Genomic DNA, 115,343 nt, shown 5'->3' with positions numbered 1-115,343 from the left:
AGGTATGTTGAATGAAGTTGTTGAGCAACAAGGAGCATTTGTCATTGGGCGTTGGCCAAACCAAGGTTATGACTTTGCTCAATCAAAAGCTCTGATCAATGACAATTCGGAATTTGTCGGTTTAGCCTTAGACGAAGACAACCAATACGAATTAAGTGATGAACGCATAACTACATGGTGCAACAAAATCTTAGATGAATTATCAGAGATTTTAGAAGGTGTGTAACACACCACATAGTGCAAAATAATTTGCTTTAGCCAAACCTGTAGATTCCTTTTATAATTAGACACAATTTCCTATCTATGAACCAATTAATAAATATGTTTGAGCAGCTAGATTTAGATTCCGCCTTACTTGCAGGTGTAAAAGAATGTGGCTTTAAAAAGCCGACATCAATCCAATCACTTGTTATTCCAGAGGCGATGAGTGGCAAAGACGTTTTAGCTTCAGCCCCAACAGGGACAGGTAAAACTGCAGCATTTTTACTACCAGCAGCTCAACATTTATTGGATTATCCAAGAACCAAACCAGGTTTTCCTCGTGTATTGGTGTTAACTCCAACTCGAGAACTAGCCCTTCAAATCAGTGAACAAAACGAGAAACTGACTTCGTTCACACAAATCAAAACGGGTGTGATTACTGGTGGTGTTAACTACGGCAGTCATAAAGAAATTTTAACCTCGACAACCGATATGTTAATCGCAACACCAGGACGACTGCTAGAATACATTGATAACGAACAGTTTGACCCACGTGAAATTGAAATACTGATCCTTGATGAAGCTGATCGAATGCTCGATATGGGCTTTGCTGAAACCATTAACCGCATTGTAGGTGAGGCAAGGTGGCGCAAGCAAACTATGTTGTTTTCTGCCACATTAGAGGGCTCTGGTGTATTGAAGTTTTCCAAAGACTTGTTAAATGAACCAGTTTTTCTTGAATCTAATCCTTCCCGCAAAGAGAAAGGTAAAATCACACAATGGATTCATTTAGCGGATGACAAACAACATAAATTTAATTTATTAGCGCACCTACTAAAACAAGAGGAAGTAAAACGCGCTGTAGTTTTCGCCAATAAACGTGAAACAGTACAATATTTGTCGGGCAAATTATACGCTGAAGAAATTCCAGTCGCTTGGCTTGAAGGAAAAATGCCACAAGACAAACGAAATGCTGCCGTAGAACGAGTTAAAGATGGCAGTGTTAATGTATTAGTTGCTACCGATGTAGCAGCACGCGGTTTAGATATCGACGATATCACACATGTGATTAACTTTGATATGCCACGTAAAGCTGATATTTATTTACACCGTATTGGTCGCACTGGACGAGCAGGTAATAAAGGTATTGCGATTTCTTTAACAGAAGCTCACGATATGGCTGTCATTGGTAAAATTGAACGTTACTTAAATGAAAAGTTACCACGCCGCGTAATTGAATCATTACGCCCAAAAAACAAAGAAGCGCGTGTTGCGGTGAAAAAGCCTAAAGTGAAAAAAACAACAGCACAGAAAAAAGCGATTGCGAAAAAGCAACGCAAGCGTGCTAGCAAAAAGGCAAAATAATTTGAACAATTATACAATTTCTCTTGCGGTATATTTTTTTATCAGTAAAAATACCGCCTGATGAAATTGTATACTACATTTTCTGCTGAATTAACGACTAAAAAAGCATAAGATTACGCGCTAAACATACTGTGATTAAGGACTGATCCACACAATGCCGCATCCCACACTAAACGATCGTATTCGACTTCAAGCCAGTGACTGGATCAGTCGTTTAAACCGTGGGTTAACATCTGAAGAAAAACCTCTACTCATCGCTTGGATTAATCAAGATCCAAAACATCACGAAGCCATTTATAAAGTAGCAACTTTTTTCGATAACATCGCACAATTGGAAGAATTAAATGGTGTTTTTCCGCTACAGAAAAATAGAAGCTTTTGGTCACCAAGAATCATTTTATATACCTGTGCTGTATTATTAGCTCTTATTGCAACCATTTATAGCACTTGGTTATTTAGTATTAGCGCTCAAGAAAAGCCTTCAAGAATATTTGCCACTCAAATCGGTGAAAATCGGGTGTTTGCTCTACCTGATGGTAGCGATGTTATGTTAAATACCAATAGCCAAATTGAAGTATCTTTTACCGACAAGCAACGCCTTATAAAGTTACTTTACGGCGAAGCACAATTTAAAGTAGCCAAAAACCCCAATCGCCCCTTTACTGTGGTAACTGGTAATAAATCATTTACCGCATTAGGCACGACCTTTACCGTAAATAAAAATAACAATAAAGACATGGAGCTTTTTGTGATTGAAGGCCAAGTATTGATCACAAACAGCGAATTAAGCCTTCCTCAGTTAGCTTTAAAGATGGCTTTGGAAAAAGAAAAATTTGATTCAGCCGATATTATTACTGACGGCGAACAAGCGATTATCGAGAACGCCATTAGAACACGCACGACTCGACTGTCGAACGAACAAATGGAACGAGAGTTAGCTTGGCGACAGCAGATGCTAATTTTTAACGGCGAAACGATTGAACAAGTGTTACGTGAAGTTAGCCGTTACACAGATATACAATTTGAAATTATTGACCACGATATCGCAAATATTCGGATATCTGGCGTGTACCAAGCTAATGACATTTCAGGCTTACTTACTTCATTACAAGCAAACTTTAATGTTGACGCAAAAGTTAACAACACCAAGTCGATTCAATTAAGTAAAACACATAAAACCCCTAAAATATAAATTTCACTTAAAGTTGCCATCATGCTGATAACTTGGTAAAAAACAAATGGTTTTATCCATTGGAACTGCTAAAAACTATGGTTTTATCACGCCCGCTTTGGCGTAAATGCAAAAATATTTTTTTTGTTAGCACAGCTTTCTTGTTCTGGTTATGCAGTGATGCGGTAGCAGAAAAGCTGATACAATTTGACATCCCACAGCAGTCTGCTGACACGGCACTTCAGTTGTTTGGACAACAAAGCAAAAAGACAATCATATATTCACATGCATTGGCAAAAGGCAAACAAACTAATAGTCTTCAAGGTTACTACAGTGATGAACAGGCGCTACATATACTGCTAAGAAAAACGGGGTTAGTGGCAACAACACAAGCCAATGGTGCAATAGTCGTTGCACTTACCAGTAGAGATGCCCTGCCATTAAAACATGATCCGAACTCAGATAAAGAGTTAATTTCTGACACGCTTGAAGCAGCCTCCATGTCTATGGAAAAAATTTCAGTTTTTGGCCAACCCTACCGAACACGTAGTGCCGTAGATTTTTCGGTTCCAATAGACATTATCACCAGTGAACAATTACAAGCTACCGGCCAAAAAGACCTTGGCAGAATGCTTCAAATGCTTGCCCCATCGTTCAATTATCCAAGCTCAGCCATTAGTGATGGTACCGATGTATTAAAACCCGCGACATTAAGAGGATTAGGTCCGGATCAAATCTTAGTGCTAATAAATGGTAAAAGGCGACATCAAGCCAGCCTTGTCCATATCAATACATCAGTTGGGCGTGGTACTGCTGGCGTTGATTTTAATGCCATTAGCATCAACGCCATTGATAAAATAGAAATATTAAGAGATGGCGCCGCCGCACGTTTTGGCTCAGATGCCATTGCTGGTGTAATTAATATCGTTTTAAAAGCTGGTGTAACTCCTAACAAGTTAGCTATAGATTACGGTGAATTTAGTCAAAGTGATGGAGAAAAGCGTGGCGTGCATGGCGAATTAAGCTTTCCATTGTTTAATGGAGGTTTTTTTAATCTCGCGCTGTCTTATCAAACACAAGAAAAAACCAATAGAGCAGGACTTCAAGCAAGTTGCCAATTTGAAAACTGTAAAAAGCTGAAAAATGGTCACTGGTTGTCAACTACTACAAAAGAGCATTTAGCTCAAAGAGATGTATTTCAAATAGGGAACCCTGAATTCAACCAATTCATCAGTTCGTATAATGCTGCTATTCCGATGGGTAAAAACAAGCTTTATAGTTTCGCTATGTACTCTAACAGGAAAAACGAGTCGGCAGCATTTTTTAGACATTATAATAATGAAGAATCCAATCCAATGTTGTCTGATGGTCAGCGTCTATCGTTAACCGGTTATTTACCTCTGATTCAATCAGACATCTCGGATGTATCTTACACCCTAGGGCTCAAAAAGCACCTTGCCACTAATACCAATATTGATCTTTCATATAGCTTTGGTAAAAACACTATTGATTACCATGCAAAGAATTCGTTTAACCCTTCTTATGCCGTCTACCAAGACAAAATTCTGGCAAAAACACCAGAGAGTATTCGACTAAACACACCCGCGTCAGTTAAAGCTTATGATCTGTCTTTATCATTGCAAACAATCAATCTAGATTTGATGCATTATGCTAATTGGGCTCATATTAGTGCGGGGGTAGAACTTAGACAAGATACTTATCAAATAAGCCCAGGTGAGAGATATAGTTATTATGACTTTAAAACAAACATTGGCGATTTAAGTGGGAATACGATTGGTGGCGTTCAAGGGTTTCCTGGCATTTCCCCCAATCAACAAGTAAATCAGCGACGCGATGTGTTATCTGTTTATGCCGATTTAAACACAGATGTAACGCAACAGCTTCATTTTAGTTCAGCTATTCGCTTTGACAGTTATAGTGATTTTGGGAATACATCAAATTTAAAACTGGCTGCGCTTTGGCAAGCAACTGACAAAATTAATATTCGAAGTTCCGTGAGCACAGGCTTTAGGGCACCTGCAATGCCGCAACTTTATTTTAATAACATCAGTAGTCAGTTTATTGTCAATAATGATAATGAATTGATTGCAGAACATGTAGGTACGTTTCGAAACGATAGTCAATTGGCAAAAAACATCGGTATCAACCCATTGACTGAAGAAAAGTCATTAAATTTTTCGTTGGGAGCCTCGTTATCTTTAGCTGAAAACTTATCACTAACCATCGACTTATACCGTATCGAAATAGATGACCGCATTGTCATTAGCAATAAACTTTGTGCTGACGATTCCGTGCAGTTATCTTTGGCACTAGCACAGGAAAACATTGAAAAAGCACAGTTTTTCTTAAATGGTGCAGATACCATTACCCAAGGGATTGATTTAATCAGCCAGTGGCAACACCCTCTACGTGGCGGACAATTGTCTGTAACCTTTGCGGCAAATTATACCGACACTGAGGTAAAACGTTTAATAGCTCCGCAATCAGAAGCACTTTCACCACTGACTGTAGAGCAAATTTTCGCTAAACAAGATATATCAATAATAGAAGAATGGCAGCCTGAAAGCAGAATAAGTGTGACCAGCCAATACGATATCGGACCATGGTCTTTTAATTTTGCGCTCAATCATTTTGGTCAATACACCATAACAGATGGCCAGCAACAAACTTTTTCACCTGAAATATTAACGGACTTAAGATTAAACTATACGTTTAACAAACAGCTAACTGCTTATATTGGCAGTAATAACGTCTTTAACGTAAACCCTGATCGTAACCAAGTTGGAAATTCACATGGCGGCACCATAGTTGATCAAGATGGTGAAGTAATAGTATCAAGCCCTGGGGTATTTAAATATTCAAGACGCTCGGCGCCTTTTGGCTTTAACGGAAGGTACGCATATATGGGAATGAGTTATACGTTTTAATCAATTGGCGACCACCTTTTTTTGACCATTTAGTGGTAGCCAATACTTGTTCTTAGCGGCGTTTTTTAATCTTGCTTACGTGTAAAAACCCAGTCATTGCCTTTTGATAACGACTCATTATATTGATAGCCACCGTAATCAAAGTCTTTTAACGCTTCTACAGAACTTGGTTTTTTATCAATGATATAACGTGCCATTAAGCCACGTGCCTTTTTAGCAAAGAAGCTGATCATTTTATATTGGTCATTTTTCCAATCTTTAAACGCAGGAGTGATCACCGTCGCCTTAAGTTGTTTCTTCTTTACAGACTTAAAATATTCATTTGAAGCCAAGTTTATTAATACGTCATCACCTTGTGCCGCAATAGCTTCATTAAGTTTGTCGGTAATTAAATCGCCCCAAAACTGGTATAAATTGCTGCCACGGGTGTTATCTAACTTTGTGCCCATTTCTAAGCGATACGCTTGCATTAAATCTAATGGTTTTAACAGTCCATAAAGACCTGACAATATGCGCATATGGTTTTGAGCATAATCAAAACCAGCATCATCTAAACTGCTTGCATCAAGTCCTGTGTATACGTCACCATTAAAAGCTAACACCGCAGGACGCGCGTTGTCAGGAGAGAAAGGTTGATGCCATTCGCCAAATCTTGCAGCATTTAAACCCGCAATTTTGTCACTAACGCCCATCAAGGATGAAATATCTGCAGGTGACAACTTACGGCAGCGCTCTATTAGCTCTTCTGCATGAGATAACATCTCAGGTTGCGTAAATTTTTCAGTGGCAAGTGGAGATTCATAATCTAAATTTTTAGCGGGTGATACGACAAAAAGCATTTAGCACCTTTGACTTTTTCTACATATTGGTATTTGAATGGCGTTTACTATATCACAGCAACCTATGAATAAAATGTTTTGTGCTAAGAAGACGCTTGATCATTTGTATAAAATTAGTAAATATTAGAGTTCAAACTCGAATCTCCACATCAATTGAGTCATTCTTAGGCAAGTCCCTTGTCATATTTGTTAAACTCAATGCATGTATTGTGTTCCAAGGACATTAAAAAGGCGTTACACATGGCAAATCAATTAGAACAGCTAAAACAAATGACAACCGTTGTTGCCGATACCGGTGATATTGAAGCGATTGCAAAGTTTCAACCTCAAGATGCAACAACTAACCCTTCACTACTTTTAAAAGCTGCCTCATTAAACGCTTATCAGGATTTGTTATCACAAGCTGTTGCATGGGCAAAAGAACAATCAGACGACAAATCACAGCAAATTATTGATGCAAGTGACAAGCTAGCAGTATTGATTGGATTAGAAATTTTAAAAATCATCCCAGGTCGAATTTCTACTGAAGTTGACGCACGCTTATCCTTCGACACGCAAGCTTCAATCGACAAGGCACACAAATTAATCAAAATGTATAACGATGCTGGCATTTCAAATGACCGTATTTTAATTAAGCTAGCTTCTACATGGGAAGGTATCAAAGCCGCAGAGCAACTTGAAAAAGAAGGTATTAACTGCAACTTAACTCTGTTATTTAACTTTGCCCAAGCACAGGCTTGTGCTGAGGCTGGCGTATTCCTAATTTCACCATTTGTTGGACGTATTCTAGATTGGTATAAAAAAGATACCGGTAAGGCGGAATATGCACCAGAGGAAGATCCTGGCGTAATTTCAGTGACTAAAATTTATAATTACTACAAAGCTAATGGTTACAACACTGTAGTGATGGGCGCAAGCTTTAGAAATAATGGTGAAATTTTAGAACTAGCTGGCTGTGATCGCTTAACCATTAGCCCACAGCTATTAGAAGAGTTGGCAAATTCACAAGAAGCTGTTGTACAAAAACTTACATCAGACGTTGAATCTAGCACCCCTGATACTAAGTTAACAGAAGCAGCATTTAGATGGTCACTAAATCAAGATGCCATGGCGACAGAAAAATTAGCAGAAGGTATTAGAAACTTTGCTATTGACCAAGAAAAGCTAGAGCAGCAGTTGTCAGCGTTGTTTTAATTTGTCAGTTAATTTTGTGTAAAGTGTGTTCAAAATAAATTCACTTAGTATTCACTTGTTTGTTAAATAGTGAACAAAAAGTGTTTCATTTATTCGACATTGTGTGATATTAAAAAGGTGCAGTTGTCGAAAAAAGGAGCGCTCCATGAATAACGTAGAACAACTATTGGACTCACTTAACACTCAACCCAAGGCGTCAACTAACAGCAAAAAGCGAAAGTGGCGAGAAATTGAACAACTGAAAGAGAAATTCCAACTCGAAAAAGAGCTCAAAGAATACGATGACTCTTTGGCGTATATGTTGGAAGAGTTTTAAATTTTTTTAAAACAACACCGTTAAAAACCCAGTTTCATACTGGGTTTTTTATTGCTTAAAATACCAATTGGAACAATAAGGAAAATAGTGAAATATCGAGGCTTGGGCGCAGAAAACGCGCAGTTGACCGTGTATATAGAAAACACACCGCCCATAGAACAATATCAGCAACTAAACCATATTCAACCATTAACCTATCAAGATATCGTCAATATTAATCAACTGGCGGGAAATGGTTGGCGTAAAGTATTTAATGTTTATGCAAAGTTTTTATTCGAGTTATGTCCAAATCTATTGGATTCTTTCAAATCTTGGCAAGACTTTCGAGAGGCCGCTTTATTGCATCAACATGCTAATCACAACTTATTGATGTCACTACCACAAGAGCGCTTTACACGGCGACTGAGTCACACTAACAATATTCATATCGTTGCGGGAAAAGGTTATGCAGAGCGCTTAGGAATTGCTGCTAACTGCCATTGGATAAACCCTCATTTTGCAATAGACAAAGAGAAACACCTTATTGTTTGCCCCTACTTTGACTATCGCCAACTAACCAATGAGCGCATTACAACCCTTTGTCAATTAGTGCGCAGTTTCCAGCTTGAATATCAGGCAATAACTAAATAAAAAAGGAGCAATTACAGCTCCTTTTTTATCCATTCTAACTTATAGAGTTAATCTTCAATCACCGAGTCGTTAACAGTTTCCGCATCAACGTCCAACACTTCTGGAGCCTGTGTTGTTTCAATCTCAATGCGATCTACACGTTGCAGACCTCGTGGTAACTTATTACCTCGACGACCACGCTCCCCTCGATAATGCGCAATATCATTCGCTTTTAAGGTTAATTTGCGCTTACCAGCGTGCAGCGTAACTGAGTCATCTTGATTTATGACTTGAATCAAGGTGACATACTCTTCACGAGCTTTAGCTCTTGCCGACGCTATATTAATAATTTTGTTGCCTTTGCCTTTGCTCAATACGGGTAAATCAGCCACAGGAAAGACTAACATTCGCCCTTCTGTTGTTATCGATAACACCATGTCAGATTCAAAGTTTCTCACCGCTTGTGGCGTTAATACTTTAGCGTTAGCCGGCAAGCTCAATAATGCCTTGCCATTTTTATTACGGCTGACCATATCGGCAAACGACCCAATAAAACCATATCCAGCATCACTACTTAACAAGTACTTGGTTTCATCACCTGCCATTACAACATGTTCAAAATTTTCGCCACTAGGCAAACTAAAACGCCCAGTAAGTGGCTCACCTTGACTTCGTGCTGTTGGCAAAGAATGTGCATCGGTTGCATAGGCACGACCAGTTGAATCAATAAATACCACAGGACGATTACTGCGCCCTCTGGCTGAGCACATATACACGTCGCCAGCTTTGTAACTCATTGATTCAGGTTCAATATCATGACCTTTTGCACAACGTGCCCAACCTTTTTCAGAAACAACAACAGTAACCGGCTCACTTGGCACTAAATCTTTTTCTGATAGTGCTTTAGCTTCATTTCGTTCAATGATTGTTGAACGACGTTCATCACCATATTTCTCCGCAGCTTCTAGTATTTCCTTTTTCATTAAGGTATTCATACGCGCTTTAGAGTTTAAAGTTTTTTCTAAGTAATCACGTTCTTTGTTAAGTTCTTCTTGCTCAGCTCTAATTTTAATTTCTTCAAGCTTAGCTAATTGACGTAGTTTAATTTCAAGAATGGCTTCAGCTTGTCGCTCTGACAAACCAAAACGAGATATCAATTCAGCTTTTGGATCATCAAAAGTACGAATAATTTCAATAACTTCATCAATATTTAGATAGGCAATTAACAAACCTTCTAAAATATGTAAACGCGCAAGTACCTTGTCGAGTCGGTATTGCAGTCGCTTACGCACCGTTTCACGGCGAAACTCAATCCATTCAGATAAAATATCTTTTAGGTTTTTAACGGCGGGCTTATTGTCTAGCCCTATCATGTTAAGGTTAACACGATAGTTTTTCTCTAGATCTGTTGTGGCAAATAAATGCTGCATCAGCTGTTCAACGTCAACTCGATTAGAACGTGGAACTACCACCAAACGGATCGGGTTTTCATGATCTGACTCATCACGCAGGTCAACTACCATAGGGAGTTTTTTCGCGGTCATTTGAGCAGCTATTTGTTCTAAAATTTTAGCGCCAGAAGCTTGGTGAGGAAGCGAAGTAATAACAATTTCACCGTGCTCCATTTCATAGACTGCACGCATTTTAATGCTGCCACGCCCAGAGCTATAAATTTTTTCAATTTCAGCTTTAGGTGTAATTATTTCAGCATCGGTAGGGAAATCAGGCCCCTGAACATGTTCAAGTAAATCAACCAGCTCACTTTTGGGTGAATCAATTAACTGGACACATGCATTGGCCACTTCACGCACATTATGCGGAGGAATGTCAGTTGCCATACCAACAGCGATACCCGTAATACCGTTTAATAAAATATGTGGTAAACGTGCCGGTAATGTCTTTGGCTCTTTCATGGTGCCATCAAAATTTGGCACCCAATCAACTGTGCCTTGTCCTAACTCTGATAACAATACTTCACTGAACCTAGATAATCTCGCTTCGGTATAACGCATCGCAGCAAATGATTTAGGATCATCAGGTGCCCCCCAGTTCCCTTGGCCGTCTACCAGAGGGTAACGATAGGAAAAAGGCTGAGCCATTAGCACCATAGCTTCGTAACAGGCAGAATCACCGTGAGGATGAAATTTACCTAATACATCACCAACGGTACGCGCAGACTTTTTGTACTTAGCCAAGGCTGACAAGCCAAGCTCTGACATGGCATAAACAATTCGCCTTTGTACAGGTTTTAGTCCGTCACCAATATGAGGCAATGCACGATCCATGATCACATACATTGAGTAATTTAAGTAGGCTTCTTCAGTAAACTGCCTTAATGGACGTTGTTCTACTCCATCAAGACTATAGTCGAGCGCATCTGACATGAAATATTCCCAAAATCAGCTGAAATGTTTAAACATGTATAAATAAAAAAGAGGCCAAGTTGGCTTTTATTTTTATTATTTTTCTTGGTAAGAGTTTACCCAAGGCGTCGCAGATAAAAGTACTTAAACACTTAAGCTGCTCCTTGAATTTTCATAAACTGCAGGTATAAATACCCACACAATACTCCACTTGCCTAGCTTAGCGGATTTAGCAAATAGAGAAAACTGTTTATAGGTAAAAAGTAGTATCTATGGCACTTTTTTGATTTGTTTCGGCAAAAGCTAAAATTCAATGCTGTTATTTCAGTCATTTCAAAAATTAAAGCTTATGTGTTGTTAACAGCTCAATTGCCAAAACTAGTTGTATAAAACATCACAACATAGTCAGCCGTGTTTAGTTTGTTTGACGGAGCGATTAAATGTGATTGGTGCAACCTGTAATGCTTTATTAACCCAAAAGGGATAACTCAAAAATAACTTGTTTACCTTAAATACAAACTTGGTTACGGCCATTTTCTTTAGCTTGGTACATCGCTTCATCAGCTTGATGTAACAAGTCATCAAAATCATTAATTTTATCCGTTAGCTCTGCCACACCTATACTGATTGTCACATTTCGCTCTGCCATTTGAGGGGCAACTTGTTCTAATTCAAATTGTTGCACTTTTTCACGAAATCGCTCTGCGATGGCTTTAGCTTCCTTTAACTGAGTGTAAGGTAATAAGACAACAAACTCTTCGCCACCTATACGAGCAAAGGTGTCTTTTGCTCTGAGCGTTTCTCGCCCAAGCTCAACAACAGCCATAATGACTTTATCGCCAACATCATGTCCATACTCGTCATTGATCAACTTAAAGTAATCAATATCTAATAGCATCACTGCCAAAGCATGTTGATTATTCTTGGCCTGTGTAAACAACCTTTCACCAACTGAAAACAAAGTTCTTCTATTGGCTAACCCCGTTAAGCTATCTGTTTTAGCTAAATGTTTTAATATGCTGCGGATACGTAGCTGTCTAAAAAGCAATGCCAAAAAGATAATGGCAATAAGTGTTAATACAACTAGATTTCTTTGCTGCATTGCTTGTTTAGAACGAACGTCTTTAAGCTTTAGTTCTTTAACATCTTGCTCTTTTGCTAATAATTCATTTTGCTTAAACTTTAAGTCAGTTTCATATTTTTCATTTAGCTTAGCTAAACGGATAAGATATAAGTGTTCTCGATATTGATAATGCTTATCAATATAAGCTTTTTTAGCGTCGTAAGCCTCTTGGAATCGCTCTTGTCCAGCATAAGCCGCCGATAATAATAAGTGCGCTTGCGAAAAATCAGGTAAATAAACCTGTTTTGACGGCATTTTTTCATCTAAAGCTAATGCTTGTTTTAATAACGATATGGCAGCGTCAACCTCACCATCGGCGGTAGCAATATTTGCCTCAATGATTAACATCAAATAGTTTTCTGCCACATTAAACGTTTGATTTTGTTTAGTTAATCGTTGGTAGATTTGCCTGACATTATCGTCAACCGTCTTACTCTGCGGCAATAGCGCGTTAATTCTATCGTCTATTGGTAAAATTTGATCTTTTGATAATGGATCACCTTTAAGATCTTCAGCCCAAGCTGGCACAATAAAGAGACACAAAATGGTGAACAATAGACCACTTAACCTTAACATATTAGTCACTATGCACCCTATTTTTACCAGACCTTTTTGCTTGATATAACAATTGATCCGCTTGTTTAAACAACTCTTCACAGTTATCAAAATTACCATTTTCATAGGTAACCACACCAAGACTTAACGAAACTGCGCCTAATTCTTCAATACCCCAATATTGTTCATAAACATTAACTCGAATTCGCTCTGCTACGGTAAACGCATCCTCAGCGGAGGTTTGCGGTAAAACCGCAATAAATTCTTCACCACCAAAGCGGCCAAATGTATCACTTGAACGCATTAATTTAGCACCTATCGAAGCTACTTTTATTAATACGTTATCACCAACTTTATGGCCAAATTTATCATTTATCGTTTTAAAGTCATCTACATCAATCATGACTAAACTTAGTGTCGTTTGATTTGTTGTGGCTTCTTCAAACTGCTTTTCGATAACACTCATTAAGTGTCTGCGGTTAGCAATTTGAGTTAAGGCATCAGTGCGACTTGCATCAATTAGTTTTCGTTGTCCTTTAACCACTTTTATTAGTGCCCATGCTAATACGATTGACACAATCGCAAACAACACCAAATACCACTGCCTGTTTTGCAGCTTGCGTTGAGTTTCAGCTAATGAAATTGCTTGAACATACTGCTCTTGATCAAGTAGCTTTTTATCGATATCAGCCTGCTGACTTTCATAACGCATTCGAAGCTCTTCGACTTCTTCAATGTTATTTTTTTCTGGTAGCGTTACAGCGAAATTAAACATCTCTTCTTGAGATTGATACGCTTTTTGATAGTTGCCCAGTTTGTAATGTAGTTCACCACTTAGATATAAGACATTGAGCTTTGAAATTGTTGCTGTAATTTTTTCTTCATTATTTTCGTACAACTTGAACAATTTAGTTGCTTCTTCAAGGCTTGTTAAGGCTTCGTCATAACGCTCTAACTCTAAGAATAAATACCCCTTTTCTAGAGCGTAATTTATTGGTACATCAACCTGCTCTGCATGTTGCATATATTCACCGGCAATTTTCATATACTCGTATGATGCTTCAGGGTTTTTATCCTTTTGCTTAATTTGCGCCCAGGCCATGCCAGTATATACAAACGCCAATAATTCGTTGTTTGTTATTTTTTCTTTGTTATCGATAATCTCTTGAAATAGCTCAATGGCTTTATCGTAATTATTTTTAGCGGCATAGTTACTCGCAAGGTTGCGTAATGTATTAAAAGCATATAACGACTTTCCAGCCTCTAAATAATAATCTTTAGATTTAATGTAATAGAGCATCGACTTGTCATCTTGCCCCAAAAAGCTATACAAAATACCAAATTCGGCATAAACAAAGCCCAGTAATTCGTTGTCTTTTACTTCATTGGCAATCGCTAGTGCGTCATTAAACATGATCAAAGAACGATCGAACTTTTGAAGTAAATAATCTAGCGCGCCTAAATTAATTAGTCCGATAGCGACAATTTTTTTATTGTTGAGTGAGTCTGCAATCTCTAAACCATTAAGGTAATCTTCTCGTGCAGCATCGTAGTCCCCTAGGCTTTCATGTGAAAAACCTCTCGCATATAAAATTTCACTGGCAGTAATACTAGGGTGAGGTAATGAGCGTGATAAATCTAAAGCTTTGGTTGCAAGACTTTTACCAAGCAAATATTTACCTTGCTCAACATATAACTCAGCTTTTAGGCGGTAAAAAATAAGTTGTTTTTCAGTAGGTAGTTCGGAAATGTATGCTTCTTGAGTAATGAGCTCATCAAATGCTTGCTTAACATTCGTGTCTTTTTTTAACTCAACTTGCTCAATGAACTGATCAAATTCTTGAGTGGTTAATATTTTTTGTGCATAAATATCACAAGATATTAACAATGTCACAAAAACGAAAATCGGGGCTAACAAAGAAAGACAATGCCGATAAATGCTTCCCAATTTTCCATCCTTTTTAGTAAATAAAATCTTAACCTTGATGCTGTTCTAGCATCAGTTTCAGTATAAAACGATAAATGCCAGAAAATAAAGTAAAAGTTTAACTATCTTGCCGTAAAAAAACTGATAAAAAACAATCAATTTTTCTCAGGATTCCAATAACTTGCTTCAATTTTATTGCCATCTAAATCTATTACAAAACAACCATAGTAAGGCTCACCATATTCTGGTCGTGGCCCAGGCTTACCATTATCTTTTGCCCCTAAGCTAATAGCTGTAGTAAAAAACTTATCAACCTGAGCAATCGACGTCGCTACAAAGCCAAAATGTACACCGTTGCCAGGAGATGCGGTTTGTTGATCAAATGGTTTTTGCACCCAAAATTCAGGGTAACCTTTACCAAATGCTATCGCATGTTCGTAATCACACACCAATTCAATATCAAGCGTAATTAATACTGGCTGATAAAAGGCTTTTGCTCGATTTAAATTATTTGTACCAATAGAAGCATGACAAATACTTCTTAAATTTCTATGTTCAATCACTTTCTTACCCTAATAAAACAAAAGGCCGCAACCTTTTAAGGATTATTTGCAACTCTTGAAGCGTTTTAAAGCAATAATCACCATAAAACAACTGTTCGTATTTCACTTAATTTTAAGCGTTTATAACCTTGCAACACCTCAATTGATAAAGATATCGTTTATAACAATGTCAAAGACTTAATAAAACCACTTGATCGCTAAGTGATCTTAACCAACATACGTAATGCTTAACATTAATGTTTACTATGCATGCTATATTTTGTTTCTAAAATTTGCCTTGTAACCAAAACCTTTGTTTAGCAGCCAGCAAAATCTGAGCAAGAAGTCCTTAAAGCTGTTATAACTTTATGTATAGCAAGTTAATGTTAAGTAACAGATATGCAAAAACTATTAATAATATCGCTAATATTGCAATTGATTATAGCGTTTAAGGTAAGTGCTAGCACAAATTTAAATACCATCAAAGCACCTAAGAGCTATGACAATATTCACGTGCATGCACTTAGTTCAAATAAACACGCCTCAGAATTTATTATCTTCATCAAAAATGAAGTAAAACCGCATTATCATGAAAATCACACAGAGTTAATTTTTGTATTGGAGGGCGAAGGTATTTTTTTCCTCGATGATACTAAGCAAATGATTAGACCAAGAGATTTTATCCGTATTGAAGAAAAACAAATACATAGTGTACAGGTTACCTCTAATATTCCATTAAAAGTGCTGTCAGTACAAACACCAGAGTTTTTGGGAAAAGATCGAGTTTTTGTACAAACTCAATGATTTGGCTTGCTAACTTTTTAAACTTACCCTAGAGTGGCTTTGATTGCTTAGGTGTTTGAATAAACAAAGTAAACGGGAAACCTGTTAAATTCAGGTACTGCCCCCGCAACGGTAACTGTGAGCAGTAAACAGACCACTGTAACGTAATTTATGGGAAGGTGTTTACAAGCGATGACCAGAAGTCCGGAGACCGGCCTAAGCTACTCGAAGACTGCGGTGGGCGGCTTTACTTTGAGCATCAAGTATTCGTTGGTTAAACTAATTCAAGTGGTCGTGTGTTTTTAAATCATTACACTCACTTCAAAAGTTTTTGCGTTATGCATTTCCCCATAAAGCTTGGCAACTCATCGTTATCACCATCCGTGAAATACTATATATAGCGGATATCAGATGAAAAATGTTCATGGCCTAATTCACCTCAAATTTCAGTTTTTATCTTTATATGGTCTGTTAACCAAAGTGATTGTTACTTAGCTGATCCACATATAAACAATTATTCTTGGAAAGACCATTAATTGCCTTATTAAATTGTGAGTGTAGTCATCGTTCTTAACATTATGAATGTAAACGCCCTTCACAATAGTGAAAGTAATATTGGAGAAATGAATGAAAAATAACGCTGTACTATGTCCGGCTTTATTGATTTCCGCCCCTAATTCTGGTGCAGGAAAAACAACTGTGACTGCGGCGCTAGCCAGTTATCATCGTCGACAAGGGTTAGATGTTAGAGTATTTAAAGTAGGGCCAGATTTTATTGATCCAATGATATTAAAAAAAGCCTCAGGCAATACCGTTTACCAGCTTGATCTTTGGATGGTAGGTAAAGAAAGTTGTCAATCTCTGTTATTTGACGCTGCTAAAAACGCTGACCTTATATTAATCGAAAGTGTTATGGGCTTATTTGATGGCACTCCGAGCAGCGCAGAGCTTGCAGAATACTTTTCTATTCCAATTTTAGCGGTTATTGATGCCAGTGCCATGGCACAAACCTTTGGTGCCCTAATCCATGGCCTTGAACACTATAACGAAAAGCTCAATTTTTATGGTGTAGTGGCAAATAAAGTGGCAAGTCCAAGACATGCTGATATGTTGCTGTCGTGTGTTAGGAACAAAAATCTACTGGTGTCACACGTTAAAAGAAACCCTGATCTAGCTATTCCAGAACGCCATTTAGGCATAATGCAAGCAGGCGAAATAAAACACATCGACCAACAGCTAGAGCTTATGGCAGATGTCATTGCAGAAACAGAACTTAAACAGCTGCCACCGTTAACTCAGTTTTATCCGCCAGCTAAAACACAGGAATCAACCGGCCAACAAGCATTAACAGGTAAAACTATTGCCATTATTAACGATACCGCCTTTAATTTCCTTTATGCAGCCAATCAACAATTGTTAGAAAAAGCAGGTGCTAACGTTATTTTTTGTTCAGCATTACAAAGTGATAGATTGCCAGAATGCGACGCGCTTTACATACCGGGTGGATATCCAGAATTACACGCAGAAAAACTAGTAGAAAACATCTCATTTATTGAAAGTGTCCAAGCATTTGCCAAAAGCGGCAAACCTTTATTAGCTGAATGTGGTGGTATGCTATTTTTACTTGATTCTTTAACGACTAAAGACAGCAATACCTATCAGTTAACCGGCATACTGCCTGGCAGTGCTACCATGCAAGACAGATTAGCAGCTGTAGGCCAACAAAGTGCTGATTTCTCGGGGTTAGTGGCGGGTACGTTTTTAGAAAACTACGAAGTACGAGGCCATAGTTTCCATTATTCAAAAGCCAATATTAACCTTAAGCCTGTTGGTGCGAGTCAATACCATGCAAGACCGGCAAAAGGTGAAGACATTTTTTGGCATAACAATGTATTAGCCTCGTATATGCATTGGTATTTCCCAAGTAACCCTGCGTTTTTCTTTGGCTTTTTCAACCAAGAATTAACAGCTGGTGCAGTAGATGAATAACCTAACAACCAAGTGGCCCGAACGTATCATTTGTTTAACTGAAGAGACCACTGAGGCACTGTATCTAATGGGCGAGGAACATCGCATTGTCGGTATTTCGGCATATACCATGCGCCCAGCACGTGCAAAGCGAGAAAAAACCAAAGTTTCAGCATTTATTAATGCCAGAATAGATAAAATTTTATCGTTAGAGCCTGATTTAGTTTTAGCCTTTTCCGATATGCAAGCAGATATCGTGCGTGACTTGATCAAACAAGGTGTTAACGTTCACTGCTTTAATCACCGCAGTTTAAGCGATACCTTACAAATGATTAAAACACTAGCGGCACTGATTGGTCAACCTGAAAAAGGACAAACCTTGGTTGAACAACTCAACGAAAAGCTTATGCAAATACACCAAAGTGCAAGTCAGTTACCGTATAAGCCTAAAGTCTATTTTGAAGAGTGGTTTGATCCGCTGATCACGGGGATCACTTGGGTAAGTGAATTAATCGAATTGGCTGGTGGAGAGGATTGTTTTAGCGAGCTGTCACATCAATCGTTAGCGAAAAATAGAATTCTATCGTGTGATAGTCAAGTAATCGCTAAACAGCCTGATATTATTATAGCTTCATGGTGCGGCCGTCGTTTTGATAAAAGCAAAATGTTAACTCGGGAAAATTGGCATCAAATACCTGCGGTACAATCTGATGATATTTATTAGATAAACTCTACTGACATTTTACAACCTGGTCCTGCGGCGTTAACTGACGGTGTACAAGCCTTACATAACATTATCAAACAGTGGTGTGTCAAAAAGCGATCGTTCGAACGGTAAATAACGCAAAAAAGCTAAGCGCGTGTCATCGTTAAAATAGCGTTTAGCTTTTCCTCATCAATACGATTGTCTGTTAAAACACCGGAATAGCTGTGTAATAAATAGCGACCTTGGTATTTGCTTAATTTGGGTAAAATGGCGCTGAGATTTTCCTTCGCTAAGCCACCTGAAACGATCAATTGGCAATCGTTTGATAATTGGCGAAGGTATTGTTCTATGGTTGACATGTTGTTTATTAAATCAACCTGCTCCTCCCACAAACTGCCAGCAGTCAAAATATGATCAAACTGCCACGACACTAGCTTTTCTATAGCGTCTGTTGGGTGTTTAACCGCGTCGAATGCACGATGAAATGTGGTCTTGAGATCTAAACTTTTTGCACACTCTAACAAGACCTTTATTTGTTGCTCAGCCAACAGACTGTCTTTAGTTAATGCTCCAAACACTACCCCGTCAGCACCGCACTGCTTGGCCAATCGAATTTGTTTCAACATCAGATTGATATCATCTTGGTTATATACAAAGCTATTGGCATGAGGCCTGATCATACACATCAAGCGAGCATTCGGACAAAAAGACTTGGTATGGGTTATTTGTTCGTATTTTGGGGTTAAACCGCCAACTGACATTGATGCACATAACTCAATATGCTCAATGGGATATTGTGCGAGTATTTTAAGGTTAGCCTCAAAGACCTTGGTATCTGAGGCTAAACATATTTCTAAAGGATTATATTGAAAGTTCAAATGACACCAGTTAAAACTTGTTAAACCACCTGAACTTCATCGCCTTTTTCTTGAAGCCATTCTTTTCTGTCACCACTGCGTTTTTTCGACAGTAACATGTCCATCACTTCCATGGTTTCATCGTACTCATCTACAGTTAGCTGTACTAAACGGCGAGTATTCGGGTCCATGGTCGTTTCACGCAATTGCAGTGGGTTCATTTCGCCCAACCCTTTAAAACGTTGCACATTGACTTTACCACGTTTTTTCTCAGCTTCTATGCGATCTAAAATGCCATTTTTTTCATCTTCATCAAGTGCATAATACACTTCTTTGCCTACATCAATTCTATACAATGGCGGCATCGCCACATAAACATGGCCGGCTTGTACAAGTGGCAAGAAATGTTGGGTAAACAAAGCACATAACAATGTTGCGATATGAAGGCCGTCAGAGTCAGCATCGGCAAGGATACATATCTTACCGTAACGTAACCCTGATAAATCTGCAGAATCAGGGTCTATACCTAAAGCCACTGAAATATCATGCACTTCTTGTGACGCTAAGATCTGACCTGATTCGACTTCCCACGTATTTAATATTTTTCCACGTAGTGGCATGATCGCTTGAAACTCTCGGTCACGTGCTTGTTTAGCACTTCCACCAGCCGAGTCCCCTTCCACTAAAAACAATTCTGTGCGTGCGATATCTTGACTACCACAATCGGTTAACTTACCGGGTAACGCAGGGCCTTGAGTGACTTTTTTACGAACGATTTTTTTCGCCGCTTTTAAACGGCGCTGGGCGTTTGAAATACAAAATTCAGCAAGCGCTTCTGCAATTTCAGTATGTTCATTTAGCCACAAACTAAAAGCATCTTTAACAACACCAGTAACAAACGCAGCACACTGACGTGACGACAAACGCTCTTTAGTTTGACCAGCAAATTGTGGATCTTGCAGCTTCACTGACAAAATAAAGGAACATTTATCCCATACGTCATCAGGCGTGAGTTTTACTCCTCGCGGAACAAGATTCCTGAATTCACAAAATTCGCGCATTGATTCAAGTAAGCCTTGGCGCAAACCATTAACGTGTGTGCCACCTTGTACTGTTGGGATCAAGTTAACATAACTTTCGCCAATTGATTCACCACCTTCGGGTAACCAAGTCACCGCCCAATCAGCAGCTTCATTATTTGAAGAAAATTTACCAACAAAAGGCTCTTCTGGCAGGCTAACATAGTTTTTAATTGACTCTTTTAAGTAGTCACATAGGCCATCTTCATAACACCATTTATATTTTTCATTTTCATTTTTATCATAAAACTTAATGGTTAAGCCTGGACATAATACCGCCTTGGCTTTTAGTAGATGTATCAACCTTTTGGCAGAAAACTTTGGCGAGTCAAAATATTTTGCTTCAGGCCAGAATTTTACACGTGTACCAGTATTTCTTCGACCTACAGTGCCAGTTTCACGCAGTTCTTCTACTTTTTCACCTTGTTCAAACGCCATTTCATAGACTTTACCATCGCGGCGTACCGACACATCAACACGACTTGATAAGGCGTTAACAACCGAAATACCCACCCCATGTAAACCACCGGAGAATTGATAATTTTTATTAGAGAACTTACCGCCCGCATGCAATTTACAAAATATTAATTCAACACCACTCACCCCTTCTTCAGGGTGAATATCGATCGGCATGCCTCGACCATCGTCAATTACTTCAAGCGATTGATCTTTATCAAGTATTACCGTGATATTTTGTGCATAGCCGGCAAGTGCTTCATCCACAGAGTTATCGATAACCTCTTGCCCCAAATGATTCGGGCGATTAGTTTCGGTATACATACCAGGACGGTGTCGAACGGGATCAAGGCCACTTAGGACTTCAATGGAATCTGAATTATATTGTTCACTCATGATATTAATTAGTCATTATTGTGTGGTGAATATGGTTTACTGCAATGCTAAAAAGCGCATCACAGAGGGTAACATGGCTGAGTAGTTTATAAAACTGTGGTCGCCGCCTTCTTGGACTATGAGCTGGGTATTATGATATTTGTCAACCGCTTGCCTATAGTCAAGCACTTCATCTGCTGTTTGTACCATGACCATGTAATTTTGTGTAGCAATATTTTGTTGATACAAGTCGGCCAAATCGTCCATATGACTTGGTTTTACCTGATAAACTTCATCAGTGTAGGGATTAGTTTGCTCACCGATGTAGTCAGTTAGTAACTCAAAGGGGCGAACCGCAGGATTAACTAATACAGCTTTACCGCTATATTTTTCGGCTAAATAACTGGCAAAATAGCCTCCAAGTGACGAACCGACAAAACACCAATTTGCGCTAGGTTCACTATCAACGATTTCCTCTAATTGTTGTATCGCTGCCTTAGGTGAACTCGCTACTTGAGGACAATAAAAATTTACCGATAGTTGCTGCTCTTTAATGTAGGATTTGGTCAACTCAGCCTTCAGCGACTTTGGTGAAGAGTTAAAACCATGAATGTATAAAAGGTTATTCATAAATTAAGCTTCAATGAAAAAGGTTTGTGTTGCATAGTTATCAGCCGACAAGCTTATTTTACGATAGCCAATTCCGATACCCGCATTAGCCACAGTATCAGCTGATTTGTCAAATTGCAGACAAGTTGCAGGACAGCTATATAAAGGGATATTGGCTTTGGGAATAGAAGTTGATATTGCATTATGTACATGGCCACAAAACACCGCTTTTATTTCTGGGCGAGCTACCAAAAAGTCATAAAAGGTTTCTTGGTTTTGTAGACCATGACGATCAATAAAATACCCCACATCAACACAATGATGATGCATCATCAATATTTGCTGTTTACTCTTATCTATTTTACTAACAACACGATTTTGCTCATTCTCGTGCCACAAACCTGCTGGTGTATCACTTTTACTACTCGCTAATTGAATTTGCCAATGAGCTAAATTTATAGTGCGAGTCGCACTAAAAGGCCCCTGCGAGAATGTTTGTTCAAGCAATGCCAAGTCGTCGTGATTTCCAGCAACAAAATAACAAGGTAATTGCCGAGTGACCGCTTGTTGATATGCTTCAACAAATCTTAGATAAGATGTTTTAGTGTGATCTTGAGTTAGGTCACCAGTAAAAACTAAAAATGAAATATCTACATCTTGATTAATTGTAGTTAGCACTTTAACTAAGTTACCAAATACATTGGCACCACAATGCAATTGCTCAATGTCAGCAAACAAATGACAGTCAGAAAATTGTGCAAAATAAACAGTATCAGACATAAACTGCTAACTATGAGACGTTAAGTCAACTTTGGTTTGCCCTAACTGCAAACTCAACTGCAACCACTCTTTTAAAAATTGATTGATTTGCTGTTTTTCGTCAGGTAAATGCATTTTATTGTTTGGATAGTCGTAACGAGGATGAATACGTCCAATATCTTGGTTTTTTATCACTTCTGCCATTCTAGCGTCGTGATACAAACGGATAACCATTTTCGGGCGTAAAAATTTAGATAACTTTGTACCACCTATATCAGCATCTTGGCTCATTGTGATAAGCGACGTATATTTGGTGACCTCATCAACATCAATACGATACGAGAGAAAGTCTGAGATATAAAACTCACGACGCTGCCCTACTTGCTCTTTATCGGCAAGTAAGCGCAATAACATCATGTAATTAACCTCACACAACCCCATCAGATTACTCAAATTGGGACGATAAGGCATATTATTATTCACCAAAGTTGTCATCTCTTTCTTTTAACTAGCTTGCTGGAGTTCCTTATAGTTCAAGGCCAGCCATTGTAACCCAATTACCGTGGCAGCATTAGTAATTTTTCCTTCCTTTAATAAGGATAGCGCATGCTCTCTTGAAACCACATGAGTCAATATATCTTCCGACTCTTCTTCTAAGCCATAAACACCACTAACATTGCTTGAATCAACAGTTGCAACAAATAAATGAATTGCTTCACTCACTCCACCAGGAGTTGATAAGTAAGTCATGACTTTTTGTAGGCTATTTGTACTGATGTCCAAATTAGCTTCCTCTTTTGCCTCACGAATCGCAACTCCCTCAGGGTGTTCCCCTTCTTTAAACATGCCAGCAATAAATTCTAACAACCAAGGATTACCGCCATATCTCACTGCACCAATTCTAAATTGCTCTATAAGTACCACAGTATCTGCAACTGGATCATAAGGGATTAACACTACAGCATCTTCGCGTTCAAATACTTCACGAATTAATACATCAGTTTCACCACCTTGGTATTTTTTATGTGAAACGTGATACTCATCTACAGCAAAAAAACCTTGAAAACAGCGTTTAATGTTGTGAATGGTAAAGTCGTTTCGATTAAATCTTAATAAAGAATTTGAATTAAATTTTTTTTTCATCATGTAAATACGATTAAATATCAGGTACATTAAAGGTAATTCGATCTAGTAGTACACATTTTGTTACACTAGAATGCCTTGGTAAACACTTATTTTATTTAGCTCAAACCTGTGTCAAGGTAGGATAAAAATATAATTACAATAAGCTCTACTAGCATATCAAAGGAATTGCTTAAACATGAAAAAAACAATGACCTCGATCATTATCGGCATTGCCTGTGCTGCTTCGAGCGCAGTAACCTATGCACAAGATTTATTATCGACATATGAACTAGCCAAGGCTAATGACCCTGTCGTTTTAAAAGCTGAAGCTCAATATAACGCTTCAAAAGAAGATATTATTCAAGCACGTTCTGCTCTTTTACCTAGCGTAGATGGCTCTGGTAGCTATACCTTACACAATGAAAGTAAAATTCGTGGTGGTGCGACAACAACAGATAGTGATGGTTTTTCACTGTCACTTAACTTTGGCATGAGCCTATATAAGCACGATAACTGGTTAAAACTTGATAACGCTAAAAAATCTGCACACCAATCTGATTTATCTTATCAAGCGGCTAAGCAAGATTTGATCACTCGAGTAACCAAAGCATACTTCGATGTTTTGCAAGCTAAAGACGATCTTGAATTTGCAGAAGCGGAAAAAGCGGCAATTGAACGTCAACTTGAGCAAACAAGACAACGTCACTCTGTTGGTTTAACGGCGGTAACAGCCGTACTTGAAGCACAAGCTGAGTTTGATAACGCATTAACACAAGTTATTCGTTCAGAAAACGCTGTTTTTAATGCAGAAGAAGCGTTACGTGTCATCACTAACGTTTATCCACGTGACTTAAAAGTATTAGATACTGAAAAATTCAGTGTGTCTCGCCCGTCACCTGATAGTGCAAACGAATGGCAACAAACCGCTGAAGCCAAAAACCTTGATTTGATTATTCAAAAAATAGGTGTTGATATTGCCAAAGAAAATATCAACATTGCACGCTCTGGCCATTATCCGTCACTTTCACTTGGTGGTAAAATCTCTCGTTCAGATAATGAAAACAATTTCACTGATATCACGAGCAAAACACAGTCAGAAAGTTTAGGTATTACATTATCAGTACCTATTTACTCTGGCGGTGCAATCACCAGCTCTGTGCGCAAAGCCCAAAGTAACTTTGTTTCTTCCAGCCAAGACTTACAACGTACTCATCGCGACGTAGTAAGAAATGCACGTAACTCTTACAACACAGTAATTGCGGCAGTATCAGCAATTAAAGCGTTAGAGCAATCGGTTATCTCAGCGGAAAGTGCATTAAAAGCAACAGAAGCAGGTTTTGAAGTTGGTACTCGTACCATTGTTGACGTATTAAACAGTACACGTAACTTGTATAACGCTAAGCGTAACTTATCATCTACACGTTACAACTACATCCAAGCGATTTTAAACTTAAAACGCGCTGGTGGTACAATTAGCGAAAACGATATTCAAGCGATTAACCAAGGCTTAAAAGCAGCTAGTTAATTGCATATCTATTAAAGTAAAAAAGGAGCCGATGGCTCCTTTTTTAATGAAAACGTTTTTAGTTTAACCAATTAAATGAGCGCATTAAAAACTGCTCCGTTTGCTGTTCAATAACCTCACCATGTGCCATCACCAATATGTGTGGCTGCCATGACATAATGGTTGAAAAATGCTTTCTAGCTTTAGATTTTCCGAACATAAAGCTTAGTCGCCAATCAATAGGCATTTTACCGTGTGGCGCAAGTATGCCAGCATACTTAGCAACCCATCTACGCCAACCACTAAAGGTGTGTGGTGAAAAGTTTTCTACTAGATCGGTCACAATTAGAGTTTTCGACAATTGATGAAAAAACACACATTCTTGCATAGCGGGAGAGCCAGTAAACATTTCCTGAACTATGTCATCTTGCCAAGGCCAGGCTCGTTGTTCATTTAAGGAGCCATCAAAGCTGATATCTTTTCGCTTTTTAATTACTTCATCTGTGCCATAAAGCTCGACGTTAAAACTTTCTTGCCAGTCAGATAAAAATAAGTGATGAAGATGATTCGGCGCAATCAAGTATTTTACTTCACCTAACTGTTGAATAAAGGACTTGAGATCATCAGTTAACTTGATGGGACTATGAATCCATAACAAACCATTTGAAAGACGGATAACTGTCATTCTTGTTGAATATGGAAACCCGAGAAACTGAACAGGCGCTCCATCTACAATCCAAATGTTTTCGGCTAACTGACGCATAACAACCAATCCCTTTACGTGTTTTTATTCGAAGTATTGATTAATGACACTATATGATAGGTTTACAAAAGCCTAATAAAGAATGGTTAAAAAATGTTAAAGAACACAAGTATTAGCGTTCAAACAAGCTAACACTTGTGATTTTACGGATTAATCTTCTAGACGAATGGTATTTATGATTTCTGTTGTAGAAATACCTTGTTCAAAGTTAAGCACTTTCACTTGCCCACCAGCAGCAATAACCTCTTTGCCCCCCGCAATATCTTCGACCTTATAGTCACCACCTTTAACTAAGATATCAGGCAGAATATTGGCAATTAATCGCTGAGGTGTGTCTTCTGAAAACGGCACTACCCAATCAACCGCGCCAAGGCCAGAAAGTACCGCCATTCTACGATCTACAGCATTGACAGGACGGCCAGCTCCTTTTAATCGTTTAACAGAAGCATCATCATTAACAGCAACAATCAAGCGTGTTCCTAATTCAGCAGCATTGCCTAAATAGGAAACATGCCCAGCGTGTAAAATATCAAAACAGCCATTGGTCATGACAATTTTTTCACCCCGAGCTTTTGCTAATTCAACAGCAATTTTTAACTGATCTTCAGTCACCACGCCAAAGCCGCTCTCTTGACCAGTCATCAGTGCATTGATCAATTCAGCTTCGCTAACAGTTGATGTACCTAGCTTACCGACAACAATCCCCGCAGCTACATTTGATAGCGCACTGGCTTGTGGTAAATCAGCATCAGCAGCAATGGCCAGAGCAAGGGTTGCAATAACGGTATCACCAGCGCCAGTTACGTCATACACTTCCTTAGCTTGCGTTGGTAAGTGGAACTCTTCTTGGCCTTTACGCAATAATGTCATGCCCTGTTCACTGCGCGTAATCAACATGGCATCAAGATCGAGTGACTCTAACAATCGCTGACCTTTTTCAACAATATCAGCTTCGTTTTGGCAGGCGCCAACGATTGTTTCAAACTCCGACATATTCGGCGTAATAATAGTCGCACCTTTGTATTTACTAAAATCAGTACCCTTAGGGTCAACAATTACAGGAACATTATGTTTTTTAGCTAGTGCGATTAAACTTTCAACGTTAGATAAGGTGCCTTTGTTGTAGTCTGATAGCAACAATACGTCATGTTGAGCGACAAGTTGTTCAACACTTTGCTCAAGTGCACTTTTATCAACCTGGGCTAAAGACTGTTCAAAATCCAGACGAATCAACTGCTGATTTCTGCTCATTACTCTTAGCTTTGTGATAGTAGGTACTTGCTTATCAGAAACAAAACGACAAGCTATATTCATCGCATTTAGATTAGTTGCTAAGGTTTGTGACGCCTCATCTTCGCCGGTAATTCCAGCCAAAGACACTTTTCCGCCAATAGAGGCAATATTTAATGCAACGTTTGCCGCACCACCTGGGCGATCTTCATGTTGATCTATTTTCACAACAGGCACTGGCGCCTCAGGAGAAATACGCTGAGTTGGCCCGTACCAATAGCGATCTAACATAATGTCACCAACGACTAAAACACTGGCATTTTTAAAAGCCGGAATATCTACTTTCATCCTGCAATCCATAAACGATATAATGACGGTAAGTGTAACATATCAAATTCAATGAGTTGACATCTCCCCGTGAGTAAAAATAAAGTTTTACAGCCAAATTTTAAATTATCTTTTCTCTTACCCAAATACTGGCCTACTTGGTTAGGGGTGATTGTCCTTTATACCATTTCGTGGTTGCCCTACAAACTGCAATTGGTTTTGGGCCGTGCCATTGGGCGTTTATTGTATCGTATAGGTAAAAAACGCCGACATGTCGCCAAACGTAACTTAGAGTTATGTTTTCCTGACATGCCAGCGGGTGAAGTTCAACGTATTTTAAAGGTGAACTTCGAAAATACAGGTATTGCTCTTTTAGAGACTGGCATGGGTTGGTGGTGGCCTGAATGGCGAGTAAAACGCAAAGTAAAAGTGAAAGGACTAGAACACTTAGAAGAAGCACATAAAGCGGGCAAAGGTGTACTTTTATTGGCAATGCACTACCTAAGTGTCGAAATAAACTGTCGTGGCATAGGTACAGGTCATCCTATGGTGGTGTTTTATCGTCCACATAACAATCCACTAATGGAGTATTTCCAATTTAGAGGACGCGGGCGATCCAATAAATATATGTTAGGTAAACGAGACGTAAAGGGCTTACTAAAAGCCTTAAATGATGGTGAAACCTGTGTGTACCTACCCGATCAAGATTACGGAAGAAATCGAAGTTTGTTTGTACCGTTTTTTGCCGTACCAGACGCAGCAACAACAACGGGCACACTAATATTTGCGCGCAATAAAAACACGCAATGTCATATGCTTATACCAACACGTAATGACGACGGTTCAGGCTACACCATTGAAATAAAACCTATGCTGGAAAACTTCCCAAGTAAAGATGATGAAGCAGATGTAATTCGTATAAATCAAGAGTTAGAACAAGCTATTTTATATAAACCTGAACAATACATGTGGCTGCATCGTCGATTTAAAACTAGACCTGATCCAGAAGCTCCGTCATTGTATAAATAGCAATTTTTTATTATGGTATATTTATTGTATTAAAAATAAACCCTAGAGCGTTTGAGAGAGCTACTATGTTGTTTTGGATAAAAAACATTGTATTTGCCGCGATATTAATTGCTTTGGCTGTTTATTTAATTGCCAATGAAGAAGAGCTTTTTGGCACATCCAGTACTGACCTACTTACAGGCGCAGAGGAAGAGCCAGCCAAAACTGAGCAGCCCAAGTATAGTAAGCCAAGTTTAAGTGATAAACAAAGCAATGCCGCAGCTGAAGGTTTGTCTCGCTTTTACGCGAATCTCAGAGGTAGCGATGATCCTAGCGACGGACCTAGAGTTAGAAACAACATTGTTTATTTACCTGATCCGTCAGGTGATTTAGAAGAAATTCTTGAAGCCAAACGCAAAATGGTGAGGCCACTACTGAAAAATTGGCGCAGTGAAGTGGAAAATCGTCCTTTTAGGCCGCCCGATACCCTACATCAAAAATTGTTAGCTTATGCAGAGGACGAAGGACTAGACGTCATTTGGTGGTTAAATCGTGACTTTTTGATCAAAGACCCTTTTCGAGTGAACAAAGATATCATAGATACGGCGTATCAACTGGGGCAAGCTATTGAAGGCCACTTTCAAAACGGCCTATCTGTATATTTTTGTTACCAGCATCGCAGCATCGTTTTGATAGACAGGGTAATGTCTTATCTAGATGAAAACTGCACTAAGCTACCACGTAACAATCGCGGCCGAGATTACTAAGCCGCGATATTGTTTATGTGAAGATTTAATCAAACATATACTTTTTAACAACCGAAACCACAGGCTGAGCAAGTTGGTCAAATTGTTCCAAGGGCAAGCTATTGTCTTGGTTTTGCAAGCTCGCTTTATGGGCAAGATCCCTCAGTTGACTATAACTTTCAATTAATTGGTCTCGCTCTTGTTTTGAAATAACATTTAACGTAGTTAATTGACTAAATATTCGTCGATTATCTGAGTAAACTGATAGTTGCGGATATTGATGACAATGTGCCAAAACCATAAACTGCGCTAAAAACTCAACGTCAACCATGCCCCCATTTCCTTGCTTTATATCGCAACTTTGCTCGGTTGACTTGTCTAAGTGGTCTCGCATTTTTTGCCGCATTTCAACAACATCATTTTTCAACTTGCTAACATTCCTAGGTAGAGATAACACTTGTTGTCTTATCGTTTCAAAAGCCCCTTTGATTCCAGCGCTGCCGTAAATGGCTCTAGCACGCACTAGCGCTTGATGCTCCCAAGTCCATGCTTCGTTAAGTTGATATTGTCCAAAAGTATCTAAACTCACCACCAACACACCTGAGTTGCCAGATGGCCTTAATCGCATGTCTAATTCATACAAAATACCGCTGGTCATATTGATGTTAAATATATGCATGATGCGTTGTGCTAACTTTAAGTAAAACTGGCTGGCACTTACCTCTTTTACCCCGTCAGTTACATCATTTAGGTCACATTGATGAACAAACACCAAATCAAGATCAGAGCTGTAACTTAACTCAATTCCCCCCAACTTGCCGTAACCAATAACCGCAAAGCCAGTATCGTCAGGTGCTAAGCTTTTAGGTCGGCCATATCGTTCCACCATTTGCATCCAAGCAATAGCAACAACCTCATTGGTGATTGCTTCAGCAAGTGCCGTTAAATGATCGCTGACCTTGGCAATAGGCATAACACCAACGATATCTGCCGCAGCAATTCTTAACTGCTGTGCTTGTTTAAACTGTCTCAAGCTTTCCATCTGTGCTTCGAGATCGTCTTCGGGAACACGCAATAGCTGTTGCCTTAACTCGTTTTTATAGGCGTCAAGTGCCGGTGGGTTATTGAGCAATTGAGGATCAATTAACTCATCTAAAATGATTGGATATTTAGCGATATGTTCAGCAAGCCATCGACTAGCGTTACATAACTTAACTAAGTGCTTTAATGCCCCTTCATTTTCATACAATAACTCTATGTATGCAGTACGAGTGACAACTTTACTTAAAATCCAAAGTACCCTTTCCAAACAAATATGATCGGCATTAAGTTTTGCAATATGATTAATTACCAATGGCATCAATTTATCAAGTACTTGCCTACCTCTTGCACCAACTGACTTCTTGCTAACCTCTTGTTTAAAATTATTAAGTAATTGCCAAATAGTACTGGCATCCCAGCTCGGCTTTTCCGTGGCAATCCACTCTTCACCATCAGCTTGTTCCCAATTACTGTCCCAAAGCGCGGCCCAAGATATATCTTCCGACTCATGGTGAGGCGTCTCTTCACCAATAAGTAAAATAAACTCTTGATGTACCGAGGTCATCAAGTCATCTAAGTGAGATAACAATGCCTGCCATGACGAATACTGGTCACAGCCTAACACTTGAAGAATACGTATTTGGTCGAGCGGTTTTTCAGGCAAGGTTTGTGTTTGTTGATCATCCAGTGCCTGAATGATATTTTCCAGGCGTCTTAAAAAGCAGTATGCATTAACAAGCACGTTTTTAGTGGTTTCATCAATCGTTTGGTGTTCAACCAATAAAGGCAATACAGTCAGTAAGTTGCGCTCTTGCAATGGTTTTTCACGACCGCCTCGAATTAACTGAAATACTTGAACAATAAATTCAATTTCACGAATGCCACCAGCGCCAAGTTTAATGTTATTAACTAATCCTTTACGGCGTACTTCTTGTGATATCATCATTTTCATACGACGCAAACTGTCTATCACGCTAAAATCAATGTAACGCCTGAAAACAAAAGGTCTTAACATACTCGACAGTACTTTATGGTACTCACCTTCACCAATAAGCCTAGCCTTTAACATGGCATAGCGTTCCCAATCACGGCCTTGCTCTTGGTAATAATCTTCCATCGCATTGAAGCTCAAAACCAACGGCCCACTGTCACCAAAAGGCCTAAGTCGCATATCAACTCGATAAACAAATCCATCTTCTGTTTTTTGATGTAACGCACTGATAAGCTTTTGCGCTAAACGAGTAAAAAACGTGTGATTGTCTAAAGTGCGTCTGCCCCCCTGCGTCTCTCCAGCGTCTGGGTAAACAAAAATAAGATCAATATCTGAAGAAAAATTTAGCTCTTTTCCACCAAGCTTGCCCATCCCATAAACGAGCAGCGGCTGCACTTTGCCAAGATTGTTTGTAGGTTTGCCCCACTTCTGGTAACAAAACTTTGACAACCAATCTAACGCGGCCAGAATCAATTCATCAGCTAAGCTAGAAAGTCGTTGTAAGGATGTTTGTAACGGAATGTCTAAAAGTAAATCAGCAAATGCTAAAGCGACCATGTGCTGTAAGCGAAACAAACGTAATATACGATGCAATGACTCTTCGGTGTCACAATTCGAAGTTTGTGATGCTAGAAGCGATTTGTAATCCAATGCTTCAACATCATAAATAGTGCCAGACAAAAATAAGTTAATGACAATTTCCGGTGCCTGTAAGGCACTTCGGTAAATAAAGTCACTCATCGCAAGCGCACTTTGAAAATCACTTAATTGCACAGTGCTTGCATCACGAATAAAATCTTGGCTCAGATTTGGGTATTGCTCACAGAATTGTTGCCAACATTTGTCTTTTTGTGTCATTAATTCAGGAAGAAGTGCTTTTGATACTTGACGATTCAACTCAGCCACCTAACATGTAAACCAAATAAATAAAAAGTATGACGTCATCAATACAAATCAATAGACATATTATGTCATGAATGTTATTAATGGCGTTCAACCATAGCATTTTTGAGGGAACTATGGCAGAAATGCAATACGCTAAATCATTGTTATTTGCTATTTTGTTGATCTTAGTAGGGTGTTCAGATCCTGTCGAAGATCAAATTAAGCAACAAATTCCAGTGACCGAGCAGCGCATTACTCAATTAGCGACAGCGCTAGAACAAGGTAATGTTAGAAACGCTGTGTTACTAAAAGAGTATGCTAACCAATTACTCGCGAACAAGCCCGAACTAAAACCTTTAATTGATGAGTTTTTAAAAGACTCTACCACTAAAGGACCTATGTATACGGCGCTAGAACAACGGCTATCCACGGTGAAAACCCAGCCACAAATGTTTGCTAGTAGCCAAGCAAGGTTTAATGAACTGGTTAACATTTATCAAGCTGCAGACCCAGTACTTTATTCTGATGCATTAAGTGACCCACTTAATGTGTTGGCTGATATGTCTGATGGCAAGTTGCCTAGAGTTAACGCATTAAGCAAAGATCAAAGCATTGCAGCTAACAAAGCACAAGACTTTGGCATTGGCGAGCAGTTAATTGGTAACCCTAACTATGGCAGCTGGCAAACAGACAGCAGCGGCATGTCATTTTGGGCGTGGTATGGCGTATTTTCTTTGATGGATGATATTTTCGACATTAAAAGAAAACGTACATACTACCATCAGTGGGGTAAAGGCAGAAACTACAGCTATTATCACGATTATGGTAGAACACGCTACAGTTCACCAAGCCAGCTAAATAAACAAACCCAGCTAGAAACCAGAACAAAAAAATCATTTGAAAGCAAAGGACAAAGATTCAACAGTCCTTACAGCAAAAATAAATCTGGTGGTTCTGCTTTATCTGGGCAAAGCCGAACAGCGCAAACCAGTGCCAATAAATTTACTCGCACCTCTACTGCCAAAAGCCAATATGCAAAGAAATCCAGCAGTAGCAAAAATGCCAGTTTTAGAAATAGTAGTAGTAAAACCACACGCAGTTTTCGTCGCGGAAAATAAGAGCAAGAAAGCAAGGAATTAACATGAACACCTTAATTGAAAACATTGGATTAAATGCAGATTTACTGATTTATCTTGCCATAGACATCACAGTCGCCATTATATTGCTTGGTTTTATGAAGTTTATTTCAGGTATTTCCGCACAAGTAAAAGCTAACGACGAGTTAGCTAAAGAAGATAACTTTGCCTTTGGTATCAGTGTTGCAGGTAGTGTTGCAGCACTTGGTATTGTAATGACAGGCGCTATTACTGGTGAAAATGCCAATAGCTACCTGATGGAAATCATTGGTATGTTTTCTTACGGCTTATTCGGCCTTATCTTGATTAAAGTTGGTCGAATTGTTCATGACCGACTGGCATTAAATGAAATAGATAAAACCGAGCAAATCAAAGCCAAAAACGTTACCGTTGGTATTGTTGATGCAGCAAGTACTATAGCAACCGCAATCGTTATTCGAGCGGTTCTGATATGGGTTCATGGTATAGATATTGGTACGTTTGTGGCAATTATTGCAGGCTTTGTCGTATCACAAGCCATGTTGATTTTAGTCACTCGAATCAAAGAAAAACAGTATGCACGTAACAATCAGGGCGATAGCCTACAGGAAGCTTTTGCTAACGGCCAAGTTGCTCTTGCTATTCGCTATGCGGGACAAGTTATCAGTACGGCATTAGCGGTTACAGCTGCAAGTTATTTTATGGTATACAGCCCGGACACTATAGTGACTACACTGTTTGCATGGTTAATCTTTAGTATTGTAATGACTTTACTGGTAGCACTTCTTACTACTATTGCTAAAAAACTTATCTTGTGGGGCATCAACTTAGTAGAAGAAGTTGATCAACAACACAACATTGGTGTCGCAAGCGTAGAAATGGCGATCAGTATATCGATTGCACTTATTTTAACCGCACTAATGGCTTAATTCCTTTCTAAAAAATGCAGTTTAATCGCCTATTCTGGCAAGATTTATTATTGATTTTAACCATGGCCGTGCTTGCCGGCTGTGGTTTAATCTATGAATACTTGCTTTCACATTACGCAGGTCGCGTATTAGGTGTCATGGAAAGTGCAATCTATTCCATGATTGGTTTAATGATCGTTTCTATGGGGCTTGGCGCATTCGCCGCGCGCAAAATCAAATGTGCTTTTAATGGTTTTGTATGGCTGGAATTGACCGTAGCCTTGATTGGCACCACCGCAATATTAATGATTTCTGGTATTGTCGCTTTTACTCAGTTGCTCCCCCAAATTATTGCGGACACTTATGCGATACCACCTGACGCCACACCAAGAGGAGGCTTGTTCAAGCAACTCACTTGGCTCGCATTAAAAACGCCTTATTTTTTTGGCTTTATCTTAGGCTTTCTTATTGGCATGGAAATCCCCCTTATTGCCAAAATACGTGAACATATTCACCAGAAGCACCTTGAGAACAACTTAGGTACCATTTACGGCGCCGATTACATAGGTGCAGGCATTGGCGCGGCAATTTGGGTAACATTTTTATTAACAATAGATATTAGTAAAGCCAGCGCATTAACCGCAGCTCTTAACCTACTTGCAGGTGCAGTGTTTATTTTTGTTTATTGGTCAAAGCTAAAATATCGCCTGACATTAGTTTCTGGTCATATTTTATTGTTAATTGGCCTAGTACTAATTTACTTCAATGGTAACCAGTGGCTGAATCAAATGAGTAATTTGCTTTATTTAGATAAGGTTGTTCACTCAGAAAAAACGGTTTACCAACAAGTGACAATTACCGAAAGGCGACTGGGAAACGAACAGCCGTCTATATTTAATTTATATCTCAATGGCCGATTACAATTTTCGTCTGCAGATGAACACATTTATCACAGTTATTTGGTTGCGCCAACGTTAGAAGGTTCAGCAAGGCAAGAAAACATTTTAATTATTGGGGGGGGTGATGGCCTAGCGCTGCGTGACGTTTTAACTTGGCACCCCAAACAAGTGACACTTGTTGATTTGGATAAAGCCCTTGTTGATTTATTTAAAGCACCCAAAGAAACTTTAGAGCCTGGGCTAGCGCGCAGAATTACAGAGCTAAACCACAATAGTTTAAGTCATCCAAACGTAAACCTTTTACACGGTGATGCTTTTATCGTCATTGACGAATTACTGAGGCAGGGAAAAGTTTACGACAGCATTATTGTTGATTTACCTGACCCAAGTCATCCTGATCTAAATAAACTTTATTCAGTTAACTTTTATGCCAGACTTAAACAATTACTCTCTGGCGACGGATTGATTTCAGTACAATCCACTAGCCCTTATCATGCTAAAAACGCTTTTATTTCGATAGGTAAAACGATGAAAGCCGCTGGGTTTCTGCACGTCGAACAATATCACGATAATGTACCAAGCTTTGGTGAATGGGGCTGGACTATTGCGGCTAAGGCAGGTTTATCCGCTCGACAAAGATTGTCACAAAAACATCAGTTTTCACGGCCGCAAACATGGCTTACACTGCCAATGTTGCTTGGCTCATTTGAATTTGCCGAAGGGTTTTATCAGCAAATTAGTGAAATACCGATAAACTATTTGGGTAGTCATGCCATTTATCAGTTACACCAACAAGCGTGGCAAGATCAACAAGGAATACACAGTGCATTTATGCACCAAGAACAAAATAAAAATTAATCGACAAGTTACTTGACATATTATGTCTCAGTGTTACATTTAACAGCACGACATATTATGTCGAGATAAGTTAACACAACTTATCGCCAATTAACGGATGAGGAATAACATGAATATTCATAAAATTGCCAATCACTTAAATGCATTAGCAGATAATTCAGAAACTGGTATGGTATTTGACTGTCAACCAATTTCAGGTGAAGTTGATGTATTACAAATAAGCGTTATCGGTCGTGAAGAGTTACCGATATTCGTGTCTGTAACCGACGACCAAGTACTTTGTATTACCTATCTTTGGGGTGAAGACGAAGTGGTTCCTGAAAAGAAAGCGGATATGCATGAAGCAATGTTAGAAATGAATATTCCATGTCCATTATCATCTTTTTCAAAAATTGGCGATAAGTATGTGATATTTGGTGCCTTATCTATCTCATCATCGTTCGAAGATATTGAACATGAACTGGCAGTGCTAAGTAACAACGCACTGGAAGTTATCGATGATATGAGCGACTTTTTACTTTAAATAGCCAACACACTGGAGTATTACTATGAGCATTTTTAAAAAGATTATGACCGCGATCCGTGGTGGTGCCACAGAAGTTGGCGAAGCTATCGTGGACGCTAACTCAACTCGAATTTTTGAACAAGAAATTAGAGACGCCGAAAACCACTTAACTCGTGCTAAGCGTGACTTAACAGGCGTTATGGCTCAACAGATGGCCGCTAGCCGTGAAGTTGACCGTATTAAACGCGAAATTACTGAACACGAAGGTTATGCTGTGCAAGCACTTGAAAAAGATGATGAAACCTTAGCTTTAGCAGTAGCAGAAAAGATTTCAGCATTAGAAAGCGAATTGAGTGCACAACAACAAGCACTAGATAGTTTTGAAGGCAACGCAAACCGCTTAAAAGACTTAGTTAAGAAAAGTGAGCGTCAAGTACAAGAATATAAACGTCAACTTTCTATGGTAAAAACCACAGAAAGTGTACAAAAGGCAACATCAGCAATTACCGACAACTTCTCATCGAGTAATTCAAAGTTGTTAAGCGCAAAAGACTCATTAGAACGAATTAAAGCTAAGCAACAGAAGTTTGATGATCAACTGAAAGCTGCTGAAGTTTTAGAGTCTGAAAACTCAGACAACTCACTAGAAGCCAAGTTAAAAGCAGCTGGCATCGGTGGCACAGAAAACAGTGCAAACAGTGTGCTTGAGCGCTTAAAAGCAAAACAAAAGTAAAATAGATAAGGCCAATTAGTTAACCGCTAATTGGCCTTTTAGGTACAGACCATGAGTTTCTTCAAAAGTATTTTTAATAAAGAAAATCCACAGCGCACCATTTCTAACGTCAACGACCTAATGGTGAAGGATATTATTCAAATTAATGACAGTTTTGCCCTGCCTACCGTGTTGCGCGGTCAACAGTTTCAAATATCAGCTATCAATAGTTATGAATATGAACACAAAACAGAAACGGAATGGGTATTATCAGGTAATGATGACAGCGAAATCTTCCTTAGCTTAGATGTTGACGACAAAACCTATTTAAAGTTCTCTTTAAAGATTCACCATGAAGATGTTGAAACCTTATTTGATTTGGACCAATTTTCTACCATTTTTGATGAACCTGGAGAAGCAAATCTTGATCGAATCGACGATAACGGGCACACTTCGGGTTGGAGCGATACCCAATATCAACAATCGGTATTTGCTCGTGTAGGTTATTTTCACCGTAAAGATCACCGAACAGCTTCCTTATCTCCCTACGAAGGTAATGACGCTGGCGAACAGTTTGAACTTTATCAATTATTGAATCCCGAGCAAACTAAAGGGGTTGAAGCTGAAGTTTGGAGTGATGGTGATACTGATATATTTTTAACCTTCTACCGTGAAACAACCGATATTGTAGATATGTTCCCAGGAAGTTAATTGTGAATCGTAAAGTCCCTGAAAAATGGCAATCCTCAGTTAAAGCAGCAAAAGCGACACAAGTCGCTTTTGATCTTGATGAAAAGTTCCAAATGCAAATTCGCCGTGAAGCTTTGGAGTCCGGCTTAAGCCCTTCAGATAAAATTAGAGAAATTTTGGGACTAACAGTTAATAAACGTCCAAAAAGGCCAAGACTTACAGTAAGTCTCTCAGCCGAAGATTATGAAATCCTCGCAGAAAAGTACCAGCTTACACCAGAACAGCAGCTGGAAATAAAACGTAAATTAATGGATGATTTAATTCATTACGTCAATGAAGATTAAAATTAATTATGCCGAAGAAATTTCAAACCTTTACCATTGATGAGTTTGGCGTAAAAAACTACAACTCACTCTTTCTATTAATCATTACCGTTGTTGTTCTTTATGCCATCATCGCTGTGCTGGCCATCCCTTTGCACCAAGTTGAGTCTGCAACATCAATAAGTAACATTAAAACCTACAAGGACGCTTTTTGGACACTTCAAATGAGCGCTAGTACCATAGGTTTTGGGGATTTTTATCCTGTCACTTTAGAGGGGCGTATTATAGTTGCCGCCATGTTTTATATTGGTGTTGGCATGGTAGGTTTTGTTGGAGCGCAGTTTGTAAATAAATTTGTAGGCTTTTCTGATACCAATGTTAAAAACCGCGAACTTAGAAAACAAAATGCAGAAATACTAGAACACAATAAAGTGCTAGAAAGAAAAATTGATTTATTAGTTGATAAAATTGAAGCTATCACTGATAGAGCCGCCAAATAACGCTTGCATTTTTTCAACTATCACTTAGTTTTATACTCTACAATAAACCGCTTAGAAAGGACTGAGTCATGAAACACGTTGCAATTATAGCTGCAATAACTGGGTTAGCATTAACTGGGTGTGCTAATAATAATGGAGTTGAACAACAAGTTAGCTCTTTATCAAATAAAGTCGATAAGCTCACTATGGAAGTCAGCAAATTAAAAGCTGAGCAAGAAAAACAAAAAAATGCACTCAATGCATTAAAACAAGCCCAGAAAGAGACGAATCAAAAGTTAGATAACATTTCTTCAAGTTTTAAAAAATAAGCTTATTAATAAACTATCTCCCAATAACAGTGCAGAAGCTAGTCGACTAACAGTTTCTGCGCTATCCCTTCACGCTGTTTTAATATTTGTTTTGCCTGTTCTCGTTCCTTTTTTGCACTAGGTAAAAACGCTTTTAGCGCTTTAGCAATAGACATATCTGGCGCCGCATCACTTAAAGGTTGATGTGCTTCAAGCCATTTGCCGTCATGCTCGTAAGACATCTTAATAGGGTGATCAATTATTTTGATTTTTGTGCCCTGTTTTACATTATCAAACAACCACTTAATGTCTTGATCATACATACGAATACAACCAGAACTTGCTCTTAGCCCTATTCCCATACGTTGATTACTACCATGGATCAAATATTCACTCGTGCCAATACGCATTGCATACTTACCAAACGGATTATTCGGCCCAGGGGGAATTTCTTTAGCTAACTCAATGCCATGCTCTTCTTTGTATCGCTCTCTCATCGCTTGAGTAGGCCGCCATGTCGGGTTTTTACGTTTTTCGCCGATATAGCTTGAAACTTTCGGCGTAGAAAGCCCCTGTTTACCTATACCAACTGGAAATACGTAGACAAGATTTTCTCCTGGAGGAAAGTAATACAATCGAAGTTCTGAAAGGTTGATCACTATCCCCTCTCTTGGTCCATATGGGAGGAGCATTCTTTTAGGTATAGTAACTGTACTACCTTCAACAGGTAAAAATGGATCAACACTCGGGTTTGCCGCAAGTAACGCTAACATACCAACATTGTAATACTCAGCTAATGCCTGAAAATAGTCGCCTTCAATTACTTGGTGTTCAACATTTTCACCAATTAACCGGCTATTTTCCTTAGGCAATTGATAAACGCTGGCAAAGCAGCTATTTAAAAAAATACCGGCGGAAAATAAAAGAAAACCAAGGCGCATTAATCACGCCAATAGACAGGCATCATTAACGCGGCGTCTTTGGTGTGAGACAAAGCCAACATTAAATTGTCAACTTTGCTTTGCTGCCAAGACTGTATTTTTTTGATCGGATCATTATCTTCAACATCTAGTTTGTCTAACTGTTGATGAATAATCCAAAGGCTTTGCAGCTCTCTTAAGCCCAATTCCATATCAATCCAAGGAGCTCGAAACTGATGTCTCAAATCCTGCTCAAATAAAAAGCCAAACCAATTCCCTGTGAGCAAACAACGATGCAATAAGTTTCTTTGTGCCAAATATGACTCAGCATCGTTAACTGATAAATTGCTCATTGCCTCAGTTAACTCGCGCAAACTATTATCCATTTGCTGCTGTGCAAAGGTTCGAAAATCAAGCGATGTCACATTATTTATTAATTGCGAGCTATGTTCATTTGATACCACGAGGTTAAGTAATGCCAGCTGTAATTGATTAAACCTTTCACTGTGCATTAATTCTTTTGTCATTTGAAAATCGGGAAACCTTCGCTTCTCAAGTTTAAGCTGTTGAATAAGTTGCTCACTGTATTCCAACTTTTTGCGATAATTTCCCGTTTTGTTCATCAACTCTTTGAGGAAAATTGCATTATCAACCCAAGAGAATAATTGAATAAAGTGACTGACCTCTTGCTTAAGCTCAACTAGCGTTTCAGTCAAATAATCGTTAAATAACCAAAGGCCATGACGAACAGTTGACAAAATATCAACAACCACAGCTAAATCTGCAATTTTTTCGCTTTGCAAATATTGCTCAATACTCTGCTGTAATTGCATTAAATAGTGATTAACACCTTGCACAAACATCTCTTCGGCGCTTGTTACTGATTGTACACAAGACACCAACATTTGAGGCTGATGTTGATATTCAATTTTACCGAATAACCTATATCCTCTAGCCGCTTTACTATGGATACCCGCTCTGAGTGAAAGTTGGTGAAATAAAATATCAGCTAAAACAAACAAATCTGAGATATTGCCAGAAACTAATTCAAGCTCAAGCTCGTTAATTTCTTGGCAATCCCCTGCTGCGCTTATCGTACCACGATCATAAGCCATTTCAATTTTGCTATCGTTTAGGTTCAACAACCAAACTTCGCGAGTAAAATTTGTCGTAAACAACGAAATAAGCTGCGCTTGCAACTGAGTGATATCTTCGCCAGATTGCCAAATTTCAGTGGGAAATAATGATAAGTTAGGGAAGTTTTCTTTAATATCAACGTTGTATTCTGGTCTTTGGTGTAAACCTCCAACCACACGTCCAGACGTTTTAATTGTTTGTTCTAGGCCCGAAGCTGAGGATCGAATTCGCAATCCAATGTCACGCAGCCTTAAGGCTAACTCCGGCGTATCAAAATAACAATTATTGAGCTGCTTTACACTGTGCTCATATGTGATGTGATGTTTTTCAAGTGTTGTTTTAATAGTTTTTGATACATCTTCACTTAAAATCAGATATTTAAGTTCGACTTCTGTACTCATAAAGTAATTTTTTTCAGCAATTAAGCTTAGTTAGGACTAATCTTGTTAACCATACAAAAGCACAGGCTATCACGCAATATTTTTCGCTTGCTATCGTTGCCTCAAAGCCCTACTATTTTTAATACTGATCATGAATTAGCTTTGGTAACTAAATGAAATTAATAACATGTTTGCTGCTTGTGTGTAGCCTTCTCTCAGCTCCTGTCGTTTTAGCTGCACAATCGACCGATGAAAGTAACGCAAATATTGGCTATATCACAGATGATTTATTCATCTATATGCACGCGGGTCCTGGCAGTCATTATCGCTTAGTTGGTAGTATTAACGCCGGTGATGAAATTAGCTTAACGGGCAAAACCGAGAATGACTACACAGAAATTATTGATACAAAAGAGCGCACTGCTTGGGTTGAATCAAAGTATGTTTCTGTTGAACCGGGCTTACGCCAAGTTATCGCTTCGCTCAATGCGCAATTAGCAGTACAAAGCGAAGATTATCAACAAGCTAGCTCTCAATTGACCGATAACAACCAACTTATTACGTCATTGCAATCACGAGAAGCAGAGCTTTCAAGCCAAATCGAAAACTTAAATAAGCAACTTGATACTTTACGTGGTCAACTTGATAACCAAGACCTTGAAATTAAAAAAGAATACTTTTTTAATGGCGCTATTGTTTTAGTTGTAGGCCTAATTCTAGGAATCGTACTACCTCGTATTTCTGTTAAAAAACGTTCATCCATGGATAACTGGAAATAATTTGTAACACTTAGGGCGGCATTTCATGTTAGTATTCTGCGCAATTTAGATTACGAAATGCCGTTTTATGAAATTAGTCTTTGACGTTTTGCATCTTTACTACTTACCTCAATATCTACCTGTATACCGAGAACTACTCAAGCAAAACGCTGGCACTGCAACCTTCATATTTTATCACGGTGTACACGACGAAATTATTAAAGAAATCATTCAACAAGAAGCATTAGACCATGTATGGGTGTCTTCCTGTGAACAAGCAATTGAATATTATATTCAACACCAAGCTGACTGGATCTTTTTTGCTAATGCTTGTGATCACCTAGAGCAAGTTCACAAAGTCAGTAGAACAGTACAACTTGGCCACGGCATTGGCCCAAAGACATCTTATTATACTAAATCAAACACCCCAACTACGGTTAGGTTTGTTGAAGGTGAATACCGTACACAAAGGTTAAAACAAATGTACCCAGAGGATACCTTTGTTGATGTTGGCTTTTGTAAACTAGATCCTATTATTCAGGGGCAATCATCCACAATAGATTTGTTACAAGTTGGATTAGAACCTGATAAAAAAACCTTGCTTTACGCGCCTACATTTTATCCTAGTAGTATTGAATGCTTTCCAAGAGATTGGCCAAATACCTTCGCAAATTACAATATATTAATCAAACCACATTACTTTTCACTGAGTAAGTCAAAGTATAAGAAGCAAAGAGAATTACTCGAATATTGGCAAACGTTTGACAATGTATATCTAGCTAACGTTACCGATTATTCGTTAGTACCGTTTCTAGCTTCTGCAGATTTGCTTATTAGTGACGCGTCATCTGCGCTCTTTGAGTTTGCTGCTTTAAACAAACCTGTCGTTTGGTGTGACTTCTTAAAGCTTCGTTGGAGTTATCGTGGCCCGTTTGCTTTTCGATTTAAAAATCGTATGGATCAAGACTATGGTGAATACGCTGAAATCGCAGTCCACGCGAAGAAATACGAGCAACTAAAGTCTATTGTTGATGAACAGATTGCCAATCCAGCTTTGTTGTCAAAAGAGAGGCAACACTATGCTAAAAAGTTAGCTGGCACTTTGGACGGCCAAGCAAGTAAACGTATTATTAATTATCTAATCAACCATTAACTGCAGTTCAGTTACTACAGGTAGAACACTGGTGTTAACATTTTATCTAGTGCTAGCTCAGAATAAAAAACGCTAAAAACTTATTTGATCACTTTTTTACAATTTTGCAACGAAGTCGTCTGTTTTAGCCATCTTACATTGTGTAGAATAGCGGCCAATATTTGTAATTAAGGGTAATTCATGAAAAAGATAGGTTACACCACAGGTGTTTTTGACCTTTTTCACATCGGTCATTTAAATGTTTTAAAACGAGCAAAATTAGAGTGTGATTATTTGATTGTTGGTGTTACCAGTGACGAGCTCTGCTTAAGCGCAAAGAACAAAAAACCTATTATTCCATTTTCAGAACGTATGGAAATTGTCGAACACATAAAGTTTGTTGATGAAGTAGTTCCCCAAGTCAATTACGACAAAATGGAAGCTTGGAATAACCTGAAGTTTGACCGAATGTTTGTTGGTGATGATTGGAAAGGCACTGAAAAGTGGAATCAAATAGAACAAGACTTTGCTAAAGTTGGGGTTGAAATCGTATATTTCCCATACACCAGCCACACTTCGAGTACCAAGCTGCGAGAAGTATTAGAAAAAATAAAATAAGCCGATACCTTCAATGAAAAAACTTTTATTCGTTTTAATCGCAACTGGATTTGCGACAAAAGCTGCTTTTGCAGATCCTTGGGTTGATACCAGTAATGTTTTTTTACGGGCTAATATCCAAGTGCTTGCTGATGCAGGCATTATAAAGACGCCTGTTACAACATTTCCTCTGATGTGGCACGACATTAATAAAGACCTGAACAATGTATATTTGTCACAGCTAAGCCCAAAGACGAAAGAAGCTTTTCTCTATGTAAGGCACCAACTCAAGCTGGCTAAAAGAAATAGTAAACTGATCACTGTCAATGTAGCCTCAGACGATAAACGATTTACAAGTTTCGGTGATGAATATCGCGATGCTAATAACATTAAAGTTGCGACATCATTTAAATCAGAGCGTTTCGCCTTTAAGGTTTCCACATCGTATAACCCAAGTCCAATTGATGAAGATAAAACTCGCTTTGATGATAGTTACGGCGCATTTTTTCTTGGTAATTGGGTGTTTTCTGCTGGTATGCAACAGCGATGGTGGGGTCCAGGCATAGATACTAGTTTAATTTTGTCAAATAACGCTAGACCAATGCCTGCACTTACCTTATCTAGAAAGTCATCAGAGCCCTTTACCATTCCGTGGACTGATATAGATATTCCATGGACGGTAACCACCTTCATGGCAAAAATGGATGATAAACGAGTAGTAAAAGACACGTTACTATGGGGTTTTCGATTAAACTTTAAACCTACTCAAAATTTAGAAATTGGTGTATCTAGATTAGCGCAATGGGCGGGAGAAGGTAGGCCTAAAAATTTTAGTACTTTTGTAGATGTATTAAAAGGGTTAGACAACTGTGGTGGTAATGGTCCATCTGTCGAAGAATGTGCTGCTGGAAAAGAGCCAGGTAACCAGTTAGCAGGTTACGATATACGTTATTCAAATACTATTTTTGATCACCCTTTCGCACTTTATTTTATCACTCATGCTGAAGATGGCGACCGTAAAGGTGGCTTAAGTATTTTAGGTGAAGAAAAATATCAAATGGGGATTGAAACTCAGCTTCACGCCTTTGGTTACAACTGGAAACTTTATTTAGAAAGTACAGACACTTATGCACTATGCAGTGATGGAGTGAATGGTGATGGAACATCACGTATTGGCAACTGTTACTACGAGCATCACATTTACAAAACAGGTCTTAGATATAACAAGCGTAGTATTGCTAACCTTTATGACAATGATGCCACTTCGCTGGTATTAGGAGCTTCAACGTTATCAGCCGGAGATACCCAAATAGAAACTAAGTTACGCTGGCTTCAGTTAAACAAAGATAATGCTGATAAAGCGCCCGAAAACCCAATTATCGGTAATCCGTTAACGTCAATTGCTGAAGATATGTTTATGGTATCGAGTAAAGTGCAACACAGCTATAAAAATTGGCGTTTTACCATTGGCAGTGACATCAGCAGATCAACCTTTGATAATGCGGTAAAAGATCAAACTGATGTCAATGTGTTTGCTCAGGTTGAATACAACTTATAAGCGCCAGTAGTTTAATGCTTTTCTTATTTTAAAGCGCCTAATCAAATTTAATGGTTTGCGCTTTAAATGGCTTGTGCCACGTTCAATTAAGCTATCTATCGCTGTTAAAGTTCTAGCTGCGGACTGACCATCTTTGTATGGATGAATTGCATTACAATGAGCCTGAATTAACGCCCGTTGCTCTGGTGAAACATTCAAAGCTGACGCTAACGCTTGTTCCAACTCTTGTGCTTGGTTGATGTTAATCATCCAAGATTCAGGTCGACGATTATTCATCGCCACAACAGGTTTATCTTGCAGGGCAAACTCCGCAAGAATTGATGAAGTATCTGACAACAACACATCGGCAGCTTGAAGCAGTGGAATAAGATCTGCAGTTTCAATAAAGGTTAAGTTATCTGACTGTATCGCTTTATACATATCAGCTTCTTCTTTAGTCGCTTTAGGGTGAAGTTTTACCAACCACTGCCAATCCTTTGTTTTGCTTAAACGCTCAATTTCAGGCAACAAGGCATAACTACTGCGTAACTTTGGTGAAAAAGTTGGTGTATACAATACTAGCGGTTTGTCAGAAATATAATTCGCTTTATTCGGATGCTCAGTAAATAAAGCATCTAATTTTGCCCATCCGGTTTCAACAATTTCGCAAGTACCATCATTTATCGCGTTAAATGCCTTAGTAATGTTAGCGCCTTGTGTACAATACAAGTCAAAAAAACCACGAATGTTAAATTTGTTCTTTTTGCCTGAATCAAACCCATGAAAAACTTGCACTTTGATACCAGGAAAAAAGTCCGGCACGTAATTCCCAGGGGCTAATAATGCATCAGCATTAAAAGCCATAACACTGTCAATGTCAGGAAGATTGTGATCTTCAGGTAATAAAAAAGCTTCTGCTTCACTTCCAGGTGGAATATACCAAGCATATTCTCCGCCATTTTTAACGATTTGCTCAGCAATAGGCCTTAAGATACTAAAAGAATATGAGAGGGTTACATAAAATAAATATTTTTTTTTCTGACTCACAACAGTTACTGCATTTATTACCATGGGCAAATTGTAATGCTAAACCCAATTGAATACCAATCCCTAGCCTTTCAATTGGTATTACATGTTTACTTATTCATTAATTGACTAAGTTTATACACACATACTCTTAATTAATGTTTGACTTAAACAAGTAAACTGCGGTACTAATAGATCAACGATGTAATTTAATTACAAAATAAACTTTCTAGGCGAAATGAACAAAGCAACAACTAACACTTTATCTCTCCTCCTCCTCGCACCAACATTGCGCGGATAGGTTTGTTGTAGCTATTAGAAAGTAAAACAGAATTTAACTTAAACCCGCGCTAATAAACGCGGGTTTTTTTATGCTTGTAATTTATTAGCGCAAAGTAAATTTAGGAATAAAACATGGAAAATCAAGTTATTATATTCGACACCACCTTACGGGATGGTGAACAAGCATTAACCGCAAGCTTGTCAGTTCATGAAAAGTTGCAAATTGCCTTAGCAATTGAGCGATTAGGTGTCGATATTATTGAAGCAGGCTTTCCGGTCTCCTCCCCTGGCGATTTTCACTCGGTACAAGAAATTGCTAGAACAGTAAAAAATGCCCGAGTTTGCGCTTTAGCGAGGGCTGTAGAGGCTGACATTCAAGCCTGTGGCGATGCATTAAGTGTTGCTGAGCAATTTAGAATTCACACCTTTATTTCTACATCTGATGTTCACGTACAACAAAAGTTGCGCAAAGGCTTTGATGATGTAGAAGCCATGGCAATTAATGCCATTAAATTTGCACGTAAGTTCACTGATGATGTTGAGTTTTCCTGCGAAGATGCAGGTCGCACGCCAATAGATAACTTATGTCGCATCGTTGAAAGCGCCATCAAAGCCGGTGCAACAACAGTTAATATTCCTGACACGGTAGGTTATACCTTACCAAACGAATTTGGCGGAATTATTCAACAAGTATTCAATCGAGTGCCAAATATTGATCAGGCGGTAATCTCTGTTCATTGTCACAATGACTTAGGTATGGCGGTTGCAAATTCAATGGCAGCTGTGCAAGCAGGCGCTCGACAAATCGAATGTACCATTAATGGTATCGGCGAACGAGCGGGCAACTGTTCGTTAGAAGAAGTGGCGATGATTATGAAAACTCGCCAAGAATTTTTAGGCGTTCATACCAATATCAATCACCAAGAAATTGCTCGCACCTCTAAGTTAGTGAGTCAATTATGCAACATGCCTATTCAGCCCAACAAAGCAATTGTTGGCAGCAATGCTTTTAGTCACTCATCAGGTATTCACCAAGACGGTATGTTAAAAGCATCAAATACTTATGAAATCATGACACCGGAAAGTGTCGGCATTGCAAAAACTAAATTAAACCTAACTTCTCGTAGTGGCCGTCATGTAATTAAACATCGAATGGAAAGCTTGGGTTACAAAGAAACTGATTACGACCTAGCCGAGTTATACAAAGACTTTTTAGCCCTAGCAGACAAAAAAGGCCAAGTGTTTGATGATGACTTAGAGGCACTACTGTTTAACATTCAACAACAAGATGAAAAAGACTTCTATTCGTTGGAAACGTTAAACGTACAGTCAGGTGGTGGTGAATTTGCTACAGCCAGTATCAAGCTAGCTGTTGGCGAGCAAAAAGTCATCGAAGCAGCAACGGGTAACGGACCTGTAGACGCTTTATATCGCGCGATAAAACAAGCAGTTGATGTCGAATTTGAAGTAACAGATTACAAAATTTCGAATAAAGGTTCTGGTGAAGACGGTTTAGGCCAAGCCCACTTAGTTGTCGCATGGCAAGGTCGAAACTTTCACGGCTACGGTTTAGCCACTGACGTTATTGAGGCGTCAGGTCAGGCATTAATTCACTGTTTAAATAATATCAGCAGAGCACAAACTATTGCTGAAATTAAAGAACAGAAAAAAGAAGCAAACGGTTAATAGTGCGCTTTGAACATTCAATACAAAAGTTTAATTAATTAAGAGCAAAAATAATGTCCAATATTGCAATTTTAGCCGGTGATGGCATCGGCCCAGAAGTCATGCAAGAAGCAGTAAAAGTAATGTCAGCTGCTGCAGACAAATTTAATTTTCCATTATCTTTTAACCATTTTGATGTTGGCGGCTGCGCTATCGATAACCATGGTACAGCACTGCCAAAATCAACCATTGATGGTTGTGAACAAGCAGACGCTATTTTATTTGGCTCGGTCGGTGGGCCGAAGTGGGAAAACTTGCCACCTACAGAACAACCTGAAAGAGCTTCATTATTAGGTTTACGAGGCCATTTTGGTTTGTTTTGTAATATGCGCCCTGCTCAGCTGCAATCAGCCATGTCGTCGCTATCCCCTTTACGTGCTGACATTTCAAATGCAGGCTTTGATATTTTAGTGATGCGCGAGTTAACTGGTGGTATTTATTTTGGCGAACCTAAAGGACGTAAAAATCCGGGCACGCCAGATGAAGCAGGCTTCGATACTATGATTTACTCACGAGCAGAAATTTCTCGTATCACCCGTTTAGCGTTTGATGCCGCGAAAAAACGCAATAACAAAGTAACGTCAATAGACAAAGCTAACGTATTAGCTACGTCGCAATTATGGCGTGAAGTTGTCAATGAAATTGCCGCTGAGTACCCTGAAGTCACGTTAGAACACATGTACGTTGATAATGCCGCGATGCAATTAGTGCGCAATCCTGGGCAATTTGATGTCATGTTATGTTCGAACCTATTTGGTGACATTTTATCGGATATCTGTGCAATGATCACAGGTTCTATGGGCTTATTACCGTCGGCAAGTCTTAACGAGCAAGGCTTTGGTATGTATGAACCAGCAGGTGGCAGTGCACCTGATATTGCTGGTCAAGGTATCGCCAATCCTATCGCACAAATTTTATCTGCCGCGTTATTGTTACGATACAGCTTAAATCAAAATGAAGCGGCAACAGCCATTGAAGCGGCCGTAGCAAAAGCGTTAGACGAAGGTAACTTTACACGTGATTTACTGCCTGCTGAACAAGCATCACAAGCAAAATCAACCAGTGAAATGGGTGATATCATTTGCCAATTAATTAAGGAGAGCTAATCATGGCTTCTACGTTATACGACAAGTTATGGCAACGCCATGTGATAGAAGAACAAGCCGGTGAAACACCTTTGTTATACGTGGATCGTCACTTAATTCACGAAGTGACTTCTCCACAAGCCTTTGCCAACTTACGTTTTCACAATCGTCCGTTACGCCGCCCAGAGCGCACAATTGCCACGATGGATCACAACATATCTACACGTTCAATTGATATTAATGCAGCAGGCGAAGGTGCAGCTAACCAATTAAGAACTTTAGAGAAAAACTGTAAAGAGTTTGGAATTAAACTGTTTGGTATGGGCCACAAAAACCAAGGCATTGTTCACGTAATGGGGCCAGAACTTGGCCTAACGTTACCAGGCACAGTGATTGTTTGCGGTGATTCACATACTGCAACTCATGGTGCCTTTGGCGCCTTAGCATTTGGTATTGGTACCTCAGAAGTAGAGCATGTATTTGCAACCCAAACACTTCGTCAAACCAAAGCCAAAACCATGAAAATTGAAGTTAAGGGCAAGGTTGCTCCTGGTATTAGTGCCAAAGATATTATCTTAGCGATAATTGGAAAAACAGGCAGCGCTGGTGCAACTGGTTACGTGGTTGAATATTGTGGAGAAGCCATTGAAGCACTTTCAATGGAAGAGCGCATGACAGTCTGTAACATGAGTATTGAATTTGGTGCCAAAGCTGGTCTTATCGCACCAGATCAAACCACATTTAACTATTTAGAGGGGCGTGAATATGCTCCTCAAGGTGACGTTTGGCAACAAGCAGTTGAAGACTGGAAAACACTGAAAACCGATGATGGTGCAGTATTTGATCATGTGCTTACTCTTGAAGGAAAAGATATTAAAGCACAAGTAACATGGGGAACTACTCCAGGCCAAGTTATTGAAGTGGATGCCGTTGTGCCTTCTCCTGATGATTTCACCGATCCTGTGGAAAAAGATTCTTGTGCGAAAGCCCTAGCCTATATGGGGTTAGAAGCTGGCACAAAAATAACTGATATTGAAGTTAACAATGTGTTTATCGGTTCTTGCACCAATTCAAGAATTGAAGATTTACGCGCCGCTGCGTCTATTGTTGAAAGTTATGCTGCCCAAGGGAAAAAATGCTCAGATAAAGTGACAGCTATTGTTGTACCCGGCTCATACCAAGTAAAGGAACAGGCCGAAAAAGAAGGCTTGGACAGTATTTTTACTCGAGCAGGCTTTGAATGGCGTTTACCTGGTTGTTCTATGTGTTTAGGAATGAATGACGATAGATTAAAGCCTGGCGATCGCTGTGCATCAACCAGTAATCGTAACTTTGAAGGACGCCAAGGTCGAGGTAGTAGAACTCACCTAGTTAGCCCAGAAATGGCAGCAGCAGCGGCGATTGAAGGCCGATTTGTCGACTTAAGTGAATAGGAGCAAAAAATGGAAAAATTCACTACACATACAGGCTTAGTGGTACCGTTAGATGCTGCTAATGTTGATACTGACCAGATCATTCCAAAGCAGTTTTTACAAAAAACTGAACGAGTTGGCTTTGGTCAACACCTATTTCACGATTGGCGTTATTTAGATGATGAAGGTCATCAAGCTAACCCAGAATTTATTTTGAATTACCCACAGTATCAAGGTGCCAGTATATTACTTGCCCGTGAAAACTTTGGTTGCGGTTCAAGTCGTGAGCATGCGCCGTGGGCAATTCAAGAATATGGATTTAAAGTGGTTATTGCGCCAAGTTTTGCCGACATATTTTATGGTAACTGCATCAACATTGGCATAGTGCCTGTGCGTTTACCAGAAGAGCAAATCAATCAACTATTTGATACTGCTAGAGATGCAGGCCTGACTTTAACTGTTGATTTAATTAACAACACAATAACTAATGGCGAGTTAACTTTCTCTTTCGAATTAGACAATTTCCATCAATATTGTTTAGAGCAAGGTATCGACAGCGTTGGTTGGACACTAAACAAGCTAGATAAAATTCAATCATACGAAGACAAACTTCCTGCTTGGCAATAAAAACTCGCTGAAATGTCTAATAGGTGGTAACTTTAAGTATACAGAGCTTAAAGTTACCACGTTTTATTGCATGACAGATCCACGTTCCTTTGAAACAATTTCGGTAAGTGACTTAGTTGTAGGCATGTACGTCGTTGCTATTACCGATAGTGAAAACCTCGAAATAAAGTCTGAGGGCTATGTGAATAGTGCAAACACTATTCGCCAGCTACAAAGAGCCAAAATTAAGCAAGTTTGTGTCGACCCGAGTAGACAAAAGAAAGTCGAAAATATCGATCGCGTGCTTAGCGATATCCCCTCACTAAAAGAAAAACAGCAAGCCAATCGTCCTAAAGTTGAACGCACACTCGACCAAGAAATGAAACAGGCGAGTAAACTTTATAACGATGCTAAAGCGCTGCAAGCCAAGATCATGGGGTCAGTTAAGCTAGAAAAAGCCCTTAAAATTGACAATATCTCTGAAACTACTAATGCCATGGTTGATTCGGTTTTTAGAAACTCCGACGCTTTAAGTTGTTTAACTCGGATGCAATCGAAAGACTCTTATCTGTTAGAGCATTCATTAAATGTTGCGATCTTAATGGCAGTATTTGCTAAACACTTAGGTTTTGAAAAAAGACAAATTCAGGAAATGTTTTTAGGTGCTTTTTTACATGACTTGGGCAAAGTATTGATACCTGATGAAATTCTACATAAACCTGGCGCGTTAACCGACAAAGAGTACAAAATCATGCAGAGCCATGTTGCTCTGGGGTTAAAAATGCTTGAAGACAGCCCTGAGATTTCTCATATCGCTATGCGTATGGTTAGAGAACATCACGAACGCAACGATGGTCGAGGATATCCCAAAGGATTAACTAAAGAAGATATATCCAAATATGGGCACATGATTGCAATTGTCGATAGCTACGATGCTATGACCAGTGATCGTGTCTATCAAAAAGGTATGACACCAATCAAAGCCTTTAAGATATTAGTATCCGAATCACCTGCAAGTTTTGATGAAGAGCTGGTAGAAAAATTTATTCAATGTTTAGGTGTCTACCCAGTTGGCACTTTAGTTAAATTAAATAGCGGTAAACTAGGGCTGATCAGCAAACTCAACCCACAAAGGCCATTACACCCTTATGTTAAAGTGTTTTACAGCACACGAATGAATCAAGCTATCCCGATTGAAGAGATAAACTTGGCACAAAGTAAATATCGCGATCAGATTGATTGTTGTATCAAACCAGAAGAGTTCAATATTAACTTGTTAGGCTTCTTCCACGCGGCATTTATTAACTAACCTCAGGTTTGTATAAGAAATAGTGCTAAAGCGAAGAAAACAATAAGTTAGTAGTCTCTTATATTTCTAGTTCGATATTTTTGGCTGAATTCAAGGCATTTTGCAGCAGGAATAGCTAGCTATTTCGCTTCAAAATAACGCTGAAGTCAGTAAAAATAGTACCTAGAAACGCATTACTTATGCGAGCTGAGGTTAACTAAACTACCAGTTAGTTAATGCAGGTATGGTAAAGCTGTGCTCTTTAAACAACAGCACGACATGTTGAGGTAATATGTGTTGCAACACAACCCCAGATGCAATTTGCTGCCCTTCAGAAAAGTCTTTACCATTAACCCTAACCCACCCTTTGCCATCACTTGCATACATGTGAAGTTCAAAACTTAAAGCAGGTAAACTGTTTTGAATATTTTCGGGCATTTTATTGATGGGCTGAAAATCGCTTTCCAATAATGGCTTTTCTTCCAGCTTTGCCTGGGCATCGGTTTCGATAATAGCTTGTTTAAAAGCGGCTAATAATTCAGGTGACACATCATCTTCGGCCGTAAGTTCAAAACCAAGTTCACTTTGGCTTTGCTGCTGTTTATATTGCTCAACATTGTGGCCTAACACTAGCGGCTCTTTTGACTCTGCCTCAGTATTAGCAATACTTTGATCATTATTATCATCAGCAGTTTCCAATCGTTCATGTTCAGATTGCAATGCTCCTGTGATGTCTTGATGATCAGCACTTTTAATCGTATTTGTTGATGCAATAGGCGTAATTTTTTCGGCACTTTCTAGTAATTGGCCGTTTGCCATTTCATTGGTGGCTATAGTCTTAGCTGGTGGTAATGTTTCCGACGTTGTTACTACTGGCGATACAGGCTCTGTGAGAAATTTAATACCTAAGCCAATACCTAGCACCATAAACACACTGACCCCAAGCCCAATAGCGATTGATTTTAGCCAAAGTGAACCGCTATCTCTTGGCTCCAAGGGCGCACCAAGGGCTTCATCTGCCGCTTGGTAAATAATTTTTTTATTCACTAGTGATTGGTTTTGGCCGTAAGCTAATATCAATGCACGATCACAAAGCACGTTAACGACACGAGGAATACCGTTAGATATTTTGTGTATCGCCTTGATAGCACTGGCGTTAAATAAGTTTCGCTGACATTGAGCAACTGACAGCCTATGTTCAATATATTCGGTTAGTTCATTTAGGGTAAGTGGTAGTAAGTGATACCTTGCAGTAATACGCTGAGCTAATTGACGTAAATCACGTCGTTGCAATAGTTGTTGAAGCTCTGGTTGACCAATTAAGACCACTTGTAAAAGTTTTTTAGTATTGGTTTCAAGATTAGTTAATAACCTGAGTTGTTCTAACACTTCAGGTTGTAAATGTTGAGCTTCATCAATAACCACTAAAGTATTGATATCTTGCTCGTGGTTTGCCAAAAGCTTTTCTTGGATTTTGTCTGTCAGATATTTTAGTGTAGCGCCTGACTTTTTATATCGAATATTTAAACTGTCACATATAGTCGCTAACAATTCATCACTTGATAGGGTTGGATTGAGAATAAAGGCTGCCTGCGTATTTTCTGGCAACTTTTCCATCACAGTACGACTAATAGTAGTTTTGCCTGTACCCACTTCGCCAGTAAGTAGCACAAAACCGCCACTATCACCCAAGCCATGACTTAAATGCGCTAACGCTTCTTTATGCCTACTGCTCATAAACAAGTAAGCAGGGTCAGGAGCTATGGTAAATGGGGCTTCGCTTAATCCAAAATACGCGGTATACATGAGGTCATTTATCAAGTTAAAAAGCACAAGCAAGTTAACCTTTCTCGCGACATAAGTCAAAGTTCAGGCGCTGTAATTTTGTAAGCTTGTGATACACTATCACTTTATTTATCAAAGACTTTATCATGCAAGACTTAACCCCAGAAAAAGCCTTAACCTATTATTTAGTTGGTGGCGCAGTTAGAGACAGTCTGCTTAACTGGCCTTATCACGAATGTGATTATGTCGTTGTTGGCAGTGATGTTGACACTATGATTTCGCTCGGTTTTCAGCAAGTAGGTAAAGACTTTCCTGTATTTTTACATCCGGTCACGAAAGAAGAATACGCACTCGCTAGAACAGAAAAAAAACAAGGTAAAGGTTACACTGGTTTTGTTTGTTATGCGTCGCCTGATGTAACCCTTGAACAAGACTTATTGCGCCGAGACCTTACCATTAACGCAATAGCCAAGGGGGTTGATGGGAACCTAGTTGATCCATATAACGGCCAAGAAGACATTAAAAACAAAATATTAAGACACGTTTCACCAGCCTTTAGCGAAGACCCATTACGGGTATTACGTGTTGCAAGGTTTGCCGCCCGCTACCACAACCTAGGCTTTACCGTTGCCCCAGAAACCATTGCCTTAATGCAAGATATTTCATCATCAGGTGAACTGAACAGTTTAGCAGCAGAGCGAGTGTGGAAAGAAACCGAAAAAGCCCTAGCAGAGCAACATCCGGCAACTTATTTTGATGTATTACATCAAAGCAAAGCGCTTACAGCATTGTTTCCAGAGCTTGATGCAATTTGGCAAGATGATAATTTTGCATGTAAGCAAGCGGCAAAAGCAGCATTAATTGCAGCTAGCTCACTTTCCCAAAACATTGATATTCGCTTTGCTGCTATGTGCCATGCAATTACCTCAAATTCAGTAAACGAAATAAATACAGAAACAAACCTAGTTAAACAAATGTGTGAACGCATCAAAGTGCCAAATCAAACAAAGTTATTGGCAATTCAAGTTCACCAACATGTTAAACAAATTTTAGATGTTCAACATCTGAGTCCAAAAGCAATATTAACTTTATTTAATCAATTAGATATTTGGCGTAAAGGCGAGTTTTTTGTACAGGTGATAACAACTTGCCAAGCAATTTCACTTGCTTCAACAGAAAATAAAGATCACTTTACTCAAGGAGAAAATCTACTCAAGTTGGCAGAGCAAACAAGACAAGTACAAGCAAAACCTTTTGTAGAACAAGGCTTGCAAGGGCTAGAGATAAAAAAGGCTATCTCAGCGAAGCGCCTTGAACTGATTGAACAGTCCACCTTGTTCCAAATTCAGTGACGCTAAAATCGTTATTAGTAGTAACCTCAGGTTTGTATAGGAAATAGGGCTAAATATAAGAAAACAATAACTTAGCACAATTTTATTGTGCCACTATTAATAACAAACCAAGCTTTATACAAGCTATTCACAATGTTTATGTTATTGCCATAATCTAAACTAACGATTAATTTAAAACGTGAAACAATTGGCAAAATACAATACAAAAGCGTTAACAAGCACATCGGAATTAGTGTGCTATCTAAAAAATAAGGATATACGATGACAACTACATCACTTCCCGAAGATAAAACAAGCAGTTCCCTTTTATCTACACTTTCCTGGCTATTCTTACTCACTATCGTCATTCAGTTTGTTATCGCTATTTTTATTACCATGAGTGATGTCCTATCATTATTTGTTAATCAACAACTCACAATGGAGCAATATGAGAGCAATCCATATTTACTTTTTATTGGCATCTTCTTTTATGCAATCGCCATAATTCCTTTACTTAAATATGCACTTAATGAAAACAACACTGCACCTATCACACAACAACTGGCCTTTAAATCAGTCCACTTAAAAACCCTGACTTTTACCGTTATTGTTACTTCAGTATTTATGATATTTGAATTCAGCACCACGGCAGCACTTGATGTGCAAACGCCAGTTTTTATGAAAAATTATGTAGAGCAAATTAATAACTGGCAAGAAATAGTAATTGCCGTTATTTCCATAAGCGTTTTAGCGCCAATAGCGGAAGAAGTTATTTTTAGAGGTGTTGCTTATGCTCGTATAGTCAACAGTAGGTTTGGCGTAACAGGAGCAATTGTTATTCCCAGCATATTTTTCACCCTGATACATATGCAATACGAACAAATCACAGTGTTTATTCTGATATTTATCTCTTCAATTTTGTTCGGCGTAATAAGACATCGCACGCAAAACATTTGGTACTGTATTTTGTCTCACTCACTAATGAACTTCATTTCACTAGTTATGTTATTACAAGATTAGTCGTACTTACACCTGTTGGATTAGAGAGCTTCATATAAAACCTAATTTGCTGATAAGCCCTGCGCAAAAAAAGCGCTGCAACAAAAAAGGCTCGAATTTTATTCCGAGCCTTTTTGCTATAACAAATAAGTTAATACAAGTTATGCAGGTAATACTTTAGCTTCAACAAAACCAAAACCAATGCGAGCATAACCTTCTTTTTCACACCAGCCACTCATAATTACGTTATCACCGTCTTCTAGAAAAGTACGTGACTCACCATTTGGTAAGCTGATCGGTTCAGCGCCAGCATTAGATAACTCTAACAACGAACCCGCTTGCTCTGGATTTGGACCGGATTGAGTACCAGAACCAAACATATCACCTGGCTGAAGGTTACAGCCATTAACTGTATGATGAGCAACCATTTGAGCAACAGTCCAATAAGAATCAGTAAAGTTTGACTGAGATAACTCAACCGCATCTTCACCTGCACTGCGCATTTTTTCGGTTTCCAATTTCACTTGTAACTGAATATCAAAAGCACCTAATTCACGGTTTGCTTCTGATTCTAAATAAGGCATTGGTTGAGGATCGTTTTCATCTCGTGTCCAACTTTTTCTGTATGGTGCTAACGCTTCTGTCGTAACAATCCATGGTGAAATAGTTGAAGCAAAGTTCTTAGATAAGAATGGACCCAATGGCTGATATTCCCAACCTTGAATATCGCGTGCAGACCAATCATTAAAGATACAGAAACCAAATACATGATTATCAGCATTATCAAGGGCAATTGGTTCACCTAACTCATTACCTTTACCAACAAATATGCCAACTTCTAGTTCATAATCTAGACGCTTACACGGACCAAAACTTGGTGTTTCGGCTGTTGGCGCTTTAGTTTGACCTTTAGGACGTTTGAAATCACTGCCAGATATTTCAATTGAAGAAGAGCGTCCGTGATAACCAATCGGAACCCATTTGTAATTTGGTAACAATGGGTTATCCGGTCTAAATTTCTTACCAACTGAAGTTGCATGGTGAATAGACGTGTAAAAGTCAGTGTAATCGCCAATGCGACACGGCAGTGCATACTCAACGTCAGCTTGAGCAACTAAGCAAGATGACAATGCGCTTTCAGCATTTGAACCTTCACTTAGCGCTTGTGATAAAGCGGCTCTTAACCCAGACCAAGCATCTTTACCCATGCCCATAAAATCATTTAGCTGATCGTTACTACAAGCTTCTAAAGCTTGTTGAGCAATACCAGAAAATACGCCTGATTTTGCTGCGGCGGCTAAATCTAAAACCTGATCGCCAATTGCAACACCACCACGGAAGTTTTGCTCTGTTCCTTGCTGACGAAAGACAGCAAACGGTAAATTTTGGATTGGAAAATCTGTCCCTTTTTCATTAGCTGAAGTAACCCAGCTTTGAAGTGACGGATTATGTGTTTCATTCAATAAAGAGTGAGATGACATTAGTGAAAAGACTCCTAAGTTCAGCGTGTTATTTTGAAGGTATAACAATTATTCACTGTCAATAATATTGACGACATTATAACAGTGGGCAACACAAACACTACTGGCGAAAAAAACTGAGAAAAATTCAGTGTCAACAAAATTTTACAAGCTAAGGTTTACAACACTTTACAACATATAGTGACATTTAACCGGCCACGTTTAATAAAGTTTAACTGAGTTAGCTTTTGTTAAAACCAGTGATCTGCGCTATACCTAAATTAACAGAAAAAACCGATGAACATATCTATATGCCCTTGTCTTTTTTAACAAATAAGCAACAATCTGACATACAGCCTTGGAAAATACTTATTGTTGATGATGAAGAAGACATTCATCACATTACGACGTTGGCATTAAAGCGACTTGAGCTAGATGGTCGTAAACTCACTTTTGAACATGCCTACTCTGCTGAGCAGGCCAAAGATGTTTTGAGGCAACAATCTGATATTGCTTTAATTTTTCTTGATGTTGTCATGGAAACAGATGAGGCAGGATTAGATCTTGCTAAGTGGATTCGCCAAGATTTAGAGAACAAGTTTACCCGTATTGTTTTACGCACTGGTCAACCCGGACAAGCTCCTGAAGAACAAGTTATCGTTGATTACGATATTAATGACTATAAAGAAAAAACTGAGCTTGATCGCAAAAAACTATTTACTACAGTCTATTCTTCGCTAAGGGCCTATCGAGATATTCTAGAAGTTGAAAAAGCCAGAAAGTATCAAGAGCTATATCGTAATGGCTTAGAACGTGTTATTTCAGCCAGCACCCGCGTTTTAGAAAAACACTCCCTGAATGATTTTTGCAGTGGCTTATTACAGCAAACAATGTCACTGCTAAAACTTGATAAACCTTCAATGTTAGTGCAAATAACCGGGGTTGGCGCAATCTACTCAGAAAATGATTTTGAAATCATTGCACAAATGAAAGGTAACAAAGAGCTGGATTTAAGTGACAACGAGCTCTATCAATATTTCAACTTAGCCATTGAAAGTAAAAAAAGTATTTTCAAAGACGATGTACTTGTTGGTTATTTCCCTAGTACTGGCGATAAAGTCAGCCTTTTATATCTTAAAGGTTTAAGCCAAATGAACGCCATTGACGTCTCTTTACTGGAAATATTCTCTGGCCAAGTCAGCTTAGCATTCGATAACCTTTTGTTAAATAGAGAAATTGTTGAGACGCAAGAAGAGTTAATTTACCGCTTGGGGGATGTTGTTGAATCACGCTCAAATGAAGCGGGTAATCACATCAGACGCATGTCGGAAGTATCATTCATGTTAGCTAAAGAATTTGGTATGGCTCAAGAGCAAGCTGAATTATTAAAACAAGCAGCTCCCATGCATGACATTGGAAAAATTGCCACGCCTGATCGGATATTACTTAAACCAGGTAAGTTAGATGCCGATGAATTTATCGAAATGCAAAAACACCCTGAGATTGGCTTTGATATATTAAAGGGATCAAAACGACCTATTTTACAAGCTGCGGCAATTATATCGCAGCAACACCATGAAAAATACGATGGTTCGGGCTACCCTAACGGTTTAAAAGGCGAAGAAATCCATATATTTGCACGCATCGTCGCTGTCGCCGATGTATTTGACGCATTGACCCATAAACGCTGTTATAAAGAAGCTTGGCCAATTGACAAAGTTGAAGAATTTTTACGTTCAGCCGCAGGTCAACACCTAGATCCTGATATTGTTGCTATTATGCTAAACAACATCGACAAAGCAGTATTAGTAAACCAAGAGTTTACCGATCCTGAATAATGTTTAACGTTCAGGTGCTTTAGGTAAAACAATTAAATACGCAAGTCCTTTATTAATTTCACTCTTAACCTTTATTTTACCTTTAATAGACTGCACTAAGTTATATACAAGGTGAGTCCCCAAACCACTGCCCCCTTCACCTCGCTTTGTGGTAAAAAATGGTTCAAATAGCGTTGCTAGTTGCTCAGGTGGAACACCTTTGCCATCGTCGGCATAATGAAAATTCACCACATTGCCCTTGTCTTGAACTTTGATTTGAATTCGTCCCTTTTCAATGCCCTCAAAACCATGAATTAATGAATTCATGATCAAATTACTTAGAATCTGTGAAAGCGCACCAGCGTTAATCTCCAAATCAATATCAGTGGCGCAATCAACTATAACCTCATGAGCAACACGCTTTAATTTAGGCTTTAATGATAATAAAACTTCGTCAATGTATTCTGCTAAGTTTATCTGCCTTATCTCGTTAGACGACTGGTCTACGGCGACTTGTTTAAAGCTTTTAACTAATTGGGCACCTCTGGTTGTATTGGTTTCTAAAATTTTTAATCCAAGCTCTAAATCTTCAAAAAAATTCATTAATTCTTCTTCAGATAGGGTTTGCTTTTCAAGCGCTTGTTTAATGTATTTATACTCCTCCATGATATGACTAACACCAGTAACACAAATACCTAACGGTGTATTAATCTCATGTGCAATACCTGCGACTAAACCACCTAATGCAGCCATTTTTTCACGTTGCACTAATTCTTCTTGTGTTTTTTTTAGGTTATCAATTGTTTGATTGAGCTTATTATTTTGCTGCGCTAATAATCTGTGTTGCTCGGCTAATCTGTTTTGTGCATCGCGCCGTTGAATGGCGTTAACATGGCTTTCAATCACAGCTGCTATTTGGTTGGCTACAAACTCGAGAACTTGAAGGTCCTTGTTAGTATATTCAAACCCTCTTTGATAACTTTGTACGACAATAACGCCGTGAAAGCTTTCACCTGAAATCATCGGTGCCCCCATCCAGCTATAAAACTCTTTAGAGCCTAACACTTCTTTAATTTCACCTTGCTCTAACAGGACATCAATTTTTTCAGGGGTTAATAGTTGAGGAGTTCGATGTTTAATAACATAGGAGGTCAGCCCCTCACCAATTGGCAAGTGTCTGCCAGTAAGGTCTTTATCTTTGGTGTCCTTTTCGTCGACAAAATACACCAGTCGCATCGAAGCTTGGTCATCGTTAAGCAATGCAATAAACAAATTACTGGCGTTTAAAACAGTATTCACTATGTTATGCACTTCAACATACATTTGCTCTAACGCCATTTCCTTTTGAGCTAGAGATACAATACTAAACAGAGCGTGCTGTAACTTTTCGCTGTGCTCTAGTTCAATTACCTTTTGTTTAAGCTGTTCTAATTCTCGCTGGTAGTCCTGAGCAGTCAAAAGAAAAACCTCATATATGCCATATACCTAAGCATAGACGAGATAAGATATTTTATACCAAAATGAATAACTTTTAGTTAATCAACTTTGTAACAGCCAGGTTTACAGCTCAAAATCTCCAAAATCTAAGTCTTTTGAGGTGTCTAAAGTGTTTTTGGCAGGAGGATCAAATAATGAAGCTTGTTTTTGCTCTGCGGTTAGTTCTGGCTCTTTGGTTTTCAATTTACCTTCTTTACGTTTTTTGCGTTGAATACAGCGTTTAATAACCTTTTGTTTATCATCACTGGTTAAACTGATCCACTGCTGACGTTCCTCACGAGTGCGCAAACACCCCATACAATATCCTTTGTCATCCGACTGACAAATACCGATACATGGACTTGGAACATCAAAAAACTCTAATTGCATACATTCATTAACTAAAAAGCCTATAGATTAACTATAACCTATAGGCTTTATAAACAAAACAAATGTATTATCAGGTTAGCAGTTATTAACCTTTACTAACAAAAAGGTCTAAAACCTTTATGCTAACTTATCTGTTGCCACGTGGTAGTCGGGATCTTCAATGACATTGATCTCAACTAGATCTCCAGCTTTTTCTAGAAGCTTCTTACATTCTGCATTTAAATGTACTAAATGCATAGTTTTACCTTTAGCAATATAACGCTCAGCTAAGGTATCAATCGCTTCTATTGCTGAATGGTCAGCAACACGTGAGTTTCTAAATTCGACAATCACATCGTCACTATCATTATCAATGTCAAACTGCTCTAAAAAGTTAGACACTGAGCCAAAGAATAGTGGGCCATTGACATCATAAACTGTTGAACCATGATTATTAACGCTGCGTTTTACATCAACGTGTTTTGCGTGTTCCCAAGCAAAAACTAACGCAGAAACAATTACACCTACCACTACAGCGACAGCTAAGTCAGTGGCAACGGTGACACCTGACACTAAAACAATAACAAAGGCGTCGGCTTTAGGTACTTTTCTCATGATTCTAAAACTTGACCATTCAAACGTCCCAATGACAACAATAAACATAACACCAACTAACGCGGCAAGTGGAATTTGCTCAATTAAGCTCGAAGCAAACAAAATGAAGCACAGTAGACCTACCGCTGCCGTAATACCAGAAGCACGACCACGGCCACCAGAGTTAACATTAATCATAGATTGGCCAATCATGGCACAACCACCCATGCCGCCAAAAAAGCCATTAACTGTGTTTGAAACACCTTGTGCAACACACTCTTTATTACCACGACCACGTGTGCCAGTAATCTCATCAATTAGCGTTAATGTTAATAGAGATTCAATCAAACCAATAGCAGCTAGTACAAGAGCAAATGGGAAGATAATTTTTAAGGTTTCTAAGTTAAATGGTACTTGAGGAATTGCAAATTGAGGTAAACCACCAGCGATTGAGGCAGCCGGGTCATTAGTCATATCGCGAACATAATCGACAACCGTGCGAGCGTCTAAATCTAAGCTCTGTGCCAATACCGTCACCACGATGATTGCAACTAATGAAGATGGTACTGCTCGTGTAAGTTTAGGTAGGAAATGAATTATGCCCATGGTTAACACAATTAAACCAACCATAGTAAATAATTGGTTACCTTGCATCCAAACAAAAATGCCCTCTTCATTTGCCACTTTAAATTGACCAAGTTGCGCAAGGAAAATAACAATGGCTAAACCATTAACAAAACCAAGCATTACTGGGTGCGGAACTAACCTGATAAACTTACCTAGTTTAAAAATACCAGCGAGTATTTGTAAAATACCGGTGAGAACGACACAGGCAAAGAGGTATTGCACACCATGCAAGGCCACAAGGCTGACCATAACAACCGCCATAGCACCTGTTGCTCCAGAGATCATTCCAGGACGACCACCAAAAATGGAAGTGATCAAACCAACCATAAAAGCGGCATATAAGCCAACCAACGGCTCAACACCTGCTACAAAAGCAAATGCTACGGCCTCAGGAACCAATGCTAAAGCTACGGTCAAACCTGACAATACATCGTTTTTTAAATTGCCAACTTTATTGGCCTTTATTTCAAACATGGATTTCTCGCGTTTTAAATATGCGCACCTGTGCGACTAGCGGTGACGCAAAATCAAGGATATGTACCAGCAATATCAATTTGCACAAGAGGTTTGTACATCGATACAAGTACAACGATATTAACCCTTAAGCATAGAAGAAAAATATGAACAGAAAATGTAAGGGCTAAAAAGCGCGTGAATACTATAGAGATGAGGTCGAAAAGTCAACAAGGCACTCAGTCTGAAAACTCTATTCTAAGCGCCTTATCTATTTGATTTTTATATTTGTTTTCTTAGTTACCTTCCCTTTCCAACAAAAAGGCTTTTATTTCGTCGCGAGATTCCAAAATATGGCGTTTAAGCATATCAACCGCGCCTTCAATATCGCGTTTTTTACAAAACGCTAACAACTCATTATGTTGAGGTTCAGCCTTTGACATGCCGCCTGCCCACAACAAATGCATTCGAATATATCGATCTGCATTTTTATTGAGCGTATTTACAATTTCTTGTGTTTGCGGTTTATTAGCAGCTGAGTACAAACAATTGTGGTAGTTAGAATTTAGCTCACTCCACGTATTTGCAGCATTCTCTTTACCAAGCGCACTGTCTAATTCACTTAGAATTGTTGACGCAAGCTCTAGCGTTTCGTCAGTCAAATTTGGAATAGAAGCGGCAAGGAGGTCAGCTTCCAACATAGCTCTTAATTCAAACAATTCATCAACTTGCTCTATATTTAGCTCTGTTGCCGTGGCGCCTTTGTGAGGTTCAAAGGATACTAAACCCTCAGCTTCTAATTGCAATAATGCTTCACGTACCGGAATGCGACTTACATTTAACTCATCAGCCAAAGCGGCTTGGCGTAATGGTTGCCCTGCTTTGATATCGCCACTAAGAATTTTTTCTCTTAACGTTTCCACTACTAATTGTGTACGTGTTTTATAAACTATGCTCATATATGATTTCCCAACCAAGACGCTGACCATTATAAGCATTTGTTGGGCAAAAAAAAGGAACTAGTGAAATTAGCTCCTTTTATATGAGAATAAATCTGCTTTGTTAGTCTTTAAGCAAGTCAGGCAGCAACTCTATTGGCATATTTTGATAACAAATTGGACGTTGAAAACGTTTAATTGCTTCACCACCAACAGACGTCGCACGAATGTCTGTAGAGGCTGGGAACGGCCCTCCATGATTCATGGAAGCGCAAACCTCTACTCCTGTTGGCATTTGATTGTAAATCAAGCGTCCAACTTTGTGAGCCAATGGAATCGCAAGCCTTTGGCAGTCGCTTAAATCACTGTCTAATGCGTGGATACTCGCGGTTAAATTTCCTTTTAACATATCCACTAGCTCTAACATTTCTTCGGTATTGCCCACACGAACCAATAGTGCAGAAGAGCCAAAAACTTCTTCACTAAGCATAGCGTTAGCTTTGAAGGTGGCAAAATCAGTGGCAAATAATGCCGCTGTGCAGAAATGCTCGGCGCCTTGTTTTCCTTGTGCTAGTAAACGAACGCCAGCTATTTCCTGCCATTGCTGCACACAATTTTTATATGTTGTTGCTATTTCTGGCGTTAACATCACACCAGCTTCAGTAGCGGCAATTGCATCTGCAGCCGCTTGCTCAAACATCGCCGCATGACCATCGTCGGGATATACCCAAATGCCAGGGCTAGTACAAAACTGCCCTTGACCCATTAATAAGGAATTAACAAGCTCTTGGGCAATGTTTTGAGTATCTTGTGCCAGCTTGTTTGCCATTATAAATTGAGGGTTAACACTGCCTAATTCACCGTAAAATGGAATAGGCTCTGCACGCTCATGAATCTGGCGCTGCAATATCATTCCCACTCTCTCTGACCCGGTAAAACCGACAGCTTTGACTTTGGGGTGTTTAACAATTTGACTAGCAATCCCGTAGTTTTTACCTTGTAACAACGAGAAAACGCCTGGGTGCAACTGACACTTAGTAATCGCTCTGCTGATTGCTAAAGCCACTAACTCAGCAGTAGCAGGGTGTGCCGAATGTGCTTTCATTACCACAGGACAGCCAGCAGCTAATGCCGAAGCGGTATCACCACCAGCAGTAGAAAAAGCAAGCGGAAAGTTACTGGCAGCAAAAACGCCAACAACGCCCAAAGGTAAATAACCTAAGCGTGTATCAGGCTTAGGTAGAGGCTCTCTGTTTGGTTGTGCATGTTCAATAATCGCTTGATATTCACCAGCTTCTATCATGTTAGCAAACATAGCTAATTGGCCAACGGTTCGACCTCTTTCACCTTGAATGCGTGCCGCTGGTAAACCTGTTTCAGCACAGGCCATTTCAACCAACTCATCACCTAAAGCCAAAATTTCGTCGCCTATCGCACGCAAAAAGGTAGCACGTTCCTGCGTAGGTAATTGGCTATAACTTTCAAAAGCTTGTGCCGCCTGTAAAATAGCAGTTTCCACTTCCTGCTCAGTTGCATCAGCAAATTCAATATTCATCGGCTCATTATTAATCGCGTGAAATGCAGTAAATCCACCAGTGGTTGTGCCCGACCACTCGCCTGCAACTAAATTCTTTCCGCAAATAGACATAATTGTCGCTCCTGCTGTTTTTAAATTAATTTATTTAACCGTAAAGCCAAATGCATAAGGATCATCATCATCAATAGTGATGCAGTTTTTTCCGAACACTTTAGCCCAACCTTGAATGCTTGGTTTGATTGCTGGTATTTTACCGTTAGGTGTTTCAAGCTCTATGACTGATTCAACTTTTCCAACAAACTGACTACCGATGTAACTTTCATGGGTAAATGTATCACCGACTTTTAAAAGCCCTTTGGCAAAAAGTTGTGCCATGCGAGCACTGGTTCCCGTGCCACAAGGCGATCTGTCAATTGCTTTGTCGCCATAAAATACCGCATTGGCAGCATCAGACCCTGGTGTTTTTGGTTTACCTGTCCACAATACGTGGCTTACACCGCTAACGGTTGGGTCTTCGGGGTGTTGACAGTTTAACTGTTGACTTGCCACTTCACGAACAATTGGACTCCACCTTAAAATCTCAGCAGCTGACCAATGCTCTATCCCAGGGAAGTTTTCCTGAGGTTCAACGATAACGTAATAGTTACCACCATATGAAACATCAACGGTCAATTGTCCTAGCTCAGGAATATCTAACACTACATTTTGATGCGCTAAATACGCAGCAACGTTGTAAATTTTCACTGCATTAACTTTATTGTCCTGCTGTTGGTATTCAACATTAATTTGCCCTGCAGGTACGTCTAAGGTTAAAAAGCCAGGGATTTTAGGAGTGATCAAACCAGCTTCAAGCGCAGCTGTAACCGTTCCAATAGTGCCGTGACCACACATCGGCAAACAACCGGATGTTTCGATAAACAATATCGAAGCATCGGCATTTTCTGAACATGGTGGATATACAAAAGATCCTGACATCATGTCATGGCCTCTTGGCTCAAACATCAAGCCTTTCCTTATCCAATCATGATTGGCTAAAAAGTCTTGTCGCTTTTCACTCATGGTGTTGCCAATCAGGTTAGGATGCCCACTGGTAACAAGTCGCACCGGATTGCCACATGTGTGCGCATCGATACAAAAAAATGTGCCTTTTATCATTTATTACCTATTACAAAAGTCTTTTAAAGCAAAGCGGTGATTACCTCTTATCAGGCACACGCTCATCATGTTTACTATGTGGCTGATTAAACGTAAGCAGCACAAAACTATCTGTAGAACTGATACGGCATATTGTATACAATTAATCATATCCTACAAGTATAAAGTATTAAAAGTTGCCAGCGAGCTATTTAGCGTGAAAATAAAAACTGAGAAAATCGATAATTATCAAAAAATTAATACCATTGACGCACATACTGAAGGTGAGCCTTTAAGAATAATCACCTCAGGATATCCTGAAGTTATCGGGGAAACCATGCTACAAAAACGGCGATATCTTGAGCAGAATTTAGATCATTTACGCCAATTTCTTATGTATGAGCCCAGAGGACACGCTGATATGTATGGCGCATTACTTACCGCTCCCTGCACTGACCAAGCTGATTTTGGCATTTTATTTATGCACAATGAAGGTTACTCAAGTATGTGTGGCCACGGTATTATTGCCGCAGTGTCGGTTGCTATTGAAACAGAAAGTATTGCACTGCCTTCGCCTAAACAATTTATTGGTATAGATTCACCAGCGGGATTTATTCGCGCATACGCCCAAAAAACAAATGACGAATTACAAGTTAGTTTTGATAACGTTGCATCTTTTGTAGAAGCTGAAAATTTAATGGTCAATATCGAAGGTTTTGGTGATATTCACTATGATATTGCATTTGGAGGGGCTTATTACGCCTATGTAGATGCAGACCAAATAGCACTGCCTTGTACTCCAGAAAATACACAACAACTGATAGAGCTTGGTCGAGCAATTAAGCTACAAGTGATGAAAGATTACTTAATTGAACACCCTGAGGAAAATGATCTTAGCTTTTTATATGGCACTATTTTTTACTCCTCCAAAACAGATGATCCAAGTGCTCATTCACGACACGTTTGTATTTTTGCTGATGGTGAAGTAGACCGCTCTCCTACTGGCACAGGGGTTTCTGGTCGTGCAGCACTGCTTAAAGTAAAAGAAAATTTAGAAAATCAACAAAGTGTGATCATTGAAAGTATTGTCGGCGGCAAAATGACAGTGTCGATACAAGATTCTCAAACATATCATGGTAAAAATGCTGTTATCCCTAGAGTAAGTGGTCGCGCATTTATAACTGGTATCCACCAATTTTTATTAAACAAAAACGATATTTTTCCTCGTGGCTTTTTATTGAGATAGTTTTATGCAAAATCAAGGTCAACAAGTTGCAGTTATTGGCGCAGGTATTATTGGTATTAACTGCGCTATCGCGATGCAAAATAAAGGTTACCAGGTTACCTTAATAGACAAAGGTGCTCCGGGAGAGCAATGTTCGAAGGGGAATGCTGGACACTTTGCCACTGAGCAGGTTTTCCCGCTGGCAGAATTTAGCGTATTGTGGCAATTGCCTAAAATGCTAATCAACCCATTAGGCCCTGTCGCCATATCCCCTATGTATTTCCCTAAAGCTATTCCATGGTTTTGTCGCTTTATCATAAATATGTTTGCCAATAAGCGAACAAAAAACACGCAAGCAATAAAACAATTAAATGAACTTGCTATTGGCGCCTATCAAGAGTTACTGCAAGCAAGTGGCGGTGAACACCTTATGGTAAAAGAAGGCAGTTTATTAGTTTTTGAAAGCACTGCACTTGAAGACATAAAAAAAATTCAACAGGTATACCAATCACAAGATGTTGCGGTTGAGTTACTGGATAAAACGGCTCTTCATAAGTTAGAGCCAAATTTAAAAGACACTATAGAATTCGCGCTCTTTTTTACCGACGTAGCACACACAGTTTGCCCGCTCACCTTGAGTAAACATCTTGCAAGTTATGCACAAAGTTTAGGTGTAATTTATCAGCAAAGTGCTGTTGAACATGTTGCTCAAGAGGGTGATCACATAGTGATTACTACCCCAATTAACACACAAACCTTTGATCAAGTAGTGATTGCTACTGGTGCATGGTCAGAAAAGCTGGCCAATGATTTAGGTTACAAACTGCCAATAGAAGGTGAACGTGGATATAGCTTAGATTTGCCTACCTCTACAATAGATAAGTTATCTCGCCCAGTCGCGTCCGCAGAACGACGTTTTATTATAACGCCTATGAGCCATGGCTTGCGCTTAGGGGGAACAGTAGAGTTTGCTGGATTAAATGCACCGGCAAATTATCAAAGAGCCACTATGCTGCACACAAATGCACAATATATAGTAAACGACCTACCACATGCTGAAGAAATTACTCATCAAGGCTGGTTAGGATTTCGACCTTCTTTACCTGATTCATTACCCGTTATCGGTAGAGCGCCTAAACATAACAAAGTTATTTTTGCTTTAGGCCATCAGCATTTGGGACTGACTCTAGGAGCAATAACGGGAAAACTGGTTGCCCAAGTTGTTAATCATGAACAGCCAAGTGTTAATTTATCTGCCTACTGTATAAGTCGATTTCAGTAGGTGCACTAGAGGTTATACTGGTGCCGAAGTGAGTTCTTTTACGATCGGCACTTTTACTTGAAACGCACACCCCTGCTCTACGGCAAGACATTTAATAGTGCCACCAAGTTTAGCTGTAACTAAATTATAAACAATATTCATTCCCAAACCTGAGCCACCTTGGCCACGTTTTGTGGTAACAAATGGATCAAAGATACGTTTACGAATATCTTCGCTTAACCCTTTGCCATCATCACTATAGTGCAACGTTAAAAAGCCATTTTCTTCCGTGAAATGAATATTGATATTACCTGAGTCTTGATCTTCAAAACCATGCATATGCGAGTTAGTCATGAAGTTGGTTAATATTTGGTTCCAAGCACTTGGATAGGTAACTAAAGTAAAGTTTTCATCAACCGTTAAATTTATACTGTAGTTCTTTCGCTTAAACAGCGTTTTAACTGTATTAACCACGTCATTAACATGTTGTGCCAAATTAATTTTTAATTCTGGATCGGTATGTTGTTCAACAGCGACTGATTTAAAGCCTCGAATCAACTCTACGGCTTTATTTAAGCTTCGTTCAATAATTTGTTGATATTCAATTAATAAAGATAAAGTACCAGTTAGCTGTGAGCGTGTTAGGTTTTCACTTTCAACCGCCTTGTTAAGATCAACTACCTTTTCTTTGAGCGCAGTTATTGACGTAACACATATACCTAACGGCGTATTTACTTCATGAGCAACACCTGCAACCAGTTGACCTAGTGATGCCATTTTCTCAGATTGCACTAATTGGTCTTTGGCTAAGGTAAGATCGTCAAGTGATTGTTGCAATTGTTGGTTACTCGCTGCTAATTTAGCAGTGCGGTCATAAACCTTAATCTCAAGTTCACCGTTTAACTGAATTAAAGCGTTTTCTGCTTCTTCCAGCTTAAAAATATCGTTTTTTAACGCAATACGCATATTGTTAATAGCGTCAGCGAGTTCGTCTAATTCATCTTTGTTTTTTGAGCGATTAACAAGCTCCAATGGCTTATCAAGGTTTTCAGCCTTAACTTGTTGAGAGTAGGTGGTGATGTGATAAATATGTCGAGTAATAATCCTGTGCACAATAAACATAATAGCAAAGGCAACAATAAAGGTTTTTATCGACTCTGAAATTACAATAAAGCCAGCTTGTTGCCAGATGTGCTGATAAATATCTTGATAATCAGCTGCGATCATGATCACACCCAAATCATTATCACCATAAAAAATGGGGTATTCAACAATCTGTTTCGCTACAACTTCCGGATCACCATAATCATATACTTTACCAAAACCCGTTGTTATTTTTACGTACCTAATATCGGGTAAATTGACAATCCCTTCGATTTGTTGCTTAACAAGTGGTTCGTTAAAATCCCACAAACTTGTTGATATTGACTGAATATAACTGGATTCAATATTGGATAATTGATTATTTAAACGTTCGACATCGTCTTGGAATGCAGAATAAAGCTGAATAGATGTAGAAACTAAAGACAATAAAAAGCTACAAAGTAGTATATAGATAAGTACTCGTCGGCTTAACTTATTATTAAAAGAGACAGCTGTACTCATTAAGCATCGATCCTAAATCGTCTGATTACACTAATTAAAAGCACCATGGAGGGTAAAGTCAATAAATACTCTCTTCAATTACATTCTGTTAACACAAATTATAACAGTAGTTAAATTTTTCGCTAAAACAAGAAAATATTATATTTATCAGTAACAAGAGTTGCCACACGTCCCTGTGTGACTATAGGGAAATCATTAACTTAAATTTTGTGCCACTAAATTTGCTGCCGCTAAATCTTCTAGCGCATGGCCTACAGACTTAAATATAGTTATTGCATCAGTTGGACGGTTAAATGAATATCCACCTTGGCACAATGCAAATAGGTCTGCGCAAACACTGTTAGAAGTTATCACGCCATTTGCTAAAGGAATCGCTAAATCCCCCGTTTCACGCAAGGCACTTTCTGTGTTATCAACAAATAACAAGCCCCTTTTTAAGCACTCGTCGTCCATCTCTCGCATATCTGGACGATATGCACCAACCATATCTAAATGTTGTCCCGGTACAAGTTTGTCACCACAAACTAATGCTTGTTGACTCAGTGTTGCACAAGAAATAATGTCTACTTTAGCAATATAGTCATGTAAATTTTCAATCGCTATACAGTTAAGCCCTAAATGTTGAACTTGCAAACAAACGTCTTGTGCTTTTTTAAATGACCTTCCCCACACAAATACATTTTTAATGGGTCTAACATTCGCATGTGCAGCAATTAGCTGTGAAGATAAAGTGCCGGTACCGATAACAAGTAAAGACTCGCTATCTTGTCGAGATAGAAACTTACTGGCCAATGCTGATGCTGCAGCTGTACGCTTTGCCGTTAGTGCAGGTGCATCCATCAAAGCTTTTACCGCTCCTGTTGCCACATCAAATAACACATAGGTGCCTTGGATAGATGGTAAATTTTTTGTCGCATTTTCAGGTGCAACTGTCACCAGCTTCACCCCTGCTACCTGACTTTCTTGCCACGCAGGCATTACAAGTAACGTTGTTTCTCGGTTAGCCTTTTCGTTTTTAATATCAAAATGTTGACGTGGTGGCACGGTAACATTTGATGCAAATGCTTTTTCTAAAGCAGGTACCAATTGTTCAAAAGGCAAAGCCTGACTCACTTGCTCTGCAGAAATGTTGTTCATGAATTGGCTCTAACATGATCAAAAAACACATTATTGCATACTGTATACAAATGTAAATATCAGTCTATAATCTTTAACAAAATCATTGAATTTGAGACACTCAACTTATAACACGGCCAAAGGACGGATTATGACAGAACTAAAACACCCAGAATTATTGAGATCTTGTTCATTTATCAATGGTAAATGGCAAAACAGTGGCCAACAATTTCGTGTGCTCAACCCAGCAACTGATAAAGAAATTATCCAAGTTGATGAAGTAACACATCAGCAAGTGATTGATGCCATCAAAGCAGCTGATGCCGCCCAAACCAAATGGCAGAACATGACCAGCGTGAAACGTGGTGAAATACTTCAAAAGTGGTCAGCGCTTATTTTTGAACACCGCAATGACTTAGCTTTAATCATGACCAGAGAACAAGGCAAAACACTCACTGATGCCAAAGGTGAAGTGTTGTATGGCAAATCATTTTTTGATTGGTTCGCCGAAGAAGCAAAGCGTGTTTATGGTGATACAATAATTAACCATGAAGCCGATAAACAAATTCAAGTAATTAAACAACCTGTAGGTGTTGTTGGCGCCATTACCCCTTGGAACTTTCCTAATGCAATGATCACACGTAAAGCCGGAGCGGCGTTAGCAGCTGGCTGTTGTTTTGTGGTTAAACCAGCAGCAGAAACGCCATTAAGTGCCTTGGCATTAGCCTATTTAGGTCAAAAAGCTGGTTTACCTGACGGCGTATTTAATGTCGTTGTGGGTGAGGATGCAAAAACCATAGGTAAAGAGTTAACCACTCACCCACTGATCAAAAAGTTCACCTTCACCGGCTCAACAAAGGTCGGTAAATTACTTAGCCAGCAATGTGCTTCATCAGTGAAGAAAGTCAGTATGGAGCTAGGAGGGAATGCTCCATTTATTGTTTTTGACGATGCCAATATTGATTTAGCCGTTGACGCCCTTTGCAATGCTAAATTACGAAACTGTGGGCAAACCTGTATTAGCCCTAATCGAATTTATGTACACCAAGCTATTTTTAGTGAATTCAAAGAAAAGCTGGTATTAGCGCTAAATAATGTAAAACAAGGTAACGGTGAAGATAAAAGTAATAAAATTGGTTGCCTAATTCATCACCAAGCAGCAAAAAATGTTCATGCCATGGTCGAACAAGCAAAACAGCAAGGAGCAAGGGTTGAATTGGGAGGGCTAACCGAAGAGCCAAGTGCTAGCTTTTATCCATTAACGATATTAACTAACGTGAAACATGGTGACGATATTACCCGACAAGAAATTTTTGGCCCTGTACTTACGCTGATTAGTTTTGATGATGAACAAACCGTCGTTCAACAAGCCAACGACACAGAATTTGGTTTGGCCGCCTATTTTTTTACCGACAATATTCATCGTGTTCACCGTGTTTCAACGCAACTTGAGTACGGTATGGTTGGCGTAAATGAAGCGGCTATTTCAAGCGCAATGTCACCTTTTGGTGGTGTCAAACACTCTGGCTTTGGCAAAGAAGGATCAAAATATGGCCTAGATGATTACTTAACCGTAAAAGCTATCACTTTAGGGTACAAATAATTTTTAAAATAAGCCGTTGACATTACGCTCAACGGCTGACATTCTATCCCTCCTATTCATTCAATCTTTGGAGAGCAAGACAATGGTCAAGTCAACCACCCTAACTTACGCTATGTCTGATATTGTGTCTTCAAGGATCTGCAGTATTTGTTGTCAATAAACATTAGCTTTATTCGACCGACAATCTGATCAAAACAAGTCATTTTACTGATGCTCCAATTTGGCCTATCTAGGTCAGATAGTGTTTGTGTCTCTTGCTTTACTGACACAACACACATTGCTCGATCCTTGAACGCGTAAGTCCACTTATTCATTTATTCTTAGAGAATAACTTAGTTAAAACGCCGCAATTGTGGCATGGAAAAGGTTTAACGTTGTGACGACTGAACAACAAAATTTAACAGAAGAAAATCAAGAACAAACAACAGTGCGCCCAAGTATTGGCACACTATTTAAGATGGCTCTAAAAGGCGGCCATCAAGACTACACCAAAGGCTCCATTGGAATAGCAGCATTTTTACTTGCCGTGCCCATGGTACTTGAAATGCTGATGGAATCGATATTTGCCATTACCGATATCTTTTTTGTCTCGGGTTTAGGCGCACAGGCGGTAGCCGTTGTTGGCTTAACCGAAGCAGTTTTAACCTTGCTTTATGCCGTAGCCATTGGTTTAAGTATGGCGGTTACAGCCACCATCGCTAGACGCTATGGCGAGAAAGCAACAGACAAAGCAAACGCAGTGGCAGGTCAAACCTTGTGGATTGGCATGTTTGTCGCCTTAGGCGTAGGCTTTATCGGGCTAAATTTTGCCGAAGATATTCTGCGCCTTATGGGGGGAGATGACGCCTTAGTAGCCGCAGGTAAAGGCTACACTACCATCATGCTGACTGGCTCAATTACTATTTTGTACTTGTTCCTAATGAACGCCATTTTTCGTGGCGCAGGAGATGCTTCAGTAGCGATGCGCTCGCTGTGGCTGGCAAATGGTATTAATATCGTGCTAGATCCTTTATTGATATACGGTGTTGGTCCGTTTCCAGAAATGGGCTTAACGGGTGCAGCTGTAGCAACAACAATAGGGCGTGGTGTCGGCGTTTTATATCAGCTAAATCATTTGTTTGGAATTGCTGGCCGTATACAAATTGGCATTAAACACCTTTGGCTAAGGCTAGATATCATTAAAAATTTATTGTCACTGTCATTTTTTGGCGTAGTGCAATTTATCATCGCCACCGCAAGCTGGATTGCCTTAGTGCGCATAGTATCAACTTATGGTAGTGATGCTACGGCTGGTTATACCATTGCCATTCGCATATTTATGTTTGTGATATTACCTGCATGGGGTTTAAGTAATGCGGTTGCCACATTAGTTGGGCAGAATTTGGGAGCACAAAAGCCAGACCGCGCGGAAAAATCAGTAAGGCGCATTGCAAAATACAACATTTACTACATGTTGTCAGTTGCGGTTATTTTACTGTTATTTCCTTCGCAAATCATTGGCCTATTTACCCAAGATCCTAATGTGATTGCCTATGGTGTTGACTGCCTTCAATTAATCAGTCTAGGTAATGGTTTCTTTGCCTTAGGTATGATTTTGGTGCAAGCATTTAATGGAGCAGGAGATACCATTACACCAACAAAAGTAAATTTCTTATGTTATTGGTTAATACAGATCCCACTGGCTTACAGCTTGGCTAAGCTGTTGATGTTTGGCCCAAGTGGTGTATTTATTTCCGTGACATTAGCACAAGCAGTATTTGCTTTAGTTGGCTGGCACTTATTTAAAAAAGGTCAGTGGAAATTAAAAATGGTGTAAACCTGCTAATCAAACGCTAACGAAGTAAAAATATTATGCGGGAACTTGTTTCCCGCTTTTTTACACATTGATGTCGCATTACCGCGAGTATAAGTTATAAAATCAGTTATGCTGGTATCAGTTATTATCTTTGGTATGTCTTGTTATGTTAGACGTTAAAATATGTGAAAAAGCGCGCTTAAGCCGTGATGCTAGGTTTGATGGCAAGTTTTTTACCGCTGTACTTTCTACCGGCATATTTTGTCGTCCTATTTGTCCAGCTCGTCCACCCAAGCCAGAAAATGTGCGCTATTACCTCAGTGCAGAACAAGCTCAATTGGCAGGTTTTATGCCTTGTAAACGCTGTTTCCCTGAGCAGGCTGCCGTTAAAAATTTACCGATAAAGCTAAAACGCATATTAAGTACGTTTGATTACAGAACAGACTCCATTACTTCTATCGCCAAGCAATTTCGTTTAAGTACCAGACAGTTACAACGCTTATTTGAACAATATTTTGGCATTTCTCCCAGCGAATATTTTCAACAGCAACGACTGCTACTGGCAAGAAAACTCATTCAAAGTTCAGACTTATCATTAAGTGATGTCTGTTATGCCAGCGGTTTTAATAGCCTGCGTCGTTTTAATGAAACGATTAAAGAGAAATATCAGTGCCCACCATCTGATCTGCGTAAACACCAAGCAAAAGAGCAAACAGATCATATCGAGGTACTGTTAAGTTATCGGCCACCATTCGATTGGCCGCTTATGTTGTCGTTTTTCCAATACCGCCAATTAGACGGTGTTGAAGTGGTAACAACCGACAGCTATCAAAGAAATATAAAACTTGATGACTGTACTGGCTGGTTTAAATTAACACATCATGCAAAAAAACCAGCACTGGTGATGACGGTATCTTTATCAGACTATCGCTATTTAAATACGGTTATTCATAAAGTAAGAAGAATGTTTGATCTTGATGCCGACATGAATGCCATTCATCAATCTCTAAGCACACATAACAAACTACAGCAAGCTATTGAACACTTTCCGGGTTTACGGCTGCCTGGCTGTTGGGATATTTTTGAATTTTCCATTCGAGCGATTTTAGGACAGCAAATTTCGGTAAAAGCGGCAACTACTTACGCAACACGTATAAGCGAGCGTTATGGCGAAACGGTAAACCATTTGCCCAACGCTATTTCTACCTTTTTCCCGGATGAAGGCGCATTGCTAAATGCTGATTTTGAAGGCTTAGGTTTAACCCAATCACGAATAGCCACGTTAAAAAACTGGGTGGCATATTATCGTGACAACAAATCACTGATGACTCAGTATCAATCACTTGATGAATTAGAAAAATCGCTATGTGCAATTAAAGGCATAGGCCCGTGGACCGTGAACTACATTGCCATGCGCGGGCTTAGTGACCCTGACGCTTTTCCAAGCGCAGATCTTGGCATCATCAAAGCGTTAAGCGACAACCAGCAAAAACCAAGCAATAAACAAATATTAGCAACTGCTGAAAATTGGCGGCCATGGCGAGCATACGCCGCTATGTACTTATGGCATTCGCTAAAAATAAACTAGAGGCACATCATGTATTACACAATCACTTCATCTCCCGTTGGCGAAATTTTACTGCTCGCAACCGACAAAGGACTTAGTGCACTTATTTTTCAATCTGGTGAGGCAGCCATGGAAGTGCCAAAGGGCGCGCTACATGCACCTGAAAGATTTAGCGAAGTAATCCGTCAATTAACACAGTATTTTAGTAAAACACGTACCGAATTTGATCTACCACTTGACCCACAGGGTACCGCTTTTCAACAACAAGTCTGGCAAACATTAATCCAAGTAAAATATGGTCAAACCCAATCTTATAAATGGCTGGCACAAGCAATAGATAACCCAAAAGCAGTTCGGGCTGTTGGTGGTGCCAATGGCAAAAATCCTATTGCGTTAATTATTCCATGCCATCGCATTATAGGCAGTAACGGTAAACTTACGGGCTACGCCGGTGGCTTAACTTTAAAAGAAAAATTGTTAGCGCATGAGCAAGGTTAAACCAATAGAATATTATTAAACTTATTAAACAATTGAGTTAGCTAAACGACTAAATTACTATATCGCTCAACCTATACTTATGGGTTACCCCAATAAGCTGAAGTAGTGGAGTTGGCATTGGAATTTTTGATTATCGCCGCCTTGTTGGTATTGGCTTTTATTGCATGGCAGCTTTGGCGAGCAAAACAGTTTACACAATTTAAGCAGTACTTAGAGCAAGAGATTAAACCTTTAGTTTTCATTCATGTACACGACACATTGGTTGAGACGCGCTGCGAAACCTTTCCCAATACACCAGCACATATTGATGCAACCAAGTATTATTGGGCACAGTACAAGGTACGAATTTTACAATACGCGTTAGAGCACGAAATACTTGATATCGAAGCATTAAAGGCACAAGGAAAATTTCGATTTTGCCAACATTTATTTCATGTTGAACAAGATAAACTGCATCATTTTGAACAACACAGTGATGAAAACAAAAAATCCGCTTAATAGCGGATTTTTTGTGACATGGGATTAGCGTTATTCTTTGCTAAATTGTAAATCCCAAACACCATGACCTAAACGGTGGCCACGTTGCTCAAACTTAGTTAGTGGGCGATTGTCTGGGCGCGGCACATAATCATTGGTTTCAGATAAATTTTTGTACCCAGGGGACGATTGCATATCATCTAACATGCATTCCGCGTAGTTTTCCCAATCAGTTGCCATGTGAAATACACCACCTACTTTTAGTTTTTGGCGGATAGTTTCAACAAACTCAGGTTGCACAATACGGCGCTTGTGGTGTTTCTTTTTGTGCCACGGATCAGGGAAGAACAATTGCACCGTTGACAATGAACCATCTGGAATACAGTCAGCTAAAATTTCAATAGCATCATGTTCATACACTTTGAGGTTATCTACACCTTCTTCTTTTGCTAATGCCACACAAGCACCAACACCTGGACGATGAACTTCAATACCAACAAAGTTTAACTCTGGTGCATTTTTTGCCATTTCAACTAACGATTTACCCATACCAAAGCCAATCTCTAATACTACAGGGTTGTCGTTACCAAATAGCTCGGAAAAGTTAACCATTCCGTTTTCATGGTTTAAGCCCATTTCTTGCCAATACAATTCAAGAGCACGTGCCTGACCTTTTGTTAAACGACCTTCACGCTTAACAAAACTGCGTACTTTACGAATGTATTTGCCTTCTTCTTGCGCTTGCTCAATGGTTTTATGCGTTTGTTCAGTCATGGCGATGTTCTTTATTACCGTATTAGCGTGAAAATTTTAGGGCGCGTATTATCCTTTTTTACTGGCCGAAACTCAAACAAATTGTCTGAATTAGCAAATAAGGAAAAACTGACTATTACTTATAAGTAAAGATTAATTGTAAAACGTGATGTTTATTTTTGCATAATGCAGGACGATCTATGACAAAAACTTTCCTTTGCCTTTGGCTTACACTCTTTCCAATAAGTGCCCTTGCAGAAACATTGTGGAGTGACTTTAGCTTGAGTTTACTTGGTAGCAACCAATATGAAATAGGTGACAACAATCGCACATTAGCGACCTTTGAACTTGCGTCAGGTCATAGCTGGGGAGACAGTTTTTTATTTGTCGATAGAGCACATTTTGCTAATGGTGATAAAACAACTTATACCGAATGGTCACCTAGAATAAAAATAACCGAGCAATCACTGTCAAAGTTTAACAATCTTTATCTTGCATCAACGGTCGAAGCTGGTGATAACTTTACCCACTATTTACTTGGCTTAGGCACAGATATCAAAATTCCGGGATTTAAATTCTTTAAAGCTAATTTTTATTACAGAAATAACGACAAAAAAGATAATGGTTCACAAGTTACTTTGGCTTGGGCTTACCCATTAAATGATTGGCTTTACGATGGATTTATTGATTATGTGCCAGCAACTGATGACGCTGCCACTAGCATGAACTTTACCTCGCAATTAAAATATAACCTAGGGCCAGCTTTTGGCCTAAGTACTAGGCTATATATCGGTATTGAGTATGTTCATTGGAACAATAAATACGGCATTAGCCAAGTTGATGAGCGAAATATCAACTGGCTAATCAAATATCACTTTTAATACTGCACAGAATAGAGACTACTCTGCCCACCAAACATCATAAAGAGGGCTAACATCTACTGCAGTTGCACCGTTATCTTTTAACCAAGATTCAACGGCAATCCGGTGTTCATCAGTACAAGAGCCTAATTTTTCAGTACAAACTAAACCGTGCCATATGGTATCGCCTTCACCACCAAAACCCAGCTTGTTTGGCTGAATGCACTCAGCAAAAAATTTATCTACAAAAGCATCAATTTGCTCAGAGGTAGTGTCTTTTGGTAATTGCCAAGCAACGTCAAAACCAAACTCTTGAAACTCATCTACACGTAGTTTTTTTCTTAGACGACGGCTGCGGTTTTTAGCTTCAAATTTCATCTGTAAACTCCTGAAAAATCTTTGCGCAACTATAGAAGGTATTCATCATAATTGCCATGACTTAAATCAATCAACACTAACTATTGTATGTCGCTTAGCTTCCACATACACTTGCCGCCTATGAAACAAGAAATCACAATTTCACCCAAGTCTGCACAACAATTTAGTGATGATGTTGTAAGCTGGTATCAGCAAAAAGGTAGAAAACATTTACCGTGGCAGCAAAATAAAACTCCTTATCGCGTTTGGATCTCAGAAATCATGTTGCAACAAACGCAAGTGGCAACAGTTATTCCCTATTACCAACGCTTTATGCAAAGCTTCCCGACGATTGTTGATTTAGCCAACGCTGAACAAGACGTGGTACTACACCACTGGACCGGTCTTGGTTATTACGCCAGAGCTCGTAATTTACATAAAGCCGCACAAATTATTCGCGATCAATATGCAGGCGAGTTTCCAACAAACATAGAACAAGTGATTGCTCTGCCTGGTATTGGCCGCTCTACTGCTGGTGCAATATTAAGTTTATCGCTCAAACTGCATCATCCGATTTTAGACGGCAACGTAAAACGTGTACTTTCAAGACACTATATGGTGCAAGGCCATAATGGCCAAGCAGCTTATGAAAAAACACTGTGGCCAATTGCAGAGCAGTTAACACCTAAAAACTACGTTGAAGCTTTTAACCAAGCGATGATGGATATTGGTGCCACTATTTGTACCCGCTCTTCACCAAGTTGTGATTTATGTCCGGTGACCAAATCATGTTTTGCTAACGCTAGTGGTGAACAAGCAAATTTTCCACAGAAAAAGCCGAAAAAGACCATCCCAGAAAAACAAACACACTTTTTTGTTATTCGTGTTGATGAACAAATACTGTTGGAAAAGCGCCCGCCATCAGGCATTTGGGGCGGTTTATGGTGTTTTATAGAAGCTGAGAATGAAAGTAAATTGGATGCATTGTTAGCCAAACACGCGCTAACCCTAGAGCATAAAACTGAGCTTTCAACGTTTAGACATACCTTTAGCCATTATCACTTAGATATTACGCCAATTGTCGTTGAATGTAGCTTTAACAAGAACAACCAAATAAATGAAATAGACGATTGCGCTTGGTATAACATGCATCAAACCAATGAAATTGGTTTAGCAACACCCACTGTAAAAGTATTAAAAACCGTCAGACAAATGATGCGTGACTAGAGTCACTAGCACGCATCATAACAACGATTAACAAGCTTATAAATCTCTTAGTGCTTGCTGAATAGGTTGAGCTAATAATCGTTTTACTGGAATTAACACGGCAGTTAAACACACTAATAAAGTAGATACCATGGCAACTAATAAGGCCAATGGGTCGATATCACTCAAGGTTTTATTTGCCGGTTCAAACAACACTGTAGCCAATAAACAAACAATTAGTGCCGCAACAAAAATAATCAGTATTTTTTTAAAGCGCGATAAAAAGACAAAACTGTCTGGCGCGCCAATTGCGACCAACACACTGATATTCTGTTTATCCACTCTAAGTTGCGACAACATTTGATACCAAAGCCCAGAAAAAACGCCAAGTACTATCACTATAGTAACAATCAGTGCAGCCAAAAGCAGATCGGTTGATTGTTGCTCTGCGGTTGCCAAAACCTGCTCAAGCGTTTGTGTTTCACTGGCTTTAAATTCGGGGGATTGTGTTTTTAGCCAAGTGACAAAATCGCTATTTTTTTCAAGGTAATTGATCTCAGAGGTTAATACTGCAAAGTTGTTTAATGTCTCTTTTTCATACTCATTAAGTGAAAAATACATTGCTGGCACTACCGCATTGGTTCGCCCTAGATGTGGTAAATCTTGAGCAATAGCAATAATGGTGTGTTGCTTAGCAGGCAAACCATGGCTAATCGATGTGCCAATTAACGCATTTATATCACCATTGGGCTGCAAACGTTTGGCTAAACTTTGGTTGATCACTACACCACTTTGCCAATTGTCAGGTATTTGGCCAACCACTTTAGTTTTCAGTAGTGAAAAGTAGTTACTGCTGGCATTGATACTGTCGACCATTGCGCCATCTGGTATACGTTCATCTTCCAAGTTCACCCTGAATGGGCTGTCAAATGGCCTAGAAACAATTACAGCAGAGCTATCTTGTTGCTTTATTTTTTCTAAAACTTGTTGCCATGCAATAGGGTAATTCCCCGTAAAGACCTCAAGTTGCGATACCGTTAAATCGACCTCACTTTCATAATATTGTTGCCACTGTTTAACTCCAATAAATGCCAGCACATAAATCGCCACCAATGATGCACAAAGCTGAAGCGCTAACGTGCTGTCACTCATTATTTTTTGCACAAAGGACTTACTTTGATTAGTCATACGCGTAAAGGTACTGCGCTTTAATAAGTTTGTCATAGGGATTAATGCACATAATATGACAGTAAACGATACCGCCAATAAGGCGCCAATTAAGTTTTTAGCTTCGATAGCAAACTCAGTGGCAGGAAAGCGTTGTTGATACCCCTGGCAGGCCTCTAACATGCTGCTTATAAAATAAATGCAAAGCCAAGTTAACAAAGCAATCACAACGAGCTTTACTATTGAAAACAATACCGAGGAACTAAGTAAGTGACCACTTTCAGCGCCAAGTAGCCGCAAAGTATTATATTCATTGGCAAACAAAATAGTGCGACTAGTTGAAATGGCAAATAAAGTGAAAGTTAAAATGACAAACAGCGTGATAATAAGGCCAATTAACAAGCCCCATAGCAGGGTCATGTTGTGTTGTGCTTTTGGATCTAAAACCACCCCCGAAAACATGGTTAATGGTGTCGATATTTGACCAAAATTCATGCCCTTTACTGTCAAATCGAGGCTTTCTAGTTGTTTAGTAGCGTCGCTAATATTAAAGCGCTGACTTGATGAAAATATCCCGTAATACAAAGGGGCCGCTAATAAAAATTTTTCTGCCATAGCTCCACCACCAAAAGGCGTGTTATAGGGCAAAATATCTTTAGAAATCCAAAAATCTAACGGCTTAGTACCCACTTGATCAAACTTTTGATCAAGCACACCTAAAATAGGAAGTCCTTCAGCAATGCGCTTATAGCTCATTACTTTACCAACAATGCCGGCATCTGCATTAAATGCCATTCGCCAATAACGATCAGTTAACCAAATACCTAATCGATTTTGCTCTGGGCCAAGCGTTATGCCTAAATGTTGCTGTAAGTTATCAGAAAATACCATGGCATTTAGGTTATTTATTGGTTGATTTTCAAATGTGAAGGAAAACGTTTTAAACGACAACCAAGAAACATCGTCAACCATAGGCAAGGTTTTTAACTGCTCCAGCGTTTGTCGACTAACAGTTTGTAGTTGCATGTCTTCATGTAATCGACCAATGGTATAAAGTGGCTTATCAGTATTGGTCCAGTTAGGATTTTCATAAAAAAGCATGCTGCCAAGGCGCACTGCCATGGTCAGTAGTGCCGCACTAATGGCAAAGCCCATTAACAGTAAAAACAACTTTACATATTGGCCATGCCAGCGTCGCCACTCTACTTGTAGCGAAAATAAGGTATTGTTAGTGATCATTGACAATGCGCCCATCTAATATTTCAATTCGGCGCTGACAACTTGCCGCTACTTTTTCATCGTGAGTTACAACCACCAAAGTACTGCCCTGCTGACATAAACTGTGCAGCAAAGCCATAATCTCTTCACCTGTTTTTTGGTCTAAGTTACCCGTTGGTTCATCCGCCAAAATAAGTGACGGTTTATTCACTAACGCTCGGGCAATGGCAACACGTTGCTGTTGTCCACCAGAGAGTTGATCTGGTGTGCTATTTTTTTTATCACTTAACCCCACTTGAGCCAACGCCTGTTCAGCGCGCGCTACATAATCACTGCTGGCAACAGACGGGTTAAATCGCATTGGCTGCACTACGTTTTCAAGTACGGTCATACTGGCAATTAAATTAAAGTTTTGAAATATCCAGCCAATATGTTCATTTCGTACCGAACTTTTTTGTTGCCTTGTTAGTTGGGTCACATCCTGTGTCCGCAATAAATAAGTTCCACTGCTTGGTTCATCCAATAAACCAATAATTGACAATAACGTTGACTTACCACTGCCAGAAGGGCCAACAATCGCGATAGACTCACCATCGTGAATGGTTAATTCAATATCTTGTAACACTGGGCTGTCGTTAGCCGCTTGTTGAAAAGATTTATCAACCTGTTGTAATGCAATTAAGGTATTCACATGTAATCTCCTTTACTTGTTATTATTTTATTTTTCTTATCCCTGAGGTGACGAATTTAACACCTGCTCACCAAGGCTTAATCCATCAATTACCTCAATATACTTATCGCCTTGTAAACCAATAGTGACCGTTTTCTTGATGATGTTTTGATCCTGATAAACAAACAACGACTGCACCTTTTGATTCGGGACAAAGTACACAGGTTTAGCAATGCGAAGCGTATTGCTTTTTTCTGCGATCAACACTTTAGCCGATACCGACAAGTTACTAACCGCACTGCTTGGTACTTGCTCAATAAAACTTGCTTCAATTTTTATTTGGTTTGCTTCAACATTAGGGTGAATACGTACCACCTGTGCGCGGTAGGTGTTATTTTTTATTGCGATATCAACAGGCATGCCGGCTTCTATCAAATCAGCATTACTGGCCGGCACCAGTAATTCAGCAAATAAACTTTCTTTGTTTGACAGTTTTGCTAAAACCATTCCTTCAGTAATAGCCTGCCCAACTTCAAGCCCTTCATGAAGTTCGGTTAAAATTCCCGCTTGTTTCGCAACAACTTGTAAGTTTTCAACGTCAGCTTTTACTAACGCCAATTGCAGTTTTTCAGCTTCTAAACTTAAATTTAACGCTTTTTTCTCAGAAGCAAGCGCACTTAAAAACGCTTGTTCACTGCGTTTATTTAAATCAAGTTTTAAACGTGTTTGTTCTAGGCGTGTTTTTGCTTTGAGAAAGTCTAAATCACTTAATAACTGCGATTGGTGCAACGTACTTAACGTGGTAATTTCCTGCTCAGCAAATTTAAGCTCGCTATTGACCATAGCTACGTCATTTGCCAATTGTGTTGCTTCACGCTCTAAGCGAGCCAAAGCCAAGGCATGTTCAGCTTGTGCTTTTTGCCAATTAAGCTCTGCGATATGATATTGGCGCATCAATTGAGGGTTACTTAACGTTAATACCAGAGTATTTTCATTTAAGTATGTGCCGGGGAAAACATTTAGTTCACTAACATGGCCATTAACCTCTGCCACTAAACTATTTGAAACCCTAGGCTTTAAGCGGCCAAAAGCACCAATTTGTTGAACAACACTCCCCTGCTCTGCTTGACTATAGCTAATGTCGTAAGCCTTGTTAGTGAACAAAAACTTTTTAATCATAAACACTAAAAAAACAGTAACCACCAGGCCAATCACTAAACCGATTAACCAGCGTTTATTACTGTCAAGTTGTGCTTTTTCAGGAATGGTTAACAATGTATATCCTTATTCTTTTAATCTACCGCTAGGTTAAACTTGGAGATCCAATCTCCGTTAAAATTTCTGAGGTTTCAGTCCTGTAATTGGAATTTGAATCAAATACCCTGGAATATTTTTTTTCTGCTTTAATAGGTCTGATGCCAATATGCGCCTAATACGACCTTTTTCCAAATGCTTCTGACTTTCTGCATACCGAATGTAGGCGTACAAGCTATTGTCATCACCTTCTACTGGTTCATCAAAGTAGAGGTAGATATAACGAACATCAGCCGATTCAGGCAATTTAATATGAGTAAAATTAAGTTGCTCATCACACAGCCATGTTATTTGCCTACTTCTACAGAGTTTCAAATCTTTTAATTGCTATTTGTAAACAAACATTAAATACGAAACATTTAGTAAACCTAGCACAGCAAAAAACAAATGAAAAGGATGTTTTTTAACCACAAAGTACAAAACGCAAACAATAAAGTTACTTTTTGTTTACATTTTAACGACACTTAAAAACCAATTTGAGACCGCCAGCCTTGATTAGCATTGACATAGATCAATATTCAGCCACCCCTGAGGTTGACCAGTTAAACGTTTATCAGTAGAGTGATTTTTAATCTAAAAAAACAATAAAAATCTATATGTTAGCAGCTAGCCGTTGGAAGAAATTAGCAGGGTTACTTTTATCCGTTGTGTTTTTCGGCACGGGTTATGTGAAAGCTGATACACAAACTAATTCATACCCATTAGATTTTTACACAGAAATTTACCCTCCTTCAGCCTATATAAAAGATGATCAATTAACTGGGCTTTCCGTTGAAACATTGAGATTAGTGTGGCAACAACTAAATATAACTGAACCACCTATTTGGGTTGTACCTTGGGCTAGAGGTTATGTACAAGTACAAAGGGATCGACACACGGTTTTATTTGCTATGTCACGTTCCACTAAACGAGAAAAACAGTTTAAGTGGGTCGGACCTATTTTCACTGCACATTATTTATTGGTTAGTAATAACAACAAACTAGATAATAATGCTTTAAAGTCTGCAAGTTTTGCACTTATTCGAGACGATATAACCGAAGAGTTATTATTACAATTGGGAGTTAAAAACCTTGTTGAAAGTGCCAACATGCAACAAGCAGAACAAATGTTAGCAAGCAAAAGGATTGATATTTTAGCGATATCGGCCAGTGGATTACGCGATATCTTTAAACAACAACCAGATAAAATAAACCAATACAAAGTGGTATGTAAGCTAGCGTCTGTTGGCGATTATTTTGCTTTTAATCGGAATGTACCAGAATCTGTTATTTCAAAATATCAGCAAGCTATGATGCAGCTCTCTTCTCAGATAAAACAGTTACGAATTAAATATAAGGTTGATGACACATTAAATGCACATCCTTATGAATTTATTAACCCGCCCAATTGCTCACCACAGATAGGGTAATACATTAATATTAAAATACTTTATCGATTGCAGATTAGATCGGGTGCTATGGTCAAAAGTTAGGTGGATTTACTTTAATGCGGATAGGCTTTAGACTGCGGCGTCTATTCAGCAAGCCAGCATTAGAGTGGTTCTATTAAAAATGCGCGTAATTCTTTTTATCTTTTTTTCACTTTTAATTCTCAATATTACTGGTTGTGCTACTACATCAAGTGACATAGAAACCGCTGACACGTCGGATCCCCACACACCGCCAGCGTTTGAAGTAGATGTACCCAAATCAACTGCTAATGATGAAAAGCCGATCGAAACATTAGAACTTTCACCGACAGAAGTAGACGATGTTTGGCAGCGAATTCGTATACAGCTTGGCTTTACTCACTCTGAAGAAAAATCAGTACAAGATCGTATTAACTGGTATCTTAAACACCCTAATTATATGGAGCTCATTACAAAACGTGCAGAGCCATTCTTGTACTATATAGTGAATGAAGTAGAGCGCCGTGGCTTGCCAATAGAACTAGCCCTCATGCCACTTATCGAAAGTGATTTTAATTCTCGCGCATACTCAAATAAACACGCATCGGGACTGTGGCAACTGACACCATTGATTGCAAAACATTATGGCGTGAAGATGAACGCGTGGTATGACGGTCGTCACGATATTGTTGAATCAACAAACGCTGCCTTAAACTTTCTAAGCTATTTACACAAACGCTTTGATGGAAATTGGTATCACGCAATCGCCGCATACAATACAGGTGAAGGCAGAGTTGCAAGAGCTATTAGTTACAATAAACGCAAAGGTAAACCCACAGATTTTTTTAGCTTGAAAATCCCCAGAGAAACGCGCCACTATGTACCTAAGTTGTTAGCTGCCTCTCAGTTGTTAAAAGAGCAACAAATGCATTTTCCTATTATCGCCAACAAACCAACCATTGATATTGTTGATCGAGGTGGCGATTTGATTTTAGACGATAGTACACAATGGACAGAGCTACGTATTTTAAACCCAGGTTATAGACGTTACCCTGCCCTGATAGCGGGTGCAAAACACATAGTTTTAAGGCAGTCTCAACAGGAAAGCTGGCAGCAGTATTTAGTTAATGCTCCTACCATGCCAAACACGCAATGGCAAAAATATACTATTCGTCGCGGTGACAGTTTGAGCAAAATTGCCAAATTGCATGACATTAGTATTGCTGAACTTAAAACCTTTAATCAGTTAAAGTCCAACAAAATCAGAGCTGGAGATACTTTAGTTTTACCTGTACTTGCAGATAAGCAAATAGAATATAGGGTGAAATCTGGCGACAGCTTATGGCGTATTGCTCGTCATTTTAATGTAACGGTCAATAAACTTAAGCAGTGGAACGGTATTTCGAAAAATCATTTAGATGTTGGCGATACTCTAACTATTTTTATTGCTGCACTATAAAACCTTCAAAACTAACCAACCGGGCGAGCAACAAAAAAGCCAAGAATTGCAAGTTAATTCAGGTTATAATCGCCCCCGTTTGAAATATACAACGTGAGTGAACAATTCATGAGTAGAACAGTTTTCTGCCAAAAGTTACAAAAAGATGCACCAGGCTTAGCGTTTCAACTTTACCCTGGTGAAGTAGGTAAACGTATTTTTGACAACATCAGCCAAGAAGCATGGACAGACTGGCAAAAGAAACAAACCATGTTAATTAACGAACATAAAATGAACATGATGAACCCAGATGATCGCGCTATTTTAGAAAAAACTATGGTTGATTATCTATTCAACGGCATTGAACCTAAAATTGAAGGTTACACTCCACAAGCAAAATAACTCACTTGAGCTATTTTGTTTGTAGGCAATTAACGATAAAAACCGCTAATTATGCCGAGCAAACAAACAAAGCGTAGAAAAAAGCGACAAACGATACTTTTTTTATAAAAAACTGTTGACGCCTTCAAGGAAAAACAGTTTAATACGCCCCGTCTTCAGGACAACGATTCAAATCGAGTTCTTTAGTCATACCGAAGTTACCTAGACAGTTCATTTGATAGAACCTATAGGAAATGTATTGAAAATCCTCAAGAGGAATTTCAACGGTAAAACCTAAGTTTTCTAAATCGTTCATTCGGTAGAGCCTTAGGAAATGTATTGAAAATCCTAACGGAAGTTCAATGTTAAAACCGAAGTTTGCCCAGATAGCTCAGTCGGTAGAGCAGGGGATTGAAAATCCCCGTGTCGGTGGTTCGATTCCGCCTCTGGGCACCATTATTTAAAGTTATGGTTTATCTAGATTAGATAACGGTAACTTGGTGCCAAGGTAAATAGTTCAAAAGAATATATTTATCGCACACAGTTTCGTGTGCCGACTTAGCTCAGTTGGTAGAGCAACTGACTTGTAATCAGTAGGTCGCCAGTTCGACTCCGGCAGTCGGCACCATTTATCAAATAGCCTCGTAATAGCGAGGCTTTTTAGACAACTCCCCTACCCTGTGTAGATGTTGTAAAAGTAGTAAGTGGTTCAAGGTTAATCACTCGCACGTTGCCCAGATAGCTCAGTCGGTAGAGCAGGGGATTGAAAATCCCCGTGTCGGTGGTTCGATTCCGCCTCTGGGCACCATCTTTTTAAGTTATGGTTAATCTAACGTAGATAACAATAACTTGGAGCCAAGGTAAATAGATCAAAAGAATGTATTTATCGCACACAGTTTCGTGTGCCGACTTAGCTCAGTTGGTAGAGCAACTGACTTGTAATCAGTAGGTCGCCAGTTCGACTCCGGCAGTCGGCACCATCTATAAGAAACCTCGCAATCGCGAGGTTTTTTTTCGTCTAAAGAAAATAACAAGAACTGGCCTACTGATTAATCAGTAGCTAAGCCTCGACGCAGTTCGACTCCGGCAGTCGGCACCATCTATAAGAAACCTCGCAATCGCGAGGTTTTTTTTCGTCTAAAGAAAATAACAAGAACTGGCCTACTGATTAATCAGTAGCTAAGCCTCGACGCAGTTCGACTCCGGCAGTCGGCACCATCTATAAGAAACCTCGCAATCGCGAGGTTTTTTTTCGTCTAAAGAAAATAACAAGAACTGGCCTACTGATGAATCAGTAGCTAAGCCTCGACGCAGTTCGACTCCGGCAGTCGGCACCATCTATAAGAAACCTCGCAATCGCGAGGTTTTTTTTCGCTAAAAGAAAATAACAAGAACAGCCCTACTTTACCCACAACTGACTATTTCGTTAGTAACCGAGCGCTTTATCATTACAACCCAAAATATAAGCATGACTTACTGTAAGTTACATTGACTCATTTAAATCTAGCTATTAAATTGAATGGATAATATGTCGTTAATTGATATTTACAAGGAATGTGATGAAGACAATTTACCTAGTTTCTAGCCTTTTTCTTTTATTGTTTAGCTTTACGCTTAAAGCAGAGCTATGGACAGTTGAAAAGCGAGTTAACCCTAAATACCCTCTTAAAGCTATCAAAAGTAATATCGAAGGATGCGTAAAACTGCAGTTTTTCATAAACTCTGATGGTATTCCCCAATATATTGAACCAATAAAAAGCTCAGCAGGTATATTTGAAGCTCCTGCAGTTAAAGCGCTATCGAATTGGCGATATAAACCAACAGAGAGCAATGATAATAAATTGCCGCAACGTCAAACGGTAGTGTTAAGCTTTTCAATGTCACCTGATGTTGATTTTAACAATACATGTGATGCGCAAATGACTGTTGAATCTAATGATATCGACTTATTTAAACAACATCGCTTATCAATGCCCATAGACGCGACAAGCTTTCTTTCTTTACAAAAATCAATTGCCAAAATTATAACGGTATTATCAGATGATGAACTTCCCCACTTTATGCAAAGCTATTCGGCATTATTATCAAAACAATCGAGCTTAAATAAAGAAGATAATGGTGCATTACTTAATGCTATTAATGGCTTAGATTATTTTCAATTTATAGCGTTGGCTAATGTAGAACACGTAGCGAATAACGCCTTACCAAATAGCGGTAATGAAAATGAGTCAAATGACCCCATAGCCAATGCCGAGCAATTTCCATTGATAGACATAGAAGAATTTATTCATACCTGGGAGATAAGCGACTTACCAATAAGTATGGATAGCGAATTATACGACGAAATATCTTACCGTTTATTAGATGTTGAGCTATTGATCAATGAAGATGGCACAGCCAAGTTACTTGATACATGCAGAGCTGTAAGTAAAGAAATAAAAAATGCATTGGAAGAATCGATCGCTGAATGGAAAATTACTAAGAAAGTAACATCAACAAACACAGTTCGGTTTATTTTCAGTGTACCAGCCCCTAGGGAAGACGGTGCTTACGTTGATTGTGACGCTGATTGGCGCTATTGATCTTTTCCATTGGTAAAGATTAATGGCGCTTCGCATCACTAGCTTCCTATTTAACAATTAAAACAAGATAATCATTGAGCCCCTGCTATTTTTTAAAAAAGTATTTACAGATTTTATGGGGAAACAACTGATGTAATCAGAAACTTTAATTAAATAGCAGCCCAACTCCTAGCCCACACAAAATTATCCCCATTGTTTTATTAAAAAACCGCATAGTGTGCTCGGTACTGAGCCAGCGGTTTATTTTGTTTCCTAGAAATGCCCAACAGGCTATTGCCATATAACAAACGAAGAAATAGATCGTTATAAACTGCACTAGCCTTAAATCGGAATTATATACGTCAAACGCAGAGCAACCAGCTAAACAGGCAATCCAAGCTTTTGGGTTTACCCACTGCATTAACCAGCCTTGTGAAAAAGAAGGAAATAAAGCGAGTTTATTTTCCCCCTTTACTTTTCCATCATCTGTAAACACTTTATAGCCAATATAGAAAATGTAAATACAACCTATGTATTGCAGCCCTTTCAATAACACAGGAAAGCTCTGACTTGCTTTGCCTACGCCTATGCCAACTAAAAGCAACAAGGCAACAAAACCAACAGTTGCCCCAGATACAAATTTAAACGATTTTACAAAGCCATAATTTACTCCACTGGTTAAAGCAACAAAGTTTACAGGGCCAGGACTTATTGACATAAACAACGAAAATACAACCATAGAAAATAACAGTGACATACTCACCTCCAATTACCGTGTAAGTATTATTTTCTTACATTGCCTTGTGTTTTATTAGGTGCTTTAATTTGATTTAATAATTCTAACTATTGGAACAATAACTTTGATAAACGAATTAAAAGCAATGGCTATTTTTGCCGAGGTAGCAAAAAAAGGCTCGTTTAGAGAAGCGGCAAAAACACTTTCGTTATCGCCTTCAGTAGTCAGTTACCACATTGCCCAATTAGAAAAGAAAACAGGCAGTGCTTTAATCTATCGCTCCACCAGAAAGCTCACCTTAAGCCATGAGGGGGAAGTGTTCTATCAACAAGTGTTAATGATGATTGAAGCTGCACAAAAAGGTATGTCACTTCTTTCACATCATCAACATGAACCTACTGGTGCGATTAAAATATCTTTACCGACAGCTTTGAGTAATTCATCTATCAATCACGCGATTTCTAGCTTTGCTTTACAGCACCCTAAAGTTAACTTGAACGTTTATTTTTCAGATTATCTTAGTGATGCAATCGACGAAGGTGTTGATCTAACAATAAGAGCTGGGAATGTAGCGAATAGTGACTTTAAGTCAGTTAAATTGGGGGAAATTGATCGTGTACTAGTATGCTCCCCTGCCTTTTATCAAAAGCAACTGCCCCCTAAAAACCCTAACGAACTAAGTTATTGGCCCTGGCTAAAATTAGAACAATTGCCAAATAAACGCATATTTCGCTCAGCTAGCACCAGCCACGAGGTGGAGTTTAATAGCCAAATTACTGTGAATAGTGTTGAAGCTATTTATCACTATTGCTTATTGGGTAATGGCTTAGCCGTATTGGCAAAACCTCAAGTTGAAAAAGACTTACTAAACGGCAGTCTCATTCAAGTACTACCGAATTGGCAAATTGAACCATTGCCTTTATTTGCGCTTTGGCCTAAAAATATTAAAGAGTCGAATGTCACCAAGTTACTACTCTCTTCACTTAAAGCCCGTGACAATCTTTTAAATAGCTTTTAACTAGTTAACCTCAGCTTCACATAAGCAATGCGTTTCTAGGTGCTACTTTTACTGACTTCTGTGTTATTCATTCCTTTCATTTCGTCATTAGTCACTTACTTATAGCTCTCTTTACACGATTGGTTGATACTCTCGACAAGAACGCATTTACGAGGCTAACAATGAACGAGCAAATTTCAAACAGATGTAGTTATGTAAAATGTGCAGGCAAGTTATTGATTGCTAACAATGCTAGCTGCTTCAAAATGAACTGTGCTATGCTCTTTCGCTTATATAGTCAATCGACTAAGAAGAACAACAATGAAAACACTTAACAACCTTCTACTAATAACTTTAATCTCGATACCGCTAGCCGCCTGTACGGTCGGCAACCAAGTAATTAGCAAGGGTGCAGACGCTTCTGCTTTTGCTGGCAATATCAATGTAAGCGCCAACGGCCGAGCCGGTAACCTGTCAACAACGAATGGTAACATCGTCATTGAACAACTAGCCCAAGCCAAGTCAGTTGATGTTACCAATGGAAATATTACGGTTAAAGAAATGGCTAAAGCTAGTTCGCTACAAACCATAAACGGTAATATTCACATTGAAAACAAGGTAACTGTTGCAGGCGATGTCAGCACGACCAATGGAAATATTGAAATCGCTGAACATGCCATCATTCATGGGGTACTTAAAACAACCACTGGTGACATAAGTATTGCCAGTGGCACCATTATTAAAGGTGATATTATATTTGAAGCGCCTGGCTTTTTAACCTCTCAATTAGAGCGCGAAACTCCTAAACTAATCGTGGACAACACCTCAGTTTTAGAAGGTAAAATACACCTTTTTCAATCTGTAGATTTGCAATTAGCTCAGCCACTATCAGCCGAAAAGATTATTCGGCATTACCAAAAATAAACGTTACTTTTCTAGAGTAAATAGCACATAGAGCCAGTAACTTCTGGCTCTATGTGTTTTATGATGCTAATTAATTTTCCAGTGCTTTCGCCAGACAACGACATGAGCTGCCTGCCAATATAAAACCACAATGCGCATAAACAATGCTATAGCAAAAGCACCAAATACTCCGCATAATAAAGTGGTATTTATATCACTGTTATTGACAAATAATTGCCAGTTCATCAATTTAGCCAAAACAAACAATGCCAGAAAAACAAGCACAATGAGTAAAAATTGATGTAAGTTTTTAAACAAGGTTATCGCGCCATTTTTAAGTGACCATGATTCATTTCTTGCCACGCCATTTAACGACATAAACAACCATGAAATAGATAAAAACCAGCAGACAGCCAAAGTAATTATTTTGCTCACAGCTGACTCAATATCAAATAGTTTAAATACTAATACAGCAAGGCCGCACAAAATTGCTGGTACAATCAACCATCTAAGTAATAGCCCTATGGCGCGAAGAAAATGTTTACCAGATAAACTCAACCACTGAGAAAAAGACCACTTCCCTTCATGCATACTCGCCATGGTACCAACGGCCAATGCAAATTTGAATAAAATCAATGTTGGAACTGTAATAGCAAAAGCAATTACAGCATAAACCAATCCTGGACTAGTGCTAAATGCGTCAATAAAGATTCCAAAAAAGTTAGATGATCCGATTGGTGTTTGTGCTAGATTGACTACCACCTCTTTATTACCGAACCTTAACATCATCAGCAGTACTGGTGCGAGAATAAGCCATTCAAAAACCAGTGTAATTAAGGCAACCCATTTATATTGCCACAGTAATTTAACAGTACTCATCTATTAACTCCTATAAAGGCAAAAATGCGTTGATTAAATGGTGCATAGATTGCAGCAATGAAACAACCCAGCGCCACGCTTGATTTGATTCACTGCGTTCTTTTTTAATATTGTTTGATAGGTCTTTATCAAGCAACAATGTAAATCTAGGATCTACAATAGCCTCAACTAATTTAACTTCAGATTCAAAGCGCAACGTTTTCCACTGCTTATTTGCATCTAATTGCCAAATATGTGTTTCTTCACTACCATCTTCAAAAGTTAACAGTACTTCGATAGACGGCGGTGTTAATTCACCTTGGTAGGCAAGGGTAACAGTATTGGAGTATAAGTCTGACTTACTTGGTTTAGTGTACTCAGGCGTAACTTCAGATTGTTGTTCAAGCAGTAGCCGGTACCCACCACCTTGATGTTTTTTTTCGCTTTGCAAGCTGACTACCGTAAAATCGATAGTTTTTGTGGTATTTATTGCGTCATCTAAAAATTGTGCCATTTCAACGTCAATTGTTTTAGCGACATCTAAAAAATTCTTAGTATTAGGGTGTTTGAAGGCCCATTGCTGATAATATGCGGTTAACAGCAGATCTACTTTTTCCACTCCCCAAACACGTTCAACAGTATTTAGAATAGTTGCAGGTTTTGAATAAGAGTTTGTACCGTAGGCACGACTATTAATAAAGCTCCAAGAATTGGTGTTAACAGGATCAAAGGTTGGCGTTCTCGCTGTCGAGGCGTGGTGAACCATAGGTAACTCAATTGATAAATGAGCAAACTGAGCGACATTCTTTCGCTTCATAGCTTCTGCTAGGATCCTACCTTCGGTATAGCTGTTTATACCCTCGTCCATCCAAGACTCTTCAAATTCATTTGAAGCTAATATTCCCTGCCAATAGTTATGACCTATCTCATGAATCGTAACGAGTGCTGCTGAATGTTGAAAACTCGAGTAATCTAAGTCAGTTATTGTTGTTACTAATGTTGGATACTCCATACCGCCAGCTCCACTAGCATCTTCAGGCGGTTGAACCAATGTCATCGTTGAATAAGGATAAGCACCAACATACTTTTCAAACCACTCAAAAGAAGCAATAGCTGCATCAAACTGGTTTTGTATCGACTTTTCATCCAGAGGTTCTTGATAAAGTAGTCGAATGTTAATGCCTTGCCATTGTTGGTTAGCTTCGGCAAAGTTTTTATCTGCGGTCCAAACAAAGTCGTGAACATCTTCGGCAACATAATGATGCCTAGTTAAATCACCTTCTTGTTGCTTATCAGCTAAAAACCCCGTAGCTCCAACAACATAGTCAGTAGGAACAGTCAAAGTAACGTCATAGCTACCAAAATCGGCAAAAAACTCGCTATGTGCATGATATCGATGGTTAACCCATTTACCATTGATGTAAACACTAGGCTTTGGGAACCACTGCGCAACAAAGTTAAAGGTATCTCCATTATGACCACTTCGTGCAAACACTTTGGGCAGTTGGCTCGTAAACGACATGTTAAATTCTATTGTCTGGCCTGACTCGAGAGGCTCAGAAAGAGAAAGTGTTGCGACACTGTTGTCCATTTGCCAGTTAGCAAGTAAGTCTTTACCTTGAGCATTAGACAGTTTAGTAACAATGACATAGCCAAAGTTTTCCTTATCATCACCTTCCCTTTTATCACCACGCAATTGTCCTCCGCCACTTTCACGCATAAAAACAGTATCAGTGGAAGAAAATGCGTTCAGGTATAAATGAAACGGGATCTCGTGAAGGGTATCATTAGTGGTATTCTTCCACTTCAAGTTCATTTCTGCGGTCACACGATGTGATTCGACATCGAGACTAGCTTTTATTGTTGTTTGATGAACACGTTCACTATGTGGCCCAGCAATTCTAAGTGCAGATGCCATGGTGCTCACCGACAAAATAAAGCCAAAAACAAGTACAATACATTGTAGGTTTTTCAAAATTAGTCCTTTTCTTTTTATTATTAGAAGTTATTTTTGATTTACATGACTTACAGTAATCGAATCGGTTTATTTTGAGCAACTTTTAATTACATAAAAGAACAAACAATTATAAGCTTTAAAATCAATGCACAGTCCTCTTTAAATCGCGATTTTCCCTACTACTAGCGAATTTCAGTTTTAACTAGAGAGTAATTTAAGGATGACAAGTAACCTAGTTTAGCTTTATCTTTTACGGGGTAATTAACGTTTTTTTAAACTATGCAAACTCTAGAACGCAAAATTGTAATATGTAAAACTAAACGCATTATTCGTCACAAGGTAAACAAATTATTACAAATCATGAGCACACTAGTTTTTTCCTCTTGATTGCGACGTAACAGTTTGTTGATATTGAAAATTTATAAATATATATTGGTCAACCAGAAAATTCGATTTTGCGCGTCTGAAATGCTAGGCAAGCCTTTTCATATTGAGGGTTAATATGAGGATTTTAGAGGGTCATAGCTTTGAATAAAAAGAGTACTATTTACCGTTTTTCCAATATTCATTTAAATACTCAAAACAGAGAGCTCTTTGCAAACAACACCCTCGTAAAGCTAGAGCCCCTGCTCTTTGATTTGCTAGAAGTCTTTGTACTCAAGCCTAGAACTTTAATTACTCGCGATGAACTTATTGAGCAAGTATGGCAGCAAGGCTATGTTGACGACAATGCAATTAATCGTGCCATATCAGAGCTTAGAAAAACATTAAAACAACACTGTAATGTCACAGACTTACTAAAAACCCACTATAAAAAAGGATATAGCCTACAAGTTGATGTTGAACATTTTGATGTTCCCTCAGAGCCAGTAGATGACAACAAGGCCGACTATAGCGTTAATGAAAACCACAACGTTGGTCTTTACCAAACGGATAACCAAAATCAGCCATCTTTAGAAAATGACTCGTACTCATCCGAAATTCCAACTAATGCCAAAGCCAATCAAAGTTTTGATCAATTTAAAATTCCTCTTTTCGTTTTGATGCTATGTATCGGCTTAGCATTCACTATACTGCAATTCCAGAGTAATGAACTACCTGAGAACACTGATGAAACAGTTGCTATTCAAACTAAAGCTATCACCTGGTTAAAAGGTCAAACAGTGTATCCAACGATGCAAAGGAATGGAGATCTACTTGCTTTTGGTTATAGAGAGAAGGCAACTGACAATTGGCAATTGATCATAAAAAATCTAAAGAACGATACACGGTCTTTAATAAATGAACAAAAAACAGATTTTTTTCCTTTGAGCTGGCATAACCAAACATTGCTTTATCAAAAAACATCAGGAGAAATTTCTGAGATTTGGAGTTTAGAATATGAAGAGGAAGTTGTTAACCATAAAAAACTGGTTTCATTGCCAAGAATAAAATATTCCTCAGCCGCTTTCTCTCTAGACAAAAGCGAACTATTTTTTATTCAAGAAAACTCCTTGCGTGAACCATCACTTGTTAAGGCTGTCAGTTTAAAGTCTGGAGAGGATTATTCACTATCTACACCAAGGCCTGGTTCAGCCGGAGATTATTTCCTTAGGCGCTCTCCTGATGGTTCAAAATTGGCAGTGCTGAGAACAGACAACTGGAAAAAAAGTCAAATTTATATCATTGACTTAGTGTCTGAAAGTACACGTCGAATTTATGAATCAGAAACTATGCTTTACTCTGTAGTGTGGCAAAGCGATAACAATTCTTTACTTTTTATGAAGTCGCCTGGTGCTCTTTATAAAATAGACACATCTACGCAAGCTATAAAAAAACAAAAACTAAGCTTCAATAAACCAATAGAGTATCTTGCGTTATATAAAGAAAATGAATTGCTTGTTACATCAGATAGTATGTTTTACCAAGACATATTCTATAAATCCTCTTGCCAATATGGCCCTAATAACAAAGTAAAATCAGACAAAGCGGTTGTTAATTCTAGCTACTCTGACTTTTTTCCAACATTTAAAAAGCAATTAGCCTTTGTTTCAAACCGTACAGGATCTAATCAAATATGGTTACGCAAGGAAAATGAACAAGAGACACTCGTTTCAAATTTTGAAAATGTTGGCAAACTATCTTTTTTAAGTTGGTCTAACGATGGTCAAAATATCTTAGGAATGGCCGGTAATAAAATATTTATTCTTAATTTAAAAAGTAAACATGTAAAATACTTAATGTTAGATGGAGAGATTATTAGCTCACCTACTTGGTCAACAGATGGACGTTATGTTTATTACGCCAAGACTCACAATAGCAAATGGAATATTTGGCAATACGATTTAACCAACGATTTATCACAACAGTTATCTTTTACAGGGGGTGTTTCCCCAAAGGTATTTGATCAACGAGGCTTAGTATTTCTTAGTGAATCAGGAAGTAAACTAAAAATTATAGATTCAAATAATGAGGAAAAAATTCTACTTGATAAACTTAATATAATCGATACAACGGCGTGGACAATTGCGGATAACAATTTGTTTTTCTCATTGAGAGGAAAAATAGTGGCTCTTGATATTGAAACGAGAGAGCGTACTGAATGCCACTCTTTGATTGGATTTGCAAACCACTTTTCTGCTGATAATTCAGGTGGTTTCTTTTACACATTAATGGCAGATAACCAAACCAATATTCTTTCGATACAACTCCCTGAGATGTGAACACGTCGATACGTTAAAGCCAATCGTTAAAATTTAATAACTTGTATACAAGCATATGCAGTCACACTATGTTTTTGCATAAGTAACCATTACTTAACATTGTAAATTTTATTTGCCCTTTCAGTTGTTCGTTTAAACGAAGTAAACGGCAGTTGAGGCTAGTTAATTATATAATTTAGAAATTATGCGGTTAATTTTGACAAATATTAATATTACCAAGTCATTATGAAACCTTATGAAGTATTTTTTTAAAATTTAAATTTCAATTAGTTAAATTGAAAGAGAATAAAGAAGCACTTCAACATCACACCGCAGCAATAAGCGCTGTAACACATACAATAAAACATCAACATCTAACCAATAATTCAATATTTAACAAATTTAAAAAACATAAGAATTAAATAAGTAACTCAAAATACACTTACACCTAAATCAATGTACTATTTGCTTAGATTTGCTCGCAACAAACTAAAAACAAACAACGTATATTACGTATATTACGTATATAACGTATACACAAGCGTATAAGGAATAGTCTATGAATATAGTAAAAAAAATCGCGACAGCTACTGCACTAGCGTTGGCAATTGCTTCAAATGCTTATGCTGTTGAATCAGCTAAAAAGGAAGATGGGGTTAACGTTGCAGATGTATTATTAGAGTCATTGGGTGCAAACTTTTGCCAAAACTTTCCACCATACTGCCCGATGATTTCGGATACGTTGGTTGAACAAAGCTCACAAACTGACAAGCAAGAAGAACAACAAGAAACGTTGCGTAAGCGTAAATAGCTTACGCAACCGAGTTTAAACTTTTCGGATTAGAGATCCCTTTATAAGCCTCCTAGGAGGCTTCTTTTTTCTCGAATACGATTAGCTTTTTAGATAAGTATATGCACCCAAGCAGTCTTCGTAAAAGTCGACTAATTGCACCCCTTGCCTTGGCTTGATTGAACCGCGCTGGATTTGTTGGTCAATTTCTTTTTTGATCATCTGCGCCATAATAGCCGGGTTATACTGCATCGTTGAAAGCACGTGGTCAATGGACGATCCTTTGACCACTTCTTCAATGTAGAAGTCTTTAGGGTCGTCGTCATAACTAAATACATGCACCTCATTCAACCTGCCAAATAAGTTATGCATATCACCCATTACGTCTTGGTATGCACCTGTTAAAAACAAGCCGATGAAATAGTCTTGCTCCGGTTGTAGTTCATGCATTGGTAAGTTTGTAGCAACTTCACCTTCACCGATGAACTTGTCAATTTTACCGTCACTGTCACAGGTAATATCAACCAAACTACATAATTTAGTTGGCTTTTCATTTAAGCGAGAAATTGGTACAACAGGCAGTACTTGGTCGATAGCCCACGAGTCAGCTGCTGACTGGAATACTGAAAAGTTAGCCAAGTATTGTGATGACAACATTTCAGGGATTTCCTGCATTTCTTCTGGTATAAACTCTTCACCCTGCAATGCTGTATTAATATTCTTTAACAAGCGCCAGTAGATAGTTTCAACCTTGCCCATTTCGATGATGTTTAACACACCTAACTTAAAAGCTTGAATGGCTTGTTCTTTCAACTGGTTAGCGTCATTAAATGCTTCTTGTAGATTTAATTCAGTTAAATCAGTTTCAAGTGTACGCATATTACTTACAATAATATGTTCACCTGTGGCTTTGCGTGTTGAAAAGTCGATGCCATTCGGTTGAATTTCACCTATAACTTTAGTTACCACACAAGAGTGATGAGCCGTCATTGCACGACCGCTTTCGCTCACTAAATGAGGATGTGGTACATCGGCAAGGTCACAACTTTGTTTGAAGCCATAAACTATATCTGACACGTATTCATCTAAGTTGTAGTTACATGATGAATCTTGTGTTGATTGAGAGCCATCATAATCAATCGCTAAACCACCGCCAACATCAACATACTGTAATGGCACACCTCTTTTCACTAACTGCGTATAGATTGTTGAAGCTTCTTGTACTGCTTCTTTAATTGCTCGAATATCAGTTAATTGGCTGCCAATGTGAAAGTGTAATAATTTAGCTGCTTCAAGCATGTTTTCACGCTCAAGTAACTCAACAGCATTTAATATTTCAGCAATACTTAATCCGAACTTTGCGCGTTCACCGCTTGAGCTTTCCCACTTACCTCGCCCTTTAACCATCATTTTAACGCGCAGACCAATCATAGGCATAATGCCGGTGACTTTTGTCAATGCGATGAGTTTTCTAAGCTCAGAGAATTTTTCAATGACCACAACAACTTTGCGATTCATTTGCGTGCCAAGCATGGCTAGACGTAAATATTCTTCGTCTTTGTATCCATTTAACACCGTTAATGAGTCTTTGTTGGTGTTGTAAGCTAAAGCAGCGATTAATTCTGGCTTGGAGCCAGCTTCTAATCCGTAGTTAAACCGAGTACCTGCATCAACAATTTCTTCAATTACTTCACGCATTTGGTTTACTTTGACAGGAAAAACGCCAAAGTATCTGCCTTCGTAATCCGCTTCTTCCATAATTCGGCGAAACGTTTTATTTAATAGCTCGACTTGAGATCTCAAAATATCGTGAAATCGAATCACCGCAGGAAATTCTATCCCTTCGGCCTGCATTTCATTGATAACTTCGAGCATATCAATTTTTAAATTTGGTTGATCATATCGCGGAATGACGTGTAGATTGCCATTGTCACCAATGTCAAAATAGCCATTCCCCCAACGCTTTACACGATATACGTTCTCTGCGTCTGCAACAGTCCAAGCAGCTGAATTGCTGCTACTTTCTACTTTATTGCCCAATTCTTTAGTCTCTTTCTCTTAAACACAAAACTAATTCACGTACCACTTTCGCGGCAAACACATCACTATTGCCTGTCGGATCAATCTCAGGAGACAACTCCACAACATCACAACCTACAAATTTTTTGTTTTTCAAAAGCTTGCATAAACTTACAAAAGCATGAAAATCTTCACCGCCCGGCTCAGGTGTCCCCGTACCAGGAAAATAACTCGGATCAAAAAAGTCCAAGTCAAACGTCAAGTATATAGGGCGATCTTCAGGGATCGCTGCTACCGCATCTAAAAACTCTTGACGACTTGTTTTTAACGTACCATTTTCACGCATCCACTTGTACTCATCTCGAGTTCCAGAGCGAATGCCGTATTGGATTAATTGATGGTCTGGTCCAAAATGATCTAATGAACGACGAATAATCGATGCGTGAGATTGATGAAAACCTAAATATCCATCGCGTAAATCTGCATGAGCATCTAAATGTAGTAACACTAAATTTGGGTATTGCGCCAAATAGGTTTTAATAGGTCCATAAGAAATAGAATGTTCACCACCAAGCACTAACGTTTTTACCTGATGTTTTTCTAAATCGATGCCTGACATTAAACTACAGTAATCATCAGTTGCTCGTTGCCAGCTTGCTTCAATCAAGTCATGCTCGGAAAGCGCGTCGCGGTTAACACCATCGGCAGGTTCAACCTTTAAATTTCCTAAGTCATAAAACATGACATCACTAATATCTTCATCAAGATACGGTGAATACGTTTCTATATCATCAGATACAGCACGTAACGCATCTGGGCCATGTTTAGTACCCTTGCGAAAACACGCAGTACCATCAAAACCAAAGCCAATTAAATGCGTAGCATTAGCGAAAATACCTTGAGTATCTAATGAGCCACTATACTGTGCATCAGTATGTTGTAACTCGATGTCAATATCTTTGACTTTTATCACGATTCATAACACCTTTTAAGGCAAAAATAAGGACGGCAATTATGCCGTTATTTTTTTGTATGTATAGTAATTTTTTACATGTGCTACGCACATTTGTTTGTGTAACTTATCACATAGTATTTAGCATGTGAAACCTACTAAAAAATGACAAATAAAACCAAGTAGTTAGAATAGAATACTACAGAGATTTTTATTGGAAAATCTGTAAAAATTTGTGGAGAAAACATAAGATAAATAATCAAAGCAACTCAAGTTTGAATAATAATAGTAACTTGATTAAATAAGACTGAAGTTAATAACAACGCGTTAAGCCAATTTTATATTTATAACGCGTTGACTATCTGAGTAAAGGTTAAATAGTTAAAGGCAAAAAAATGTAAACAACATTACCCAGTTAACATTTTTTCGCTGCCTCTAGCATTATTTAAAGTATCTAGTTGCTAAAAATAAAGAGCTTAATATAAACAGTAATATCATCGGTGGTTCAGGAATAGGTGTAGGCTCTTTGGTCGGCGTTTTACATTGATATTTTGTACTAAAACAATAACCTTTTTCTTGCTGTAAAATAGTACCATTGGCCATGCCATTGTTGGCTTCATAAAATGCTAATTGAATGCCATCTGAACCGTCTTGGTTTTCGATACCTAAAACTTTGTCATCAATTTCATCATATTGTATTTGAGCATATTGAAGCTCTATGTCATTGGTACCTTGGTATAGTGTTATTTCAAAAGTGCTTACCGCTTCACTAGCATTATCATTATCAGCTAATTGATAAAAGCCGATAGTAAATGTTGTTTGTCCATTAATGTCTTGATTTAAGGTGCGAATAACGCCACTTTCTGATAAATCAAAATCTTGCCAATACCCAGCAATAAAGTTGTCTAATTCTCCACCTAATGTTGGAATGACTTGCCCATCACAACACACTGCATCTCCTGTGGGTGTAAAAGTAACAAAACCATTCGAAGATATTTCAAGTTCTGTGTATTCTTCACCATAAAAAGAAAAACTAAAACCTATAGGGACAATGACTGTTTTATCATCGGCTTCATCTAAACCAATGTCATTGCCATTTTCTTGAATATTTTTTAACTTATATTCGAGGGAGGTTAACTTATAACCAAAGTTGTCTGCCGCAATTTCATCTGCAAATACTGAAAAATTCAAAAAAAATATAACGGCGATGAGTGATAACTTAAACATCATCTAATTCCTTTTAAAATGTATGATCCTATTAATCCGACACTCATCAATATTTGTTTAATGAGTGCTTATTGGGCGAACACCTTATAATAAAATAACCATTTTTGCAGCTTTTTAAACACAAACAAACATTAAGCGGTTAAACTAGCCAGTGTTTTTACTTAATAAGCCTATAAAAATGGCGTTATAAATTTACCGAACTGACTGTAAAAATTGACCAAGGGAGTTATCTTGTTTTTCGAAGGTTCTGAAAAAAAAGCTGAAATTATTATTGATAAAAACAGTTTATCTTTATTGAATGATATTGATGATTGTTTTTGGCAAAACATGGTAGAACGCTGCAACGCGCAAATTATCTCTTCTGTATCAAACTCAGAATGCAAAGCATTTTTACTCTCTGAATCAAGCCTTTTTGTTTGGCATAACAAGTTACTCATTATCACCTGTGGTGTTACTACTTTAGTTGATTCGGTGGAATATTTTTTACAGCACATAGATAACATCCTTATTAGGCAGGTTATATATCAACGCAAAAATGAATATTTCGCACATGCTCAACTAAGCAGTTTCAGTGAGGACTCTAAAAGGCTATCAAGTATTATTGATGGTAAAGCCTACCGTTTTGGCGAAATTGACAGCCACCACAATTATATTTTTCACCAACACAATAACTTTCAAGCGAACGAAAATAACAAAACTTATCAATTACTGGCTTATCAAATTAATAAACAGGTATCTGAACGTTTAACAAGACCCAATTTAACACCCGCATGCGTTAGAGATTTTCTAAATATTGAAGTGTTATTTCCAGGTTATAGCATTGATGATTTTGTTTTTCAGCCATACGGTTACTCCCTAAATGCCATTAGAGGTGAGGAATATATAACAATACATATTACCCCTCAGGCAATGAGCAGTTACGTGAGCTTTGAGTCAAATGTAGATCTTTTTAAAGTGACAAAACAATTACTCTCTATTTTGCAACCTGCTTCGTTTGATTTTCTAACCTTTAATGAGTCTAACTTTGACCAGCAAATTACCACATATGTACCTGAGCAATATAAAAGCAAAGCATTAGTAAAAGATGAATTATCAAATGGTTATTTAGTATGTTTTGCAACCTTTATATGGCCACAAACTATTTACACAGATGCACAGCGTTTGGATACAAAAAGCATAAGTCACGCTTTATAGGGAATAAGTTAGACACAGACGCCTACTGTACAAGCTCAGCGCCTATGTCAATGGGAGATGTTAGGCGTGCGTAACATAATTGGCAAATTAACTACTCCAAATGTACTAAAACACAGCCTTATCTGAGTAGTATACAAATATCAAACCAACCAAAACTATCACCTACAAAACAATCAGTTATAAAAAACCAACGAGCATTTATAACAAGAAGTGTATAAGAAGCTGACACGTATTGTTACATCCGATAGTGAAACAGAATCGGTGAAGCCCCTATCTCATTCAGAATAAATAAAAAGAGATAAAAATACATGGCAGTTTGTAATAGTCAGTCATTTATACATGCTGATCCAAGTAACCTAATTTTTAAAAATTCATTGCCTATGGTTGGAGCTATTTTAGCCCTGCTAGCCTATGATCTACTTGAATCTTCCCTCTTGGCCGCTCAACCACAGCATGTATTAACATCTTTTGGCTTTACTGTACCTATTACTGCAGCAATGACCGCGCTAGCAATAGCACTTAGCATTCGTACAAACAACAAAATAATCCGCCAAAACTGCATTGATAAACAACAAGTTCCTCTTGAAATTTCCAACTGTTTATTAAAAAACAGCCTTATCGTATTCCTCTTTTCCCTACTGTTTTATTTTAATCAGGAAGCTCTTTTACTTTTAACGGGGAATTCTCAGCAGCTTCCGGGAGCTCTGACACATTCAATTGCCAAACAGCAACAAACTTATTTAGATTTGAGATTTATAGGCTGGGTCTTTTTAGCCGCCATTTGGATGATAAACGCTACGTTAAGAGCGTTAGGATGGATGCCACTGGCAAGTGCCTTAATGTTTTGCTGGGCGACAACCAAATGTATATTGGCAATAGTATTATTATCCCCAGAGTCAAATAACGAAATTTCTTTATCTGTGGTGGCTTGGTTACACATTGCTACCGATGTATGTTGTGCTGTCATTTCATTATATTTTCTTCATCAAAAAGTTGGCCTTAAAAAGCCTACTTTGACTCGCCTATCAATACCTTTAATTACGCCTTCTAAAGATAGCTGTCTTATTGTTTTACAGCAGTTTGTTACCCCTATTAGTATGGCGTTTTTAACCTACATGGCCGCGACATTCGATACAAGCTACGTTGCAGCACTGGCATTAATATTTCGCTTAGAATTATTGTTTTTGCTCATACCTATGGTATTAACAACCTCGTTGCCAGCGCTTGTTGGTGCAAACTTTTGGCGAGAACAACACTCAAGAGTTGAACAATTTTATAGCATCACATTTGGTTTTATTATGCTTTTTCAGCTGCTATTAGCCGCACTTTTATTGAATCAGCACCACTTGTTGTCAAACTTTATTTGTTCACATCAAGCGATATCCAATCATCTTTTTACATTCCTAACTTGGGTTCCTTGGGCATATGGCGCTACTGGGATCCTAATGGTGTTTCAATCATGTCTTAACGCAAAAAACAAAACGTTAGAAGCAACAGTATTAGCTATTAGCCATAAATTAGTTTTATTGCTTTCTTTTGCTTTTATTGGTGCCAACTACTGGGATAAACAAGGATTTTACCTAGGTATTGCACTTAGCCATGCTGCATCACTCTTTATCGTATATTTGATAATGAAACGCACACGTACAACCATTAGTTTTAAGCCATGAAGGGACACTCATTATCAAAAAACTTAGTAATTATCCAATCAACAGGCAATTACAGAAGTGATATTAAGGGGTTAGGGCTAGGTTGTCGGTAGGGGGTTGGATCTATTATTTTGTACTTTTTTTTCAGTGTTTCGATAAACTCAGTGTTTGCTTTTAGAAACTGATTAAACTCTTTTAATACGTCATGATGCTTTCTCGTAGACAAATGATAAAAATAAGTTTCATGATGAATGTTTTTAGAGATAACCAACTGACTATCTTGTTTAAGTATTCTTAATTGATGAAAAACCACATTGGGTTCAATGTTAGTGCCATCAACAGCACCTAATACCGTTTGCCGCACAATATTTAGTGTAGAAGTACTTTCAATTAATGCAGTTTGACCATTGGCTATTTGGTCAAGCCACAGTGTTGGGTGAAACCCAAGCAAAGTACCTAACTTATGAATATCTTTTTTACTGGCATCTTTATTATTGCGATGCACTACCGTACAAGCAATTAATTCGATAATTGGCTCACTATATTTAACGGTATCGTGAAAGTTAGAGCCAATTAACCATCGGCTATTATCTGGAAATTTAAAGTCGATATCATTTTCACTAAACCAGTGATTAATGCGTTTTATTGGTAGGGGTAAATAGTCGAATGTGTAACCTTTAGAAGCAGCAAAAGCGTCAAGCAATTCTTTTGAAAAACTCGCATTAGGAAAGTCGTACAGCGGGAAATAAGATACATCTTGCACGCCTATAACATAACGTTTGGCATGGCTAACCAACGAAAACAACATAAAAAAGCAAATTAATAGTGCTTTCATAGGGCTCCTTAAGCGAAGCTGAGGTTAATTTAGTATAGCTAACAAATACAATTAAACTTTGTCCTATTTTTATTTTGCTTAATTGAAATAGACTCAATAAATTCTATGTCTATTCAATTATTCTTTTCGATAAAATGGATAACAGAGGAAGTAAATCGTTATGTCTGAGTATCAACCACCCAAAGTTTGGCAATGGGATAATAGCAATGGTGGTAAATTTGCCAATATAAACCGCCCTACTTCTGGTGCTACTTTTGTCGCTGATTTGCCTCAAGGCAAACACGACTTGCAGCTTTATTCTTTGGCAACCCCCAATGGAGTAAAAGTTACCATTTTACTTGAGGAGTTATTGCAAGCTGGCATTGAAGAAGCGCAATATGACGCCTACCTCGTTGATATTATGGAAGGCGAACAATTTGGTAGTGGCTTTGTTGAGTTAAACCCAAATTCAAAAATTCCCGCTTTACTCGATAAAAGTGATGGCAAATCAACTCGTGTCTTTGAGTCGGGTGCCATATTGCTTTATTTAGCTGAGAAATTTAATGCTTTTATTCCCAAAGATCATCAGCAAAAAACGGCTTGTATGTCATGGCTATTTTGGCAAATGGGCAGCGCACCAATACTCGGCGGAGGCTTTGGACATTTTTATGCTTACGCTCCAGAAAAATACCAATATCCTATTGATCGTTTTACCATGGAAGTTAAACGTCAATTAGATGTGTTAGATAAACATTTAGCGACAAATAGTTTTATGGCCGGTGATGAATACAGTATTGCCGATATGGCAATTTGGCCTTGGTATGGCGCATTAGTTTTAGGCAAATTATATGACGCAGCTGAATTTCTTGATGTTGAAAACTATCAACATGTTAAGCAATGGGCTGAGCGCATCAACGACAGACCTGCGGTTCAGCGTGGTCGCATGGTTAATCGCAATTGGGGAGAACCCGAAGAGCAACTGCCAGAAAGGCACAGCAGCGATGACTTTAATAAAAAATAACATCCAATAAAAAAGGTCACAATTCATGTGACCTTTTATCTTGTTTATAGTCGATAAATATTATCGGCACTATCGCGGTCAATTAACTTCACAAAAGGATCTACCCCCACATATTTAGGTTTTTCCTTAACCACAAGTGTGATGACATTTTCGCCAGATTTAATCTCATGCTTTTGTAAGTATTGCACTAAATTATCTGCTGAAAGATCTTCTGGATCGTCACTGAACAAACCGATATCAATCATTTCAACAAAGTCTTCATCAGTTTCTTGTCCTTGGCCATCAGCACGTTTTAAGGCGGCATCCACTGTAATTACTACATCAAATTGACCATCTTCACGCTCGTTGACTTCAACAAGCCTTGTTTTTAAGTCATACAAGGTAATGTGTTCAAACAAGTTACTGATAAAAGCTTGCTCTTGCTCATTGGTATCTTGATTGAGGTACGCCATTAAATCACGAGTTGTTGGATACGGTGTACTTTGATATTTATACGCATCAAGAAAATCAGATAATGCTTTGTTTAACCTGTTTTCTCCAATACGGTCTTTTATCGCCATCATCACCACAGAGCCTTTTCGATAGTGAATGTAGGCCTGATTTTCACTGCGATACAGAGGCATTTCTTCAAGCCTTTCAACGCTGCGGCCACGTAAGTATGAATCTAATTCATATTTTAGAAACTTACGGATTTTTTCAGGGCCGTACTTTTTCTCCATGACCATAAGCGCAGCATACTGAGACAAGGTTTCAGAGATTATAGCACTGCCTTGAACATTGGCAGCACCTACTTGATGTCCCCACCATTGATGAGCCACTTCATGAGCAGTAACGTAATAAACAGGGTCGATATTTTCAGGATCCCTTAGATCCGTTATAAATCCAATTCTTTCTGAATATGGCACAGTGTTTGCGAAACTTTGTGCAAAACTTCGATATCCAGGGAACTCGATAATACGCATTTGTTGATGCTGGTATGGACCAAATACTTTACTGAAATAATCGATAGAATCACGCACAGATTCAATCATGCGGTCTACGTTCATAAAATGATCTTTATGGTAGTAAACCTCAATATTAATGCCTTTATAAGTCTCTTTTTTAGACTCTAAACGTGCCGACATAATAGAGTAGAAATTCACCATAGGCGCGTCCATTTTGTAATGGTAAATACGACGACCATTTTCTACTTTTTCACTTTGAATGTAGCCAGGTGCAATGGCAAATTGATCTTCACTGGTTGAGATAGTTGCTTCAAAGTTGATAAAGCCAATCCCTTTGCCAAAAAAGCTTTCATTGTAAAATTGAGACTCTTCAAGCTTGTTAGCGCGCTGCAAAGGTTCAAGTTCACGTTTACGCCTTTCGTGACGATCAGACAATTGCCAGTCTTCTCGATAACCAAACACAGGGAATAAATCAAAATTATTGATAAAAGTACCATTTTCCACTAACGAATAGTCATAATTACCGTCAGTAAATCCTTGGTGAACTCGCTTGGCGATCAATTTACCTGTGCGCTGTTCACCCGGCTGCAAAGGCTCATCAAAAACGAACCAACCTGTGTTGTAAGTTTCATCAAACTCACTAACTTTTCCACCTTCAATTTCAACTCCCCACTCAGGAGTATAATTCGGTTGAGACACTAGGAATCGAGTAATTGGCTGATCAGATTTATTTTCAATGGTAATTTCCGCAACGGCCTCAATACGACGTGCGCTTGGGTAGATATCTACTTTTGCGTGAGTTTGAGTTATTGTCGGCAATTGGTCGTTTTTATATTGTACGTAGCTTTTTTCGTAATCTGCCCGTCTGTCTTCAATATCATCTTGAATAACATATTCATTTAGCACTCGCGTGTTGTAATGTATATAACTACCAGCAATGACAAAAATACCTACACCCAATGCAACGGCTATTTTGCCGGTTTTACCTAAGTAGTAACCAAGCGTATTAACACGTGCTTTTAATGATTTAGCCGGTCCTCTATGCCATAAAGCATAAGTTAGTGCTGACAATACAATCGACATACCTAACCAATACAACATGTACCAAGAATGAGCGGTTAAAAAGTTGCCATAAGTGTTGATGTCAGTGTATTGAACAGTTGGTGCACCAGAGAACTGGAACATATTGTGACTAAAGCCAAAATTACTCAGTACTATCGTTGATATGATGTAAAGAACAAACAGCATCATACCGGCGTACTTATTAGGACTGATCACTTGTAAAAAGAAAGCTAATACCGCTGTCATGATCATAGGCACTAAATTAACGTAACCTAAGCGAATAAAGTATTGCGATAACTCTAAGTTGTCATAACCTCGAATTAATTGATTCATTACCGTAACACAGGTGCCAAACACATAAAGCAATGCGATAACTAAGCTAATGGCAACAAGTTTTGATAACCAAAACGTTATGTTATTAACCGGCATTGAATCAACTATATCTCCCATACCAGAGTTGCGCTCACGCCAAACAATCTCTGCGCTGTAATACGCCAACACGATTAAAATTAGCGTGCTTGTAGAAGAGAATACCAATGACACCATACTTTGGGTAATTGGCCAATTAGGTGTACCAAACATGGCACGAGGATCAATTAATGGTGCAACTAACGCAAAAATAGTCAAAGCACCTAGCACTAAAAACGGCGCACTAAATATAACCTGCTTTATTTCAAACTTAATGCGCATTAATAAATGTGCACCCGTTTTAATACCACTTGATTTGTATTGAATATTATTTGCTAACTTTTCATCGCCGTTACTGCTTAGCTTTTGTCGCTCTTTTTTAGATGCTTTGGGATGATTTAGTTTTACCTTTTGAGAAAAACCACCAAATAACACCATGATAACAACCGCTGCAAACAACCAAATAATGCGGTTTTGCAGCAAAATACCTTCTAAAGCTACTGGGGTATTGTTTTTGTCAAACATCGTCCAGTAACGTGTCACTTCACCAAAAGTATTTAAAGCAAAAGGATCTGATAATGCGACGATAGTACGATATTCCGGATCAGAAAATAACTGTCCCGCCACCGTGTAAAGAATAAAGAAACCAACCGCAACGAGATAAACCGCCATCATACTGCGAAAGCGAATAGCGACCGCATAAAACATACAAGACAACACCAGTAGTGTTGGCAATGCTAAATAGAAGTAAGCAGTAAAATAATATGTAAAGTTTGTTGGCCCTAAGCGCTCAGCATCAACCCATCCGAGTAATCCACCAATAACAGTCCCGACTAATATACCCAGAGGTACAAAGGCAAAGACGGTAGCAACCATGGCAAAGGAGCCTAAAAAACGCCCCAACTGATAACTAAGCGGATTGATCGGTTTACTGTATAAAATTTCCGCCATTTTAGAGGTGTCATTCCTTGTTGCTGTACTTGCGACAAAGTTCACCACCAAAAACATCGCAAAAAGCCCCATAATACAAAGGGTTTGTGCAATCGAATAGGGGCCGTTATATAGCACATTTCCACCGCCACCTATTTGCACGTTTTCACTTACCGTGGCAAAAAAGGTTAACAAAAAGAATATAGTACTCGTAACATAAAACGACGGTTGACGAATAAAATATCGCCATTCAAATAAAAACATTTTACCTAACATCAGATCACTCCTTATGCTGCTGAGCGATGTGAATGTAGTGTAGAAAAATACACGTCTTCTAAATTAGCCGGGGCGGTTTCAAATCCTTCTGGCGCCTGCTCTGCCATGACATGAATTATGGTTTGGCCAGCAAACAAACGCTTAGAAATAACTGGCATATTTTGTTCAATTTCAACGGCTTCTTGTTGTGAAACTGTTTTACGCCATATTTGACCATTTAATTGCTGTGTTAACAGGATGGGGTTGCCTTGAAGTAAAATCTGTCCCGAAGCGAGTACCGCCATGTTTGGACATAGCTCTGAGACATCTTCAACAATATGTGTGGATAAAATAATGACCTTTTCTTCACCAAGACTCACTAACAAGTTATGAAAGCGGTTTCTTTCTTCAGGATCTAACCCTGCTGTTGGCTCATCAACAACTAATAAATCAGGGTCACCTAATAATGCTTGTGCAATACCAAAGCGCTGACGCATACCACCAGAAAAGCCACTTACCGCCTTATTGCGATGTTGATACAAATTAGTATGCGCTAACAATCCTTCAACAGCTTCTTTGCGTTCAGCCTTATTATCAATACCTTTCAAAATGGCCATATGCTCTAACAAGTCATAAGCACTGATCCTTGGGTAAACGCCAAAGTCTTGAGGTAAATAACCTAGGCGCTGTCTCATCGCTTGGGGATCGGCAAATACATCAATGCCGTCAAATTCAACAGAGCCAGAATCAGCATCTTGTAGAGTAGAAATAGTGCGCATTAATGATGATTTTCCTGCACCATTAGGACCCAATAGTCCAAACATTCCTTTGGGAATATCTAAGTTGACGTTATTGAGTGCATGCACACCATTGTCGTAGGTTTTGGATAAATTTTTAATTTTTAGCATGTTATTCCTTCCTGCGTTATTTTTATTATTAAGTAATAAGCAAACGTTGCTTATGATTATTTTTATTAGTCAGTCGTTTAACAAATCTATTACAAACACAAGGTTAATTGACAACATCCATTATGTACAAGTTCATCTTGTAAATTCATTTTTAAAAATCTTCCGCCTAAAGCATGCATAAACAAAGGCTCAATTGCGAGTGCTCTTTGATTTGTCACACTCATTTACAAATAGTTAATTGCTAAAATTTAAACAAAACCACATATTAGTAGTTACAGCTACTAATAAAGTATCAATATGGAAAAACGACAAGAAATAACACAGCAACTGATTGAAATGGGCTTTAACTCACTCGAAGCTGAAATCTATTTATATTTACTTGTTTATGGTGAGCAGACAGGTTACGCCATTGCCAAAGGCATTAATAAAGCAGCAGCCAATGTTTATAAGGCCATTGAAGCATTGAGCCTAAAAGGTGCAATTGAGTATTCGATAAGTAATAAAAAACGCTGTATTGCTGTGCATTGGCAACAATTATTAGAGCGCCGTAAAAAACAGTTTGATGATACTTGGCAGACTTTAGCTAAAAACTTAGAAAACTTTAAACCACATGATGATCAACATGAGCAAGTATTTCAAATAGAGCAAGCAGAGCAAGTAAAAGCCCAAACACTGGCGTTAATCAACAACGCACAACACACCTTATTAGCAGATATTGATCCTAGAGCACTGAATTGGTTTAAGGCCGCACTTGAAGCAGCAGCCAATCGCGGAGTGGAAATTTGGCTAAAACTATATCAGCCAAGTGACTTAAAAGGGGTCAACATCATGTTAAGGGAAAATGGAGAAGAAATTTTCGCAAAAACTAATGACACAGCATTTACTTTTGCCGCTGATGGTAACGCCATGGTGATGGCTAATATAACCTTAGATGGACATCATGTTGTTCAAGCCTACCGCTCAAATAGTGTATTAATGGCGTTCAATATATACAGTGGTTTACTTTATGAA

98 protein-coding genes, 4 tRNA genes and 1 riboswitch (2 of these 103 only partly in view) are annotated in these 115,343 nt (G+C 38.7%); of the genes, 59 read left to right on the top strand and 43 right to left on the bottom strand.

Annotated elements, in window-relative coordinates; translation table 11 throughout:
- From fldB to IE199_RS05615, 4 genes are all read left to right on the top strand, one after another.
- Nucleotides 1-226: the 3' end of a flavodoxin FldB gene (gene fldB / locus IE199_RS05630; RefSeq protein ID WP_189768129.1), read on the top strand. Its footprint begins 305 nt before the window's first position; 226 of the gene's 531 nt are visible here — the last part of the coding sequence; the start codon falls outside the window, past its left edge; the stop codon is at nt 224-226.
- Nucleotides 227-321: 95 nt separating this feature from the next.
- Nucleotides 322-1,566 (top strand): ATP-dependent RNA helicase SrmB, encoded by a 1,245-nt coding sequence (gene srmB / locus IE199_RS05625; RefSeq protein WP_189768397.1) that lies wholly within the window; start codon nt 322-324, stop codon nt 1,564-1,566.
- 154 nt (nt 1,567-1,720) lie between these two features.
- Nucleotides 1,721-2,758, top strand: coding sequence for a FecR family protein (locus IE199_RS05620; protein ID WP_189768127.1), 1,038 nt, complete (start codon nt 1,721-1,723; stop codon nt 2,756-2,758).
- A 140-nt stretch (nt 2,759-2,898) separates the two neighbouring features.
- Nucleotides 2,899-5,685, top strand: a complete 2,787-nt coding sequence (locus IE199_RS05615) for a TonB-dependent receptor (RefSeq protein ID WP_229854552.1) — start codon at nt 2,899-2,901, stop codon at nt 5,683-5,685.
- 65 nt (nt 5,686-5,750) lie between these two features.
- Here the strand turns inward: IE199_RS05615 and yaaA are convergent, their stop codons facing one another.
- Entirely contained in the window at nt 5,751-6,524 is a 774-nt protein-coding gene (gene yaaA / locus IE199_RS05610; RefSeq protein WP_189768123.1) for a peroxide stress protein YaaA, read from the bottom strand.
- A gap of 240 nt (nt 6,525-6,764) precedes the next feature.
- On the opposite strand from yaaA, the gene tal reads away from it, so the two are divergent.
- The 3 genes from tal (at nt 6,765) to IE199_RS05595 (ending at nt 8,664) form a co-directional block, all read left to right on the top strand.
- Nucleotides 6,765-7,718 carry a transaldolase gene (tal, locus tag IE199_RS05605; protein WP_189768121.1) on the top strand — a complete coding sequence of 318 codons (954 nt, stop codon included), beginning with the start codon at nt 6,765-6,767 and terminating at the stop codon, nt 7,716-7,718.
- A 145-nt stretch (nt 7,719-7,863) separates the two neighbouring features.
- Nucleotides 7,864-8,034: a DUF3545 family protein gene (locus IE199_RS05600; protein WP_189768119.1), complete on the top strand. Its 171-nt coding sequence runs from the start codon at nt 7,864-7,866 to the stop codon at nt 8,032-8,034.
- An 87-nt stretch (nt 8,035-8,121) separates the two neighbouring features.
- Nucleotides 8,122-8,664, top strand: a complete 543-nt coding sequence (locus IE199_RS05595; protein WP_229854551.1) for a DUF6942 family protein — start codon at nt 8,122-8,124, stop codon at nt 8,662-8,664.
- 47 nt (nt 8,665-8,711) lie between these two features.
- Here IE199_RS05595 and parC read toward each other — a convergent pair whose 3' ends face one another.
- The 4 genes from parC to IE199_RS05575 all read right to left on the bottom strand — a co-directional run bounded on the left by parC (nt 8,712) and on the right by IE199_RS05575 (nt 15,174).
- Entirely contained in the window at nt 8,712-11,027 is a 2,316-nt protein-coding gene (gene parC / locus IE199_RS05590; RefSeq protein WP_189768117.1) for a DNA topoisomerase IV subunit A, read from the bottom strand.
- 487 nt (nt 11,028-11,514) lie between these two features.
- The gene (locus tag IE199_RS05585) at nt 11,515-12,705 is read right to left on the bottom strand and encodes a GGDEF domain-containing protein (protein WP_229854568.1); all 1,191 of its coding nucleotides are present in this window, start codon (nt 12,703-12,705) and stop codon (nt 11,515-11,517) included.
- A gap of 1 nt (nt 12,706) precedes the next feature.
- Nucleotides 12,707-14,578 (bottom strand): diguanylate cyclase, encoded by a 1,872-nt coding sequence (locus tag IE199_RS05580; protein WP_189768113.1) that lies wholly within the window; start codon nt 14,576-14,578, stop codon nt 12,707-12,709.
- A gap of 188 nt (nt 14,579-14,766) precedes the next feature.
- Entirely contained in the window at nt 14,767-15,174 is a 408-nt protein-coding gene (locus IE199_RS05575; protein ID WP_229854549.1) for a VOC family protein, read from the bottom strand.
- Between the two features lie 378 nt (nt 15,175-15,552).
- Here IE199_RS05575 and IE199_RS05570 point away from each other — a divergent pair, with 378 nt between their 5' ends.
- From IE199_RS05570 to IE199_RS05560, 3 genes are all read left to right on the top strand, one after another.
- Nucleotides 15,553-15,957, top strand: coding sequence for a cupin domain-containing protein (locus IE199_RS05570; protein ID WP_189768105.1), 405 nt, complete (start codon nt 15,553-15,555; stop codon nt 15,955-15,957).
- A 32-nt stretch (nt 15,958-15,989) separates the two neighbouring features.
- Nucleotides 15,990-16,170: riboswitch (cobalamin riboswitch) on the top strand.
- A gap of 393 nt (nt 16,171-16,563) precedes the next feature.
- A complete protein-coding gene (locus IE199_RS05565; protein ID WP_189768103.1) occupies nt 16,564-17,925 on the top strand; it encodes a cobyrinic acid a,c-diamide synthase CobB in 1,362 nt (453 codons plus the stop codon).
- The gene (locus tag IE199_RS05560; RefSeq protein WP_229854547.1) at nt 17,918-18,628 is read left to right on the top strand and encodes a cobalamin-binding protein; all 711 of its coding nucleotides are present in this window, start codon (nt 17,918-17,920) and stop codon (nt 18,626-18,628) included. The genes IE199_RS05565 and IE199_RS05560 overlap by 8 nt, the downstream gene beginning before the upstream one ends.
- 128 nt (nt 18,629-18,756) lie before the next feature.
- On the opposite strand, the gene IE199_RS05555 is transcribed toward IE199_RS05560, so the two are convergent.
- From IE199_RS05555 to IE199_RS05530, 6 genes are all read right to left on the bottom strand, one after another.
- On the bottom strand, nt 18,757-19,488 hold the full coding sequence (locus IE199_RS05555) for a copper homeostasis protein CutC (RefSeq protein WP_189768101.1): 732 nt from the start codon (nt 19,486-19,488) through the stop codon (nt 18,757-18,759).
- A gap of 20 nt (nt 19,489-19,508) precedes the next feature.
- Nucleotides 19,509-21,398 (bottom strand): DNA topoisomerase IV subunit B, encoded by a 1,890-nt coding sequence (parE, locus tag IE199_RS05550; protein WP_189768099.1) that lies wholly within the window; start codon nt 21,396-21,398, stop codon nt 19,509-19,511.
- Between the two features lie 36 nt (nt 21,399-21,434).
- Entirely contained in the window at nt 21,435-22,007 is a 573-nt protein-coding gene (locus IE199_RS05545) for a YqiA/YcfP family alpha/beta fold hydrolase (RefSeq protein WP_189768097.1), read from the bottom strand.
- A 3-nt stretch (nt 22,008-22,010) separates the two neighbouring features.
- Nucleotides 22,011-22,766 carry a metallophosphoesterase gene (locus IE199_RS05540; RefSeq protein WP_189768095.1) on the bottom strand — a complete coding sequence of 252 codons (756 nt, stop codon included), beginning with the start codon at nt 22,764-22,766 and terminating at the stop codon, nt 22,011-22,013.
- A gap of 6 nt (nt 22,767-22,772) precedes the next feature.
- Nucleotides 22,773-23,162: a DUF1249 domain-containing protein gene (locus IE199_RS05535; protein WP_229854545.1), complete on the bottom strand. Its 390-nt coding sequence runs from the start codon at nt 23,160-23,162 to the stop codon at nt 22,773-22,775.
- Between the two features lie 87 nt (nt 23,163-23,249).
- Entirely contained in the window at nt 23,250-23,891 is a 642-nt protein-coding gene (locus IE199_RS05530) for an NUDIX domain-containing protein (RefSeq protein WP_229854544.1), read from the bottom strand.
- A 175-nt stretch (nt 23,892-24,066) separates the two neighbouring features.
- On the opposite strand from IE199_RS05530, the gene tolC reads away from it, so the two are divergent.
- On the top strand, nt 24,067-25,395 hold the full coding sequence (tolC, locus tag IE199_RS05525) for an outer membrane channel protein TolC (RefSeq protein WP_189768091.1): 1,329 nt from the start codon (nt 24,067-24,069) through the stop codon (nt 25,393-25,395).
- A gap of 58 nt (nt 25,396-25,453) precedes the next feature.
- Here tolC and IE199_RS05520 read toward each other — a convergent pair whose 3' ends face one another.
- The gene (locus tag IE199_RS05520) at nt 25,454-26,137 is read right to left on the bottom strand and encodes a DUF4336 domain-containing protein (protein ID WP_189768089.1); all 684 of its coding nucleotides are present in this window, start codon (nt 26,135-26,137) and stop codon (nt 25,454-25,456) included.
- A 150-nt stretch (nt 26,138-26,287) separates the two neighbouring features.
- Nucleotides 26,288-27,715, bottom strand: coding sequence for a bifunctional D-glycero-beta-D-manno-heptose-7-phosphate kinase/D-glycero-beta-D-manno-heptose 1-phosphate adenylyltransferase HldE (gene hldE, locus IE199_RS05515; protein WP_189768087.1), 1,428 nt, complete (start codon nt 27,713-27,715; stop codon nt 26,288-26,290).
- A 69-nt stretch (nt 27,716-27,784) separates the two neighbouring features.
- On the opposite strand from hldE, the gene lpxL reads away from it, so the two are divergent.
- Nucleotides 27,785-28,723, top strand: a complete 939-nt coding sequence (gene lpxL, locus IE199_RS05510) for an LpxL/LpxP family Kdo(2)-lipid IV(A) lauroyl/palmitoleoyl acyltransferase (protein WP_189768085.1) — start codon at nt 27,785-27,787, stop codon at nt 28,721-28,723.
- A 65-nt stretch (nt 28,724-28,788) separates the two neighbouring features.
- Nucleotides 28,789-29,469, top strand: coding sequence for a TcpQ domain-containing protein (locus IE199_RS05505; protein WP_189768083.1), 681 nt, complete (start codon nt 28,789-28,791; stop codon nt 29,467-29,469).
- Between the two features lie 25 nt (nt 29,470-29,494).
- Here the strand turns inward: IE199_RS05505 and glnE are convergent, their stop codons facing one another.
- Nucleotides 29,495-32,377, bottom strand: coding sequence for a bifunctional [glutamate--ammonia ligase]-adenylyl-L-tyrosine phosphorylase/[glutamate--ammonia-ligase] adenylyltransferase (gene glnE / locus IE199_RS05500; protein WP_229854543.1), 2,883 nt, complete (start codon nt 32,375-32,377; stop codon nt 29,495-29,497).
- Nucleotides 32,378-32,499: 122 nt separating this feature from the next.
- Here glnE and IE199_RS05495 point away from each other — a divergent pair, with 122 nt between their 5' ends.
- The 9 genes from IE199_RS05495 to IE199_RS05455 all read left to right on the top strand — a co-directional run bounded on the left by IE199_RS05495 (nt 32,500) and on the right by IE199_RS05455 (nt 39,183).
- Complete coding sequence (locus IE199_RS05495) at nt 32,500-33,483, top strand: hypothetical protein (RefSeq protein WP_189768080.1); 984 nt, start codon at nt 32,500-32,502, stop codon at nt 33,481-33,483.
- 23 nt (nt 33,484-33,506) lie between these two features.
- Nucleotides 33,507-34,409, top strand: a complete 903-nt coding sequence (locus IE199_RS05490) for a DUF350 domain-containing protein (protein ID WP_189768078.1) — start codon at nt 33,507-33,509, stop codon at nt 34,407-34,409.
- 14 nt (nt 34,410-34,423) lie between these two features.
- Nucleotides 34,424-36,145 (top strand): polyamine aminopropyltransferase, encoded by a 1,722-nt coding sequence (locus tag IE199_RS05485; RefSeq protein ID WP_189768076.1) that lies wholly within the window; start codon nt 34,424-34,426, stop codon nt 36,143-36,145.
- Between the two features lie 109 nt (nt 36,146-36,254).
- Entirely contained in the window at nt 36,255-36,668 is a 414-nt protein-coding gene (locus IE199_RS05480) for a YjfI family protein (protein WP_189768074.1), read from the top strand.
- A 25-nt stretch (nt 36,669-36,693) separates the two neighbouring features.
- Nucleotides 36,694-37,383: a PspA/IM30 family protein gene (locus IE199_RS05475; protein ID WP_189768072.1), complete on the top strand. Its 690-nt coding sequence runs from the start codon at nt 36,694-36,696 to the stop codon at nt 37,381-37,383.
- A gap of 51 nt (nt 37,384-37,434) precedes the next feature.
- The gene (locus tag IE199_RS05470) at nt 37,435-38,073 is read left to right on the top strand and encodes a hypothetical protein (protein WP_189768070.1); all 639 of its coding nucleotides are present in this window, start codon (nt 37,435-37,437) and stop codon (nt 38,071-38,073) included.
- Nucleotides 38,074-38,075: 2 nt separating this feature from the next.
- The gene (locus IE199_RS05465; RefSeq protein ID WP_373304765.1) at nt 38,076-38,396 is read left to right on the top strand and encodes a hypothetical protein; all 321 of its coding nucleotides are present in this window, start codon (nt 38,076-38,078) and stop codon (nt 38,394-38,396) included.
- A gap of 8 nt (nt 38,397-38,404) precedes the next feature.
- Nucleotides 38,405-38,875 (top strand): ion channel, encoded by a 471-nt coding sequence (locus IE199_RS05460; RefSeq protein ID WP_189768069.1) that lies wholly within the window; start codon nt 38,405-38,407, stop codon nt 38,873-38,875.
- A 68-nt stretch (nt 38,876-38,943) separates the two neighbouring features.
- Nucleotides 38,944-39,183: an LPP leucine zipper domain-containing protein gene (locus IE199_RS05455; RefSeq protein WP_189768066.1), complete on the top strand. Its 240-nt coding sequence runs from the start codon at nt 38,944-38,946 to the stop codon at nt 39,181-39,183.
- Nucleotides 39,184-39,221: 38 nt separating this feature from the next.
- Here IE199_RS05455 and IE199_RS05450 read toward each other — a convergent pair whose 3' ends face one another.
- The gene (locus tag IE199_RS05450) at nt 39,222-40,103 is read right to left on the bottom strand and encodes a L,D-transpeptidase family protein (RefSeq protein ID WP_189768065.1); all 882 of its coding nucleotides are present in this window, start codon (nt 40,101-40,103) and stop codon (nt 39,222-39,224) included.
- Nucleotides 40,103-41,620, bottom strand: a complete 1,518-nt coding sequence (locus IE199_RS05445) for a CYTH domain-containing protein (RefSeq protein ID WP_189768062.1) — start codon at nt 41,618-41,620, stop codon at nt 40,103-40,105. The genes IE199_RS05450 and IE199_RS05445 overlap by 1 nt, the downstream gene beginning before the upstream one ends.
- A 152-nt stretch (nt 41,621-41,772) precedes the next feature.
- Between IE199_RS05445 and IE199_RS05440 the strand changes: the two genes are divergently transcribed.
- The 4 genes from IE199_RS05440 (at nt 41,773) to IE199_RS05425 (ending at nt 45,644) form a co-directional block, all read left to right on the top strand.
- Entirely contained in the window at nt 41,773-42,378 is a 606-nt protein-coding gene (locus tag IE199_RS05440) for a TIGR04211 family SH3 domain-containing protein (protein ID WP_189768060.1), read from the top strand.
- Between the two features lie 67 nt (nt 42,379-42,445).
- A complete protein-coding gene (locus IE199_RS05435) occupies nt 42,446-43,510 on the top strand; it encodes a CDP-glycerol glycerophosphotransferase family protein (RefSeq protein WP_189768058.1) in 1,065 nt (354 codons plus the stop codon).
- 180 nt (nt 43,511-43,690) lie between these two features.
- Complete coding sequence (locus IE199_RS05430; RefSeq protein ID WP_189768056.1) at nt 43,691-44,107, top strand: FAD synthase family protein; 417 nt, start codon at nt 43,691-43,693, stop codon at nt 44,105-44,107.
- A 13-nt stretch (nt 44,108-44,120) separates the two neighbouring features.
- Nucleotides 44,121-45,644 carry a capsule assembly Wzi family protein gene (locus IE199_RS05425; protein WP_189768054.1) on the top strand — a complete coding sequence of 508 codons (1,524 nt, stop codon included), beginning with the start codon at nt 44,121-44,123 and terminating at the stop codon, nt 45,642-45,644.
- On the opposite strand, the gene IE199_RS05420 is transcribed toward IE199_RS05425, so the two are convergent.
- Entirely contained in the window at nt 45,639-46,670 is a 1,032-nt protein-coding gene (locus IE199_RS05420; protein WP_229854541.1) for a CDP-glycerol glycerophosphotransferase family protein, read from the bottom strand. The two genes, IE199_RS05425 and IE199_RS05420, sit on opposite strands and share 6 nt — an antisense overlap.
- Before the next feature lie 393 nt (nt 46,671-47,063).
- Between IE199_RS05420 and leuA the strand changes: the two genes are divergently transcribed.
- The 5 genes from leuA to IE199_RS05395 all read left to right on the top strand — a co-directional run bounded on the left by leuA (nt 47,064) and on the right by IE199_RS05395 (nt 53,068).
- Complete coding sequence (gene leuA / locus IE199_RS05415; RefSeq protein WP_189768050.1) at nt 47,064-48,617, top strand: 2-isopropylmalate synthase; 1,554 nt, start codon at nt 47,064-47,066, stop codon at nt 48,615-48,617.
- 53 nt (nt 48,618-48,670) lie between these two features.
- On the top strand, nt 48,671-49,762 hold the full coding sequence (leuB, locus tag IE199_RS05410; RefSeq protein WP_195826734.1) for a 3-isopropylmalate dehydrogenase: 1,092 nt from the start codon (nt 48,671-48,673) through the stop codon (nt 49,760-49,762).
- Nucleotides 49,763-49,764: 2 nt separating this feature from the next.
- Entirely contained in the window at nt 49,765-51,174 is a 1,410-nt protein-coding gene (leuC, locus tag IE199_RS05405; protein WP_189768048.1) for a 3-isopropylmalate dehydratase large subunit, read from the top strand.
- Nucleotides 51,175-51,183: 9 nt separating this feature from the next.
- Nucleotides 51,184-51,780 carry a 3-isopropylmalate dehydratase small subunit gene (gene leuD / locus IE199_RS05400; RefSeq protein ID WP_189768046.1) on the top strand — a complete coding sequence of 199 codons (597 nt, stop codon included), beginning with the start codon at nt 51,184-51,186 and terminating at the stop codon, nt 51,778-51,780.
- A gap of 70 nt (nt 51,781-51,850) precedes the next feature.
- A complete protein-coding gene (locus IE199_RS05395) occupies nt 51,851-53,068 on the top strand; it encodes a cyclic di-GMP phosphodiesterase (protein WP_189768044.1) in 1,218 nt (405 codons plus the stop codon).
- A 201-nt stretch (nt 53,069-53,269) separates the two neighbouring features.
- Here the strand turns inward: IE199_RS05395 and IE199_RS05390 are convergent, their stop codons facing one another.
- Nucleotides 53,270-54,853 (bottom strand): AAA family ATPase, encoded by a 1,584-nt coding sequence (locus IE199_RS05390; protein ID WP_189768042.1) that lies wholly within the window; start codon nt 54,851-54,853, stop codon nt 53,270-53,272.
- Between the two features lie 125 nt (nt 54,854-54,978).
- Here IE199_RS05390 and IE199_RS05385 point away from each other — a divergent pair, with 125 nt between their 5' ends.
- Nucleotides 54,979-56,184 (top strand): multifunctional CCA addition/repair protein, encoded by a 1,206-nt coding sequence (locus IE199_RS05385; RefSeq protein WP_189768040.1) that lies wholly within the window; start codon nt 54,979-54,981, stop codon nt 56,182-56,184.
- Between the two features lie 261 nt (nt 56,185-56,445).
- Nucleotides 56,446-57,183, top strand: coding sequence for a CPBP family intramembrane glutamic endopeptidase (locus tag IE199_RS05380; RefSeq protein WP_189768038.1), 738 nt, complete (start codon nt 56,446-56,448; stop codon nt 57,181-57,183).
- A 140-nt stretch (nt 57,184-57,323) separates the two neighbouring features.
- Here IE199_RS05380 and fahA read toward each other — a convergent pair whose 3' ends face one another.
- On the bottom strand, nt 57,324-58,643 hold the full coding sequence (gene fahA, locus IE199_RS05375) for a fumarylacetoacetase (protein ID WP_189768036.1): 1,320 nt from the start codon (nt 58,641-58,643) through the stop codon (nt 57,324-57,326).
- A 227-nt stretch (nt 58,644-58,870) separates the two neighbouring features.
- On the opposite strand from fahA, the gene IE199_RS05370 reads away from it, so the two are divergent.
- The gene (locus IE199_RS05370; RefSeq protein ID WP_229854540.1) at nt 58,871-60,460 is read left to right on the top strand and encodes a DUF3369 domain-containing protein; all 1,590 of its coding nucleotides are present in this window, start codon (nt 58,871-58,873) and stop codon (nt 60,458-60,460) included.
- Between the two features lie 3 nt (nt 60,461-60,463).
- Here the strand turns inward: IE199_RS05370 and IE199_RS05365 are convergent, their stop codons facing one another.
- From IE199_RS05365 to IE199_RS05340, 6 genes are all read right to left on the bottom strand, one after another.
- Entirely contained in the window at nt 60,464-61,897 is a 1,434-nt protein-coding gene (locus tag IE199_RS05365; protein WP_189768034.1) for an ATP-binding protein, read from the bottom strand.
- A 102-nt stretch (nt 61,898-61,999) separates the two neighbouring features.
- Nucleotides 62,000-62,305 carry a DUF1289 domain-containing protein gene (locus IE199_RS05360; protein WP_189768032.1) on the bottom strand — a complete coding sequence of 102 codons (306 nt, stop codon included), beginning with the start codon at nt 62,303-62,305 and terminating at the stop codon, nt 62,000-62,002.
- Nucleotides 62,306-62,422: 117 nt separating this feature from the next.
- Nucleotides 62,423-63,979, bottom strand: coding sequence for a SulP family inorganic anion transporter (locus tag IE199_RS05355; RefSeq protein WP_189768030.1), 1,557 nt, complete (start codon nt 63,977-63,979; stop codon nt 62,423-62,425).
- A 275-nt stretch (nt 63,980-64,254) separates the two neighbouring features.
- Nucleotides 64,255-64,917: a GntR family transcriptional regulator gene (locus tag IE199_RS05350; protein WP_189768028.1), complete on the bottom strand. Its 663-nt coding sequence runs from the start codon at nt 64,915-64,917 to the stop codon at nt 64,255-64,257.
- 103 nt (nt 64,918-65,020) lie between these two features.
- Nucleotides 65,021-66,544 (bottom strand): aldehyde dehydrogenase (NADP(+)), encoded by a 1,524-nt coding sequence (locus tag IE199_RS05345; RefSeq protein WP_189768026.1) that lies wholly within the window; start codon nt 66,542-66,544, stop codon nt 65,021-65,023.
- Nucleotides 66,545-66,574: 30 nt separating this feature from the next.
- Entirely contained in the window at nt 66,575-67,588 is a 1,014-nt protein-coding gene (locus tag IE199_RS05340) for a 4-hydroxyproline epimerase (protein ID WP_189768024.1), read from the bottom strand.
- A gap of 196 nt (nt 67,589-67,784) precedes the next feature.
- Here IE199_RS05340 and IE199_RS05335 point away from each other — a divergent pair, with 196 nt between their 5' ends.
- Both IE199_RS05335 and IE199_RS05330 read left to right on the top strand, forming a co-directional pair.
- Complete coding sequence (locus IE199_RS05335; RefSeq protein ID WP_229854538.1) at nt 67,785-68,813, top strand: proline racemase family protein; 1,029 nt, start codon at nt 67,785-67,787, stop codon at nt 68,811-68,813.
- A gap of 4 nt (nt 68,814-68,817) precedes the next feature.
- Nucleotides 68,818-70,074 (top strand): NAD(P)/FAD-dependent oxidoreductase, encoded by a 1,257-nt coding sequence (locus IE199_RS05330; protein ID WP_189768022.1) that lies wholly within the window; start codon nt 68,818-68,820, stop codon nt 70,072-70,074.
- A gap of 12 nt (nt 70,075-70,086) precedes the next feature.
- Here IE199_RS05330 and IE199_RS05325 read toward each other — a convergent pair whose 3' ends face one another.
- Both IE199_RS05325 and lhpI read right to left on the bottom strand, forming a co-directional pair.
- Complete coding sequence (locus tag IE199_RS05325) at nt 70,087-71,658, bottom strand: ATP-binding protein (protein ID WP_189768020.1); 1,572 nt, start codon at nt 71,656-71,658, stop codon at nt 70,087-70,089.
- Nucleotides 71,659-71,853: 195 nt separating this feature from the next.
- The gene (gene lhpI, locus IE199_RS05320; protein ID WP_189768018.1) at nt 71,854-72,795 is read right to left on the bottom strand and encodes a bifunctional Delta(1)-pyrroline-2-carboxylate/Delta(1)-piperideine-2-carboxylate reductase; all 942 of its coding nucleotides are present in this window, start codon (nt 72,793-72,795) and stop codon (nt 71,854-71,856) included.
- Nucleotides 72,796-72,925: 130 nt separating this feature from the next.
- On the opposite strand from lhpI, the gene IE199_RS05315 reads away from it, so the two are divergent.
- The 5 genes from IE199_RS05315 (at nt 72,926) to IE199_RS05295 (ending at nt 78,735) form a co-directional block, all read left to right on the top strand.
- Nucleotides 72,926-74,377 carry an NAD-dependent succinate-semialdehyde dehydrogenase gene (locus IE199_RS05315; protein WP_189768016.1) on the top strand — a complete coding sequence of 484 codons (1,452 nt, stop codon included), beginning with the start codon at nt 72,926-72,928 and terminating at the stop codon, nt 74,375-74,377.
- Between the two features lie 376 nt (nt 74,378-74,753).
- A complete protein-coding gene (locus tag IE199_RS05310) occupies nt 74,754-76,193 on the top strand; it encodes an MATE family efflux transporter (protein WP_229854536.1) in 1,440 nt (479 codons plus the stop codon).
- Nucleotides 76,194-76,338: 145 nt separating this feature from the next.
- Nucleotides 76,339-77,760 carry a DNA-3-methyladenine glycosylase 2 family protein gene (locus IE199_RS05305; RefSeq protein ID WP_189768014.1) on the top strand — a complete coding sequence of 474 codons (1,422 nt, stop codon included), beginning with the start codon at nt 76,339-76,341 and terminating at the stop codon, nt 77,758-77,760.
- A 9-nt stretch (nt 77,761-77,769) separates the two neighbouring features.
- Complete coding sequence (locus IE199_RS05300; RefSeq protein ID WP_189768012.1) at nt 77,770-78,237, top strand: methylated-DNA--[protein]-cysteine S-methyltransferase; 468 nt, start codon at nt 77,770-77,772, stop codon at nt 78,235-78,237.
- Nucleotides 78,238-78,354: 117 nt separating this feature from the next.
- Entirely contained in the window at nt 78,355-78,735 is a 381-nt protein-coding gene (locus tag IE199_RS05295; RefSeq protein ID WP_189768010.1) for a hypothetical protein, read from the top strand.
- A gap of 30 nt (nt 78,736-78,765) precedes the next feature.
- On the opposite strand, the gene trmB is transcribed toward IE199_RS05295, so the two are convergent.
- The gene (gene trmB / locus IE199_RS05290) at nt 78,766-79,488 is read right to left on the bottom strand and encodes a tRNA (guanosine(46)-N7)-methyltransferase TrmB (RefSeq protein ID WP_189768008.1); all 723 of its coding nucleotides are present in this window, start codon (nt 79,486-79,488) and stop codon (nt 78,766-78,768) included.
- A gap of 179 nt (nt 79,489-79,667) precedes the next feature.
- On the opposite strand from trmB, the gene IE199_RS05285 reads away from it, so the two are divergent.
- On the top strand, nt 79,668-80,348 hold the full coding sequence (locus IE199_RS05285) for an outer membrane protein OmpK (protein WP_189768006.1): 681 nt from the start codon (nt 79,668-79,670) through the stop codon (nt 80,346-80,348).
- 18 nt (nt 80,349-80,366) lie between these two features.
- Here the strand turns inward: IE199_RS05285 and IE199_RS05280 are convergent, their stop codons facing one another.
- Nucleotides 80,367-80,705 (bottom strand): 50S ribosome-binding protein YggL, encoded by a 339-nt coding sequence (locus IE199_RS05280; protein ID WP_189768004.1) that lies wholly within the window; start codon nt 80,703-80,705, stop codon nt 80,367-80,369.
- A 120-nt stretch (nt 80,706-80,825) separates the two neighbouring features.
- On the opposite strand from IE199_RS05280, the gene mutY reads away from it, so the two are divergent.
- Nucleotides 80,826-81,911 carry an A/G-specific adenine glycosylase gene (mutY, locus tag IE199_RS05275; RefSeq protein WP_189768002.1) on the top strand — a complete coding sequence of 362 codons (1,086 nt, stop codon included), beginning with the start codon at nt 80,826-80,828 and terminating at the stop codon, nt 81,909-81,911.
- A gap of 36 nt (nt 81,912-81,947) precedes the next feature.
- On the opposite strand, the gene IE199_RS05270 is transcribed toward mutY, so the two are convergent.
- From IE199_RS05270 to IE199_RS05255, 4 genes are read right to left on the bottom strand one after another with little or no spacing between them, the layout of a single operon-like run.
- Complete coding sequence (locus IE199_RS05270) at nt 81,948-84,296, bottom strand: FtsX-like permease family protein (RefSeq protein ID WP_189768000.1); 2,349 nt, start codon at nt 84,294-84,296, stop codon at nt 81,948-81,950.
- Nucleotides 84,286-84,966, bottom strand: coding sequence for an ABC transporter ATP-binding protein (locus IE199_RS05265; protein WP_189767998.1), 681 nt, complete (start codon nt 84,964-84,966; stop codon nt 84,286-84,288). The genes IE199_RS05270 and IE199_RS05265 overlap by 11 nt, the downstream gene beginning before the upstream one ends.
- A gap of 36 nt (nt 84,967-85,002) precedes the next feature.
- On the bottom strand, nt 85,003-86,220 hold the full coding sequence (locus IE199_RS05260) for an efflux RND transporter periplasmic adaptor subunit (protein ID WP_189767996.1): 1,218 nt from the start codon (nt 86,218-86,220) through the stop codon (nt 85,003-85,005).
- Nucleotides 86,221-86,277: 57 nt separating this feature from the next.
- Nucleotides 86,278-86,574 (bottom strand): hypothetical protein, encoded by a 297-nt coding sequence (locus tag IE199_RS05255; RefSeq protein ID WP_189767994.1) that lies wholly within the window; start codon nt 86,572-86,574, stop codon nt 86,278-86,280.
- Nucleotides 86,575-86,855: 281 nt separating this feature from the next.
- Between IE199_RS05255 and IE199_RS05250 the strand changes: the two genes are divergently transcribed.
- The 3 genes from IE199_RS05250 (at nt 86,856) to IE199_RS05240 (ending at nt 89,487) form a co-directional block, all read left to right on the top strand.
- Nucleotides 86,856-87,668: a substrate-binding periplasmic protein gene (locus IE199_RS05250; protein ID WP_189767992.1), complete on the top strand. Its 813-nt coding sequence runs from the start codon at nt 86,856-86,858 to the stop codon at nt 87,666-87,668.
- Nucleotides 87,669-87,810: 142 nt separating this feature from the next.
- The gene (locus IE199_RS05245; protein WP_189767990.1) at nt 87,811-89,106 is read left to right on the top strand and encodes a LysM peptidoglycan-binding domain-containing protein; all 1,296 of its coding nucleotides are present in this window, start codon (nt 87,811-87,813) and stop codon (nt 89,104-89,106) included.
- A 108-nt stretch (nt 89,107-89,214) separates the two neighbouring features.
- Nucleotides 89,215-89,487, top strand: a complete 273-nt coding sequence (locus IE199_RS05240) for an oxidative damage protection protein (protein ID WP_189767988.1) — start codon at nt 89,215-89,217, stop codon at nt 89,485-89,487.
- Between the two features lie 139 nt (nt 89,488-89,626).
- Here IE199_RS05240 and IE199_RS05235 read toward each other — a convergent pair whose 3' ends face one another.
- Nucleotides 89,627-89,782 (bottom strand): hypothetical protein, encoded by a 156-nt coding sequence (locus IE199_RS05235; RefSeq protein WP_189767986.1) that lies wholly within the window; start codon nt 89,780-89,782, stop codon nt 89,627-89,629.
- A 64-nt stretch (nt 89,783-89,846) separates the two neighbouring features.
- Between IE199_RS05235 and IE199_RS05230 the strand changes: the two genes are divergently transcribed.
- The 5 genes from IE199_RS05230 to IE199_RS05210 all read left to right on the top strand — a co-directional run bounded on the left by IE199_RS05230 (nt 89,847) and on the right by IE199_RS05210 (nt 92,048).
- A tRNA-Phe gene (locus IE199_RS05230) sits at nt 89,847-89,922 on the top strand.
- Nucleotides 89,923-90,018: 96 nt separating this feature from the next.
- Nucleotides 90,019-90,094: transfer RNA gene (locus tag IE199_RS05225), tRNA-Thr, on the top strand.
- Between the two features lie 104 nt (nt 90,095-90,198).
- A tRNA-Phe gene (locus IE199_RS05220) sits at nt 90,199-90,274 on the top strand.
- 96 nt (nt 90,275-90,370) lie between these two features.
- Nucleotides 90,371-90,446 (top strand) — tRNA-Thr (locus IE199_RS05215).
- 579 nt (nt 90,447-91,025) lie between these two features.
- Nucleotides 91,026-92,048 (top strand): energy transducer TonB, encoded by a 1,023-nt coding sequence (locus IE199_RS05210; RefSeq protein WP_189767985.1) that lies wholly within the window; start codon nt 91,026-91,028, stop codon nt 92,046-92,048.
- A gap of 145 nt (nt 92,049-92,193) precedes the next feature.
- Here IE199_RS05210 and IE199_RS05205 read toward each other — a convergent pair whose 3' ends face one another.
- The gene (locus IE199_RS05205; protein WP_189767983.1) at nt 92,194-92,784 is read right to left on the bottom strand and encodes a LysE family translocator; all 591 of its coding nucleotides are present in this window, start codon (nt 92,782-92,784) and stop codon (nt 92,194-92,196) included.
- Nucleotides 92,785-92,887: 103 nt separating this feature from the next.
- Between IE199_RS05205 and IE199_RS05200 the strand changes: the two genes are divergently transcribed.
- Nucleotides 92,888-93,781, top strand: a complete 894-nt coding sequence (locus IE199_RS05200) for a LysR family transcriptional regulator (protein WP_229854534.1) — start codon at nt 92,888-92,890, stop codon at nt 93,779-93,781.
- 300 nt (nt 93,782-94,081) lie between these two features.
- Nucleotides 94,082-94,684 (top strand): DUF4097 family beta strand repeat-containing protein, encoded by a 603-nt coding sequence (locus IE199_RS05195; protein ID WP_189767981.1) that lies wholly within the window; start codon nt 94,082-94,084, stop codon nt 94,682-94,684.
- A 66-nt stretch (nt 94,685-94,750) separates the two neighbouring features.
- On the opposite strand, the gene IE199_RS05190 is transcribed toward IE199_RS05195, so the two are convergent.
- Together IE199_RS05190 and IE199_RS05185 are read right to left on the bottom strand one after the other, a co-directional pair.
- Complete coding sequence (locus IE199_RS05190; protein WP_189767979.1) at nt 94,751-95,542, bottom strand: hypothetical protein; 792 nt, start codon at nt 95,540-95,542, stop codon at nt 94,751-94,753.
- A gap of 10 nt (nt 95,543-95,552) precedes the next feature.
- Nucleotides 95,553-97,496: a M1 family metallopeptidase gene (locus IE199_RS05185; protein WP_189767977.1), complete on the bottom strand. Its 1,944-nt coding sequence runs from the start codon at nt 97,494-97,496 to the stop codon at nt 95,553-95,555.
- 509 nt (nt 97,497-98,005) lie between these two features.
- Between IE199_RS05185 and IE199_RS05180 the strand changes: the two genes are divergently transcribed.
- Entirely contained in the window at nt 98,006-100,180 is a 2,175-nt protein-coding gene (locus tag IE199_RS05180; protein WP_189767975.1) for a winged helix-turn-helix domain-containing protein, read from the top strand.
- 538 nt (nt 100,181-100,718) lie between these two features.
- On the top strand, nt 100,719-100,970 hold the full coding sequence (locus IE199_RS05175) for a hypothetical protein (RefSeq protein ID WP_189767966.1): 252 nt from the start codon (nt 100,719-100,721) through the stop codon (nt 100,968-100,970).
- Between the two features lie 81 nt (nt 100,971-101,051).
- Here IE199_RS05175 and speA read toward each other — a convergent pair whose 3' ends face one another.
- The 3 genes from speA to IE199_RS05160 form a co-directional block, all read right to left on the bottom strand.
- Nucleotides 101,052-102,989 (bottom strand): biosynthetic arginine decarboxylase, encoded by a 1,938-nt coding sequence (speA, locus tag IE199_RS05170; protein ID WP_189767964.1) that lies wholly within the window; start codon nt 102,987-102,989, stop codon nt 101,052-101,054.
- A 4-nt stretch (nt 102,990-102,993) separates the two neighbouring features.
- Nucleotides 102,994-103,941, bottom strand: coding sequence for an agmatinase (speB, locus tag IE199_RS05165; RefSeq protein ID WP_229854532.1), 948 nt, complete (start codon nt 103,939-103,941; stop codon nt 102,994-102,996).
- A gap of 420 nt (nt 103,942-104,361) precedes the next feature.
- The gene (locus IE199_RS05160; protein WP_189767955.1) at nt 104,362-105,150 is read right to left on the bottom strand and encodes an NIDO-like domain-containing protein; all 789 of its coding nucleotides are present in this window, start codon (nt 105,148-105,150) and stop codon (nt 104,362-104,364) included.
- Nucleotides 105,151-105,378: 228 nt separating this feature from the next.
- Here IE199_RS05160 and IE199_RS05155 point away from each other — a divergent pair, with 228 nt between their 5' ends.
- Both IE199_RS05155 and IE199_RS05150 read left to right on the top strand, forming a co-directional pair.
- Nucleotides 105,379-106,341, top strand: a complete 963-nt coding sequence (locus IE199_RS05155) for an adenosylmethionine decarboxylase (RefSeq protein ID WP_189767953.1) — start codon at nt 105,379-105,381, stop codon at nt 106,339-106,341.
- A 308-nt stretch (nt 106,342-106,649) separates the two neighbouring features.
- Complete coding sequence (locus IE199_RS05150; protein WP_189767951.1) at nt 106,650-108,011, top strand: MATE family efflux transporter; 1,362 nt, start codon at nt 106,650-106,652, stop codon at nt 108,009-108,011.
- A 49-nt stretch (nt 108,012-108,060) separates the two neighbouring features.
- Here the strand turns inward: IE199_RS05150 and IE199_RS05145 are convergent, their stop codons facing one another.
- Complete coding sequence (locus tag IE199_RS05145; protein WP_189767949.1) at nt 108,061-108,825, bottom strand: transporter substrate-binding domain-containing protein; 765 nt, start codon at nt 108,823-108,825, stop codon at nt 108,061-108,063.
- 160 nt (nt 108,826-108,985) lie between these two features.
- Between IE199_RS05145 and yghU the strand changes: the two genes are divergently transcribed.
- Nucleotides 108,986-109,825 carry a glutathione-dependent disulfide-bond oxidoreductase gene (gene yghU, locus IE199_RS05140; protein WP_189767947.1) on the top strand — a complete coding sequence of 280 codons (840 nt, stop codon included), beginning with the start codon at nt 108,986-108,988 and terminating at the stop codon, nt 109,823-109,825.
- Nucleotides 109,826-109,869: 44 nt separating this feature from the next.
- On the opposite strand, the gene IE199_RS05135 is transcribed toward yghU, so the two are convergent.
- Both IE199_RS05135 and IE199_RS05130 read right to left on the bottom strand, forming a co-directional pair.
- Nucleotides 109,870-113,445 (bottom strand): ABC transporter permease/M1 family aminopeptidase, encoded by a 3,576-nt coding sequence (locus IE199_RS05135; protein ID WP_189767944.1) that lies wholly within the window; start codon nt 113,443-113,445, stop codon nt 109,870-109,872.
- 11 nt (nt 113,446-113,456) lie between these two features.
- Entirely contained in the window at nt 113,457-114,332 is an 876-nt protein-coding gene (locus IE199_RS05130; protein ID WP_189767942.1) for an ABC transporter ATP-binding protein, read from the bottom strand.
- Between the two features lie 297 nt (nt 114,333-114,629).
- On the opposite strand from IE199_RS05130, the gene IE199_RS05125 reads away from it, so the two are divergent.
- A protein-coding gene (locus tag IE199_RS05125; protein WP_189767941.1) for a TrmB family transcriptional regulator crosses the window boundary here: on the top strand, nt 114,630-115,343 show its 5' portion. 162 nt of this gene lie beyond the right edge of the window; the window shows 714 of its 876 coding nt (coding positions 1-714); its start codon is at nt 114,630-114,632; its stop codon lies off the right edge, out of view.

This window comes from Thalassotalea marina (assembly GCF_014656435.1).
GTDB classification, from domain to species: domain Bacteria; phylum Pseudomonadota; class Gammaproteobacteria; order Enterobacterales; family Alteromonadaceae; genus Thalassotalea_C; species Thalassotalea_C marina.
The sequence above is the reverse complement of the archived record's forward strand: the minus strand, read 5'-3'. Positions and strand labels throughout refer to the sequence as shown.

Excerpts from the sequence above, each read along its gene's own strand:
- IE199_RS05620 (WP_189768127.1), top strand. The coding sequence starts at position 1,721 with ATGCCGCATCCCACACTAAACGATCGTATTCGACTTCAAGCCAGTGAC.
- leuD (WP_189768046.1), top strand. The coding sequence starts at position 51,184 with ATGGAAAAATTCACTACACATACAGGCTTAGTGGTACCGTTAGATGCT.
- IE199_RS05435 (WP_189768058.1), top strand. The coding sequence starts at position 42,446 with ATGAAATTAGTCTTTGACGTTTTGCATCTTTACTACTTACCTCAATAT.
- IE199_RS05455 (WP_189768066.1), top strand. The coding sequence starts at position 38,944 with ATGAAACACGTTGCAATTATAGCTGCAATAACTGGGTTAGCATTAACT.
- IE199_RS05315 (WP_189768016.1), top strand. The coding sequence starts at position 72,926 with ATGACAGAACTAAAACACCCAGAATTATTGAGATCTTGTTCATTTATC.
- tal (WP_189768121.1), top strand. The coding sequence starts at position 6,765 with ATGGCAAATCAATTAGAACAGCTAAAACAAATGACAACCGTTGTTGCC.
- IE199_RS05380 (WP_189768038.1), top strand. The coding sequence starts at position 56,446 with ATGACAACTACATCACTTCCCGAAGATAAAACAAGCAGTTCCCTTTTA.
- IE199_RS05425 (WP_189768054.1), top strand. The coding sequence starts at position 44,121 with ATGAAAAAACTTTTATTCGTTTTAATCGCAACTGGATTTGCGACAAAA.
- IE199_RS05190 (WP_189767979.1), bottom strand. The coding sequence starts at position 95,542 with ATGAGTACTGTTAAATTACTGTGGCAATATAAATGGGTTGCCTTAATT.
- IE199_RS05430 (WP_189768056.1), top strand. The coding sequence starts at position 43,691 with ATGAAAAAGATAGGTTACACCACAGGTGTTTTTGACCTTTTTCACATC.
- IE199_RS05285 (WP_189768006.1), top strand. The coding sequence starts at position 79,668 with ATGACAAAAACTTTCCTTTGCCTTTGGCTTACACTCTTTCCAATAAGT.
- IE199_RS05485 (WP_189768076.1), top strand. The coding sequence starts at position 34,424 with ATGCAGTTTAATCGCCTATTCTGGCAAGATTTATTATTGATTTTAACC.
- IE199_RS05150 (WP_189767951.1), top strand. The coding sequence starts at position 106,650 with ATGGCAGTTTGTAATAGTCAGTCATTTATACATGCTGATCCAAGTAAC.
- mutY (WP_189768002.1), top strand. The coding sequence starts at position 80,826 with ATGAAACAAGAAATCACAATTTCACCCAAGTCTGCACAACAATTTAGT.
- IE199_RS05565 (WP_189768103.1), top strand. The coding sequence starts at position 16,564 with ATGAAAAATAACGCTGTACTATGTCCGGCTTTATTGATTTCCGCCCCT.
- IE199_RS05250 (WP_189767992.1), top strand. The coding sequence starts at position 86,856 with ATGTTAGCAGCTAGCCGTTGGAAGAAATTAGCAGGGTTACTTTTATCC.
- IE199_RS05520 (WP_189768089.1), bottom strand. The coding sequence starts at position 26,137 with ATGCGTCAGTTAGCCGAAAACATTTGGATTGTAGATGGAGCGCCTGTT.
- IE199_RS05445 (WP_189768062.1), bottom strand. The coding sequence starts at position 41,620 with ATGAGTACAGAAGTCGAACTTAAATATCTGATTTTAAGTGAAGATGTA.
- IE199_RS05195 (WP_189767981.1), top strand. The coding sequence starts at position 94,082 with ATGAAAACACTTAACAACCTTCTACTAATAACTTTAATCTCGATACCG.
- IE199_RS05325 (WP_189768020.1), bottom strand. The coding sequence starts at position 71,658 with ATGAGTACAGCTGTCTCTTTTAATAATAAGTTAAGCCGACGAGTACTT.
- IE199_RS05210 (WP_189767985.1), top strand. The coding sequence starts at position 91,026 with ATGAAGACAATTTACCTAGTTTCTAGCCTTTTTCTTTTATTGTTTAGC.
- IE199_RS05360 (WP_189768032.1), bottom strand. The coding sequence starts at position 62,305 with ATGCAATTAGAGTTTTTTGATGTTCCAAGTCCATGTATCGGTATTTGT.
- lhpI (WP_189768018.1), bottom strand. The coding sequence starts at position 72,795 with ATGAACAACATTTCTGCAGAGCAAGTGAGTCAGGCTTTGCCTTTTGAA.
- hldE (WP_189768087.1), bottom strand. The coding sequence starts at position 27,715 with ATGAAAGTAGATATTCCGGCTTTTAAAAATGCCAGTGTTTTAGTCGTT.
- IE199_RS05235 (WP_189767986.1), bottom strand. The coding sequence starts at position 89,782 with ATGAACGATTTAGAAAACTTAGGTTTTACCGTTGAAATTCCTCTTGAG.
- IE199_RS05175 (WP_189767966.1), top strand. The coding sequence starts at position 100,719 with ATGAATATAGTAAAAAAAATCGCGACAGCTACTGCACTAGCGTTGGCA.
- fahA (WP_189768036.1), bottom strand. The coding sequence starts at position 58,643 with ATGTCATCTCACTCTTTATTGAATGAAACACATAATCCGTCACTTCAA.
- yghU (WP_189767947.1), top strand. The coding sequence starts at position 108,986 with ATGTCTGAGTATCAACCACCCAAAGTTTGGCAATGGGATAATAGCAAT.
- IE199_RS05385 (WP_189768040.1), top strand. The coding sequence starts at position 54,979 with ATGCAAGACTTAACCCCAGAAAAAGCCTTAACCTATTATTTAGTTGGT.
- IE199_RS05270 (WP_189768000.1), bottom strand. The coding sequence starts at position 84,296 with ATGATCACTAACAATACCTTATTTTCGCTACAAGTAGAGTGGCGACGC.
- parC (WP_189768117.1), bottom strand. The coding sequence starts at position 11,027 with ATGTCAGATGCGCTCGACTATAGTCTTGATGGAGTAGAACAACGTCCA.
- IE199_RS05560 (WP_229854547.1), top strand. The coding sequence starts at position 17,918 with ATGAATAACCTAACAACCAAGTGGCCCGAACGTATCATTTGTTTAACT.
- tolC (WP_189768091.1), top strand. The coding sequence starts at position 24,067 with ATGAAAAAAACAATGACCTCGATCATTATCGGCATTGCCTGTGCTGCT.
- IE199_RS05490 (WP_189768078.1), top strand. The coding sequence starts at position 33,507 with ATGAACACCTTAATTGAAAACATTGGATTAAATGCAGATTTACTGATT.
- leuC (WP_189768048.1), top strand. The coding sequence starts at position 49,765 with ATGGCTTCTACGTTATACGACAAGTTATGGCAACGCCATGTGATAGAA.
- IE199_RS05585 (WP_229854568.1), bottom strand. The coding sequence starts at position 12,705 with ATGTTAAGGTTAAGTGGTCTATTGTTCACCATTTTGTGTCTCTTTATT.
- IE199_RS05160 (WP_189767955.1), bottom strand. The coding sequence starts at position 105,150 with ATGATGTTTAAGTTATCACTCATCGCCGTTATATTTTTTTTGAATTTT.
- IE199_RS05460 (WP_189768069.1), top strand. The coding sequence starts at position 38,405 with ATGCCGAAGAAATTTCAAACCTTTACCATTGATGAGTTTGGCGTAAAA.
- IE199_RS05600 (WP_189768119.1), top strand. The coding sequence starts at position 7,864 with ATGAATAACGTAGAACAACTATTGGACTCACTTAACACTCAACCCAAG.
- IE199_RS05340 (WP_189768024.1), bottom strand. The coding sequence starts at position 67,588 with ATGATAAAAGGCACATTTTTTTGTATCGATGCGCACACATGTGGCAAT.
- srmB (WP_189768397.1), top strand. The coding sequence starts at position 322 with ATGTTTGAGCAGCTAGATTTAGATTCCGCCTTACTTGCAGGTGTAAAA.
- parE (WP_189768099.1), bottom strand. The coding sequence starts at position 21,398 with ATGAGTGAACAATATAATTCAGATTCCATTGAAGTCCTAAGTGGCCTT.
- yaaA (WP_189768123.1), bottom strand. The coding sequence starts at position 6,524 with ATGCTTTTTGTCGTATCACCCGCTAAAAATTTAGATTATGAATCTCCA.
- leuA (WP_189768050.1), top strand. The coding sequence starts at position 47,064 with ATGGAAAATCAAGTTATTATATTCGACACCACCTTACGGGATGGTGAA.
- IE199_RS05130 (WP_189767942.1), bottom strand. The coding sequence starts at position 114,332 with ATGCTAAAAATTAAAAATTTATCCAAAACCTACGACAATGGTGTGCAT.
- IE199_RS05135 (WP_189767944.1), bottom strand. The coding sequence starts at position 113,445 with ATGTTAGGTAAAATGTTTTTATTTGAATGGCGATATTTTATTCGTCAA.
- IE199_RS05530 (WP_229854544.1), bottom strand. The coding sequence starts at position 23,891 with ATGATGAAAAAAAAATTTAATTCAAATTCTTTATTAAGATTTAATCGA.
- IE199_RS05505 (WP_189768083.1), top strand. The coding sequence starts at position 28,789 with ATGTTGTTTTGGATAAAAAACATTGTATTTGCCGCGATATTAATTGCT.
- IE199_RS05350 (WP_189768028.1), bottom strand. The coding sequence starts at position 64,917 with ATGAGCATAGTTTATAAAACACGTACACAATTAGTAGTGGAAACGTTA.
- IE199_RS05395 (WP_189768044.1), top strand. The coding sequence starts at position 51,851 with ATGACAGATCCACGTTCCTTTGAAACAATTTCGGTAAGTGACTTAGTT.
- IE199_RS05305 (WP_189768014.1), top strand. The coding sequence starts at position 76,339 with ATGTTAGACGTTAAAATATGTGAAAAAGCGCGCTTAAGCCGTGATGCT.
- IE199_RS05480 (WP_189768074.1), top strand. The coding sequence starts at position 36,255 with ATGAATATTCATAAAATTGCCAATCACTTAAATGCATTAGCAGATAAT.
- IE199_RS05205 (WP_189767983.1), bottom strand. The coding sequence starts at position 92,784 with ATGTCACTGTTATTTTCTATGGTTGTATTTTCGTTGTTTATGTCAATA.
- IE199_RS05345 (WP_189768026.1), bottom strand. The coding sequence starts at position 66,544 with ATGTCTATTTGCGGAAAGAATTTAGTTGCAGGCGAGTGGTCGGGCACA.
- IE199_RS05450 (WP_189768065.1), bottom strand. The coding sequence starts at position 40,103 with ATGCGCCTTGGTTTTCTTTTATTTTCCGCCGGTATTTTTTTAAATAGC.
- IE199_RS05545 (WP_189768097.1), bottom strand. The coding sequence starts at position 22,007 with ATGAATAACCTTTTATACATTCATGGTTTTAACTCTTCACCAAAGTCG.
- IE199_RS05330 (WP_189768022.1), top strand. The coding sequence starts at position 68,818 with ATGCAAAATCAAGGTCAACAAGTTGCAGTTATTGGCGCAGGTATTATT.
- IE199_RS05245 (WP_189767990.1), top strand. The coding sequence starts at position 87,811 with ATGCGCGTAATTCTTTTTATCTTTTTTTCACTTTTAATTCTCAATATT.
- leuB (WP_195826734.1), top strand. The coding sequence starts at position 48,671 with ATGTCCAATATTGCAATTTTAGCCGGTGATGGCATCGGCCCAGAAGTC.
- IE199_RS05495 (WP_189768080.1), top strand. The coding sequence starts at position 32,500 with ATGGCAGAAATGCAATACGCTAAATCATTGTTATTTGCTATTTTGTTG.
- IE199_RS05145 (WP_189767949.1), bottom strand. The coding sequence starts at position 108,825 with ATGAAAGCACTATTAATTTGCTTTTTTATGTTGTTTTCGTTGGTTAGC.
- IE199_RS05355 (WP_189768030.1), bottom strand. The coding sequence starts at position 63,979 with ATGTTTGAAATAAAGGCCAATAAAGTTGGCAATTTAAAAAACGATGTA.
- IE199_RS05280 (WP_189768004.1), bottom strand. The coding sequence starts at position 80,705 with ATGAAATTTGAAGCTAAAAACCGCAGCCGTCGTCTAAGAAAAAAACTA.
- IE199_RS05570 (WP_189768105.1), top strand. The coding sequence starts at position 15,553 with ATGCAAAAACTATTAATAATATCGCTAATATTGCAATTGATTATAGCG.
- IE199_RS05440 (WP_189768060.1), top strand. The coding sequence starts at position 41,773 with ATGAAATTAATAACATGTTTGCTGCTTGTGTGTAGCCTTCTCTCAGCT.
- IE199_RS05300 (WP_189768012.1), top strand. The coding sequence starts at position 77,770 with ATGTATTACACAATCACTTCATCTCCCGTTGGCGAAATTTTACTGCTC.
- IE199_RS05240 (WP_189767988.1), top strand. The coding sequence starts at position 89,215 with ATGAGTAGAACAGTTTTCTGCCAAAAGTTACAAAAAGATGCACCAGGC.
- IE199_RS05475 (WP_189768072.1), top strand. The coding sequence starts at position 36,694 with ATGAGCATTTTTAAAAAGATTATGACCGCGATCCGTGGTGGTGCCACA.
- IE199_RS05535 (WP_229854545.1), bottom strand. The coding sequence starts at position 23,162 with ATGATGTTATTGCGCTTACTTGCCGATAAAGAGCAAGTAGGGCAGCGT.
- IE199_RS05390 (WP_189768042.1), bottom strand. The coding sequence starts at position 54,853 with ATGTATACCGCGTATTTTGGATTAAGCGAAGCCCCATTTACCATAGCT.
- IE199_RS05470 (WP_189768070.1), top strand. The coding sequence starts at position 37,435 with ATGAGTTTCTTCAAAAGTATTTTTAATAAAGAAAATCCACAGCGCACC.
- trmB (WP_189768008.1), bottom strand. The coding sequence starts at position 79,488 with ATGACTGAACAAACGCATAAAACCATTGAGCAAGCGCAAGAAGAAGGC.
- IE199_RS05540 (WP_189768095.1), bottom strand. The coding sequence starts at position 22,766 with ATGTCTGATACTGTTTATTTTGCACAATTTTCTGACTGTCATTTGTTT.